The 115343-nt window shown below is 56.9% G+C and carries 77 protein-coding genes (1 of these 77 running past the window's edge); 37 read left to right on the forward strand and 40 right to left on the reverse strand.

Annotated features, from left to right (window positions below; genetic code table 11):
• The 5 genes from J3U88_RS15270 to J3U88_RS15290 form a co-directional block, all read left to right on the forward strand.
• On the forward strand, positions 1-375 hold the final stretch of the coding sequence (locus J3U88_RS15270) for a protein kinase domain-containing protein (protein ID WP_207859735.1). The gene continues 3066 nt to the left of window position 1, outside the view; only the last 375 of its 3441 coding nucleotides appear in the window; its start codon lies off the left edge, out of view; it ends in the stop codon at positions 373-375.
• Between the two features lie 673 nt (positions 376-1048).
• Complete coding sequence (locus J3U88_RS15275; protein ID WP_207859736.1) at positions 1049-3322, forward strand: TonB-dependent receptor; 2274 nt, start codon at positions 1049-1051, stop codon at positions 3320-3322.
• 171 nt (positions 3323-3493) lie between these two features.
• On the forward strand, positions 3494-4189 hold the full coding sequence (locus J3U88_RS15280) for a response regulator transcription factor (RefSeq protein ID WP_207859737.1): 696 nt from the start codon (positions 3494-3496) through the stop codon (positions 4187-4189).
• The gene (locus tag J3U88_RS15285; protein WP_207859738.1) at positions 4179-5558 is read left to right on the forward strand and encodes a histidine kinase dimerization/phospho-acceptor domain-containing protein; all 1380 of its coding nucleotides are present in this window, start codon (positions 4179-4181) and stop codon (positions 5556-5558) included. The genes J3U88_RS15280 and J3U88_RS15285 overlap by 11 nt, the downstream gene beginning before the upstream one ends.
• Positions 5559-5784: 226 nt before the next feature.
• Positions 5785-6267, forward strand: a complete 483-nt coding sequence (locus J3U88_RS15290; protein WP_207859739.1) for a nuclear transport factor 2 family protein — start codon at positions 5785-5787, stop codon at positions 6265-6267.
• Between the two features lie 1215 nt (positions 6268-7482).
• Here the strand turns inward: J3U88_RS15290 and J3U88_RS15295 are convergent.
• Positions 7483-8361: an alpha/beta hydrolase gene (locus J3U88_RS15295; RefSeq protein ID WP_207859740.1), complete on the reverse strand. Its 879-nt coding sequence runs from the start codon at positions 8359-8361 to the stop codon at positions 7483-7485.
• Positions 8362-8571: 210 nt separating this feature from the next.
• Here J3U88_RS15295 and J3U88_RS15300 point away from each other — a divergent pair, with 210 nt between their 5' ends.
• Entirely contained in the window at positions 8572-9447 is an 876-nt protein-coding gene (locus J3U88_RS15300) for a LysR family transcriptional regulator (RefSeq protein ID WP_207859741.1), read from the forward strand.
• A 64-nt stretch (positions 9448-9511) separates the two neighbouring features.
• On the opposite strand, the gene J3U88_RS15305 is transcribed toward J3U88_RS15300, so the two are convergent.
• From J3U88_RS15305 to J3U88_RS15320, 4 genes are all read right to left on the reverse strand, one after another.
• On the reverse strand, positions 9512-10813 hold the full coding sequence (locus J3U88_RS15305) for an alginate export family protein (RefSeq protein WP_207859742.1): 1302 nt from the start codon (positions 10811-10813) through the stop codon (positions 9512-9514).
• Positions 10814-10970: 157 nt separating this feature from the next.
• Positions 10971-13799, reverse strand: coding sequence for a serine/threonine-protein kinase (locus J3U88_RS15310; protein ID WP_207859743.1), 2829 nt, complete (start codon positions 13797-13799; stop codon positions 10971-10973).
• A 33-nt stretch (positions 13800-13832) separates the two neighbouring features.
• The gene (locus J3U88_RS15315; protein ID WP_207859744.1) at positions 13833-14507 is read right to left on the reverse strand and encodes an ECF-type sigma factor; all 675 of its coding nucleotides are present in this window, start codon (positions 14505-14507) and stop codon (positions 13833-13835) included.
• A 250-nt stretch (positions 14508-14757) separates the two neighbouring features.
• The gene (locus J3U88_RS15320; protein ID WP_207859745.1) at positions 14758-17778 is read right to left on the reverse strand and encodes an aminotransferase class III-fold pyridoxal phosphate-dependent enzyme; all 3021 of its coding nucleotides are present in this window, start codon (positions 17776-17778) and stop codon (positions 14758-14760) included.
• Between the two features lie 245 nt (positions 17779-18023).
• Between J3U88_RS15320 and J3U88_RS15325 the strand changes: the two genes are divergently transcribed.
• The gene (locus tag J3U88_RS15325; RefSeq protein ID WP_207859746.1) at positions 18024-18239 is read left to right on the forward strand and encodes a hypothetical protein; all 216 of its coding nucleotides are present in this window, start codon (positions 18024-18026) and stop codon (positions 18237-18239) included.
• Between the two features lie 435 nt (positions 18240-18674).
• On the opposite strand, the gene J3U88_RS15330 is transcribed toward J3U88_RS15325, so the two are convergent.
• On the reverse strand, positions 18675-19631 hold the full coding sequence (locus J3U88_RS15330) for a bifunctional helix-turn-helix transcriptional regulator/GNAT family N-acetyltransferase (RefSeq protein ID WP_207859747.1): 957 nt from the start codon (positions 19629-19631) through the stop codon (positions 18675-18677).
• 156 nt (positions 19632-19787) lie between these two features.
• On the opposite strand from J3U88_RS15330, the gene J3U88_RS15335 reads away from it, so the two are divergent.
• Positions 19788-19985 carry a DUF3565 domain-containing protein gene (locus J3U88_RS15335; protein WP_207859748.1) on the forward strand — a complete coding sequence of 66 codons (198 nt, stop codon included), beginning with the start codon at positions 19788-19790 and terminating at the stop codon, positions 19983-19985.
• Between the two features lie 45 nt (positions 19986-20030).
• Here the strand turns inward: J3U88_RS15335 and J3U88_RS15340 are convergent, their stop codons facing one another.
• Positions 20031-20942, reverse strand: a complete 912-nt coding sequence (locus J3U88_RS15340; RefSeq protein WP_207859749.1) for a LysR family transcriptional regulator — start codon at positions 20940-20942, stop codon at positions 20031-20033.
• 126 nt (positions 20943-21068) lie between these two features.
• On the opposite strand from J3U88_RS15340, the gene J3U88_RS15345 reads away from it, so the two are divergent.
• The 7 genes from J3U88_RS15345 (at position 21069) to J3U88_RS15375 (ending at position 31449) form a co-directional block, all read left to right on the forward strand.
• Positions 21069-21707, forward strand: coding sequence for an FMN-dependent NADH-azoreductase (locus J3U88_RS15345; protein ID WP_207859750.1), 639 nt, complete (start codon positions 21069-21071; stop codon positions 21705-21707).
• A 237-nt stretch (positions 21708-21944) separates the two neighbouring features.
• Positions 21945-22466, forward strand: coding sequence for a hypothetical protein (locus J3U88_RS15350; protein ID WP_207859751.1), 522 nt, complete (start codon positions 21945-21947; stop codon positions 22464-22466).
• Between the two features lie 56 nt (positions 22467-22522).
• Positions 22523-22969: a hypothetical protein gene (locus J3U88_RS15355; RefSeq protein ID WP_207859752.1), complete on the forward strand. Its 447-nt coding sequence runs from the start codon at positions 22523-22525 to the stop codon at positions 22967-22969.
• Between the two features lie 161 nt (positions 22970-23130).
• Positions 23131-24426: a TolC family protein gene (locus J3U88_RS15360; protein ID WP_207859753.1), complete on the forward strand. Its 1296-nt coding sequence runs from the start codon at positions 23131-23133 to the stop codon at positions 24424-24426.
• Positions 24423-26342, forward strand: coding sequence for an efflux RND transporter periplasmic adaptor subunit (locus J3U88_RS15365; RefSeq protein WP_207859754.1), 1920 nt, complete (start codon positions 24423-24425; stop codon positions 26340-26342). Before J3U88_RS15360 ends, J3U88_RS15365 begins: the two co-directional genes overlap by 4 nt.
• Entirely contained in the window at positions 26332-30249 is a 3918-nt protein-coding gene (locus J3U88_RS15370) for an efflux RND transporter permease subunit (protein ID WP_207859755.1), read from the forward strand. The genes J3U88_RS15365 and J3U88_RS15370 overlap by 11 nt, the downstream gene beginning before the upstream one ends.
• Positions 30250-30318: 69 nt before the next feature.
• On the forward strand, positions 30319-31449 hold the full coding sequence (locus J3U88_RS15375) for a M14 family metallopeptidase (protein ID WP_207859756.1): 1131 nt from the start codon (positions 30319-30321) through the stop codon (positions 31447-31449).
• Positions 31450-31499: 50 nt separating this feature from the next.
• On the opposite strand, the gene J3U88_RS15380 is transcribed toward J3U88_RS15375, so the two are convergent.
• The 17 genes from J3U88_RS15380 to J3U88_RS35025 all read right to left on the reverse strand — a co-directional run bounded on the left by J3U88_RS15380 (position 31500) and on the right by J3U88_RS35025 (position 46842).
• Positions 31500-32444, reverse strand: a complete 945-nt coding sequence (locus tag J3U88_RS15380; protein WP_207859757.1) for a hypothetical protein — start codon at positions 32442-32444, stop codon at positions 31500-31502.
• Positions 32437-33543: an AAA family ATPase gene (locus J3U88_RS15385; RefSeq protein ID WP_207859758.1), complete on the reverse strand. Its 1107-nt coding sequence runs from the start codon at positions 33541-33543 to the stop codon at positions 32437-32439. Before J3U88_RS15385 ends, J3U88_RS15380 begins: the two co-directional genes overlap by 8 nt.
• The gene (locus tag J3U88_RS15390; RefSeq protein ID WP_207859759.1) at positions 33540-34715 is read right to left on the reverse strand and encodes a DUF262 domain-containing protein; all 1176 of its coding nucleotides are present in this window, start codon (positions 34713-34715) and stop codon (positions 33540-33542) included. Before J3U88_RS15390 ends, J3U88_RS15385 begins: the two co-directional genes overlap by 4 nt.
• 347 nt (positions 34716-35062) lie before the next feature.
• Entirely contained in the window at positions 35063-36004 is a 942-nt protein-coding gene (locus tag J3U88_RS15395) for a transposase (RefSeq protein ID WP_207859760.1), read from the reverse strand.
• Positions 36005-36816: 812 nt separating this feature from the next.
• Positions 36817-37269 (reverse strand): hypothetical protein, encoded by a 453-nt coding sequence (locus J3U88_RS15400; RefSeq protein WP_207859761.1) that lies wholly within the window; start codon positions 37267-37269, stop codon positions 36817-36819.
• 212 nt (positions 37270-37481) lie between these two features.
• Positions 37482-37883 carry a methylmalonyl-CoA epimerase gene (mce, locus tag J3U88_RS15405; RefSeq protein ID WP_207859762.1) on the reverse strand — a complete coding sequence of 134 codons (402 nt, stop codon included), beginning with the start codon at positions 37881-37883 and terminating at the stop codon, positions 37482-37484.
• A 19-nt stretch (positions 37884-37902) separates the two neighbouring features.
• Positions 37903-38823 carry a bifunctional 5,10-methylenetetrahydrofolate dehydrogenase/5,10-methenyltetrahydrofolate cyclohydrolase gene (locus J3U88_RS15410; RefSeq protein WP_207859763.1) on the reverse strand — a complete coding sequence of 307 codons (921 nt, stop codon included), beginning with the start codon at positions 38821-38823 and terminating at the stop codon, positions 37903-37905.
• A gap of 81 nt (positions 38824-38904) precedes the next feature.
• Positions 38905-39969 (reverse strand): vWA domain-containing protein, encoded by a 1065-nt coding sequence (locus J3U88_RS15415; RefSeq protein ID WP_207859764.1) that lies wholly within the window; start codon positions 39967-39969, stop codon positions 38905-38907.
• Between the two features lie 67 nt (positions 39970-40036).
• A complete protein-coding gene (gene rplS / locus J3U88_RS15420) occupies positions 40037-40396 on the reverse strand; it encodes a 50S ribosomal protein L19 (protein WP_243435966.1) in 360 nt (119 codons plus the stop codon).
• Positions 40397-40400: 4 nt separating this feature from the next.
• The gene (locus J3U88_RS15425) at positions 40401-40994 is read right to left on the reverse strand and encodes an RNA methyltransferase (protein WP_207859765.1); all 594 of its coding nucleotides are present in this window, start codon (positions 40992-40994) and stop codon (positions 40401-40403) included.
• Positions 40991-41740, reverse strand: a complete 750-nt coding sequence (gene trmD, locus J3U88_RS15430; protein ID WP_207859782.1) for a tRNA (guanosine(37)-N1)-methyltransferase TrmD — start codon at positions 41738-41740, stop codon at positions 40991-40993. The genes J3U88_RS15425 and trmD overlap by 4 nt, the downstream gene beginning before the upstream one ends.
• Before the next feature lie 7 nt (positions 41741-41747).
• On the reverse strand, positions 41748-42326 hold the full coding sequence (gene rimM / locus J3U88_RS15435) for a ribosome maturation factor RimM (protein ID WP_207859788.1): 579 nt from the start codon (positions 42324-42326) through the stop codon (positions 41748-41750).
• Positions 42327-42503: 177 nt separating this feature from the next.
• On the reverse strand, positions 42504-42734 hold the full coding sequence (locus J3U88_RS15440; RefSeq protein ID WP_207859789.1) for a KH domain-containing protein: 231 nt from the start codon (positions 42732-42734) through the stop codon (positions 42504-42506).
• Between the two features lie 121 nt (positions 42735-42855).
• Positions 42856-43104 carry a 30S ribosomal protein S16 gene (rpsP, locus tag J3U88_RS15445; protein WP_207859791.1) on the reverse strand — a complete coding sequence of 83 codons (249 nt, stop codon included), beginning with the start codon at positions 43102-43104 and terminating at the stop codon, positions 42856-42858.
• Positions 43105-43226: 122 nt separating this feature from the next.
• Positions 43227-44804, reverse strand: coding sequence for a signal recognition particle protein (ffh, locus tag J3U88_RS15450; protein ID WP_207859793.1), 1578 nt, complete (start codon positions 44802-44804; stop codon positions 43227-43229).
• Positions 44805-45013: 209 nt separating this feature from the next.
• A complete protein-coding gene (gene queF / locus J3U88_RS15455; protein WP_207859795.1) occupies positions 45014-45847 on the reverse strand; it encodes a hypothetical protein in 834 nt (277 codons plus the stop codon).
• Positions 45848-45900: 53 nt separating this feature from the next.
• Complete coding sequence (locus J3U88_RS35025; RefSeq protein WP_207859797.1) at positions 45901-46842, reverse strand: rhomboid family intramembrane serine protease; 942 nt, start codon at positions 46840-46842, stop codon at positions 45901-45903.
• A 259-nt stretch (positions 46843-47101) separates the two neighbouring features.
• Between J3U88_RS35025 and J3U88_RS15465 the strand changes: the two genes are divergently transcribed.
• The 4 genes from J3U88_RS15465 to J3U88_RS15480 all read left to right on the forward strand — a co-directional run bounded on the left by J3U88_RS15465 (position 47102) and on the right by J3U88_RS15480 (position 55662).
• Positions 47102-47893, forward strand: coding sequence for an MOSC domain-containing protein (locus J3U88_RS15465; RefSeq protein WP_207859798.1), 792 nt, complete (start codon positions 47102-47104; stop codon positions 47891-47893).
• A gap of 797 nt (positions 47894-48690) precedes the next feature.
• Positions 48691-54207, forward strand: a complete 5517-nt coding sequence (locus J3U88_RS15470) for an alpha-2-macroglobulin family protein (RefSeq protein ID WP_207859799.1) — start codon at positions 48691-48693, stop codon at positions 54205-54207.
• Between the two features lie 22 nt (positions 54208-54229).
• Positions 54230-54850, forward strand: coding sequence for a carbonic anhydrase (locus J3U88_RS15475; protein WP_207859800.1), 621 nt, complete (start codon positions 54230-54232; stop codon positions 54848-54850).
• A gap of 221 nt (positions 54851-55071) precedes the next feature.
• Positions 55072-55662 (forward strand): sigma-70 family RNA polymerase sigma factor, encoded by a 591-nt coding sequence (locus tag J3U88_RS15480; RefSeq protein WP_207859801.1) that lies wholly within the window; start codon positions 55072-55074, stop codon positions 55660-55662.
• A 140-nt stretch (positions 55663-55802) separates the two neighbouring features.
• On the opposite strand, the gene J3U88_RS15485 is transcribed toward J3U88_RS15480, so the two are convergent.
• On the reverse strand, positions 55803-57824 hold the full coding sequence (locus tag J3U88_RS15485) for a CBS domain-containing protein (RefSeq protein WP_207859805.1): 2022 nt from the start codon (positions 57822-57824) through the stop codon (positions 55803-55805).
• Between the two features lie 1324 nt (positions 57825-59148).
• Here J3U88_RS15485 and J3U88_RS15490 point away from each other — a divergent pair.
• Positions 59149-59637 (forward strand): hypothetical protein, encoded by a 489-nt coding sequence (locus J3U88_RS15490; protein ID WP_207859807.1) that lies wholly within the window; start codon positions 59149-59151, stop codon positions 59635-59637.
• Positions 59638-59708: 71 nt separating this feature from the next.
• On the opposite strand, the gene J3U88_RS15495 is transcribed toward J3U88_RS15490, so the two are convergent.
• Positions 59709-62594, reverse strand: a complete 2886-nt coding sequence (locus J3U88_RS15495; protein WP_207859808.1) for a serine/threonine-protein kinase — start codon at positions 62592-62594, stop codon at positions 59709-59711.
• A gap of 1514 nt (positions 62595-64108) precedes the next feature.
• Between J3U88_RS15495 and J3U88_RS15500 the strand changes: the two genes are divergently transcribed.
• A complete protein-coding gene (locus J3U88_RS15500; protein ID WP_207859810.1) occupies positions 64109-64756 on the forward strand; it encodes a VOC family protein in 648 nt (215 codons plus the stop codon).
• Positions 64757-65179: 423 nt separating this feature from the next.
• Here the strand turns inward: J3U88_RS15500 and htpG are convergent, their stop codons facing one another.
• The 3 genes from htpG to J3U88_RS15515 all read right to left on the reverse strand — a co-directional run bounded on the left by htpG (position 65180) and on the right by J3U88_RS15515 (position 74127).
• Positions 65180-67030, reverse strand: a complete 1851-nt coding sequence (gene htpG / locus J3U88_RS15505) for a molecular chaperone HtpG (protein WP_207859812.1) — start codon at positions 67028-67030, stop codon at positions 65180-65182.
• A gap of 295 nt (positions 67031-67325) precedes the next feature.
• Positions 67326-68297 (reverse strand): signal peptidase I, encoded by a 972-nt coding sequence (lepB, locus tag J3U88_RS15510; protein WP_207859814.1) that lies wholly within the window; start codon positions 68295-68297, stop codon positions 67326-67328.
• 730 nt (positions 68298-69027) lie between these two features.
• Positions 69028-74127 carry an ATP-binding protein gene (locus tag J3U88_RS15515; protein WP_341535185.1) on the reverse strand — a complete coding sequence of 1700 codons (5100 nt, stop codon included), beginning with the start codon at positions 74125-74127 and terminating at the stop codon, positions 69028-69030.
• A 543-nt stretch (positions 74128-74670) separates the two neighbouring features.
• Here J3U88_RS15515 and J3U88_RS15520 point away from each other — a divergent pair.
• The 7 genes from J3U88_RS15520 to J3U88_RS15550 all read left to right on the forward strand — a co-directional run bounded on the left by J3U88_RS15520 (position 74671) and on the right by J3U88_RS15550 (position 85650).
• Positions 74671-75384, forward strand: a complete 714-nt coding sequence (locus J3U88_RS15520; RefSeq protein WP_207859823.1) for a peptidylprolyl isomerase — start codon at positions 74671-74673, stop codon at positions 75382-75384.
• A gap of 44 nt (positions 75385-75428) precedes the next feature.
• Positions 75429-75998: an elongation factor P gene (locus J3U88_RS15525; protein ID WP_207859825.1), complete on the forward strand. Its 570-nt coding sequence runs from the start codon at positions 75429-75431 to the stop codon at positions 75996-75998.
• Between the two features lie 334 nt (positions 75999-76332).
• Entirely contained in the window at positions 76333-77079 is a 747-nt protein-coding gene (locus J3U88_RS15530) for a transporter (RefSeq protein WP_207859826.1), read from the forward strand.
• 597 nt (positions 77080-77676) lie between these two features.
• Positions 77677-78123, forward strand: a complete 447-nt coding sequence (locus tag J3U88_RS15535) for a hypothetical protein (protein ID WP_207859828.1) — start codon at positions 77677-77679, stop codon at positions 78121-78123.
• Positions 78124-78694: 571 nt separating this feature from the next.
• Complete coding sequence (locus J3U88_RS15540; protein ID WP_207859830.1) at positions 78695-80497, forward strand: DNA topoisomerase IV subunit B; 1803 nt, start codon at positions 78695-78697, stop codon at positions 80495-80497.
• A gap of 81 nt (positions 80498-80578) precedes the next feature.
• Entirely contained in the window at positions 80579-82513 is a 1935-nt protein-coding gene (locus J3U88_RS15545; protein WP_207859832.1) for a DNA topoisomerase IV subunit A, read from the forward strand.
• Positions 82514-83247: 734 nt separating this feature from the next.
• Positions 83248-85650 carry a bifunctional serine/threonine-protein kinase/formylglycine-generating enzyme family protein gene (locus J3U88_RS15550; RefSeq protein ID WP_207859838.1) on the forward strand — a complete coding sequence of 801 codons (2403 nt, stop codon included), beginning with the start codon at positions 83248-83250 and terminating at the stop codon, positions 85648-85650.
• A gap of 35 nt (positions 85651-85685) precedes the next feature.
• On the opposite strand, the gene J3U88_RS15555 is transcribed toward J3U88_RS15550, so the two are convergent.
• Positions 85686-87650: an HD domain-containing phosphohydrolase gene (locus J3U88_RS15555; RefSeq protein ID WP_207859839.1), complete on the reverse strand. Its 1965-nt coding sequence runs from the start codon at positions 87648-87650 to the stop codon at positions 85686-85688.
• A 212-nt stretch (positions 87651-87862) separates the two neighbouring features.
• Positions 87863-88534: a TetR family transcriptional regulator gene (locus J3U88_RS15560; RefSeq protein WP_207859840.1), complete on the reverse strand. Its 672-nt coding sequence runs from the start codon at positions 88532-88534 to the stop codon at positions 87863-87865.
• A gap of 434 nt (positions 88535-88968) precedes the next feature.
• Between J3U88_RS15560 and J3U88_RS15565 the strand changes: the two genes are divergently transcribed.
• From J3U88_RS15565 to J3U88_RS15575, 3 genes are all read left to right on the forward strand, one after another.
• On the forward strand, positions 88969-90180 hold the full coding sequence (locus J3U88_RS15565; protein WP_423842058.1) for an acetyl-CoA C-acetyltransferase: 1212 nt from the start codon (positions 88969-88971) through the stop codon (positions 90178-90180).
• A gap of 71 nt (positions 90181-90251) precedes the next feature.
• Positions 90252-92384 carry a 3-hydroxyacyl-CoA dehydrogenase NAD-binding domain-containing protein gene (locus tag J3U88_RS15570; RefSeq protein ID WP_207859842.1) on the forward strand — a complete coding sequence of 711 codons (2133 nt, stop codon included), beginning with the start codon at positions 90252-90254 and terminating at the stop codon, positions 92382-92384.
• Between the two features lie 97 nt (positions 92385-92481).
• Positions 92482-94086, forward strand: a complete 1605-nt coding sequence (locus J3U88_RS15575; protein WP_207859843.1) for an acyl-CoA dehydrogenase family protein — start codon at positions 92482-92484, stop codon at positions 94084-94086.
• A 65-nt stretch (positions 94087-94151) separates the two neighbouring features.
• Here J3U88_RS15575 and J3U88_RS15580 read toward each other — a convergent pair whose 3' ends face one another.
• Together J3U88_RS15580 and J3U88_RS15585 are read right to left on the reverse strand one after the other, a co-directional pair.
• The gene (locus J3U88_RS15580; protein WP_207859844.1) at positions 94152-96383 is read right to left on the reverse strand and encodes a TonB-dependent hemoglobin/transferrin/lactoferrin family receptor; all 2232 of its coding nucleotides are present in this window, start codon (positions 96381-96383) and stop codon (positions 94152-94154) included.
• 8 nt (positions 96384-96391) lie between these two features.
• Positions 96392-97354 carry a DUF6607 family protein gene (locus tag J3U88_RS15585; protein ID WP_207859845.1) on the reverse strand — a complete coding sequence of 321 codons (963 nt, stop codon included), beginning with the start codon at positions 97352-97354 and terminating at the stop codon, positions 96392-96394.
• Between the two features lie 162 nt (positions 97355-97516).
• On the opposite strand from J3U88_RS15585, the gene J3U88_RS15590 reads away from it, so the two are divergent.
• A complete protein-coding gene (locus tag J3U88_RS15590; RefSeq protein ID WP_207859846.1) occupies positions 97517-98266 on the forward strand; it encodes a class I SAM-dependent methyltransferase in 750 nt (249 codons plus the stop codon).
• 88 nt (positions 98267-98354) lie between these two features.
• Here the strand turns inward: J3U88_RS15590 and J3U88_RS15595 are convergent, their stop codons facing one another.
• From J3U88_RS15595 to J3U88_RS15610, 4 genes are all read right to left on the reverse strand, one after another.
• A complete protein-coding gene (locus J3U88_RS15595; protein WP_207859847.1) occupies positions 98355-99239 on the reverse strand; it encodes a hypothetical protein in 885 nt (294 codons plus the stop codon).
• 284 nt (positions 99240-99523) lie between these two features.
• Positions 99524-102550 (reverse strand): penicillin acylase family protein, encoded by a 3027-nt coding sequence (locus J3U88_RS15600; RefSeq protein ID WP_207859848.1) that lies wholly within the window; start codon positions 102548-102550, stop codon positions 99524-99526.
• A gap of 104 nt (positions 102551-102654) precedes the next feature.
• A complete protein-coding gene (locus J3U88_RS15605; protein WP_207859849.1) occupies positions 102655-103347 on the reverse strand; it encodes a phosphodiester glycosidase family protein in 693 nt (230 codons plus the stop codon).
• Positions 103348-103471: 124 nt separating this feature from the next.
• Complete coding sequence (locus J3U88_RS15610) at positions 103472-104560, reverse strand: DUF6174 domain-containing protein (RefSeq protein WP_207859850.1); 1089 nt, start codon at positions 104558-104560, stop codon at positions 103472-103474.
• A gap of 442 nt (positions 104561-105002) precedes the next feature.
• Here J3U88_RS15610 and J3U88_RS15615 point away from each other — a divergent pair, with 442 nt between their 5' ends.
• Together J3U88_RS15615 and J3U88_RS15620 are read left to right on the forward strand one after the other, a co-directional pair.
• On the forward strand, positions 105003-105206 hold the full coding sequence (locus J3U88_RS15615; protein WP_207859851.1) for a hypothetical protein: 204 nt from the start codon (positions 105003-105005) through the stop codon (positions 105204-105206).
• Between the two features lie 672 nt (positions 105207-105878).
• Entirely contained in the window at positions 105879-107693 is a 1815-nt protein-coding gene (locus J3U88_RS15620; RefSeq protein ID WP_207859852.1) for an ABC-F family ATP-binding cassette domain-containing protein, read from the forward strand.
• 34 nt (positions 107694-107727) lie between these two features.
• Here the strand turns inward: J3U88_RS15620 and J3U88_RS15625 are convergent, their stop codons facing one another.
• Both J3U88_RS15625 and J3U88_RS15630 read right to left on the reverse strand, forming a co-directional pair.
• Positions 107728-109002, reverse strand: a complete 1275-nt coding sequence (locus J3U88_RS15625) for a DNA/RNA non-specific endonuclease (RefSeq protein ID WP_207859853.1) — start codon at positions 109000-109002, stop codon at positions 107728-107730.
• 208 nt (positions 109003-109210) lie between these two features.
• Positions 109211-109963, reverse strand: coding sequence for an ABC transporter ATP-binding protein (locus J3U88_RS15630; protein ID WP_207859854.1), 753 nt, complete (start codon positions 109961-109963; stop codon positions 109211-109213).
• Positions 109964-110127: 164 nt separating this feature from the next.
• Between J3U88_RS15630 and J3U88_RS15635 the strand changes: the two genes are divergently transcribed.
• From J3U88_RS15635 to J3U88_RS15645, 3 genes are read left to right on the forward strand one after another with little or no spacing between them, the layout of a single operon-like run.
• Positions 110128-111087: a radical SAM protein gene (locus J3U88_RS15635; RefSeq protein WP_207859855.1), complete on the forward strand. Its 960-nt coding sequence runs from the start codon at positions 110128-110130 to the stop codon at positions 111085-111087.
• 2 nt (positions 111088-111089) lie between these two features.
• Positions 111090-111746, forward strand: coding sequence for a hypothetical protein (locus J3U88_RS15640; RefSeq protein ID WP_207859856.1), 657 nt, complete (start codon positions 111090-111092; stop codon positions 111744-111746).
• Positions 111743-112363: a hypothetical protein gene (locus J3U88_RS15645; protein ID WP_207859857.1), complete on the forward strand. Its 621-nt coding sequence runs from the start codon at positions 111743-111745 to the stop codon at positions 112361-112363. Before J3U88_RS15640 ends, J3U88_RS15645 begins: the two co-directional genes overlap by 4 nt.
• 158 nt (positions 112364-112521) lie before the next feature.
• Here the strand turns inward: J3U88_RS15645 and J3U88_RS15650 are convergent, their stop codons facing one another.
• On the reverse strand, positions 112522-114960 hold the full coding sequence (locus J3U88_RS15650) for an outer membrane protein assembly factor BamB family protein (protein WP_207859858.1): 2439 nt from the start codon (positions 114958-114960) through the stop codon (positions 112522-112524).
• Positions 114961-115343: the final 383 nt, after the last annotated feature.

Below are 115343 nucleotides of genomic sequence, written 5' to 3' on the forward strand. Positions count from 1 at the left end.
GCCGCCGCCGTCATCGATGCCGAACAGCGGTTCGGCACCCGTTCCATGGCATTCGCTAACTGGCTGTATTGGCGGGTTGAGAAATTGGTTGAAAACGGGTTTTACGAGATCGCGCAACCCCTCGCGAAACGTTTGTTGACCCTTTACCAACAGCAGGAACGCGTGCCGACCTACCGTGTGGTTGCGGTTCACGCGTTGTTGGGGGTGATCGCCGCCGCGCGTGGGGACGCCGCGGTTGCACGGCAGGCCTTTGACGAAGCCGACCAACACTTGGCGCGTGATTTTGGTGGGCCGGATCATTGGCTGGGCGGTGTGATTGACGGTTATCGGCAAGAGGCCGTGACCCTCTTGGGCGGCAAAAAAGACGTCTTGTGAGCCTGGGTGGCCGCGCGGCCGGCGCGCCGATTTCACGCCGATTTCACATGCTTTCGACATGGGTTTCACGGTGGATGCGATAGGTTATGACCATGGCGGGCGCGAGACCCAGCCCGCCGCATTCACAGGAACCCAGCCCGCATGGCTTACCGGCTCTTCTGCTGAGGAGCAGAGGCAAAAAAGGGGGTGAGGTAATGGGTTGTGCGCTTTTGCAAAAGTGTGCTGTGGGATTGGCGCGTTGAAAGAATGTGTGTCCTCTAAAAAAAATGGCCTTTTGCAAATGTTTTTTACCGTCCACCGACACTAACCCCGAGATGCGCCCCTTTGGCGAACCCAAATGACGCTTCCACGCGGTGGACCATTGCAACCTGCTTCGCTTAACGAACCGCGGGTTGGGGTAACGGCAAATCCTTCATCCATTTCCTGGGTGCCGCTTCCCCTAACCTGGTGTGTCATGCGGGTGAACCACCGTTCCTTCGAATGCTTACCGCGTGTATCAACCAATATTGCCGCACGACGTCGCGGACTTCGCCGCACCGGCGCACGCCCCCATGTCGTTTTTTCGCACGGGCCGGCCGTGCTCTGTCTGGATGTGTCGCGTGATGCAGAGAAGAGGTGAAATGTGGAAAAGGTATTGAGAACCAATCGGAAAAACAAATTTCTAAGGGTTGCTTTGGTTGTTTGCGCGGCCGTTGCCGGTCATTTGGCGGCCGCGGCCCCAACCGCCGAGTTTGCAGGTACCGTCCGTGACGGGAATGCGCAAACCGTGATTCAGGTGAGTCTGACCCTTAAAAACAAATTCTTTGAGAAATCAGTGACCGTCGACGGTGATTTCTCCCTGAGCAACCTCCCCGCCGGCAACTACAGCATCACCCTTTCGGCGCCCGGCTTTGCGACCCTTGAAGAAACGCTTGAGTTGGTCGGCGGTGAATTGGCCGAACGTGACTTTGTGCTGCAACCCCAAACCATCGCCTTGGAAGATGTGGTGATGGCGCCTTCGACCTTCTCGATCATGAGCCAACCCGTGCAAGGCGGGAACTACCTGGATCGGGAAACGATCCGCAACACCCCCCACTTTGGTGACGACGTTTACCGGGCCTTGGCGACCTTGCCGGGCACCAGCAGCACCGATTTTTCCGCGAGTTTCAACTTGCGCGGCGGCGAGTACCGCGAGGTGAAAGTCACCTTCGACGATATGGAACTTCACAACCCCTTCCACCTCAAAGACTACACCGGGGTGTTTAGTTTCATCGATCCCGAGGCGCTCGGCGGGCTCACCCTGACCAGCGGGGGGCACTCCGCCAAATACGGCAACGCCCGCGGCGGTGTGTTGGTGATGGATCCCCTGGTACCCAGCGAACGCAAGACCGAGGTGACCTTGAGTTTCGGCAATGTCGGCCTGCGCAGCGAAGGCACTTTTAACGACGGTCTCGGTAGCTGGTTCGTCTCGGCGCGCCGCGGCTATTTAGATATTTTGCTCAGCTTCACCGAGGACGATGAGGAAGGCGAAGAAAGCGACATTACTTATTATGACTCCTACGGTCGCGTGACCCATGTGATGGGTGAGCGTCATAACTGGTCGTTAAATTACTTACTCGCCAACGATAAGTTTGTTGAAAGCGAAAACGAGGACGGCGATGTGGAAGACACCACCGCCAACTACGACGATCTGTATTTGTGGACTAAGGTGTCCTCGGCTTGGAGTGATCGTCTTTCTTCCGAGAGCTTGCTGTTTTGGGGCGATCAGAGCCAGGATCGGATTGCCACCAGCGTGGGCGGTTTCGAGGCTTATGACCTGAAGGATGATCGCTCGCTGATCTGGTGGGGCGTGAAACAAGATTGGCAATACAGCGTGAACGACGACCATATGATCAGCTTTGGCTGGGCGTTCCGCGATGTGGATGCCGCCTACGATTACCGCGGCGTGACCGAAAACGATCCACCCGTGGGCGGCGGCCAAGCCTTTTCACTGATTGAAACCAAGTTGGACCCGACAGGTGAAGAAACCTCGGCTTGGCTGGCACACCGTTGGCGCATTAACCCGCGCCTCTACACCGAGACCGGGGTCCGCTTCGACCGTCAGACCTTGGTTGAGGACGACCAAGTCAGCCCCCGTTTCAGCTTGTTTTTTGAACAGAACGAACGCACCTCTTGGCGTTTTGCGTACGGCACCTATTACCAGGCGGAGCGCGCCCATGAGTTGGAAATTGCCGACGGTGAGAAGCACTTCCAGACCCCGGAACGCGCCACCCATTGGTTGGTGGGTTTAGACCATCGTTTTGCCAATGGACTTGATTTTCGGGTTGAAGGTTACCTTAAAGATCTCAGTGATTTGCGTACGCGTTACGACAACTTGACCCGGTCCATGGTGCAGTACGCCGGGCCCAGCGCCGACCGCATTGCCTTGGATGTGGATACCGGCGAGGTGCGGGGCGTCGAGTTCGTGCTGAAACAGAATTTGGGTGGCAAGTACAGTTGGTTCCTGAATTACGCCTGGTCCGAGGCCCAGGACGATTACCAGGGCGGCAAGGTCGCGCGCCAGTTCGACCAAGAGCACACCCTGAATGCCAGCTTCAATTGGCGGCCGGGTCCCAAGTGGAACTTCAACGTCGCTTGGATTTACCACACCGGTTGGCGCACCACGCCGATTCGTGTCGGTTTTGACGAGGACGGCACCCCTGAATTGGTCGCCGGCGACATCTTTAGCGAGACCTTGCCGGACTACCACCGCATGGACCTGCGCATCAACCGCCGTGTCCAGGTTGGCCAGAAACGGGCATTCGAGTTGTTCCTCGACATCAGCAACCTTTACAACCGCACCAATGTGCGCGGTTATTCCGATTGGACGATCCAGCAACAAGCGGACGGCTCCTTGGCCGCGGTTGCCTTGGAAACGGAGGATTGGCTGCCGATTCTGCCGACCTTCGGCTTTACCTGGAAATTTTAGGCAAATCGATAGGGGGCACGCGGGGGCGTTTTCCGCGTGCCTCATCGTTAGGTGGTCGCCTGATCCTTTCGGCCGATGAAAAGCGAAAACCCAGCCGGCTTGTTCGCTTTTTCTTAACTTCATGCCCCGATCAGGGTGAGAATGGAACATCCCAAATCGGAGGAATCGGCGATGCGTGTTTTGGTAATTGAAGATAATGCCGATATTGCGGCCAATATCCATGAATACCTGAGCGCCGAGGGGTTTACCGTGGATCACGCCTTGGACGGGGTTGGCGGTTTACACCTTGCGCTGACCCAGCCGTTTGATGTCTTGGTGTTGGACTTGATGTTGCCGGGAATGGACGGTTTGGCTTTGTGTCGGAACCTGCGCGAGCAAGGATTGGCGATCCCGATCCTGATGCTGACCGCGCGCGATACCCTCGACGACAAGTTGGTGGGTTTTGAAGCGGGTACCGACGATTACCTCGTCAAACCCTTTGCCATGCAGGAATTGGTTGCGCGGTTACGTGCGTTGCTACTGCGGCGGCATCGCCGCGACGGAATGGAATTGACCGTCGGTGATTTGACCCTGCACAAGGGCACCTTTGAGGTGCGCCGCCAGGGGCGTTTGTTGGAACTGAACAAGGTGTGCATCCGCATTCTACGGTATTTGATGGAGAACACCCCCAACGTGGTGACCCGCGAGGATTTGGCCCACTATATTTGGGATGACCAGCCGCCCGGCTCCGATGCCTTGCGATCACACATTTACCATCTCCGCCAGGTCGTCGATAAGCCGTTTAACCTTGCCATGATTCAAACGATTCGCGGGGTAGGATTTCGCATTCTCGCCGACGCTTCGGAACGGGGACCGCGTGAGCGCTGAACAACAAGCCATGAACGGTGGCCGGCCCGATATCCGCTACAGCTTGCGGTTTCGCATGATCGTGGCATTCGGTATTGCCGGGCTTTTAATGGGTATGACCTACGGCGGCATTGTTTACGGTTATTTACACCGTATGGAAGATCGCATTTTGGAGAATGTGCTGGAGCTGGAGAGTGAGGCCTATGTCGCGCGTCGCAAGGTCGATCCCGAGGCCAAGCCGCCTTTTAATCATCTGTTGCAGGGTTTTATTGTAGACCGGCAGGCCGAGGCGCCTTTTGCGCATTTCCCCGAGTTGTTCCAGCAATTGGGGACCGATTTAGAACCTGGTATTTATGAGTTTACCGCTAATTTTCATCTAAAAGTTCTTGAGTTGGACACGCGTTACCTTTTGTACCTGTACCACAGCGATACCGGGGTGGAACCCTTGGATGATTATGCCTTGGTTTCCGTGCTGATGTACGCCTTGGTGATGGTTTTGGTGCTGACCATTTGGTTCGGGTTCCTTATCGCGCGGCGATTGATCGCGCCGCTGACCCAGTTGTCGGCCGAAGTCGCGCACGCCGAGCCGGACCAGTTACCCACGGATATGGCAGGCCGATATTATCCCGACGAGGTCGGCAATTTGGCGCGCGCTTTTGAGGGTGCCATGACGCGCATCAATCAATTCATCGCGCGAGAGCAACGCTTTACCCGTGATGCAAGCCACGAGCTGCGCACGCCGGTGACCGTCATCCGCGGCGCGGCCGAATTGATTCAGAAGCAATTGCAACATGGGCAATCGCCCGCCGCGCCTTTGCGACGCATCCAGCGGGCCGTGCGCGATATGGAAAACATTATTGAGACCTTTTTGTATTTGGGTCGCGAGGGCAGCCAGAGCGTGGCCAAGGGTGAGGCGCAGGTCGACGTGGTCGTTGAAAACTTGGTGGAGGCGAACCGTTACTTAATCGAGGAGAAGCCGGTTACTGCCCGTTTGGCGATCCACAGCCGTTTTCGGGTGGGTGCGCCCGAGCCCGTGGTGGCCATAACTATCGGCAATATTTTACGGAACGCCTTCCAGTACACTGACCAGGGCGAAGTGGTGTTGCAGGTCTTGCCGGGTAAGGTGGTGGTGCGTGACAGTGGGGCCGGTTTGAGTCGGCACCAATTGACCTTGCTCAAGGAACGCAATGTTCGCGGCGACCAAAGCCGTGGTTTTGGCTTGGGTCTGTCGATTGTCCACGATTTCTGTCAGCGTCATGGTTGGCGGTTCGAGATTGTCAGCGAACCGGGACAGGGGACCGAGGTAACTTTGGCTTTTGAGGAAGGTGACGCGATACCGGCATCCACGGGAGCGGGTGTTGGTGGGATCGACGGGGACGGTGAAGTGTGAGCCGGCTTTCATATTGGGTTTTGTTTACTTAGCGCTTGCTAATCCTTTACACCTTTGGTGGAACCATGGAATGATCATTGCTTTAGGAGTAAGGTTGACGGGGTTTTTTGAACATCCCGTGACTAAGTCTCGTTTACTTCTCCTGTGCGTTCCCGTTGCCGCGATGGTTCGGCAAGGCTTGGATGCGCCGTCGAGGTAAACTCGGCGATTTCGCCGCGGAGGTCCTATGAGCGTGTTAACCCTGCTTCTTTTTGCCTTATTGCGCGAGCCCGCGCCTGAGGCGCCCATGGCGGCCCACCAAGTTGCGGAGCGTTACATGTACGCGTTCACGCGTGGTGACGTCACCGCGCTGAAGGGTTTTTACAATGCGGAATCGCTTTACGAGGATCCCCATGCCGGGGTGTCCTTGCGGGGTCCCGAGGAAATTTTAAAGCATCACCAGGCGCGTTTTCCTTTCGCCGAGCGTCAACAAATTATTGTGCGTCGCAAGATGGATCGCGGCGATTTGGTGGTTTTTTTCTACGAAATTCGCGTGCGTGCCAAAGCCGAGGCCTTCGAACCTGCCAAGCAGAAGCTTCATTTTATTATCCCGAAGGTTGCGGTGCTCCGTATCAAGGATGGGATTGTTTCGCACCACGTGGACCAAACCGACCTCAGAAGCTTTGACCAGCAAATGAAACAATACGGTGTCCAGCTTAAGGAAAAGTAGCTTGGCGGGTGTCTGAGGCGTTTTCACAAGCCTTCCACGATGAGCGTGCCTGTGCCTGTTATGGTGCAGCTCCGGTAAGGTATTGCTTTAGAGGTGTTTTCACATGCCTGTCACCACGGAGCGCTTCCCGCGGGTGTGCCGGTGCTTGCCCCAACCTATCAGGGTGCAGTCTTGATAATGTTTTCACATGCCTGTCACCACGGAGCGCTTCCCGCGGGTGTTCCGGTGCCTGCCCCAACCTATCAGGGTGCAGTCCCGGTAAGGCGTTGCGATAGAGGCGTTTAAACATGCCTGTCACCACGCCCGGTCTCCGCGGGTGTTCCGGTGCCTGCCCCAACCTATCAGGGTGCAGTCCCGGTAAGGCGTTGCGATAGAGGCGTTTAAACATGCCTGTCACCACGCCCGGTCACCACGCCCGGCCGCCAGGCCCATGGATCAGCTGGCCAAAGGCCGGCGTTTTCGCGCGGGTTGGCCCGCATTTCTCACAAGCGTTTAAACATGCCTGTCACCACACCCGGTCTCCGCGGGTGTTCCGGTGCCTGCCCCAACCTATCAGGGTGCAGTCCCGGTAAGGCGTTGCGATAGAGGCGTTTAAACATGCCTGTCACCACGCCCGGTCTCTGCGGGTGTTCCGGTGCCTGCCCCAACTTATCAGGGTGCAGTCCCGGTAAGGCGTTGCGATAGAGGCGTTTAAACATGCCTGTCACCACGCCCGGTCGCCAGGCCCATGGATCAGCTGGCCAAAGGCCGGCGTTTTCGCGCGGGTTGGCCCGCATTTCTCACAAGCGTTTAAACATGCCTGTCACCACACCCGGTCTCCGCGGGTGTTCCGGTGCCTGCCCCAACCTATCAGGGTGCAGCCCCGGTAAGGCGTTGCGATAGAGGCGTTTAAACATGCCTGTCACCACGCCCGGTCACCACGCCCGGTCGCCAGGCCCATGGATCAGCGGGCCAAAGGCCGGCGTTTTCGCGCGGGTTGGCCCGCATTTCTTACAAGGATTTGTCGCGACAAGCTGGAAGCCTTGTGAGTAAAAAGATTACGACCAAGCCACGACACAGGGATCCGACCTATCGCGGGGCCGACCAATCGGCGTAGCAGCTGAGGCGAAGGCGACTCGACCGAGTAAAGCGGCCTGCCGCCCCGCGGAAGGCAAACCCTCGTAATCCCATGGCTTGCCCCGTAGTAGAATTCCCCGTGAGAAATGCGGGTTAGCTTCAAACCAGGAAGGACGTTACCTTTTCGATCACGGTTTCCTCGCGCAGGATGCGGTGGTGCCCGAGGCCGCGTGTTTCGTGCCATTCGCAGGTTGGCCAGGCCTTGGCGACGCGGCGTCCTTCTTCGATGGGCACCCAGTGGTCCTCGCGGTCGTGGATGATGAGGCCGGGGAAGGGAAAACCGGCCACGTTGTTGGTCACCGAAAGGGCACGCCAAAGGTTGACCCCCAGGTGCGGCAAGGTTTCCTCCGCGCGACGGCGCAGGTGGGGCACCATCGTTGACGGCATTTTGAGCGTTTGACGAAAGCTTTCCATGGCAAAGTGCAGGTCGCTGGGTGGGCTGATGAATACCGCCTTTTCGACCTGCATTCCCTTGGCAAGTGCATAGGCCGATACGGCACAACCGAAGGAGTGCGCTATCAGCGAATGGATGCCGCCCTCGCGGTCTTCGATCAAGTTGACGATTTCCCGAAAGTCCTCACCCGTTGTTTTTTTGCCGGGCGAACGACCATGGGCCGGGGCGTCAAAGGCCACCACTTGATAACCCTGCTCCACTAAGGGCTGGGCAAAGGCGCCGAGCTGGGTGCCCCGTCCCGCCCATCCGTGGACCAGCAAAACCACCGGGCCGACCGTTCCCCAGCGGTAGGTCGTGATGGCCCTGGCCCGCCAGGTCAGGTTCTCACGGGTTGCCGGTGCTTCCCAGGAACGTTCTCGGTCCGGCTGCTTGGCGCGGCGGGGTGAGAACCACAGGTGGTTGGCTAAGTGGCTGGTGGGCGTGGGTGCGATGCGGCCAAAAGTACCGAAAAACCATTGCATAGCCTGCATGGTGACAGGGGGTGTTTGCTTGCGAGACGATTGGGTCGAAACGGCTTGCGTCATGGGTAGCTCCTTTGGCGCGATGGTACTCCCGCGAACCTTGCGGGATGGGTGATCTTGGTTGGGCGACGGAAGGTGGCCGACTCGCCGCCCTATCAAACTATCAAGTGACAGGAGTGCATTGCCATCGCGAAAAGTGCATGCTGGGTATGCAATAATGCATTTGAATCCAAGGCCGATACGAAACAGTCATGGATCTAAAGGGGAGGTCGCATGTTCCAATGGGATGATGTGAAGGTGTTTTTGGCTACCGCGCGTTCCGGCAGCACCGTGGAGGCCGCCGCGCGGTTGCAGGTGAATCAATCCACCGTGAGCCGTCGCTTGGCCGCCCTGGAACAGGCGTTGAGCACGCCGCTTTTTGAACGGACCCGTGCCGGTTTCGTGCTCAGCAAGGCCGGACGCGCGGTGCTTCCCTTTGCCGAGGAGATGGAAGCCGGGGCGTTGCGCATTGCACGGGAAATCGGGGCGGCCGAAAATGAAGCCGGTGGGGTAGTGGTGGTGGCAACCATTGATGAGATTGCCACCTGGATCATTGCCCCGGTGCTCCCAGAATTTCACCGAAAATGGCCGCATATCCGGCTCGATCTCAAAAGCAGCCCGCGATTGGTGAATTTGGAGCGGGGTGAGGCGGATGTTGCCTTGCGGTTGGCTCGCCCCGAAAGTGGCAATCTGTTTGCCCGCCGCGTGGGTGGTTTTGCCTTTGGGGTTTATGCGAGCCAAAGCTACTTGGAGACGCGTTCCCCGGATAGCTTGGAGGACCCCCATACTTTGGATTGGATCATGCTGGAGGGACTGCCGCCCCACTTACCGGAAAGCCGTTGGTTTGCAGCACTTTATCCCGACCTAAAACCCATTCTCAAATGCAACGGCACCAAACCCCAGATTGCCGCGGTGCAAGCGGGCCTCGGTGTCGCCTTGCTGCCGCGACCCACGGCCTACTTGGCTCAGGGTTTGGTGCGTTTGCCGGTTGAGACCAAGGGGCTCTACCGGGAGATCTGGTTGGTGGTTCATCGCGAACGTCGCCATGTGCCGACAGTCCAAGCAGTGGTTGATTTCCTTCAAGACGTGATGACGCGGCCTTTGCGCTAACCGGCGCCTCTCACCGGGGTGTCCGTTACGTAGCAAAAGCCCCGCGAACTGTGCGGCCCGGCCCTTACTTTTTGGTCGACCATTTGTACAACGCTTGGGCGTACCAAAAACGCGCATCTTGGTCGCCGCCGCGCTCCGACACATAATCACCGGCCTGGAACAGGCTGTACCCCAACAACATCTTGATGCGTTTCTCCCAGATCGGAAAGACCAAGGTGAAATCGATTTCATCGCCCGCATGGTCGTCACGCGCGCCCGCAACGGGATTACCGAAGCGGCCCAAACCCGCGTTGTACCACGCATCACTTTCGGGTTCATTAATGGTGAAACGATGCAAGGCCACGCGCCAAGTGCCGTTGGGGAAGGCTTGGCCGCTGAAAATCAGTTCGAGGTTGGACATATTCTGCCAGCCGAAGAAGTCCATAAACCCGTAATAGGCGTGGTTTAAGGGATACAAATTGTCAAAAGTCTCGTGATCTCCATCGGCGAAGTTATCGTCACCGGAGGCGCTCAGGTATCCCAATGCGATGTTTTTGAAGAAGTCGTTTTCGGTGGTGTACTTGCCCAACAAGGCGTATGCGGTGGCCTTATGATCACCGTCGTTCCAGTCACCAAACTGTTGGTGCGCTTGGGCGTCGACCGATAACTTCCCAAATTTTTTGGTGAGGCGCGCGCCGGCATGAAACACGGCGTCGCCGAATTCGCTATTGTCCCGATGCATCAGAAACAGCTCGTAGGCGCCGTCTTGAATGCTGAGTGGGTCGCGGAACATCACCCCGTAGAATCGGCTGTCGAAATAGCGGTTCCCCACGCGCTGCCAATCATTGGGATCGTTGGGGTTAACCGTTACCGGCTGCGAGGCCCAGACATCCCAACGCCGCGTGTCTTTTCCTCCAAAGGTGAGTCGGACCGCGTCGAAGACACGGGCGGTGTTGGCCCACTCCAGGGAGGCCACCATCCGTTTGTCGGCGAAATTAAACTTTTGGCGGCCGATTTTGACCTTGCCGTTGCCGACCCCGAATTGGATGTAGGCTTGGTGAATATCGAATTCGTCAGCGAAGATGTTGGGAACGGCATCCTCGTTGAGGGGAGGCGTGCCGAAACGATCTTCCTCATGAACCCGTGCATCTTGAATTTCAACAAAGGCCTGGGCGTTGGCCGAGAAATGATAGGCACCGTGTAGCCGCAGCCGGGTGAGCAAATAGGATTGGTCACCGCCCCGAAAATTGAAATCTTGCTTGTCTTCCCAGCGCAGGCGCAAATCCATGCCGAGCTGGTAACGCGACTCTTGCCAAGCCCATAAGTTGCTCGGGAAGAACATACCCAACAGTAGGAGAAGGAGTGAGCAGAACCTTGTGTGCGACATGTGTACCCTTCCTTGTTAACGGATCCATCACGGTGATCGACGGTTTCGAATCAAGGCGAACCGCTTCTTTTTCTATGGAGATATGTCATTTCATCGGCGTGCGGTAACTTCTAGTTAACAAAAAATCTTTCCTCGGCATGAGGCCTTGCGGGTGGCTTTAAGGATTGGGGCTGCCCAGGCCGGGATAGTTCCGCTCGAGCTCCCTGATGCGATCTTCCAATGGTTTGCGTTCTCGGGCGCTGCCGCCGAACTGTTTCAGGATCTTGCGCTTAACCAAAAGGGCGGAATACAAACCGGGTGGATCGCCGAATTGGGGCTGCCCGAGAATATCGATGCCGGTTTTGGCGTGACGGCGTGCGTTTAATTCGTCGCCTAAGGCCAGGTAGATGTCGGCCAGAACTACCTCGGTGCGGGCCATTTCGTGATCCCAAGGGCCAAACACCTCGCGACGAATGTCAATCGCTTTTTGCAGGGGGTTGATTGCTTCTTTTAAACGGCCGGTTTGTAAATAGTAAGAACCCAGTGTTTTAAAGGTGGCGGCCGCGACCTTGTGCTGGGTATTGGGTTGTTCCCGATGGATTTGGAGCGCCTCTTGGAGCAGGGCCTCGATCAGGTCCAGGCGTTCAAGGCGCAACAGGGTGTCGGCATAGTGAAACAAGGTGGCGGCGCGACCCATCCGGTTTTCCTTGGGTGAGCGATCATGAATCGCCAGGGCGCGTTGGTGCATATCGAGCGCGCGGTTGAGGTGACCCATTTGTTTGTAGAGGACCCCGAGGTTGTTGTATTGCGCCGCGGTGGCGACATGGTTCGGGCCCATCGATTTCTCCGCGATCTGTACCGCCTGCATCACCGCTTCCTCCGCCTGCACGTACTTTCCCATTTGCGCCTGGAGCTCACCGAGCACCGCGTAAGCCGAAATATGTTGGCTGTGTTTGGCGTCGAATTTGGCGTCGAGGATATCAATCGCCTCGAGCACCAGCGGAATGCCTTCGCTGTACCGGCCGATGCTGGCATAGTGATTTGCCAGCGCGGTCAAGGTAATTGCAATCGTGGGATGGTCGGGCGGTAAGACGTTGCGATACTGCTCCAGCGCCTTGTTCAGGTACCGGCCTGATTCCTCGAAGCGACTGTATTTATGGTAGATCTCGCCAATGAGGTTTTGAACCATCGCGCGTTGGTGAACCGTTTTATCGTCGTATTGATCCAAGTAACTCAGCGCGTTTACCGCATTTTCCGTTGCCGCTTCAAACCGTCCCGCGCGAAACGCCGATTCGGCCAGTTCGTAAAGAACGGCACCGGGTCGGGTATGGTCTTCGGGAAGGTAGACGTGGTACACCTCCAGGATGTCGCGGAAAACGACCTCGGCCTCGTCGTGTTCGCCGATGTCCGCCAAGCCGCGCCCGTACTCGAACATCGTATCGGCCATAAGCAGCACGGAATTTTTTTGTTTGAGCGGCGGTGTTTCTTTGACAATGTTGTGGCGCAAGGTCAGTGCTTCGCGCAGCAAGGGGACACCTTGTTCGGCCATATTCGCTTGGGTGTAGACCTTGCCCATGGTGTGCATCAGCGAGGCGCGTGCCGCCGGGTCGTCGTGGAATTCGTCGCGGATTTGGGCGGCGGCCCGTTCTACAACGGTCATGGCGTTGAGTTGTTCTCTGTCGCCCGCCCACGGATCCGCGGCTGAGAAGATGTCGATCATAAAGTCGCTGAACATCTTGGCCCGTTTGGTTTCCAGCTCCGCGTGGCGCAAGGCGTTACTGGTTTCGTTATATTGCCTGGCCAAAAGTAGGGTGAATCCCAGGGCACTGAGCGCCGCCGCGGCCAGGGTGATGCCCAAGGCGCGATTCCGTTTTAGCCACTTCGCCACGTAATAATGCCATGATTCCTGGCGTGCGCTCACGGGGTAACCGGCCAGATAAGCTTCGATATCATCCGCGAATTGCACCACCGTCGCATAACGGCGATCTGGGTCGGGGCGCAAGGCTTGGAGGGTGATCGTGTCCAAGTCGCCGCGCAGCTGATGGGCCTGGATGAGCGCGGGTTCGTTTTTGGCGCCTTCCCGTTGACGCTTGCTCAGCCGGGCGCTGGGTTTTTCCGCGTTTTCACGGCCTAACCCGGCCATGAGCGCCGCCTGACTGGGCGTTTTGCGGATAAACGGTCGTTCCTGAACCAATAGCTGATACAAAATCACGCCCAGCGCATAAATATCGGTTGCCGTGGTGGCCGGGTGTCCCGCGATCTGTTCCGGGCTCGCGTATTCGGGGGTGAACAATTGCCGCCCGGTTCGGGTTTCTTCCGCGGCTTGATCGCCTTGCAACAACTTGGCGATGCCGAAGTCCAGCAAAAAGGGTTCGCCATGGTTGTCGACCAGGATGTTGCCGGGTTTTAGATCGCGGTGGATCACCAAATTGCGGTGGGCGAAGGCCACCGTCCTGCAAATTTCCAGGAACAGGTTCAGGCGCTCGTGGAGGCCGAGGCGCTGTTCCGAGCAGTAGGTTGTTAGGGTGGTGCCGCGGAAAAAGGGCATGACCAGGTAGGGGCGGCCGTCTTGGGTCGTGCCCGCGTTGATGAGGGTGGCGATGCGCGGATGGGAAAGGGTGGCCATAATGTGGCGTTCCTGTTTGAAACGCAACAGGATATCTTCGCTGTCCATGCCTTTTTTGAGGATCTTGACCGCGACTTCCCGCTGAAAATCGGGGCCGTGTTCCAGTGCGCGAAACACCACGCTCATACCGCCATGGCCGATTTCTTCCTGGAGTTCGTATTGGTCGAGGCGGCTGCCTTGAACCGGACCCGTCTCCTCAATGGCTTTGCCCTCGATAAAGGCCATGGGTTCAAGATCAACGGTGAGTAACGCGCGAACCGCCTCAGCCAGTGCCGCGTTGGTGCCACAGGTTTGTTGGATATAAGTTTCTTGTTCCTCGGGCGGCAGCTCAAGCGCCGCTTCTACGATGGGTTCGGCTTGTTGCCAAAGTTCGATGTCCATGGCCGGCAGCTCCGCGTCAGGTCGTGGCGTAGTTTAGCGTTCGATATCTTGTCCTTTAAGCTGAACCGCCAGGAAGCGTTTGGCCATTTGCCAGTCGCGTTTGAGGGTGCGGGAGGAGACATTGAGCAATGCCGCGATTTCTTCCAAGTCCAGGCCGGCATAAAAACGCATCTCGATCAGACGGCATTTGCGCGGATCGACCTGTTCCAGTTGTTTCATCGCTTGTTCGAGCGAGAGCAACATGGCCGGGGTTAGGCCGACCGTGGCACCGGCTAAGGCGTCGTGTTCCAGGGCGACCGTGACACAGCCGCCGCCGCGTTTGAGGGCGTTGCGTTCGCGGGCGTATCGGGACAGAACACGACGCATCAGAAAGCCGGAGAACGCGATAAACTCCGCCCGGCTGGGGAAATGAAGGCCTTCACGGGTTTCCAATTCGAGGTAAACCTCGTGGATGAGCGCCGTGGGTTGCAAGGTTCGGTCGTCCGAACGGCCTAGGTAGCCGTAGGCCAGCGCCTTGAGGCGTTGGTAAACCAGCGGCATGAGGTCGCTTAAAGCGTTGGGGTCCGCCTCTTCCCAGGCGCGCAGGTATTGGGTGACCTCACCCAGTGTTTGTTGTGCTTCCGCCAAATCGACTTGATCGTCTCGGTCGAGCCGTGGTGGATTGTCGGCAAGTGCCTTTAAGAATTGTTGTGTCTTCGGGTCGTTCAAGGGGGACGTTCCTCCAATAGGCCGGCGGAAAAATTTTGGAATGCATGCCTTATCTTACCAAAGCAAGGATCGGGTGCGATGCATCCCTGGAGCAGATCACATGCCGTTTGTTTTATTGGAAACGACTGGATCCTGCGAATTTTCTCTTTGGTTGTCCTATCGGCGGCGGCTCGGAAAATCCAAACCGCCGCGGCGAGGGTTTTTGGCGAATCAGGGGACTGGGTCGCGAGGCCGTGGTGAAGAAAAGGAATTACAGCTTTGTTTCTTTGAGAACTGCCTCCAAATGGAAGAGGGCGATGTCGGCTTCAGCTTGTCCAAAAACCAAGGGCGGCTTTATTTTGAGCACGTTGTGCAGGGGACCGTCGACACTTAGGAGCACCCCGCGTGCTTTCATGCGTTCGACGATCTCCGCGGCTTCCCGGTCCGCCGGGGCAAGGGATTCGGGATCGCGCACCAGTTCCACGCCCAGGAACAGCCCCAGGCCGCGAACTTCTCCGATCAAGGGGTACTGCTTCTGCAAGGCAACCAATCCCTGTTTGAGGTAGGTACCTACTTGGTGTGCCTGGTTTTGCAGTTGTTCATTCTCCAGAACATCGAGGACCGCCAGGCCCGCCGCGCAGGCGACCGGGTTTCCGCCAAAGGTGTTGAAGTACTCCATGCCGTTGTCGAAGGTCGCGGCGATGTCGGGGGTGGTGATCACTGCCGCGAGTGGGAAACCGTTACCGATCGGTTTGCCGAGGGTCACGATATCGGGTACCACGTTTTGTGTTTGGAAACCCCACATCGCCGTACCGACCCGACCAAAGCCGACCTGGACCTCGTCCGCGATACAAAGCCCGCCCGCGTCGCGAACCATCGAGTAGAGATGGTGGAGGTAAGAATCGGGGAGCACGATTTGCCCACCGCAGCCGGGAAGCGATTCGGCGATGAGGCCCGCTACCTGGTTGTGCTTTTGTTCGAGGATGGGGCCTGCCTGCTCCGCATAGCGGCGGCCGATTTCAGGTTCACCGTGTTTGATGGGGCCGCGGAATCCGTCCGGCATCGGCAGTTTGTGGGTGGTCTCAACTTGGGCAAACCCGCCCCGACCTTCGTATTTGTAGGGACTCACCTCGATGAGTGCCCGCGTGTGGCCGTGGTAGGCCGCGTCGAGGACCAGCATGTCGCTTCGCCCGGTTGCGTTGCGGGTTAGGCGGAGGGCCAGGTCGTTGGCCTCGGAACCCGTGCACGTGAAGAAACAGACCGATAGATTGCCTGGCAGGGTGGCCGTCAAGCGTTGGGCGTAGTCGAGGATGTTGCGGTGGAGGTAGCGGGTGTTGGTGTTGAGCCGGGCCAGTTGCTTTTGGACCGCGGCGACCACGTGGGGATGGCAGTGTCCCACGTGGCACACGTTGTTGACCATGTCGAGGTAGGCCCGGCCCGCTGCATCGTACAGGTAACACCCTTCACCGCGAACAATGTGCAGGGGTTCACGGTAGCTGAGGCTGAGGTTGGGACCCAGGCTGTGGCGGCGTTTGGCGAGCAGGTTGCTTTTGTGCGTGGGGTCGCCGCCGGGCTGGAGCGGTGGGAGGTTGAGGATGACATTGGGGTCGGGGGCGAAACTCAACCAGACCTTGCGCTCGTGATAACGTGCGATGCCCGGGTAATCACCGCGTTGGTCGAGAAGGTCCGTGATGAGTTGGAAGTGAAGGTGTGGCGGCCAGGAACCGTTTTCCGCGATATCACCCAAATCGGCGAGGTGATCGCCCGCCGCGACGGCGTCGCCGACGTGTCGCTTGGTGAGCGTGGTACGGGCGAGGTGCCCGTAGAGGGTGAAGAAGGTTTCGCCCTGATCGGTTTCGTGGCGCAGGATCAGGGTCGGTCCGTAATCGCCCGCCGCCGCGTTGTCGGCCACCGCGTGGACCGTGCCGGCCAGTGGGGCGGTGACCGGGGTTCCCGCCGCCGCGTAGAGGTCGATGCCGAGGTGGACCGAACGGCGTTGGGTATTGGCGAGGCTGTAGTCGGGATCGTTGTAGAGGGCGCGATCCTCGTTGTAGCGACCGAGCCCGACCGCGACCCCCGCCGCGGCCATTTTGTCGAAGAGGTAGCGGGAAAAGTCGGCCGTGGTGGCGCGTTGCGCCTGGCTACCGTAATCGCGGCCGGAGAGGGTTAGGTCAAAAGTGATGTTGGGGCCGGCGAGGAGATTGTTGCCCAGGACGGGGTGGAACGCGGCGCGATTCTTTTCCAAGTAAGCCGTGATGCGCGGCGTTTTGGGGCAGGGCTCGAGGGCACAGGCCGCGCGGAAGACCGCGCCTGCAAAGCGGGGGTGGACGGTTTCAAGTTCGGCCAAGGCGTCAAGCGTGGGTTGCAGGTGGACGCCCAAATAGGGGTTGTCCGGGTTTTCGGCCAGCGCGCGTGCTGCTTGGCAGACGCTGGTGCACATGCGCAGTAAGATCAGTTCGAAGAGGAGCGACAACTCTAACTCGGTGAGTGGGTATGCTTGGTGGTAACCCGCCACAATCCGGGCCGCAACCTGAAGGGGTTGTCGGCGCCCGAGCATGGCGTAACCACAGAGGATGGCGAGTTCGTTAACCGTGTGGGAGAAAACCACATCGCCGAAATCGATTAAGCCGCTGACGCGGTTACCCGTTACCAGAATGTTGTAATCATTGCCGTCATTGTGGATGACGCTACGGCGAAGGTGTTGTAGCCGCGGGGTGACCTTGTCGCGAAATCGTTCCAGTAAATCGTGGATGCGGCGGCGGTGGGCGGGTTCCTGGATGCGGTTGAGGAGGGCTTGGCAGATGTCGGCGCCGTTGGCGAGATCCCAATCGAGATCACGGTTCATGTGGGGATGGGAAAAGGATTCCAGCGCTTGGTTGACACGCCCGAAGAAGCAGCCCAGATCGCGGGAGAGCCGGGGGGAGGGGTTTTTAACCGAGGCCAACAGTTCGCCTTCGACAAAGGGCACACAGCGCAACCAGTGACGTGCCCCTGTTTGGCTGGTGACCTGAACCATGGTTTCGCCGCCGCGGGTGGGCAGGGGCGTGGGCCACTGGACATCGGGAAGGTGGCGCTTGAGGTGGGAAATGACCGCCTCTTCGAGCGCGAGGTGCGGCGCTTGCTGGGTACGGTTGGCAATTTTAAGCACGACGACAGCACCGCTCGCGGCGGTAATCTTGAAATTCTGATCGGCGTAACTATCTAAGGCGACGGCGGTTCCGTGGATGTCAAAGTGTTCGGCGGCCAGGGCCGAAGCCTCGGCAAGGGAAAAACAGGGTTGGTTTTCGGCCATGGGGGGACGGGTCCTTATGCTTGATATATCACCCGCAGTCTAACACAAGCGCCTTCCTTAACGGGTGACCGTCTTCTTTTGCCTTTTATCCCGCTTGCCGGCCCGGCGGGAACAAGACCTTTCGTGAGTGGGCTGGTGGAACCGCGCCTCGGCCCGCATGGTTCACCAATGGGTTGGGTGAGACGGGGTTGTGCTTGCTGTCTTCGGCCGGTTGCTGCATATTTGAACGATGGAATGGGGGTATCGTGGCGAAATTGCAATACAACCTGGAGAAAGTTGCCCAGGCGCTGCCCCATGAATGCCTATCGGCGGTGGAAAACCATAAGACTTTTTTGTCTGTTTTAAATTGGGCCCGAGAAATGGAGCTGGGTGCGCCGACCGTTTTGCATATGGATGAATTCTCTATTGATGCGGTCTTTAAAATTCAGAAGTCACTGTATTTGGTCTACGGTATGACGTGACTGGGGGGCATTACGGCGGTCGCCGTTTGGGATGTTGAACCGACACCGGAATTACTTTTGAAAAAACGAATCGAGCAAGGCTGGACGCCCTGTCCCACGGAATTGGTGGGCGGCCCCAAAATACTTGGGTACGCGGCAAAACTGGAAACGACTTAACCGCCGGCCATCCGAGGTTTGGCAAACCGCCAGGCTTGTCATTGCTTAGCTCGCATTGCTTAGCTCGCATTGCTTAGCTCGCATTGCTCACCCGCTTTTGTTGCGAGCGTGTCAAAACGCTTGCGACCGAAACCGGACATCGGTGTTCGACCTTTCGCCGTCGCGGTGCTTCGTCGAAGGGGGTTCTCCCCGTTGCTGCAACGGTGGGAGCAAACGCGGTGGGCGCAAGGTTTTTGGTTCGCGCGGCAGAAGGCTGGTGAGCAATGCGGGTGAGAACCTTTAGGCAAGCGCAAGCGCCATGCGTACGTTGCAGCGGGCGAAGGGGGTGTTTGGGTCGAGGGGTACCGATTTGAAGCCGAGCTTTCGGTAGAGGTTGAGGGCCGGGGTGAGCTTGCTGTTGGTTTCCAAGTAAACCGTGTCGATGCCGCGGCGCTTGGCCTCTTCGATTAATGCAACGCCCAACTGCTCACCGATGCTGTAACCGCGCGCCTCTGGGCGCACACCCATTTTGATCATTTCGTAGTGGTCGTGGTCGCCCTTGTGAAGCGCGACGGTTCCCAAGATTTCCCCGCTCTCGCGATGGCGCGCAAACCATACCTCGCCGCCCTTTGCGATGATTTCCGACTCGGGGTTTTGCAATACTTTGCGGTCTTCCTCTTCCATTTCGAACAAGGTCTCCACCCACTCGCGATTAATATCGTAAAAGGCCTCGCGGTAGGTGGGATCGTATGCAATGATCTCGATCTCACGGATGCGACGCGCCTTGCGGGCCGCGCGACATCGCTCAAGAAAAGACTGTTCCTTTTGGCTCGCCTCGGTTTTTTCCAGGACCTCAATCCAATCCACCTTCGCATCGGCAACCAACCCCTGCAACGCCGCCTGAATGTCCTGCCAGACCGGTTCCAAATCTTTGATCATCGCGCGACCCTTGTCGCTGAGTGCCAGCACCCGCCGTCGCTTGTCCGATGGATCTTTTTGCGACACGACCAGGCCGTGTGCGTCCATCTCCGCGGCGACCTTGTTGACCATGGGATGAGAGACCCCCAGGTGATTGGCGATTTGGGTCACCGGCGCGGGGCCGTGATGGGCCAGGTAATAAAAGGTGGTAAACCATTTGGGCGTGAAATCAAGCCCTGCTTCTTGATAAAGCAAAGCACCGTCCGCCATCAAACTGGCAGTCAGTCGCTTTAGGCGGGAACCAAGGGCCAGGAGGCCTAAATCGCGGATAAGGTCCATCGTGTCTCTCCTTTTGTTGAAAGCGTAACTGGTAACGTAATTAGTATTTATACTTTCTAAGCGATTCGTGCAAGAAATTTGGCGCTTTTTTTCACTTTTTTTTGGTGCTAGAATGTAAGCGGCTGTTATGGAGTGAGTTAGCTGGGAGTTTGCTGGTTGGAACAAGCGATTGTCGGGTTTCATCGCGATGAGGAAGGCCACTGGGTGGCGGACCTCGCCTGTGGTCACGGCCGCCATGTACGCCACCGACCGCCCATGGAGCAGCGGCCCTGGGTTGAAGCCCAAGCCGGACGAGAGGCCATGTTGGGCCGCCGCCTCTTTTGCAAGCGCTGTGCCGACGGGGAACCGGTTTAACCGACCGTTCCTATTTTTTCTGCGCCATGGCGGTGCCGGATCGTCTCAGGCTAGGTCGGCCAACCGCACGACCTTCAAATGCTTGGCAAGGTAATCGATGAGGATGCGTACCTTGTGGGAGAGCTGGCGACCGGGCGCGTAAACCGCGTAGACGGCGCCTTCCACGAGCCGGTAACCTGGCATGATGGGTTGCAATAAACCCTCGCGCATGGCTTGCTCCGTGATAAACAAGGGCAAGGTCGAAATGCCGAGTCCCTTGATGGTGGCGTCGAGCAAGGCCGGCCCGCTGTTGGTGCGTAGCCGGGTTTTTGGGCGCGGCTGGTAGTTGCCGCCGTCGGCGCCGACGAACCGCCAATTGAGGTTTTCCGGTGCCAAGCTGTAGACCAGGCTGAGATGGCCTTCGTTGAGTTCGTCGGGGTGAAGCGGTTCGCCGTAACGTGCTAGGTAGGCGGGTGATGCGGCGGCGACCCGTTCCATTACCCCGAGCTTTTTGGCGACCAGATGGGTTTGGGTCAGGCTCCCGACGCGCACCGCCATATCAAAACCCTCGGCGACCAGGTCGTGCTTGCGGTCGTCCAGCACCATATCGATTTGGAGCCCCTCGTGCTGTTGCATGAAGTCGGAAATCAAGGGAATTAAATACCGCATGCCGAAGGACATGGGACCCGAGATGCGGATGGTGCCGGTTAAATCGGCGTCGCGTTGCTGGGTCAATGACTCCAGTTCGGCCAAGTCGTCCAACAATCTGATGCAACGCTCGTAATAAAACCGCCCGGTTTCGGTGAGGCTCAGCCGCCGGGTTGTGCGCTGTAACAGTCGTGTAGCCAGGTACTTTTCTAATTCGTTGATGCGGCGGCTGACGGCTGATTTGGCCACGTTCATCTGGTCGGCGGCGGCGGTGAAACTGCCGGACTCGACGACACGCACAAAGGTTTCCATGTCTTCAAACTTGTTCATTTGATTGTTCTCGAAAACGCAACAGCGATTTGCGCCAACTGCTGTTTTTTTGGTGCTGGAAAAGACTTAGATTAGTTTCATCACAACGAGCCGGAGCGAAAACCGGCGGACATTTTGGAGGTTACCATGACTCAATCAACGCAACAATCAAGTGCACCGACCATCCTTCGCATCGACGCCAGTGCCCGGCGAAACGGTTCCACCACCCGCCGCCTCAACGACTTCCTGGTCGCGCGTTTGCTGGAACGGTTTCCCAACGCCAAGGTGGTGACGCGCGCGCTCGACACCATGCCGCTGCTCACGGAAGAATGGGTGAACGCCAATTTTACCCCGGTCGAATCCCGCACCGAAGCGCAACAACGCGAACTGGCCTTTTCCGACCGATTAATTGAAGAACTCAAAACAGCCGATTTCCTGGTGATGGGGGTCCCGATTTATAACTTCGGCGTACCGGCCGCGCTCAAAGCCTGGGTTGACCAGGTGGCCCGCGCCCGCGTCACCTTTCGCTACACGGCAAACGGCCCGGAAGGCCTGCTCAAAGGAAAAACAGCCTTTGTCACCGCGGCTTCGGGCGGTGTTCCCATCGGCGGCGCTCTTGATTTCGCCACGCCTTATATACGCCAAGCGCTCCATTTCATCGGCATCGACGATGTCAACCTGTTCTCGGTCCGCGAACTGATTCAAGACGACCAAATCGACGCGGTTAAAACCCAGCGTCAGATCGAAAGGGCCCTGGCCGAACACTTCCAAACATCCCTGGTTTAACGACAAGAAATCACCATCAACAGGACGAGATACCATCAAGGTCGCTTGTCCTGTTGTGTGTCATAAACGCGTATGATGTTTTGAACTCTGTTTATGAAAAGGAACTTTGACGTCGTTTTTTCCTTGGGTCAAAGTGACGGCTGAGTAGCGCATTGGGATGTGACAGATGGTTTTGTTTGGGCGTGGTTGCTGTGTTTCGGGAAATGACCTATCTTGACGTGATCAAGGAGCGCCGGCTTGTCGGAGACAGACCACCATGTCGATCAAATCTTAAAACAGGCTGAGGTTCGTCTGACCAATGCCTGTTTTCAAACCGTGGCGGTTTTACCCAAATCCGAGGTGGATGCGTTTCTCCAAAAACACGAACTGTGTTTTTTCAACCCCAAGGGTGAATCGCGCGGCACGCTGGTGATCCCCAAAACGCACTTGCGCCTTTACCTCGCGGTTCAGCGCAAGGAGATTCCCGTTTTGAAGGGGGTCTGCCAAAAGGATCTTAACCTGGCCAGGCTCCAGACTGGTTTGTCACCGCGGCCGATGGTTGGTTTGTCTCCCGGTCGTGATTTGATGCGCGATTTGTTTGTCGGCCCGATGTGGCCGCGTTACTGCCGCGACCTGTGCCAATCAAGTGAGTTACCGCTTTCCTTTGCCTTGCCGCCCGGTTCTTACAAAGGTCGATGGTTGGTTGTTTTCCGGCGAAACGGTTGTTGGAACGACGGGTTTGCCGTCCCGCCGACCTTGCCCTCGCGACAAAAGAGTTGACAGTTTTGGGAATTGGCCGTGAAATGAAAAGGCCGTTTTGGCCGAGAGAGGGAATTGTGAAGTTTGCAGCGGTCGGCTTACTTGCCGTCAATTTTTGGCTTTCCTTGTGGTGTTGCTGCCACGTGCCGCTACCGTTGTCCGCTGAGGTTCAAAATGAAACGGGCATGAATTGCCATGCCGAACCGCAACCGGCGCCCCCGTCTCACGGTTGCTGCAGCACGCAAAGCGGCGAAAACGCGGCTGCTGAGGACGCCGCGCCCGAGGTCATCGTCCAAGCGCCCTGTGGTTGTGACGACCACGGCGATGCGTTTACCCCGGCACTCACCCTCACCGGCAACGCCGACCTGAACGCCGACTTTGTGCCCGCGCCCAATGCGCTTTACGATTCGGTTGTGTTTCTTCGTTTTCCCGCGGCCCTGACGCAATACCATGACCGCGACGGACCCCTGGCGCCTTTCGTGCTCCAGCCGAAGCTTACGGTTTTGTCCCGATTTTTGATTTGATGCTTGGTTCCTTCCTGCACGTGTGAAACCCATCGCACGTGCCCGCACACGCGAACGCCGTCCCGGTGTTCCCTCACGTGACCGGTGTGTTTTTCCAAAACACGCCATACACACGCTTTAGGTTGTGATGCAACGGAAAAGCGTGTTTGAAGGAAGGAACCATGAAGTCTTTTTTGTGGCTGTCGTGGCTGGTTTTTGCGGCGGCTCCAGCGGCGGCTCTGCCGCCCGCGGGTCCGCCCGCCGACCTAGCGCCTTATTTTGCCGAGATGCGCCAAAACCATCCGGCCTACCGTGCCGCCGACCTGCGTTACCAGGCGGCGCTTGCCGCGGTGCCCGCCGCGACCGCGTTACCCGATCCGCAAGTGTCGCTCGGCATTTTTGTGGAAGAAGTACAGACCCGTGTCGGGCCGCAAAAGCAGCGCCTCGGCGTTCGCCAGGGGTTGCCCTGGCCGGGTAAACGTGCGCTGGCCGGGGAGGTCGCCGCCGCCGAGGCCGAGGTGTTGGCGGCGCGGCGGGAAGGCGTCGCCCGCGATTTAGAGAAACAGTTCAAACAAGCCTTTGCCGGCTATTTCTATTTGGGTCGTGCCGTCGCAATTACCGCGGAGCATTTGGCGTTGCTCGAAGATTTGGAGCGGGTGGTGACGGATCGCTACGAAACCAGCGCCGCCCATTACAACGACTTAATTCGCATCCAGATGGAAATCGAGCAGTTGGGTGAGCGTTTGGCGAGCCAAAAGGCCGCCGCCCAACCGGTTCGCGCCCAGCTCAACACCTTGTTGGGGCGCCCGCTGGACGCCCCATTCGCCTTCCCACCGGCTTTACCGGCGGTGGCATCGCTTCCCGAATTGAAGGGAACAGACGCGCGCGCGGTTATTGCCCAACACCATCCCGACCTGCAGGTGTTGGCCGCGCATCAGGCCAAAAATCGAACCAAGGTCGCCTTGGCTGATCTTCAACGGCGTCCCGATTTTCATGTCGGCCTCGATTGGATCAACACCGGCGAAGCCGTCATGCCGAATACGCGGGGCAGTGGTGTCGATCCGGTTTTGCTGAGTGTTGGGGTGAACCTGCCGCTGTGGCGCAAAAAGAACCGCGCCGCGGTGGATCGTGCGCGCTTCACGCTGGAAGCGGTTGAATCCCAACAGCGCGATGTCGGTACCCGGGCCGAAAGCCTTTTGCAGCAAGCCTTGTTTCAGCGCGACGATGCCGAACGCAAAATGGATCTGTTTGGCGAACGGTTGGTGCCCAAGGCGCGCGAGAGCTTGGCCGTCATCACCAGCGATTTTCAAACCGGTGCCGGCAGTTATCTGGATTTGATTGAGGCTGAACAAGATTTGCTGACCTTTTTGCTGGCCTACCACGAAGCGGAACAACGGCGTTTCCAAGCTGTTGCCGACATTGAATACCTACTTGGCGGCGCGCCCGCCGCCCCGGCGAATCAAGGAGGGACCGAATGAGCGCAAGACTGAAACGACAAATGGCATGGTTCGCGGCGGTACCCTTCGTTCTGACGTTGATGCTGACAGGCTGCGCCGGCGAAAAACCGGCGGACGCCGCCTCGACCGAAGCCGGAACCGCCGTGCAAAACGAAATTTGGACCTGTTCGATGCATCCCAGCATTCGTCAACCCGAACCCGGTTTGTGTCCCGTTTGTAACATGGACCTGATTCCCGCCGACCAGGACGGCGACGGCCCTTGGAGCCTCACGCTCTCACCCGCGGCGCAACGTTTGGCCGAGGTGGAAACCGCGCCGGTCGTGCGCAAGGTGGTCGCCCACGAGGTGGCCATGGTGGGCAAGGTCGCCTTCGACGAAAAACGGGTCAGCGATATCACCGCCTGGGTGTCGGGCCGCATCGACCGCTTGTTTGTCGACTTTACCGGCATCACCGTGCGCGAGGGCGACCACATGGTCGAACTCTACAGTCCCGAATTGGTGACCGCGCAACAGGAGCTGCGTCAGGCCAAACGATCCGTTGACAGCGGTCCCGCTTCGTTGCGGGCGGCGAGCAAGCGGCGTCTGAACGCTGCGCGAAAGAAGCTGGATCTGTTGGGTTTGGCCTCGCATCAAATCGACGCCATCGAGAAACGCGGTCAAGCGAGCGACACCCTTACCATCGAGGCGCCCATGTCCGGGGTTGTCATCAAACGCCACCTTAACGAGGGTGCCTACGTCCAGACCGGGTCACCGATTTATACCGTGGCCGATTTGTCGCGGGTGTGGATTGTGCTCGATGTTTACGAATCGGAATTGGCCTGGCTGCGTTATGGGCAGAAGGTGGAATTTGAGGTCGGGGCTTATCCCGGCGAGGTCCATGAGGGCAAAATTGTGTTCATCGATCCCGTGCTCGATCCGCGCACCCACACCGTCAAGGTCCGCCTGGATGTGGCCAACCCGGACGGCCGCCTCAAGCCCGACATGTTCGTGTCGGCCCGGGCCTACGCCAAAATCAGCGCCTCGGGGCAAACCATGGACGAGAGTTTGGCCGGCAAATGGGTTTGCCCGATGCACCCCGAGGTGATCAAGGACGGGCCCGCCGCCTGCGATGTGTGCGGGATGGACATCGTGCCCGCCGAACGGCTCGGCTTCGTCGCCGGACAGCCGCGCGAGGTTCCGCTGGTGATTCCCCGTTCCGCGCCCTTGATTACCGGTCAGCGGGCCGTGGTTTACGTTGCCGATGTGGAGACGCCGGGTCGTTATACCGGCCGCGAAATCGTGCTCGGCCCGGAAACGCCGGATCACTACGTGGTGCTGTCCGGTTTGGCCGAAGGGGAGCGGGTCGTGGTCAACGGCGCGTTCAAAATCGACAGCGAACTCCAGATTCGCGCCAAAAGCAGCATGATGTATGCGCCCGCGGCCGATCCGACGCCCGCCGCGCGGGCCCAAAAACTGGACGTTGCACCCACCTTTCGAGCCGCCCTCACCCCGCTTTACCAAGCCTATTTTGACGTGCAAACCGCGCTGAGCTTGGATGATTTCGCCACGGCGCAACAAGCGCTGCGCGCCCTCGACACGGCTTGGAAAGCGCTGGACACGGGGGCCCTCGATGCGCGGGCCATGCTGACCTGGCAACGCCTCAACGTGGCCGAGGTGATCCAACGCCCCGCCGCCGCCGGTGACATCGCCACCTTGCGCGAGGCCTTTGAACCCTTGAGCACCGCCATGTACCACGTTGCGAGCAAGTTCGGTTTTAGCGATGAACTTTCCATTTATCGCTACCATTGCCCGATGGCCTTCGACAACCGCGGCGCCGACTGGTTGCAGCGGGAAACCGGCACCGCCAACCCCTATTACGGTTCGATGATGTTCGCCTGCGGTTCGCAAAAAGAAGACCTGCGCGCGGAAGCCGCGGAGGGGGCGACCCATGCCCACTAATCCCGAACCCAAAACCTTGTTGGAAAAACTGGTCTGGTTCTGTCTTCACAACCCCTTGGTGGTGCTGCTGTTGTTCGGCGTCGCCGCCGTGTGGGGGGTGTTGGTGGCGCCCTTCGATTGGAAATTGGGTGACCTGCCGCGCGATCCGGTGCCGGTGGACGCCATCCCCGATATCGGCGAAAACCAGCAAATCGTGTTCACCCGCTGGCCGGGGCGTTCGCCACAGGACATGGAGGACCAGGTTGGTTATCCGCTGACCAGCGCGCTGTTGGGCTTGCCAGGGGTGCGCGGCGTGCGCAGCTACGCCTATTTCGGGTTTTCCACCGTGTACGTGATTTTTGAAGACGACCTCGACTTTTACTGGTCGCGGTCGCGGATTTTGGAAAAACTCAACAGTTTACCCGCGGGCACCTTGCCGCCCAACGTGCAGCCGACGCTGGGGCCGGACGCCACCGCCTTGGGCCAGATCTTCTGGTACACCTTGGAAGGGCGCGACGCGCAAGGCAGGCCCACCGGCGGTTGGGATTTGCACGAATTGCGCAGTATTCAGGATTGGTACGTGCGTTACGGACTTTCGGCCGCTTCCGGCGTGGCCGAGGTGGCCTCGGTCGGCGGTTACGTTCGTGAATATCAGGTCGATGTGGATCCCGAAAAGCTGCGCTACCACCAGGTATCGCTAAACGAGGTGTTCCAAGCGGTGCAGATGTCGAACCAGGATGTTGGTGCACGGAACCTGGAGATCAACCAGGTTGAGTACTTCATTCGCGGTTTGGGTTTTGTGAAATCCCTGGAGGATTTGGCCTATGCCGTGGTGAAAACCGTCGACAGCGTGCCGATTTACGTAAAAGACGTGGCCCACGTCCACATGGGGCCCGCCCAGCGTCGCGGCGTGCTCGACAAAGCCGGGGCCGAGGCCGTCGGCGGCGTGGTAGTGGTGCGGTTCGGCGAGAACCCGCTGGAGGTGATCGACAACGTCAAACGGCAAATCGACCAATTGGCGCCGGGTCTGCCCAAAAAAACCTTGGCCGACGGGACCGTGAGCCAGGTGACCATTGTGCCGTTTTATGATCGGTCGCAACTGATTGACGAGACCTTGGGGACCTTGAAAACCGCGCTTTCCCATGAAATTCTGATCACCGTGATGGTCATTTTGGTGATGTTAATGAACCTGCGCAGTTCCTTGCTGGTCTCGGGTTTGCTGCCGATTGCCGTGTTGCTGACCTTCATCGCCATGAAACGCTTTGGCGTTGACGCCAATATTGTGGCCTTGTCCGGGATTGCCATCGCCATTGGGACCATGGTCGACATGGGCATTGTGATGGTGGAAAACATTGTGGAACGCCTGGAACGGGCGCCCGATCAACCTGTTGCTGAAGTGATTTTCGAGGCGACCCGCGAGGTGGGCGGCGCGGTGACGACCGCCGTGGCGACCACCGTGATTAGTTTCCTGCCGATTTTCACCATGGAAGCGGCCGAGGGTAAATTGTTTCGTCCCTTGGCTTTCACCAAAACCTTTGCTTTGTTGGCCTCGATTTTGGTGTCGCTGACCTTGATTCCCACCGTCGCGCGGGTGCTGTTTCGCCGCAAAACCGCCGCGCCCACCATACGTTGGGTTCGGGTGGTTGTCACCTTGGTGTTCGGTGTTTTTGCCTTCGGTCACGGTGAGCGGATGATCGGCGTGTTGGTGGTGATCGCGGCGTTGCTCGATGCCGTGCAGCCGTACCTCGCCGCCCCACATCGTCCTTGGGCGGGCAGAGGCATTAATTTCGTCGCGGTGTCGGCCGTGGCCGTGTTGCTTACCGACGAATGGTTGCCCTTGGGGCCCGCGGTGGGGTTTGCCACCAATTTCGGATTCGTGACCCTTATGATTGGCACCATTTTGGGCGGCTTTTTGGGTGTGCAACACCTTTACCCGCGCTTGCTCGGTTTGGCGCTGCGGTTTCGCGCCCTGTTCTTGGTGGTGCCCGCGTGTTTCACGCTTTGGGGATTATTGATTTGGGTCGGCCTAAAACCGCTGCTGCTTCCGTTGCCGGGGGCTTGGCGCGACGCGGCCTGGGTCCAAGCCGGGGAACGTTGGTTTCCCGGTCTTGGCAAAGAGTTCATGCCGCCCTTGGACGAGGGGTCGTTTCTTTTTATGCCGACCACCTCGGTGCATGCCTCCATCGGTGAAGCGCGGGACCAGTTGCAGAAGCAGAATATTGCGTTTGATATGATCCCCGAGGTTGCCTTGGCCGTTGGCAAATTGGGCCGTGCCGAAACGCCGCTGGACCCGGCGCCGGTTTCGATGATCGAAACCGTGATTAACTATCACCCCGAGTACCTAACGGATACCTCCGGCGAGCGACAAACCTTTGCCTTCGATGCGGGCGAAACCGACTGGTTCCGCGATCAAGCGGGGCAAAAGGTTCCCGCGGGCGATGGTTTGCCTTACCAAGTGAAAGGTCGCTACCACCGCGACGAGCAGGGCCGTTTGGTCCCCGATCCCGGCGGTATGCCGTTCCGCATGTGGCGCCCCGCGCTTGACCCCGACTTAAATCCGGGACGCGCGGCCTGGCCGGGGATTCATTCGAGCGACGACATTTGGGCCGAAATTGTCCACCACGGTCGCGTGCCGGGTGCGACCTCGGCGCCCAACCTGCAACCGATTGAAGCGCGGCTGGTGATGTTGCAGAGCGGCATGCGCGCGCCGATGGGCATCAAAATCAAAGGACCCGATCTCGCAACCATCGAAGCGTTCGGCTTGGAATTGGAACGCTTGTTACCCAAGGTTGAGGGTGTGTCGCCCCATACCGTGATTGCCGACCGCATTATCGGCAAACCCTACCTGGAGTTCCATCTGGATCGCCGGGCCATGGCGCGTTACGGCGTGCGTTTGGCCGAGGTACAGCAAGTGATTGAGGTCGCCATCGGCGGGCGACAGATCACGACGACGGTTGAAGGCCGCGAGCGTTACCCGGTCCGGGTGCGTTACCAGCGGGAGCTGCGTGATTCATTGCATAAGTTGGAACGCGTGTTGGTGCCGACCCCTTCCGGGGCGCACATCCCGCTGTCGCAGCTCTCGGATTTACGCTACGAGCGCGGGCCGCAAGTGATCAAAAGCGAGGATACCTTCCTCGTGAGTTACGTGATCTTCGACAAACAGAAAGGCCATGCCGAGGTGGATGTGGTGGAACGGGTGCAGGCCGCCCTGGATGCCGAAATCGCCGCGGGTCGCCTTGTCGTTCCCGCCGGGGTGAAAATGGAATTCGCGGGCAACTACCAAAACCAACAACGTGCAAGCGCGCGTTTGGCCCTGGTGTTGCCGCTCGCGTTGATTATCATTTTCTTGTTGTTGTACCTTAACTTCCGTTCCGTCTTCATCAGTCTGTTGATTTTCTCGGCAATCGCCGTGGCCTGTGCCGGCGGGTTCATTCTTATTTGGTTGTATGCTCAGCCGTGGTTCTTCAATATGAACCTCGTCGGGGTGAACCTGCGCGATATGCTCGACATTGGCCCGATGAACCTTAGCGTGGCCGTGTGGGTCGGGTTTCTCGCGCTGTTCGGCATCGCCTCGGACGACGGTGTCTTGATGTCGACCTATTTGGTGCAGACCTTCCGCGAGCGCAAGCCGGGCAACGTCCAAGCCGTGCGTGCCGCCGTGGTGCATGCCGCCACCCGGCGCATTCGCCCCGCGCTCATGACCACCGCGACCACCATCATCGCGCTGATTCCCGTCATGACCTCGACCGGGCGTGGCGCCGATATCATGAAACCCATGGCGATACCTACCTTTGGCGGGATGTTGATCGCCGTGGTGACCGTGTTCGTTGTACCCGTGTGTTTCTGTATGTGGCAGGAGGGGCTTTTGTCCGAAACGGAAGCGCCCACCGGTTCGGCGGATGAGCCTGCCGCGGATCAGGTACAATAACCCGTGAAGGATCCAGTTGGTCGGCCCGCTCGGGGGAGTGGGCCGGTCGGCTACAAAAGGAAGGTATGGATGCACATTAACAGTGTCTTTGACGGCGGCAATATCGAATGCATTTCGGCCCGTGAGGCCGGCGATATTCAGTTGGCAATTCGCCGCGACAATGAATCCGATTTTTATCAGTGGTTTTATTTTCGTTTAACCGGTGCCATGGACCAGGCCTGTAAGTTGAACATTGTCAATGCCGGCGATGCCGCTTACCCCGACGGCTTTAACGGCTACCAGGCCGTGGCTTCCTATGATCGCGAGCATTGGTTCCGTGTCGAAACCACCTTTGATGGTTCCGCGCTGACCATCAACCACACACCCTTGGCCGACAGTGTCTATTACGCGTACTTCGCGCCCTATACCATGGAGCGCCATTTCGATTTGGTTCACGACGCCTTGGCTTCGCCGCTGGTGGATTCGGTTTGCTTGGGCCAGACCCTGGACGGCCAAGATTTGGATCTGTTGCGTGTCGGTTTTCCCGGCGAAAACAAACGCAAGTTTTGGTTTATCGCGCGCCAGCATCCGGGCGAAACCATGGCCGAGTGGTGGATGGAAGGCTTTTTGGACCGGCTGCTCGATGAGGATGATCCGGTCAGCCGTGAATTGCTCAAACGCGCCGTATTTTACGTGGTGCCGAACATGAACCCGGACGGCAGCCGTCGCGGTCATCTTCGTACCAACGCCGTCGGCGCCAACCTCAACCGCGAGTGGATTGGGGCGACCATGGCGCGTAGCCCGGAAGTGTACTTGGTTCGGGAATTGATGAAAGAGGTCGGTGTCGACTTTTTCCTCGATGTCCACGGTGATGAAGCCTTGCCTTACAATTTCATCGCGGGTGCCGAGGGGACCGCTTCATGGAACGATGCTAAGGAAACGCGCCAGAAAAATTTCGAAAAAGCGTTGATGGAAGCCAGCCCCGATTTCCAAATGGAGCATGGCTACGAACGCGACGCCCCCAAAAGCGCGAACTTGGCCAAGGCGACGGATTACGTCGCGGAAACCTTCGGCTGTTTGTCGATGACCTTGGAGATGCCGTTCAAAGATACCATCGATTCGCCCAACGACATCGAGGGCTGGTCACCGGAGCGCAGCCGCCAACTGGGTCGCGCCAACCTGACCGCGTTGTACAGCATGCGGGATCAACTCGACGTCTAACGCCCGCGTCCCGCGAAACGCCAACAGGCCTCGGGTGAGCCGAGGCCTGTTCAGGTTGGGAGATGGTCGCAGATGATACCGATCACGATTTTGCCTGTTTCCGCTTGGGGGATGCTGAAGTAGATGCGATCCGTGTGGGGTTTGATTTTCGAATGCCATTCGCATTCGATTTCTTTGTCGGGCTGATGGTCGAGGGTTACCAAACGCGCCGCCATCGCCTTTTTGTTTTTGTGGGTGTTGGGGCTTTCCGGGCTGATGGTGACCTTGCTCCGCAGGAAAAAGGCGTCGATGATGGTTTCGCGGTCGCCCTTGCTCTCGCGATGACAGGTGGCGAAATGATCGTTGATCGCGGCCAAATGTTCTACCAAGTCGGGCAGGCTGTTTTCGAAGGACTGGCTCAGCGTTTTGGTTTGTTTGGTGGCGCGCTCGTGGATGATGAGGTTGGGGAACAGGATCGGGCACGCCTGCCAAAAAGCCTCGGGCGTTGGGGATTCTCTGACGGCCAACTCGCGCATGAAGGCGAGGTAGTCGGGGTGCGCGTTCATCAGCCAGAGGTGCCCGGTTTCGTCGTCGTCCTCGGCGGGCAACCGGCCCGGCTCGAACCTGGCCATCAGTTGGGCGGCGATTTTGTAGCGGGCTGCGGCGTTTTCCTGAAAGGCGTAGGTCAAGCCGTGGCTTTCCACCAGGGTGTCTTTGATGGACAGCACTTCGCGTTCGTTCTCAAAGCTGTGCCCTTTGCTGAGTAGGATTTGAAAACGCCGTAAGGTGTCGCGCTCGGCCGACGACTGGTTCCTGGAGGGGTAAAGCAACTGGAGCAGGGGCACCCCGTCGCGGGTCAACATCGAAAAAACGGCGGAGGAATACAAGAGCCGGCTTTTTGAATGGGCAAAGATGGACTCCAGCACCTCTAGAAAGGCGGCGAGGGGCGCGGTTTGCAGGCGGGCCTCGCCGTCAAGCAGGCTGGTTTCGTCCAGCACCACCCGGTCGTTAGCCATGGATTTGGGTCCTAAACAGATGGTTGAGGTCTTTTTCGGTTTGGTCGAAAAAGCCGTCCGGCCATTCGGACAATTCGCCTTTGGCATTGATGTCAATGGTGATCGGGTGGGTTTCCGCGTTGGCCATGGTCAGGAAATGGAAGATGACTTGGTCGTGGGCAATGGGGGCCTTGGCGCCGGCGACGGAGAGGCGGATGCCGTTGAGCAGGTGGTCGCTGTGGGTTTCCACAAAAACCTGGGCCCCGGAAGCGGCCAGGTGCGCTAAGAAATAGCCCATGCGGCTTTGGGCGCGGGGGTGAAGGTGGGCCTCGGGGTTTTGCACGATCAGCACCGTTCCCGGCTGGGTCAACATACCCGCGACCACGATGGGCAGGGTGTAGCAGATGCCGAAACCGGCGTTGGCGGGTTGAATCCATTCGGAATCCACGCCGGCGTGTTTGAGGCTCAGGCGCACGCGATCAGTGCCGGGAATAAGGTCGCTTTGAAATTCGATTTTGGGCACGAATTCGCCCATCCAGTGTTCGACCTGGTGTTTGAGCCAGCGGTCGCCGCGGCTTCGCAAGGCCTCGGGATGGCACAGCGATTCGCGCACGGTGGCGCGTTCATTGATGGCCAGCAGGTAGGGTGCGAATTCACCGCGAAAGCCGACGCCGAGTTGTTCCAGCGGTTTGGACTCAACCCGGTAGGAGGCGCGTGGGCCGTGGCGCTCCGAATCGAGAAAGAAAAAATCGCCGAACAGGCGTTGGTCCGGGTTGGGCGCCTCGGGTTTTTGGGTGACGGTTAGGAAGGGGTTCTCGGGTTCGGCGGCGTCAAAGACCCAGCTGAAGCAATGTCCGTCGCGGGTGGCGGAAAAGGTGATGTCGGTGGTGGCGGCTTTGGCGCACAAGGCGTCTTGGCATTGGCCCAGACTGAGGCCTTCCAGCTCGGACAGGGGCAGATAATCGGTTTGGTGTTTCTCCAGCCAGTTCATCATCATCAGTGATTGCAGCAGGGAGCTTTTGCCGGCGCTGTTGGTGCCGGACAACACGGTGAGCGGTTTGGTGACAAACTCTGCCTTGCGAATGCTTTTGAAATGTTCGATGGCGATCTGTTCAATCATGAGGTGACCGCCGCGTTAACCAAGTCGCGGCATTGCTGGAAGCGCGCGATGATGTTGGCCGCGGTGTTGGTCTCCTGGGTGATCAGGGCCTCAAACGCGGCGCCGGGGGTGGTTGCTTCGCGGAAACGGGCAAGGATGCGTGCTTGGGCGGGACCTAAGTCGGCCGCGTCGTGGTCGGACAAGACGACGGCGAGGCAATCGAACAATGGCTTGTTCAGCGGCTTTAGGTCGTCACTTTCCAAGGGGTATTTGCGGAAGGCGTGTGCGCCGAAAATTTCGGCGGCGTTGACCATGGCTTTTTTGAAGGCGACCTCTAAATCGGCGAGGTCCGTTTCCTTCAGCCGGTTTGGGTCGTCCAGGGCTTTGGTGAACTGGTTGAGCTGATCTTCGAAGGGTTCGGCGGCGGTTTCCTCGTGGGGCGGGTTGGTTTTGAAAAAGCAAAAACGCAGCACCAGTTCGAGGTCGGCCATGCGGGTGGTGGCGATGTCGCCGGCGGCGCGTTTGAATTCGGGCAGATCGGCGAGTTTTTGGAGGAAGGATCGCGAGCGGTTTTTGCTCAGGCCGTAGCGCAGTTCTTGCGCGTTTAAGGCAGTGCCCAGGGTGTTGATGCGCGAAAAGATTTCCATTTTGATGGGTTCGGGGGTTTGCGGATCAATCAGGTTTACCACGAGTTGGGTTTGCTTGATACGCCGTTTCCATTTCTGCGCTAGGGCGTCGTGGTTTTGTTGGTCGAGGTTCTTTAGGTATTTGAGGTGCCGGCCGCAAAGGTGAAAGCTGTCGCCGTATGTGGGATCGGTCGCGCCTTTGACGAATTGGTAAATGGTGGAAAGCCGTTGGAATCCGTCCAGCACATGCAGTTTGCCTTCAAGATCACCGAAAAAGTAGAACGCGGGCAGGGGAATGCGCAGGAGCAGTGATTCGATGAGCAGGTTCTTTTGGGCCTCGGTCCAAACCCGGCGCCTTTGAAAATCAGGGGCTAGGTCGAGATCTTTGCTTTCGATCAGCTCGAGGGTTTGGCCGAGCGAAAAAACCTTGTTTTCGACGCGGATTTTCTCGGGATTGTATGCGCGGGGCGCGCCGTGGGCGGCGGATTCCTCGACGGCTTCAAACCCACTGGGACGACCGTCGACAAATTGTTCTTTGATGGGTGGTGGGTGGGGCGTGTCTGCCATGTAAAGGGTGCTCCCGGCGAGGTGAAATCGATGGGTGCCATTTTACACGATCCTCGCTGGGACTGGGCGGGCGGGTGGCAAAAAGGAAAAAGCCACCTACAAGGGGACAGGCAAGAAAAAGCGTTTGATTCAAAAGGAGATACGGGTGGTTCAGTTTTTTCATGGCACATGGGAGCAGTGGAGGCATGACTTAAGGGTGTTAACCGCCAGACAATTTTTAGGGAAGAACACGTATACGTGCATTTTTTCCGATGCCAATTGGGGTAGTCGCCTGTGAGGTGACGCACCTCGGGCATTAAACCAAGAGGGTTTGTTTTAAATAGCTTTATTTGTTTTGGTTGTATGTTTTAGCTTTTTTGTTGCGTTTGATCTCCAGGATCGAAACGCCTTCGTTTTACCGCCTCTTGGCGGACTTTGGTAATCTTTTGTGCTTTGGTTTGTTCGAGCAGGGCAATCTGGTTTTGGAAGGCTTCCGAACCAAATGCTTGGTTTGACCAATTTTCAGGTGCCCTGGACGCGAATTGCTGTCGCCATTCTTCCAGCTCGGCCTCAGCAATGGGCAATTCGCACGATTCGATGTCTAAATCGGGATCAAAAGGTGAACCATGCAGCCGGTCTGCTAATTCATCCACAAATTTGAGGTAGTTTCGTGCGCGGCTTTTGCCGGTGACTCTTCTGAGGAAATCGAACGCTGGGAAGTTTACCGCCCCGCCACGAGCAAGTCTGAGCTTGAGGCGGCCTGCTGAGCACCATGGGTAAGTCGACGGCTTTTTGCACAAGCCTGCTTTCACAGGATTGTGCTCGATGTAGCACATGACTTTTAACAGACCGGTCTCTTCTTCAATGACCTTGCTGTTGTATCTGGCTCCCCACAGATGGCCTGATGTCTCTCGAGCCTTGTTGAACGCGATTGCGGTTCGGAAATTTACGGATTTCATGAATTCGGAAAGGTCCGTAAAGCGTTTATAGCAGGCATTTACCAGTTCTGGTTGCCACCGCCTTTTGTTTACATTGATCTCCTGGAGACGTTCAAATCGGAGCTTGAGGTCTTCAGGATCTTTCGGCGGTTTTTGTACCTCAACGCAAAGATGGTAATGGTTATCCATGATCACCCAGGCGAGAATGTTCACGTAAAAAACGGAGACCGCTTCTTGGAAGATGTCCAGCATAACTTGCTTGAAACCTGGAACATGGACATCGTCCAAATACATTTCTTGTTGCGCGGTTCGGTTCATCACATGGTAATAAGCAATGGGTTGTTCAAGTTTTACGCGGGGACGTCGACTCATGCCGCACCTCCCCTGATTGAAAAACCAGCTGGATACCAGTTTTGTTTGCCAAGCCTTGGGATATACCTCGTTTCCAGGCTAAAAAGATTCCGACCGACGATAGAGACCTTTTTGGACTGACAGGTGGGGACTGCCACATCAAAGGTACGCAGGTTGGAAACGCCAAGGAACCGGTTACCGTGTTCTTGAGCTAACTTAGGTCGGGTGTTCTGAAAAAATCCCTTTATCGAATCTCCCCAGATAAACCCGTGTCGGTGGTGCGTATTTTTGCGCACAGAGTTGTTTTTCATGATCCTCGTTGCGAGGTCTGGCAAGGTTTGGCGAGGTTGATTCTATCAAGGGTGAAAAATAATGAGGAGTTTTTTTTAGCAGCTTGGTTTTTTTATCCTGTGTCATGAGGTGAAGAAGGTGACAGGCAGGAAAAAGTGCTTGGCTTTAATAGGGATATAGTAAACAAGATGAAGAGTATCGGTTAAGCATACCGTTGTTGCGCTTTTCTTTTCTCAGAGGTGGGTCTCTGGAGGCTGGAGAGAAAACGTGATGGTAAAGAAGTGCGGCAAAACTAGCTAGGGGAGTGGTAAGGTGATAAATAACAGCTGTTTTGCTAAGCCTGTCCCCCTTTTGGAATCGAGTTGGCGGTGCCGCGTACGCAATCAAAAAGGCGTTTTTCTGTTCTTTACACACGAAATGAAAAGGCCTCGGATTGACCCGAGGCCTTTTCATTTCAACATTGGGTTTCGCGGAAGCGGGCGACCCGGTCGGCTAGCGAAGCGGGCGACCCGGTCGGCTAGCGAAGCGGGCGACCCGGTCGGCTAGCGGAAGCGGGCCACGATTGCCCCTTCGGTGGGGGCCTCGGGGTCGATGCCCTGTTGCTTTAGGCTGCGGCGGTAGGCGCGAATCGATACCTGCGCGCGGTTTTTGGGCAGGCCCGAACGGTACTTGCGCGCTTGCACAAAAAAGTAAGCGCCGCGGTCCGGGGTCACCTTGAAGGAGTCGAACTCCGGTCCAAACACGTAGGAGATACTGTTGACGTTGAAGTTATGGGTGCCTTCCGGCAAGCCTTCAATCGTCAGTACGCGGTTGTTACCGCTGTATTTCACCGGGATTTCCTTGCCGTTGATTTTCAAGGTCATCACGTACTTGACCTGGGTCGAGAATTCCAACACCAGGGTGTTGCCGGGAACGGTTTCGTTCTCGACATCAAAGTATTTGTGGCATCCGCTCAAGCTGAGCACGAACAGGGTGAGCAAAAAACCCCGAATCATGGATGCGGTTGCTTGGGGAGACTGCCGAAGCGTATCAATTGGGAACATATAGGATCGGCCTCATTCATCATGTTGTCAACGTTGGCGACCGACAAACCGTCGGCCGTCGCCGTCGCTGCAGCGGCGACGGATCACCAGGAGCGAAGCCCGGAAACGCACCATTCTGGCACATTCGCCCCTGATGGCCCACACATTTACGCGAAAAGCCGGAATTAATCGGGCTTTCGCTCCAAAAGTTCCAACAAAACACCTTGGGTGGCCTTCGGGTGTACAAAAGCCACGCGGTGACCGCCCGCGCCAATCACCGGCGTTTCGTTAACCAAGCGCACGCCTTTGGCTTTGTAATCGGCCAGGGCCGCCTCGATATCATCGACCTCCACGCACAGGTGGTGGATACCGGGACCGCGTTTGTCCAAAAACTTGGCAATCGGCGAGGCCGGGTCGGTGGCTTCCAGCAGCTCCACGTGGGATTCGCCCAATTCAAAGAAAGCGGTGCGCACCTTCTGCTCGGGAACTTCTTCAATGTGGTCGAATTCGAAACCCAAATCTTGGTACTGCTGCACCGCGCTGTCCAACTCGGGTACGGCAATGCCGATGTGATCGATTTTTTTCACGGGGACCTCCTCCGAAACCTTAGGTCGACGGGTTTTGCAGTTCCGCGGCCACCACGCAGTTCACCATCAAGTGGGCGATGGTTAAGCGACCGATGCCGCCGGGAACCGGGGTGACCAACTCGGCGGTTTCCAGGCAGGAAAAATAATTCACGTCGCCGTAAAGCACGCGACCTTTCTCCCGAAACGACTTCATTTTTTTGCTTTCGGAAGGAATCAACTTACGCGCCTGTTCGCTGTCGGTGATTTCGTTAATACCGACATCGACCACGAGCGCACCTGGTTTTAACCAAGCGGCGTCAACCAAGCCGGGGCGACCCACGGCGGCGACCACAATATCGGCCTGACGACAAAGGTCGGCAGGGTTTTGGGTGCGGCTGTGGATGATGCTCACGGTGCAGTTCTCTTTGAGCAATAGCTGTGCCATGGGTTTGCCGACAATGTTGGAGCGGCCGATCACGACGGCGTGTTTGCCACTCAGGCCGTGGCCTGAATCGCGCAGCAGGGCGATCACGCCCATCGGCGTACAGGGGAACAGGCCGGGCTCACCCAGGGACAAACGCCCGACGTTGACGGGGTGGAACCCGTCGACGTCTTTATCGGGGTTAATCGCCGCGATAATGCGGCTCTCGTCGACTTGTTTGGGCAATGGCAATTGCACCAAAATGCCGTGCACGGCGTTGTCGCCGTTCAGTTCGTCGACCACCGACAGCAGGCTGTCCGTATCGGTGTCGGCTTCTAATTTGTGAAAGGTGGACTTAATACCCAGGCTTTCACAGGTGCGGATTTTGTTACTGACGTAGACTTTACTGGCGGGATCTTCGCCCACCAGAACCACCGCGAGGTGGGGTTCCACACCGCGTTCATTCAGCGCGGTGACCTTTTCTTTGGCTTGGGCCAGAAGGTTTTCGCCGGTGGCTTTGCAGGACCAACGTTTACCCATAAATCGATTCCTCCGTCAAATAGGCGCCCATTGTAGCACGGGCGGAATAAGGACTATTTGGCGCGTCACGAAACGGCTCCGCTAGGGCGTTTGCCAGCGGGGATACCAAACGCGACCCGCCAGACCGTTTAAGGTCAGGGGAAAGCTAACTTCGGGAACAATTAATTGAATTTGATTGTCGAGGCGTTGTTGTAGGACCTGCCAGGGGCGTTCTTGCAGCGACAGCTCGAAACCGCCTGTGCGCCGCGTTAACCGCGTCATTTTACCGAAAATTTTGCCGGTTGCGTTGAACCAGACCAAGCTTGTGCCCGCGCTACGGATAAAGGTGGCGGCGGTGTTGCGGTCGTGGCGGCTGCCGTCGTCCATGGCGTCGGAGATGAGCAGGATCAGGCGGCGCGTGCTTTGGGAGAACATGCCGCTCGCGGTGGCCAGGCTGTCCCAGACCACCGATTTAGATTGGCCGCGGAAGAGGGTTTCCAGTGAACTGAGACCACGGACCGCGTCGAGGTTGAGTAGCCGCGGCTCGCCGTCGAACACGATCAGGCGTACTTGGTGACCGGCCTTGAGTTGGTGTTCGATGAAGGTTTTCATGGGCGCGGTCATGCCGGGCAATAGGTCGCGCATCGAACCGCTGATGTCGAGCACGATGACCAAGTCGAGGGGGGTCGTCGCGGCCGAAACCACTTTCTGGGGTTCGAAGCGTTGCCCGGCGAAGGTCACAAAGGGTTGCTGGTCACCGAGCGGCTTGTTGAGGAACGGCCAGATCTCAAAGGCGCGCACCTCGGTGGTGACGTCGACGCGCGGTGGTTCGTATGTGCGTTCGATTTTTTCGACGGTGCCGTCTGAAAAATGCGCCACGATTTCGATGGTGTTTTGGAACTCGGGGTTCCAGTTGATGCTGAATTGGAATGGGGCGGAACGGCGGGCGCGCACCAGCTTGCCGTTGAGGCGAATATCGACGCGACGGGGCTGCGCCTCACCAAGGGTTTCGACGAGAAAGTCCTGGGGGTTTTCCAGTGGGGTATTGGGCGCGGGTGTACGCAGGATCAAACGATCCGCGGCGGGTAGCCACCAGGTAGCCGTGAGTGCAAAAAGGACCGCAATGATGAAATGGATGCGCCGGCGGTGGGACTTCGAGGCGGTCATGATGGTTTCGCTTTCTCCGTGGGGGCATAAAAAAAGGCTTTGCTGGTGCAAAGCCTTTTTAAAGAACTTACTTGTGGAACGTGCGCTTCTCTTTAATGCGAGCAGCTTTACCGATTTTCTCACGCAGGTAGTAAAGCTTGGCACGACGAACGCGACCGCGACGGATCACTTCAATTTTGTCAATCGTAGGCGCGTAAAGCGGCAAAATACGCTCTACACCGTAACCACCGGCGGAAACCTTGCGGACGCGGAAGGTGGTACGGTTCAGCTTGCGGCTGATACCCAAAACGATGCCTTGGAAGATCTGGATCCGCTCTTTGTTACCCTCAACAATTTTGAGGTGAACTTTGACGGTGTCGCCGGGGCGCATGTCCGGGCGTTCGGTGCCTTCCATCATTTTTTTCTCAAGTGATTCAATCACTTTCATAGCGCTAGCTCCTAAATCTTGATGTGCCAGGCGAAAACAAGCGGTCGACAATAATGGCGGCGGCACACCTTACCGAGAGGTGATTGTACCCATCGTAACCGTAAATGGGCGGTAGAATCCGATCACATCGGTTGAGTTGTGGTTCGCTCAAACCCCAACTGGTCCCAAACTGAACCACGGCCGAGCGACCAGAACTTCCAATTATAGGGAAAAGCTCGCCAAAATCAAGATGCTTGTCACAGGGTTTCGCACTGGTCCCAATCAGCAGCGGTGGTTCGCCGTCGCGTTCGGTGAGCATCGCAATCAAATCGTCGAAATGGTGGTGAATGTGCAGTTGTTGTAGGGCGGCGACGCGGTCCGGGTTGTAGCTCTTGCCGAAGCCCTCGCGCCAGAAGTCGAGGATTTCGTTGCAGAGCCGGTGTTGGGCATCCATTTGGGTAATGCAGTGAAAGCCGCCGAGCCCGTAGGTTCGCGTCAAGCGGCAGAAGTCGTGCAAATCGGTTTGGGTCACGCTGGAATGAATGGTTTCACCACGGCGGCCGAGTACGTTGTCGTGGCGCAACGCGAGGTGGATGCGGCCGGGTTGGATGTCGCTCATGAGCGCTCCTTGGCGCGGTAACCCATGCTTCTCAGCAATTTGACCGCTTCTTTGTCCAGCGCCGCGGTTTCCAATAGGTCGGGGCGCAAATCGAGCGTGCGCTGAAGAGCCTGTTTTTTACGCCAAATGCGGATCTGTTCGTGGTGCCCGCTGCGCAATTCATCGGGGATCGCCTGCTCTTCAAAAACCGCGGGCCGGGTGTAATGGGGGTAATCGAGCAAGCCGTCGTAATAGCTGTCTTGTTCCACGCTTTCTTTTTTGGCGACGACGCCGGGGATTTGGCGGGAGACGGCGTCGATCATCACGGCGCAAGCCAGCTCGCCTCCAGAGATGACGAAATCACCGATGCTGTATTCGCGATCCACGTGCTGATCGATGACCCGTTGGTCCAGTCCCTCGTAACGCGATGCGATAAAAATGAGTTGGTCGTATTGGGCCAATGCGTTCACGGCTTTTTGGGTGAGTGGCGGTGCCGCGGGGGAGGGATGAATCACCAGGCGGTTTTCGGTCGCGCTCATGGCTTTCACGGCGCGAATCGCGGCTGTTGCGGGCTCGGGTTTAAACACCATGCCCACGCCGCCACCGTAGGGAATATCGTCCACTTTTTGGTGTTTGTCGGTGGTGAAGGCGCGCAGATCGTGATGGTGCAGGCTCAGTTGTTCGCCGGCCTGAGCGCGGCCCGGAATGCTGTGCGCGAGGGCGTCGGCAATGATTTGCGGAAAGATGGAAATGCAGTCGATGCGCATGGTGCCCTCATTCGTTTTTTGCTTGGTTCTCGGCTTCTTCGCCGTCGTCGCTTTCGCCGGGCAACAGGCCCGCGGGAAGGTCGACATACATGCGTTTTTCGTCGAGGTCGACGCCGGGGATCAGGGCCGCGGCAAAAGGAATCAGGAAGGTGCGATTTTGAGGATCGCGGACCTCTACCAAGTTCTGCGCGGGCATTTCGATGATGTCGACGACCTCGCCGTACAGGGTTTCATCGGCATCGTCGACGACGGTTAGCCCAATCAGATCCGCGTTAAAGAAATAATCGGGATCTTGGTTGGCGGTCCGTGCCTCTTCCTCGGTGACGTACAATTTGGTGTCACGTGCGGCCTCGACGGCGTTGCGATCTGGAAGAGCGTCTACTTTATATATAAGCTTCTCGCCCTGGAAGCGGGCTTTTTCGACCCGCCAGGTCTCCATCGCGCGGTCGCGGTAGGCGTAAATCGTTTTGCGGTCACGCAACCAATCGGGGAAATCCGATTCGAGGTACACGACGAATTCGCCGCGAATCCCCTGTGGTTTGAGAATTTTGCCCACGTTGACATAGGTTGTACCCTGGTAGTCCACGTTGAACCTGCCTTATCCCGCCGTTGCACGCGGTCAACCGGCGGCAGAAATAGAACGAGCCAGGCACCGATGCAAAGCAATGGTACCTGGCGATCTTAACCTGGTTGGCATTTCGCAAAAAAGAGACGAAAAGCCCGGCTAAAAAGAAAAGTCCCCGGAGCTTGTCAGGATCGTTGACTAGTCAGCGATTTGGACGACGTGACGGGTGCGCGTCGTGGCGCCGGCGAAACCGACGGCATGGTTCAAAGCGCGCAACAAGCGGTTGTTGCGACCGGAGAACATGCTTTTATCGGCGTCGGCAAGGTTAACCGAATAGACGATGGTGCGAACACCCTCGCTACGGCTCACCGTAACCTCGTCGGGTTGTGCAACGATCTGACGGAGGTAATCTTCGACCCAAGTCTCCATGGTGACTCCTGAAATGTGATCGGGCAAACGAAAGCGACCAAAGGGTCGCTTTAACAAGCTGGAACCAAGGTGGTAAGGGAAAAACGGAATCGGAAAAGCCCGCTCCCGTTTTCCATTCGCCTTAAGCTTCAGCTTTTTTCTGTTCTTTGCGCAGTAAACCCAAAACGGTATCGGATGGTTTGGCGCCTTTGGCAATCCAGTACTGGGCGCGTTCCATATTGATTTTGACGGGTTTACCGGGTGCTACCGGGTGGTAGAAACCCAACTCTTCAACGTGGCGAGAGCGGGGTACTTTGTCGTTTTCGGAAACAACAATGCGGTAGAAAGGGCGGTGTTTGTTGCCCACACGTTTGAGACGAATCGCTAACATGAAAATGTGCTCCTGTGATGTGCGCAAGCGTTGCTTGCAAGTTGATTAAGTTCGCTACGGCTTTAATCAGGCGTGAGTGCAAGACTGAGCCGTTGTGTTTCTGGGGGTGTCGTAATCGGTGCCTAGCGCTTGCGACCACGCTTGCGTTTGGCTTTTTCTTTTTTGCGGTCGCGCTTGGGGCGAGACGGCGGGCGGCCGGGTCCGTGACCGGGAGAAACAGGGCGGATGCCGAGTTCTTTCAAAACCTCGGGCGGGACCTTGCCGTCGTGTTCTTCAATAATTTGTTTGAGTTTTTCCTCGTCGATGTCGGCGGGAATGCCGCCGCCCGCCATACCGGGAATAACCGATTGGGCGAAGTCGCCGAAACCCGCGCGGCTAAACATTTGGGTCAGTTTGCCGAGTTTGCCGGGTTTACTCATCATGCTCATCATTTTGCGCATTTGCATGAACTGATTGAGCATGGTGTTGATTTCGTTGACCGAGGTGCCGGAACCTTTGGCGATGCGGGACTTACGACTCTGGTTAAGGATCGCGTGGTTGTTGCGTTCCTCCATGGTCATCGAGCTAATGATGGCCTGCATCTTCTTCATTTGTTTGGATTCGGCTTGGGCGTCGATCTGTTGTTTCATCTTGCCCATGCCGGGGATCAGCCCCATCAAGCTACCCAAATCACCCATTTTGGAGATTTGGTTGAGGCTTTTGCTGAAGTCGTCCAGGGTGAACTGGTTTTTCAGCATTTTTTCTTGGAGGCGTTGCGCCTCGTCTTGATCGACTTTCTTCTGAACCGTTTCGATCAAGCTCAGAACGTCGCCCATGCCCAAAATACGGGAAGCCATACGGTCGGGGTGGAAACGCTCGAACGCGTCGAGCTTCTCACCGGTACCGATGAACTTCAGCGGGCGCTCGGTAACTTTTTTGATGGAAAGCGCGGCACCACCGCGCGCGTCGCCGTCCATCTTGGTGAGGATCACGCCGGTGATGTCGAGGGCGTCGTGGAAGGCTTTGGCCGAGGTAACCGCGTCTTGACCGGTCATGGCGTCGGCGACGAACAAAATCTCGTCGGGTTCCAAGTATTCTTTGAGTTCTTTTAACTCATCCATCAATGCCATGTCGATGTGCAGCCGACCGGCGGTATCCACAATCACCACATCACGGCCGATATTGCGCGCTTCTTTCATGGCACGGCGCACAATTTCCAACGGCTTTTCGATTTCACGGGAATCGAATACCGGCATCTCAACTTGACCGGCGACGGTGATTAACTGTTCTTTTGCGGCGGGACGGTAAACGTCACAGGGTACCAGGTAGGGGTTAAACTCTTCTTCACCCAACAAGCGAGCCAACTTACCACTGCTGGTTGTTTTACCGGAACCTTGCAGACCGACCATCATAATGACGTAGGGGGGCTTGCCCTTGAATTTAATTTCCGGTGAACGACCACCCAGAATTTCGATCAACTTCTCGTGGACGACTTTTACCAACTGCTGGCCGGGATTCAGGCCGTCGGTTACTTCGGTGCCAAGCGCCTCGGCTTTGACCTCGTTGACAAACTTCTTGACGACCTTGAAGTTCACATCCGCTTCGAGTAATGCGACGCGAATTTCCTTAAGGGCCTCTTGAATATTGTCTTCGCTGATCTTGCCTTTGCCGGTGATGTTCTTAAAAGCACGTTGGAGTTTGTCGGATAAATTTTCGAACATGGGTAATTCGTCTCTTTTATGGCATTTCTGGATGGGCGGTGCGCGATCCGCCGTGGCGCCGCGCGAGGTTTGTGCCGTCAGGAGCTAAAACTGCATCTGAAGATAAGGCACAGAGCGCAAGGCTAGCGTATGTAAGAATCGATGTCAAGGCGAAAGCCGGGAGTGGGTCGTATGCTCACGAAAGCGCAACCAAACCTTTTTGGCCGGGCTTATTGGCGCCAAATCAAGCCGCGGTTAACGGTGTTGGGTCGGTGGGTAAAACGGGCCGGGTTGATGTCCCAGCCACCGCGCCGGGTGTAGTGGCAGGAGACTGCCAGCCAGTCGGGTGAAAGGGTGTTGTAGAGGTCCATAAAGATGGTTTCGCAACATGCCTCGTGAAAATCTTGGTGTTCCCGCATGGCAACCAAATAGGTCAGCAAGCTTGCCGGTTCCGGGTGTTTGGTGCCGCCGCCGGTAATTTGCACCGCGCCCCAATCGGGTTGGTTGGTGACCGGGCAGTTACTGCGCAGGAGGTGGGAGTGGAAGGCAAAGGCGCCCACACCCGTGGTTGCTTGAATCAAGCTCGCATCGTAGCCGGTCGGGCGCTGGGTGAGCGGGTAGGGGTCGAGCAATTTGCCCTCGAGCCGGCGGGTGGGGGGACGTTCTTGGGGGGCGAAAAAAGTGAGTTCGACCGTGACCCCCAGTGCCTCGTTGAGGCGGCCGCCGACCGCATCTGCAAAGGTTCGCCGTGAGGCAAAGGTTTGCTGGTTAAAGCTGTTAAAAAAGAGTTTGAGGCTTTTTGATTCGACAATACCGCGGCTTGCCGCGTCGACCACCATCTGCACATGAAAGACTTGGGGTTTGCCGGTGAGATCGAGGTAGCTCACCTCGTACCCATTCCACAAGTCGAAACCGGAAAAGGGGAGTGACGCGCCTTGAAAACGCTCGCGGCCGAATCCGCGTGGCACGATATCGAGTTCGGTATCGTCGGCGGCGGTTTCTTTGCCCAGTTTGAGTTGGCTGAGCGCGGCCTCGCGGGCATTGGATGGGGTTGATGAAGACATGATCACCTTCTTTTGGAGAAAGGATGTGTCCCAAACGCGTCGGGGGACCGAAATTAACGAAAAGCGCCCCAGAAGTCCAGGCCGACTTGGAAGAAACCAAACAGCGTTAACGCGATGAGGCTGCCCAGCACCACGCGTTCGACCCAATGGACCGAGTTGGGTTGGACCGGGGCGGTGAATAAATAGCCGAGCACGATCCCGGCCAGCATGCCGCCGATGTGGGCGAAGTTATCAATGCGGAGGATGTTAAACATCGTCAGGGCGATGCAGATGACATTGCCCCAAATCATAAACGCTTTGAGCCGGTCGGCGAATTCGCGGTAGCCGTGGCGTTTGAGGTAAACCCAGTTGGCACCGAGTAGGCCGAACAAGGCGCCGCTAAAGCCGACGGATAATGAAAACTGGTGGGTAACCAGGTAAGAACCCGCGCTCAGGACCCCGCCCGCGATGCCGGTGATCAAACAAATCAGCCAAAACCGCCGCGTTTGGAAATTGGTGTGGCTGAGGGGGCCGAGCTGGGCCAGGGCCATCATGTTCATGACGATGTGTAATCCGTCGCCGTGTAGGAACATATAAGTTGCCAGTCGCCAGTACTCGCGGCGCAGCAAGGTGTCGTCGGTGGTGTTGGCGCCCATCATGGAGAGGGCTTGCCCTACCGGTGACCACCAACTTCCCAGCGTCGCCGATTCCGTGAAACGGGAGGAGAGCAGGACCGAGAGAATATAGGCCAAGGCGCAAAAGCCGAACACCATCAGGACCGAGCCGTATTCTTCGCCGTTGTTTGCCTCGCTTTCGTTGCGGCGTTCCGGGGCGGGGGTATCGAACACCGTATTGCAATAATTGCAGGAAGCTTGGTTGACGCCGACGAAGTTTCCGCAGCTGGGGCACATGCGGATTTTGGGGCGCTCGTGCCGTTCCTCTTTTTTGAACTGCGCTTGAAACCAGTTGCGTGCTTGGTTCTTCCATTGGCGGATCATTCGTTCGAATTCATTCACGGGCGCTGTTCCTTGTGGTGCGGGTTGCCGTCGACCCGGCCGGATTTTTTACGCTGGATCGCGGTAGGGCGGCTGTTGCCGCCGAGCGAATGGTTTTTCCCATGTTAAAAGAAAAGGGCTGGTTTCGTTTACCCTTTTCCTGTTTTGTCGCCGATTTCTTTCCTGTTCCCGTGGGACCCCGTGGAAAAAAACGGGCGTTCGGCACCCCGCGGTTTTCGGTTACAATGCCTTCAATTCGAAATAGTTGGCAGGAGGAAACATGTTGCTTCGTGAGTTGTGGGTCTATCCACTGAAATCCGCGGCCGGCATCGCGGTGTCGGAGATGACGTTGGCCCCGCGCGGTCCGCTGTTTGATCGCCGTTGGATGATGGTGGACCCCGAGGGTAAGTTTTTGACTGCACGGAAGTTGCATCGTTTGCTGCTGCTCAAAACGGAAATTCGTGGAGACAGCCTGGTGTTGTCGGGGCCGGGGATGGCGCCGCTGGTTGTTCCCACTGCCGACGGTCGCGAGCGGATCCCGGTGACCATTTGGAAAGACACCGTTGACGCGGCCCTTGTCGGTGGCGAGGCCGACGCCTGGCTGAGCGCGTTTTTGGGGACGGCGGGGCGTTTGGTCGTCATGGATGAGCAGGCGCGGCGCTGCATGACGCACGACGCCGGCTTCGAACAGGACGAGGTTTCCTTCGCGGACGGCATGCCGGTCATGGTGGCAAACGAAAACTCGTTGTTGGATCTCAACGCGCGTGCCGGCGAAAACTTTTCGATGCAACGTTTTCGGCCAAACCTGGTGATCGACGGCGCCGAGCCCTTCGCCGAGGAAGGCTGGAGCGGGTTGCGCATTGGTGCCGTCACGTTTAAGGCCGTCAAGCCTTGTCGGCGCTGTGTGCTGACCACCATTGACCCTTTTACCGCCGAGCCACACCCGCGCGGTGAGCCGATGCGCACCTTGAGTGGCTATCGCAAAAAAGAAGACGGCGTGTATTTCGGCCTAAATTTGACGGCGACCAACAATGGTGTGATTCGCCGAGGTGATCCCGTAACGGTGTTGTAAATCCGTGTACCGTTTAACCTAAGAAGCGCGATAACTCGCGGCGATTTTGGCTAAACCTCTGGGCTGCAACGGTCTGTGAAAATGCTCACCGCACCCAATGGGTGCGCTTCCGCTTTCCCCAAACCATTTTGCTCCAGATCTTTAGCCAAAATCCCTCGCTCTTATCGCGCTTCTTAGGTTTAAACTAAGAAGCGCGAAAACTTGTAGTTGTTCCAGCTAGGCATCTGTTTTTTAACGATTTGTGAAGATGCTTGTCGCACCCGACCCCTGCTCGCTTTTTTCACGCCGTTTCGCTCCAGATCTTTAGCTAAAATCGCCGCGAGTTATCGTGTTTCTTAGGTAGAAGGTGGCGCTTAAAGTCGATCTTTTGTTCAAAGGGGAGCCGCGACACCTGGCTTTCGCAAAATCAGCCGTAAGACCCGCGCCGCGCTTTTATCTCAACCGCGCCTTGTGGGCCGGCCTGTTTTCCCGTGCCTTCGTTTTGAAACGGATGCTCGGGTTTTTCTTTTTGGTCGATCTCGGGCTTTGCCTGAAGGGCGGCTTCCTTCATAATGGAGCCATTCATTTTATTTTTTTCCCCTTCCTTGTGTCGAATTGGTCCGTGCGGCGGAATTACCGACTTCTCAGCGGAAGTCCGTGGTCGTGTTCTCGATAGAACTCTGTCACAATCAACACCTTGCATGTTTTTTGGCGCGATGCGATCACCGTCCCCGGTGGTCGGCCGGCCGCCCCGTGTTTCCCCCAATGACCCACCCGCGCGATTCCCGATGTTTCGGAAGAAGAACTGGAGATAGGTGATGCCGAAGTTTGCGATCCCCGCGTTCCGTGTCCTCCCACTTGCCGCCCTCGTTTGTCTGCTTACTTTATTTTCCTGTGGCCGAAAAGCCGAGGCGCCCTCCGGCGTCGTGGTTCAGCCCCAAGAACTTTTGAGCGCGTTTCCCCAAGCCGATGTTTCCCGCAAGGAACCACTGCGCTTTGTTTTCAAAGAACGCGTTGTTGCCGCGGCCTCGGTAGGCGAAGCCGTGCCGGAAGGGATGCTGACCTTTACCCCGGCCGTGGCCGGGACGGCCCGTTGGCGCGACGGACAAACACTCGCATTTGAACCCGAGGAATTTTTCGAATCGGGCAGCCAATATATTGCCACCATTGATCTTGGCAAAATTGGCGGCCAAGGCGGTTCGACCTCGCTGGAATTCAAAACCCGCGTTCGGGGTTTGGATGTGGAACTGGGTGCCTTGCGCACGGCGGGCGACGGCGGCGGCCGTTGGCTCAGCCTCGAAGGCACCTTGCACGCGGCCGATTACGAACCTGGCGAGGCGCTGGAGAAAACGATCACGGCGACCCAGGATCAAAGTAACTTGCCGGTGAAATGGAGCCATTCGCCGGACGGGCGGTTGCACCGCTTCACCATCGACAACATCGAACGCAAAAACTACGCGGGCAAACTCCTCGTGCGTTGGGACGCGGCCGGTCTCGGTCTCCCGGCGCGCGGCGAAAAATCGTATGACATTCCCGGCATTGATGTTTTTTCTTTGCTGACGATTGCCACGGCCGGCGATCCGGTGCCCCACGTTCTGTTGACCTTTTCCGATCCACTCGATCCCGACCAAGATTTGACCGGTTTGATCCATGCCGAAGGGGTTTCCTTTGACTTGGAAATCAACGGCAACCAGGTGCGCGCGGTGCCGCGCGGGGGCTGGACCGGTGCGATGACGGTTCAGGTCGCTACCGGAATTCGCAACCGCGCCGGTGGCGCGCTGCGCCGCGGCGGCCAACAGCGGTTGGTGTTTGAGGAGCCGCAACCGGCGGTGCGTTTTGCCGATGCCGGGGTGATTGTACCCAACCAGGAAGCGGCCGTATTCCCCTTTGAAGCCGTCAATGTCAAAGCGGTAGATGTGCGTGTGGTGCGCATTAGTGAAAAAAATGTCCCGCAGTTTTTGCAAGTCAACCAACTCAACCAGCAGCGTGAGCTTTACCGCGTCGGCAAGGAAGTGCTGCACAAGAAAGTGGCGCTTGACGGCGACCCTTCCCTGAATCTCAAGGCATGGAACCGCCACGGGCTCGATCTCAGCGAGCTGGTCAAACTCGAACCCGGTGCTTTGTACCAGGTCACCTTGGGTTTCCGAAAAAGCTACAGCCTGTATTCCTGCAACGAGGGGGACGGCGGCGATAGCGCGTCGGAAGAATCGGTGATCGGCGCGTTGGCGCCGGAACAAGATGCGAGCTACTGGAACTATTACCAAGATTACAGCAACTACAACTACCGTCACCGTAACAACCCCTGTCATCGCAGTTACTACACCGGTTCTCGCTTGCAGCGCCGCAACTTTTTGGCGTCCAACCTCGGTTTAACCGTGAAACGTCAGCCCAACGACGATCTACATGTGTTCGTCACCGACCTGAATACGGCCAAGCCACTGAGCAACGTGGGTTTGTCGGTGTATGACTTCCAGCAAACCGAGTTGGCGATTGCCAAAACCGATAGCCGCGGCCACGCGGTGATCAAAGACCTGGATCAACCCTTCCTGGTCATCGCCAAATACGGGGTGCAACGCGGCTACCTCAACCTCAACGACGGCTACGCGCTTTCGATGAGCCGGTTTGAAGTTGGCGGTGCACGGGCCCAAAAAGGATTGCGCGGTTATATCTACGGCGAACGTGGTGTGTGGCGGCCGGGGGATCCCATCCATCTGACCTTTGTCTTGCAGGATGCGGCCGCGTCCTTACCCAAGGATCACCCGGTTGTTCTGAAATTCACCGATCCGCGCGGCCGGTTGGTAGAACAACGCGTTTCTCGCGAGGGTGTTGACGGCTTTTATGCCTTTACCCTCGAAACCGAGGAGGAGGCGCCGACCGGCATGTGGTCGGCGGTGATTGACGTCGGTGGTGTTCAATTTCGCAAACCGATCCGGGTGGAAACCATCATGCCGAACCGGCTGAAAATTGGTTTTGCGCTGGATCGCGAGCAACTGGTGGTTGGCGAGGAAGCTTGGGCCGACATGAGCGCCAATTGGTTACACGGTGCCGTGGCCAAGGAACTCAAGGCCGATGTACGCGTCAACTACGTTCGGGTGAAAACGCGTTTCAAAACCTTTGAGGACTTTTCCTTCGACGATCCCACCCGTTTTTTCCGCGGTCAGGAACGGCTACTCAAGGAAACCGTCCTCGATCAAGACGGCAAGGCGCGCTTCACGATTGAGATCAACGAGCAGTTCCGTCCGCCCGGGGTGCTACGTGCCGATTTCACGACCCGCGTGTTCGAGCCGAGCGGGGCTTTTAGTATTGACGCGTTTTCGGTGCCTGTTCACCCCTACCGTAGCTATGTCGGGGTCAAACCACCGCGAGGCGACGCGGCGCGCAATATGTTGCTGACAGATCGTGATCACGAGGTTCAGATTGTGACCCTAGACCCCGCCGGCAAGCCGGTTTCGCGGCAAGGTGTGAAGGTCGAGGTGTTTAAGCTCAGTTGGGAATGGTGGTGGGATCAGGAATCCAACAGCCTTACCTCCCGCCAGGCCGGTCAGTTGGTGACGCCACTCTCGCAGGGTTTGGTGAATACCGTGAATGGCCAAGGACGCTACACCCTCAATGTGAAGTACCCCGAGTGGGGCCGTTACCTGATTCGTGTGACCGATCCCGACGGTCACCGTGCCGGTCGCATCGTTTATATCGATTGGCCGGGTTGGGCCGGGCGCCGTCAGCAGGAAGGCGGTGGCGATGCGGCGCGCTTGAGTTTCGAGGCCGACAAAAGCGCCTACCGCGTGGGTGACGAGGTGCTGTTGTCGCTGCCCAGCGCACAGAACAGTCGCATTTTGGTGAGTTTGGAGCGCGGTGAAACCGTATTGGAGACCCATTGGTTGGAAGGCCGCGCGGGCACGGTGCCCTTCCGCTTCAAAACCACGGCGGCGATGGCGCCCAACGTCTATGCCCACGTGACGCTGATTCAACCCCAGGCCCGCCACAAAAACGACCGGCCGATGCGTTTGTACGGGGTGATTCCCATCCCGGTCGAGGATCCCGGCACCCGGCTGCAGCCGCAAATCACCATGGCCGACGTACTCCAGCCGGAGCAGGAAGTGACCATTGAGGTCGCGGAGAAAACGGGCCGCGCCATGACCTACACGCTGGCGATGGTGGACGACGGCTTGTTGGATCTCACCCGCTTCAAAACACCGGATCCCTGGGGCGCTTTTTACGCCAAGCAGGCGTTGTTGGTGAAAACCTACGATCAATTCCGCTCGGTGCTGGGCGCATCGGGTATGCCGCTGACGCAAATCTTGGCGGTGGGCGGCGGTGAAGACGGTGGCGGCGATAAACCGCCCAAAATGAACCGTTTCAAGCCGGTGGTTTTTGCCCTAGGCCCCTTTCGGCTGGAGCCTGGCCAACGCAAAACACACAAGCTGACCTTGCCTAACTACGTGGGTTCGGTGCGCACCATGGTGGTGGCCGGCCGCGGCACGGCCTACGGGTCGGCCGAAAAAACCACGCCGGTCCGTAAACCGCTGATGCTGCTGGCCTCCGCGCCGCGGGTGCTGGGACCGGGCGAACGGTTTGCCCTGCCGGTGACCCTGTTTGCCATGGAAGAGGATGTGCGCGAGGTGCAGGTGACCTTAAACCTGGAGGGTGATGCGACCTTGCGAGGCGACGCCCAGCAAACGGTGACCTTTACCCAAACCGGGGACCAGACCTTGCCGCTTTTTGCCGAGGTCGGCCAAGCCACGGGGACCCTGACCTTTAAAGCCGAGGCGGTTGCCGGCAAACACCGCGCCTCAACCGAGGTGTCGGTGGATGTGCGCAACCCCAATCCCGAGATGGTGAAAACCCACGATGCGGTGGTTGCGCCCGGGTCGTCTTTCGAGTACGCCTACCAAGCCGTCGGCATGAAGGGCTCCAATCAAGGTGTGGTTGAGGTCTCCAGTGTGCCCGCGCTGAACCTTGGCCGCCGCCTGGATTACTTGGTTCGCTACCCCCACGGCTGCGTGGAGCAAACTACCTCGGCCGCCTTTCCCCAGCTTTACCTCAGCAAGCTGATGAAGTTGGCGCCGGACCGTCTCAAAGAAGTTGAGGAGAACATTCACGAGGCGATGGGGCGGTTGGCGCGTTTCCAACAAAGCAGCGGGGGCCTGTCCTATTGGCCTGGTCAAATGAGTTACCACTTCTGGTCGACGAGCTACGCGGGCCACTTCATGCTGGAAGCAAAACGTTTGGGTTATGCGCTGCCCGCCGGTTTCCTCGGCCCATGGAAACAGTTTCAGACCCACACCGCCAACAACTGGCAAACCAACGAACATGCAACAGAGCTGGATCAAGCCTACCGTCTGTTTACCTTGGCCCTTGCCGATGCACCGGCGCTCGGCGCCATGAACCGCTTCCGCGAAACGCGGCCGACCAACGACGTCGCCCGATATCTTTTGGCCGCCGCCTACCATCTCGCCGGGCGACCGGAGGGCGGCGATCAGTTGGTGGCGGTTCAACACGTCGCTTACCGCGAATACCGCGATACTGATATCACCCTGGGTTCCCTGACGCGCGACCAAGCACTGGTCATCGAAGCACGGCTCCACATGGGCCAACGTGGTGCGTTGGTAGAGGACATTAAGAAACTGTCGGCAACGCTAAACGGGCCGCAATGGCTCAGCACCCATTCCACCGCCTTTGCCTTGATGGCGATGGCACGCTTTGCCGACGCGGGCATGGGTTTGCGGTTTGAATTGGCCTTGGGTGGTTCAGCGGCCCAAAATCTGACCCAAGACAAACCCATCTACCAGCACTTGTTCGACCCCGACCGTGTCGGTAACGGTTCCCTGACGTTAAACAACCCGATGGAGACACCCTTGTTCGTTACCACCATCTTGCGAGGGCGCCCGGCGGCGGGTCAAGAAATCGATACCGCGTCTCAGTTGTCCATGATGGTTAACTACCAAGATTATGATGGAAAACCCGTCGATGTACGTCGTCTTCAGCAGGGGCAAACTTTTTTCGCGAAGGTGAAAGTCACGCACCCCAACAAACAAGGACGTACCTACCGCCACCTGGCCCTGAGTTCGGTGTTCCCCAGCGGATGGGAAATCAACCAAAATCCTCCCGCCGCCGGCAACAGGTCCCGAGAAGCCGGTTACACTTATCGGGATGTACGCGATGATCGCGTGCATACGTACTTCCACTTAAAACCTGGTGAGACCAAGGAATTTTCTGTTCTCTTGACCGCGGCGTATCTGGGCCGGTATTACCTGCCGGCCACCAGTGCCGAGGCAATGTATGACGCTACGATCAATGCCTCGGTTCACGGGTACTGGGTGGAAGTCGTCCCTTAAGCTCTTTTTTGCGGAGGAAAACATGGTTTCTGCTTCAGAGGCGTTGGCGCGTTTAAAAGAAGGTAATAAGCGCTTTGTGTCGGGGGTTCGCGGCTTAGAGGCCATGGCCACCCAAACCCGTATCCCTGAATTCGCGGAGGGCCAGGCACCCTTTGCCGTCATCCTGGGGTGCTCTGACTCCCGGGTTCCGGTTGAGCTGGTTTTCGACCAGGGGCTGGGTGATTTATTTGTTATTCGGGTTGCGGGTAATGTCGTGGCGCCTTCATTGGTAGGGAGTGTCGAATTTGCGGCCCTTCATTTGGGTTCCCGCCTGGTCGTGGTGATGGGGCACACGCGTTGTGGTGCGGTAGGCGCCACGATTAGCCAACTTCAACAACCCACGGATACGCATTCGCGCAACCTTCTGTCGATTGTGGACCGGGTACGGCCCGCGGTGGAATCCTTGCTAACAACTGAATTGGCCGATGATCCGGCAAAGCTGGCAAAGGAAGCGGTGCGCGCCAACGTGCGTATGTCCGCGAATCATCTGCGACATGGTTCGGCGACACTGGAAAAACTCATCGCCGAGGAAGGTTTGGTTGTCGTTGGTGCCGAATACGCCCTGGAAACGGGTGAGGTCGACTTTTTCGACGGCTTGCCCTAACTAGCCTGGGAAGCGAAGCTGCGCTTGGGCTTTCGCTTCCCGCTTTGGGTCGGTGTGCCCGTGCGATTCATGGGGGGTTGCCGACTGGCGCGTGATTTGGCACCCATCTCGCGATTTCTAACCCGTTCCGGTTGGGATTCGTATTCGCCAGGACGCGTTGTTTCAGGTATGATTTTGGTTCCTCCTTCTCTTCATATCATGCAGCGCGAATGGACCGTTCTATGTCAAAGAGCCCCGGCGACCTCACTCAATTGTTCCAGCGATGGATCCAACACAGTGATAATGAAGCATTTGACCATGCTGTCGACTTAGTCTACAAAGACTTAAAGCGCGCGGCACACAACCACCGTGCCCGTTTTCCCAACAGCCGTTTCCAGACCACCGAGCTGGTCAGCGAGTCGATTGCCAAGCTCATGCCAGTCCGGGAGAAACTCCAACTTTCCAGTCGAACCCACTTCGTAAATTTGGTAGCGCTTGCGTGCCGTCGTTTTCTTCAGGAAGAGATTCGTTCTAAAAATTTGCAAAAGCACGGCGGCAAGGATTTGGTGCTGGAGCCGCTGGGTGAAGATGATGTTTTGCAGCACACCTCGATTGAGGAGTCGCTGATTATTTCACAAGCGCTGGAGAAGATCCGCGATCAGGATCGCCAGTTGTTCGACATCGTCTATTATCGCCATTTTCTAGGGTTCACCATCGATGAGGTGTCCAAGGCTTGTGATTGTTCCGTGGCCCATGTGAACCGGAAGTGGCAATTTGCCCAAGCGTGGCTTTACGATTTGCTGACCCACGGCGAAGATGGCGAGGAAGACTAGCCCGCGTGTCTCACAAGGCGTTCAGTTTCTCGCGACGAATCCTGGTGAGAAATGCGGGCTAGATTACCTGTTTGCAGGTGTTTTGGGAAACAAGGCCGGCCCGCGCTTGGGCGCGGTACCGGCGCATGCAACCCTGTTCGCTAGCCAATGGCATAGGCGATGCCGCTTGGGGTTCGTTTTCGCGGCACACGAGCGACAGGACTAGGAAACGGTTTTTGCCGTTTGGGTTTGATGAGGTCGGTCTTTTCCTCGGTCGTCTTGTTCCCGGTCAGGGTGGTTTTCACCATTTCGACCAGTGGGAGCAACGCCGGTTCGGTAATATTTGGCAGGCAGTCGACGGAAAAGAGGCCAACGAGCTGGTCGTTCATGACCACCGGTAAGGCGTGGCTACCATGGAGCGCCATTTTTTTAAGTGCCTCTGCAATCGGCGTTTGAGGACGGACCGTCTCAACCTCGACGCCCATGATCGAGCGGACGGTGAAATGGGCGGCATCGTTGGCGCGCCCTGCCGCGCGGCTGGGTAGGAGAAGTGTGTCTACCATCCCGACCAGATGGGCTTGATCGGTTTCTACCGGGATGAACCGGGTTTTGCGGCGCGCACGGTAGTGGTAGGCCAAATCGGCCAAATCTTCTGGATCAAGGGTGATTGGGTTGTTGTCCATCACTTGGTCGACCGTCTTTTGGTCGATCTTTAGGTGAATGAGGGGTGATTTACCCGCTTCAGACCAGTCACTGACCGGTTCGCCACTCATGCGGCGCTCATGCATGGCGCAGGTTAAGCGGTGTCGGGCTTCGACGGAGTTACTTTTCTCCAGAAAATTCGCAAAACTTCGGCGCATCCAGGTCGCCCCGTTGGTAATTCGCTCACAGCGTTTGACCAGGGGTTCCAGCAGCGTGTGACGCACGGTTTTATCGATGCCGTGTCTCTCTAAGCCGTTGTGGGCCATAGGAAGAAGTTCGTCGAGGACGAGTTCGTGGGCGGGGTAGATCTTGCCGTCAAGCCACTTGATCGGTGTGGTGATACCGGTTTTCGCTGCATTGTAGAAATTCGCCCTGGCCTTGTCGAAGCGCATTCGGTGGGGAAGGTCGCGGTAGCGATCTGTCAGCCCGGCCATCATTCCCCACCAGAACGCCGCGTTGGCCGTTTGGTCGGCCAGGGTTGGGCCCGCGGGGAGAATGCGGTTCTCAATACGCAAGTGGGGTTTTTTGTCGGTTACGCCGTAGCAAACACGGTTCCATCGATAAACGGTCCCGGTAAGCAACTGGAATGCCGGCAGGGTGGGCGGGTGATCCGGGGACGCTTTTTCACTGTAATCGTCGGTGGTCGTTACGATGAAGCGGTGATCAATGAGGTCTTCCCAGAAAAGATCCAGTGGTGAGTCCCCGGCCCAGTCGTTGCCAAACTTAACGCGCGGAGGGCGTTCCCTCAAGGGTCCGACTTGGTGGCGTGTATCAATCGAGGAGCGGAACAAACCAATCCGTGTCTCGTGCCACAATCGGGCACCAAACAAAAGCGGACTGTTGGCGGATACGGCGAGCAGTGGGGCCGCGATGAGCTGGGCGAAGTTGTATTGATCGGCAAAGTCGCTGGGATTTATCTGATAGTGCAATTGAAAGCTGGTTGTTGCGGCTTCCAAAAGTGAACATCCGTGGCGAATGTTAAGTTCATCCTCGCCGGTGAGGGTTACCTGGAAATCACGGCCGCCGCGCAGGCGTCGCAAGTTTTGGTCAATCTCTTGGTAGCGTGGCAAGGGCGTCATGTTGTGCATCTGAAGATCGCGTTTTTGGATGGTGGGCAGGATGCCGGTGAGGATGGGCATGCAGCCGACGGTTGCCGCCGTCTGATCAAGGAGGTTCAGGTGATTTTGTAAATCCTCACAAATGGTGGTTAAGGCATCGCTTTTCAGTTCAACGGGTTCGCCGTTGAGTTCTAAGTTAAAAAGACCGAATTCGTGGACGAATTGAGGGTTGTCCAGCCGACGTAGCAACAATTCGGCGAGCGGGGCGATGCGAAAGTCATGGTGAACCAAGGACACTTCTTGCTCATAACCAATGCGGTACCGGTTTTCTTCCAGACGTCGTTGTTCAAACATGGATTGTAATAGGTTTAGGTCGTCGAGGAGTCGGCGGGTAAAGCTTCGTGTCGCTCTAGGGGATGTCAAAATACCTCCTTATTCAGGTGTTTAGACGGTGATGCCTGCAACATTCATCTCGTGAACCGGAAAATCGGTTGAGGTGGACCGTGACGCGGCCGGGATGAAATTGAATGAGGCTGCTCTTACGTGCGGGTCTGTATTGGGATGAGGTGTCGTCTAACGCACTTCAACGATAAGCGGCTTCTCACGGTTGGGTACCGGAGCCGGGGGCGTTGCGTCAAAAAAGCGCACGGCCCGTGGTGTTGGTTGTGTGTGCGAGGCGTAAACCACTGGTTGGTAATCGAAAGCGAAGGGCATGATCGAAATGTTGGTAGATTTGACTCATGTCTACCAGGTTACTGAAAGAAACTGCGATTGTCAAATTGTCCAGGGTGGCTTGAATTAACCCGGGGGTAGGATTTTGTTTGGTGCGCGTGTTTCAGGAGGGGTGGAAGGGGAGGTTGGGTGAGTTGATAAAGCCTTTTTATTTCAGTGTTTTGTGTCTTGATGCTTGCCCGCATTGTGTAGGTGTGTCGCCGAATCGCTTAATTTTGGTCATATTTTCAGGGGTTTGCCTGCCACGCGACGCGCCACCGTGAGGCATGCGGGTTCGGCATTGAGAAGGGAAGGTGTCGAACAGATTGCGACCCACGCGATCCCTGTTGATTTTGTTCTTTTGTTTTTTTACATAAATACTTGGTATCCAATGAACATAGAAGCGTATATAAAAAAAATTAAAAAAAATCACTAAAAAACAACCTACTTTGCGGTTTGCCTAATGACCGGCATTTGTGAATGAACATGCTTTGGATAGTGAGGTCGTCACCGTGGCCCCCATGGACACCCTGCTCGCTGGTTTGATACCCCGAGTATGGATGGATTAGGGCCGGTAAGGTCTTGTGCCATCGCTGTTTCGCAAATCCGGGAATGGATTCCCACGTCGGCGGCCCCGCCGTGGGTTGTGCGAACCGCGTTAACCATCGAGGCCGAGGGTTAACGTTACAGCCGTCAAAAATCGGATCACGTTTTAGGAATTCCAGTCGATTTTGGCGTGCCTGGTTATGTCGTATGGTCACCGTTATGTCTATCCAATCCTCTTGACCCCGCTCGTTGCCGGGACATCAGGGTGAACCCTTGTTGTGTCTAGGGTTCAGCCCGATACCGGTGTGCTTGGTTGTGGATCGAACACCCATCAATTCCTTGGGTTCGCGCGTCGGCGCCGCCGACGCTTTGGAACGACCGCGTTTTGCAGACGGATCGGTCGTTCCCGGTCGCTCTTCGGATTGGGGTGATGACCCGTGGTGGATGGATGGACGCGGCATAACTTGGTCCCACCTTAGAGGAACCAAATATGACTTCCGTGATTTCTCGATTTTTCGTGAAATGGAGTTTCGTTGTTTGTGTATCGATTGTTGTGCTTGCCCCGGCAACACCGCCTGTTGCCCACTTGGGTTCGGTTGAACCCCTGCTGGAACAGGGCTGCGATGAGGTCGATGGGCTTTGTTCGACCCGTGTGTTTTTGAGTGTCCAGCGTTTTAACGAGAAAACACAGGCGTTTGAACTCTTTGTGTACCAGGTGAATGGCGAGGACTTTGCCTTCAAAACCCCGGAGGAAATCGTCCAGTCCCGTGCCTTCACCCTGCGCCGCTGGGACCCGTGGGTTGTTGCCGCCTTGATGGCCGGCCGCGACACGGTTGCCTTACCGGAGGATTTTCACACCATCGTGGAAAAACCCACCTCCGACAACCCCGGAACGGACCCCGGTAACGGGGGTTCCGAGGAGGCCGCGCCACCACCTAGCGACGGGCAACAAACCAACCCCGATCTCGGGGGCAACTAAGTGCCATTTGGGGTCCCCGCGAGAAGGGGACCCTTTTTGTTGAATGGCATCCAGAGGTTTCATGGTGCCACTCATTGCCCCGAGGAATCGGGGCTTTTTTTTTCGTTTTCAAAAGCCGTTAACTGCGCTCGGTAGCTGTTTGCCGCTTCGTCACGGCCCAGTTCGGTCATGACATGGATTAATTGCTTAAGCACCTCGCGATGTTTCTCGTGATTTTTCGGGATCAATTGAGCGGCGGTTTCCAATTCTTGCGCGGCCTGTTGGTGTTTCTTCCGGCCCAGTAGGGCCGTGCCGAGTGTCAGATGAAAGATTCCTCGGTAAACCTTTGGGAGGCCGGCGACCCGCGGGGCTTCGGCGGTAACCGGGACCATGATGGCGGCGGCTTGGTCAAATTGTTCCAGGAGGTTGTGCGCATCGGCCTGATTGAGCAAGGCGTACAACCTGCTTTTGGTATGGTTTCCAGGGAGTGCCTCGTAGATTGAGAGCGAGGTTGCCAGAACGTTGAGGGCTTCCCGCGGTTGGTGATTCTGGTTGTAATAGGAAGCGAGGTTGCTCAGGGTTCGGGCAAATTCACGGGTGTTAACGGCCCCCGTTTTTCGCTTCTCCTCTACCTCCTGCTCATACTGGCGAATGGTGTCTTTGAGATTGCCGTCGTCGAGCTGCCTCAAGAACTCCTTAAGATTGTCCTTGCTTTTGTGGACTTTGCCGACCGTTTCAAGTTCGTCCATGAGTTTTAGCGCCTTGTTTCCCATTTCTAGGGCTTCCGCTTTTTGACCCTGTGCATCCAAGGCCAGGGCGAGGTTGTACATAAGCCCGGCCGTGTTGGGATGGAGCGGTGTCAATTCATTGCGAATGGCGAGCGCCTTGCGCCCAACCTCAACCGCTTCCGCTTTGTGTTCCGGGCTTGCTTCGCTGCCAACCAGCGCACTTGTCATGCGGTGGTAAATATCGGCGATGAAGATTTCTGAGTCACCATTTTGTTCATGGCATGCCGCGGCCTCTCTCATGTGGACAAACCCTTTCTTGGTTCGACCCAGCCTCACCTCGGCGTTGCCTTGCAGGGACCAGGCCTGACAATGAAGGCGGTCCCACTTTTCCCGCTGGTTCTCCGGCCCGCGAAAGGGACGTTTCAGCCGCTGGCGCGCGCGCATCGCGTGTTTGAGGGCGCGATGGGGGTGGCCGCTTTCCAAGGAGACCGAAGCCAAACTAACCAGGATTTCCAAACGCCGGATGTCATCGGGTGACATGGTTTTTTGAGCAAGCGTGAGGGCGCGCTCCAGCCGTTCATAACTTTCCCCGACACGGTCTTGAAGTTCCTCGGTTTTGCCCAGGTACAACTGGGCTTCCGCGTAGCCCGCGCTTTCCGGCCCGAGCCATTCCTCGGCAGCCCGTGACATTTTGAGAAATTGTTTTTCCGCTTCGCTGTAATAACCGCTGCTGTAGAAGGAGAGCCCCAAAATTTTGTAGAGCTCGAAAGCGGATTCCGGTTTGCCCTCAACCCGACGGTCGACTCTCGGCGTTGTCTGTATGAGTTGTTCAATATAAAGGAGTTCTGGTCCGCTTTGCATGGGGTGGGGATTCCTCAACACCTCGGCGAGAATGTCCTGAGTGAATTGGGTCCTATCCCTACTCGACACGGCCACATCCCTGGCTTGGGCGGTAAACCACCAGCCGAGGGTGATGGAGCAAAACAGCAGGGCGGATAAGGGATAGGTGGCCAATTGAAAGGGGTCGCGTCGCCACAATTTTTTCATCCTCAAGCCAAAACCGTAGGGCTTGGCACTTTCCAAAAGTTGATCGCTGTTAAAGCGGTGTAATTCGTTTTGGAACACCATGATGTTGGGCAATCGCTGTTCGGGATCGGGATGGGTTGCTTTGGCCGTCAGTGCGTCCAGCTCGGTGCGGAGCACCTGCTTTAGACGCTTGGGACTGAGATCCAGTTGATCCTCGTTGTTTGTTTGGGTCAGCACCGCACTCGGGCGCGTCAACGGCTGCTTCAGCCAGGCGTACAGGTCCTCGGCACAGGTGAAGGGGTATTGATCCGGTTCGACCGGACGGAGTGGTGGCTGACCGCAAAGCAGTTGGTAAAAAATGGCGCCCAGCCCGTAGACATCGTTGCGTACGTCGGCGAAGCTGTCGGCCGTGGCTTGTTCAGGTGCCATAAAGGTGGCTGAGCCGCGCGGTGATGTGAAGGCAAAATCAAGATGGGCCATGTCCTCGTTGTCGGTTAGCGCGCGGGCGATCCCGAAATCGATCACTTTCACGCGTGGTTGCCGGCCTGGCTTTTCCGGTGCCGTCACCAACACATTGGCCGGCTTAAGGTCCCCGTGAATCACCCCGCGGCCGTGGCAATAGAGGAGGGTGTCGCAAATTTGCAGCACCAGATCAATACGTTGGCTTAAGGGCACCCGCTGCTCCCGGCAGTATTGATCGATAGGCCGTCCTTCGATATGTTCCATGACCAAATAGGAGCGGTTTTCATTAACGCCGATCTCAAATACTTGGGGAATTCCGGGATGCTTGAGTTTGGCCAGGGTGGATGTTTCCTGTTCCAAAAGGTGCCGGGTCTGTTCTGGGGTGTAGTTGGTGTTGGGCCGCAAAAGTTTGACGGCGACCGTGCGTTCAAGGGGTGCTTTTTGGGCGGCTTTGTACACAATGCCCATGCCGCCGGAACCCAACTTTTCAATGATTTCGTAGGGGCCGATCTGCTCCGGTTGTTGAAGTTCCTGGAGTTTGTGCAGCAAGTGGTCGAGAAACCGTTGACTCGGGTTGTTTCGCTGTTCGGCGCGTTTGTTAAAAAACTGGACCGCGTCGGTCTGACAGCCGATCATGCGCATGAGCTTGGCCGCGCGTTTCGGGTGATCCTTGGCAAGCTCCTTCAAAAATCGGCGTTGTTCGTCGGGGTCGGATTGCAGCAGATGGTCGTATTGCTGCTGGAGTTCCTGGAAACCTTGCATGCTCTCTCTCGCTTTTTGGAGTTGAAGAAAAAAGGGGCTGCTATTCGGTTAGGACGCATTTCAGGTGGATGGATCAAACGCGAACCGGCGGGCGATAAAGAACCGAGGATTCATCAAGGACGCGCACGTGGCCGGCTATCTCCCGCGTTGGATAGGGGTGGAAGGGTCGGGTCGTGGACGATTCTCGGGTTTGATTCATGTTAGCAAAAATGGGTCCATACACGGGTCAAGGCGGGCCTTTATTGCGATGACTCGCCGCCGCCGGCAGTGCCCGTCCGGTGTCGATTCAAAAGTGTCGGCTTGAATCAAGTGTGCGCGAAGAAACAGAATGGATAGCCTGGCATAGAATGCAAAAGATCGTTGTGGAACGGAGGATGGTTGGTTGGTGTGGGTCGGTATGAAGGGAATCCCACCTATCGGACTTAGGAAAAGGTTTCGATTTAGGTGACAGGCCCGTAAGCGCGGGTCGTTTCAGATCACTTTGGGTTCGTGGTTGGGTCCTCGTGGCGTGCCTGAGCGCGGACTGGCAGGAGCCTGAGAAAAGCGACTCTTGGCGTTGTAGTTGTGAGGGATTGCTCCGTGCAAGTTAAGCAAACGATTCATGAAGCATGAAATCGGAACCTTCCTTTGTTTGCTTCTAAACTCAATGCGGAAAAACAGAACGCGTTCTATCAAGTTTTTGAATGTTTTTTAACGCGTTTCTCGTTAAGTGACTTTGCGTCTATCGGCATCGGCAAATTCAATGCGTGTGTTTCGATTACAGTGGGATGTTAGCCGGGTTAATCCATGAAACTACTCGCGAATTACGCGTTTTGGCGGATTTATGGGTTTTCGGTGTGCCTTGCATCCAATGCACCTTACTGGGAAGGGAAGTATCTGGTTTCATAAGGGGAATGCTTGTTTGGGCGTAAAGCAGATTTATCAAGGCCGTCCTTTTTTGCAAAGTGCCGAAGGAGGATGGTGGGGCTTGCCATTTTTGAACCTGAGAGGTTCTGAAGCGAGGGTTATTCTAAAAAATTGGAAATAAAGGGTTTTTTTGAAGTGGGTCGGGGGCGCGCACGACCGCACCCGCCGGGTGCGGTGCGCATTTTTACAGACCGTTGCAGCCCAGGTTTCGCGAAAATCACCGCGAGTTATCGCGCTTCTTAGGTTTAACGGCATCGTTGTCATTGGATTCTTTTGCAGGGAACTTGATCCGGTGTCGCCAAGGTGTGCATTTGTGATGCATTCCGTTAGGTTCTGTGTGTGATTTTTAAATAATACTTAAATAATAATTTTGAATCGTTTACTAGCGTTAATATCAAGCTTTGATATGCGATGTTCAAACCCGAGGCATCTTTGCTCTGTTATTGCATGAGAAAGGGTGGCTCCGTTGCTTGGTTTTCATAAATGAAGGAGGGCTTGCTCCGGGGGCCTGGGTGGTGGGAACCATCGTGAGGTGGTTTTCGCGCCGGGTCAGGAGGGTTATCAAGGAATAGGTGACGGATCGGGGTCAAGCGGTGTATGGATCAGGTTTGTTTCTACGATTCTCATGGGGAAATGAGGACAAAGATGCGATACTGGATTTTCTCGATCTCACATGGGTGCCTGATGGACCCGCTTTCTGCCCTGCCCGAATGCTTCCTAACGCAACCGTAGATAGCGTGATGCTTTTTTCTCACCATATCCGCGAGAAAAGAGCAGGCGGCTCGCCCGTGTTAATCGTTGGCTGTCGCGGTCCGTGGCAGGGTGGGATCAAACATCAAAAACCACGTTTAAGGACAGGGGGTTATATGAGTGAAGCACAATCAGAACCGGCATTTGGCCAGGCTGCTTGGTTGGATTTGACCGTTCCCGATTCGGAACAGATCCGCGATTTTTATACGAAGGTCGTTGGTTTTGAAACATCCACCGTTGATATGGGTGGCTACCAAGATTATTGCCTGCACCCCCCGGGGCAGGACGCCCCGGTTGCCGGTGTTTGCCGCACGGCGGGCGCCAATGCGGATCAGCCCGGGGGTTGGATTCCTTATTTTACCGTGGCCGATCTTGACGAATCATTGGCTCAGGTGGAAGCTTTGGGTGGCAAAGCTTTGGCCGCTGTACGCACCATGGGCAAGGACCGTTTTTGCCCCGTGCAGGATCCCAGTGGCGCTGTGTGTGCGCTTTATCAAAAAGGTTAATCGGTTCGGTTGTTTCGTTTTACCTAAGCGGCGCTGAAGCGAGGGGTTTGGGGCGAGCGAGGGAACCCTAAATTGTCGGGGTCGGTAGACGACCCCACCTAACCCGCATTTCTCACCAGAAGTTCTGCTCCGGCGTTGAAATAGCTGCGATGACTTAGGTTTCTTGGTTGCACCCTTGCAAAGCAACGGTGGGACGGCCTCGACGTTGCAATGCTACGCCGAAAGGTCGGCCCCGCGAAAGGTCGGCCCCGCGAAAGGTCGGCCCCGCGAAAGGTCGGCCCCGCTACGGTGACCCTCGGTCGCAACTTGTGTCCTCGCGGCGGTTTCAAAGCCTCGCGACGAATTCTGGTGAGAAATGCGGGCTAAAGAAAAAGGCGAACAGCATGCTGTTCGCCTTGATCATGGTTGGGGTCCGTGTGCTGATTAGCGCAGCAAGGGCAGGACCAGGCCGGCCAGCTCTTGGGCGTCGTCCACGTTGCCTTCCAACAGGTTGGCCATGTGGTACAGCAGTTTGATTTGGTCGGCGATGCTTTCGTTTTCCAGGCGGGTGGAAAGCGCTTTGACGAAACGGTGCTCGGGGTTGAGTTCCAAGTCGCGTTTCATCGGCATGCCGGGCATGCCTGCCATGCCGCCGCCGCTGAACATCATTTTGCGAACGTTGTGGGACATGCCGCCGGATTCGTTGTAGAAACGGCATGGGGAGTCAGACAACGCCTTGGAGAAGCGAACTTTGGAGATTTTTTCGGTCAACACCTCGGTGACTTTCTCTTTCAGCGCGGTCAGTTCCTCGGAAACCTCGGGTTCTTCGATCTCTTTTTTGAGCTCTTCCGGCAGTTCGAGATCGCCACTTTCCACGTTGATGAACTTCAGTTCTTCGAACGGCTCTAGGCCGTTGAGGATCAAGTCGTCCATGGGTTCGGTGAGCAGCAGTACCTCGATGTCGTTGCGCGTGAAAAATTCGAGGTGCGGGCTGCGACGCAGTTGCTCGATGCTTTCGCCAACCGCGTAGTAAATCGCCTTTTGGTCCGTGACTTTGCCCTCGGCGTAACTTTTAAGCGTCACCGTGGGGTTGTCGACCTGTTTGGTGGAGTAGAAGCGCAGCAAGGGCAACAGCTTCTCGCGCAGGCTCATTTCGCCGTGAACACCTTCTTTGATGTAACGACCGAACTGTTTCCAAAACTCTTGATACTTGTCTCCATCTTTTTCGGCCATTTTTTTGAGGCCGTCGATGAACTTTTTGGTGAGAACCTTGTTGATTTTGGTGATCACGCGGTCGTTTTGGATGGACTCGCGGCTGACGTTCAGGGGCAGGTCCTCGGATTCAACAACCCCTTTGAGGAAACGCATGAACTTGGGAACCAACTCTTTGCAGTCGTCTTGGATAAACACCCGTTTGACGTACAGCTTGAGACCGTGCTCTTGGTCCTGACCGTAGTATTCGTAGGGGGCACTTTTGGGCACATACAGAACCGAGGTGAACTGGACGGGCGCGTCCGCGGCGAAGTGTTCCCAGTGGCTGGGTTCGTCCCAAGCGTTGCCGACCTGCTTGTAAAATTCTTTGTATTCCTCGTCCGTGATGTCGGACTTGTTGCGGCGCCACAGAGCTTCCGGCGTATTAACTTTCTCTTCTTCCATCATGACAGGGAAGGGGAGGAAGTTGGAGTACTGCTTGATCAGGTTTTCAATGCGGTACTTTTCCAAGAACTCGCTTTCGTCTTCCTTGAGATGCAGGGTGATGGCGGTGCCGCGCTTGCGGCGTTCACTTTCAGACAGCGCGTAGGTGCCCAAGCCGTCGGATTCCCAGCGAACGGCGGGCGCATCCGCCTCCATGGACTTGGTCTCGATGGTAACCTTGTCTGCAACCATAAAGACGGAGTAAAAGCCAACGCCAAACTGACCGATCAACTCGGGGTTTTTGGCCTTGTCTTGGTTTTCCTTGAGTTCGTTGATGAACTTTTTGGTGCCGGAGTGGGCGATGGTGCCGATTTGACTGATCAATTGGGCCTCGGTCATGCCGATGCCGGTGTCCTCAATGGTCAGCTGCTTGTTGTCTTTGTCGATGCTGACCTTCACTTCGAGTGGCTGATCTTTGTCGTAAAGATTGTCGTTGGTCAAGGCCTCGAACTGGACCTTGCTCAATGCGTCGGATGCGTTAGAAAGCAATTCACGCAGGAAAATTTCTTTGTGGGAGTAAAGGGTATGCACGATCAGGTGCAGCAATTCTTTGATCTCGGTTTTGAATTCGTGGGTGTTGGCCGATTCAGTTGTGCTCACGGCGTCCTCCTGGCTATGGATCAAACCGCGGCGGTGCCACGGTATTTTTAAGCGAACAGCGGCATTTTAACACTGAAGTTGAGGGTTGTTAAGTGGGTCCCTCAAAAAAGTTGCACGGTGAACGCTCAAGTTTATGTGAGCGTGATGTGTTAACCCGCATTTCTCACAAGGCTTCATTGTGAGAAATGCGGGTTAGCGAAAATCACCGCGTCACACTGCTTAGGTTCAAGTCCGTGTCGGGAGACACAACCGGGTCGCGGCTAGCGCTTGCCGGCGTTTTCTCGATCACCCCGGCTTACTTGATTCTGCTAAAACTCTCTTCCCAGCGCGTGCGTTTGTGGCCTTCCCAAATGACGCGTACGTAGCTGTGGATCAGATCTAAACCTTCTTTGGTGTGGCTGTTCTCGTCTTCGCCATAACTCCACCACACAAAATAACCGCGACCTTGAATGAGCTCGCGCGGGACCAAACCCCATTCACGCGAGTCATAACTGCGGTTGCGGTTGTCGCCCATCATGACGTAAAAACCCTCGGGGATTTCGTCAACCGGCGCCGCGCGCAACCGTTCCACGATTTGTTCATGGAGCGCGGCATCCAGGGTTTTGTAGGGTTCCAAAACCTTTAGCGTCACGTTTTTCATTTCGATCATCGTGAAGGACGATTCGTGAGGCGGGCGGTGCCAGCCATTGCCGAAACCGGGCTTGATTTCGTAATAACCGCGCGGCCGGTAACCGATCTCGGGGTCGCGATCAGACTTCATGGTTTTGGGCTCTTTAAAGAAGGTGTACCGTTCGTCCAAATAGGAGCCGTTCACATAAACCCGATCCGCTTTTACCTCGAAACGTTCGCCTGGCAACCCGATGCAGCGTTTGATGTAATCTTGGCGAGGATCGCCGGGCCATTTAAACACCACCACATCGCCGCGGCGAATGTCGCGATAGGGAAGGAGCGCGCGCTCAATGGGGCCCGCGTTTTTGAAAATAAAGGTGTTGGCGGTGAGGTGATCACCGATCAGCAGCGAATTCTCCATCGACGGCGTAGGAATCTGGAAATTCTGCCAAACAAAACTTTTGAAAAACAACAAGACGCACAAGGCGAACAGCAGGATTTCCGCGACCTCGCGAGGCACGCTTTTTTGGTAGAAAGCCGGCGGCGTGCGTTTCGCCTGCTGGTTTTTTTCGGCTTGGGCGCCTTCGTTCGAGGGCTGTTCATTCATCTGGGGCGGCATCCCTTGCTTTTCGTTGGCGACAATTTCACTGTTTTCCAATCGATCCCACTTTATAAAACATTCTTGCTGAAAAACTGCATTATAACCTGAGCGCACGGCGGGGTTTCATTTTCTGTTGTGGAGGCCGTGCGCGTTGGGTTTAGTCTCGGCTGGTTGGTGCTTCTTACACTTAGGATTGGATGTGGCTTTTGTGTTTTTGTGGGTATTGTCTGGTTTTTGCTAGCCTGCATTTCTCAGGATACTCGGATGAATGGAGGATGGGCGTGGGGCTGTCGCGCCCTGTTGGGTGGGAGTGCGCATGCGGATGAGGCCGCTGCTTCGTTTGGAAAAACACCGGCGGATGGTCGCCCCCAGGCAAGTGTCATAAAACCAGAGTGTTTAACATGCCTGTCACCAAGTAGGCTCTGCTTTTTTGGGTTTTGTCTGGTATTGTCTGGTTTCGGCTGTTCCCCAGTCATAATGAACTGGCCGGGGGATCAAGCCCATCAACTATTTCCTGATTGTCGTTCCCTTGGGATCAGCAGCATCCTTGACCAATCGGCTTATTGCGCTGATTGGGGCTGACGCCGACGAGGAATTACTGGAACCGCGAAACAGGGATCTCGTCGGCCGGCTTCAACGAAGCAACGGGTTTATCCGCATGCGCGATCCGTCCAGCCCAACATTGTTGGGCGGGCAAGGGAACAGCGGTCCGGCGCCATCTTGTAATCATCCTGCATTCCTGAGAACTAACGGAGACCGAGCGATGCTCGGACTCGGAATCCTCGTTTCATGCCGCGAGGCTGAAATCGACGATGAAACAGGCGCCTTTGCCGGTGCCCTCACTCTTCACGTCGATCCTGCCGCGCATTTCTTGGATGGCGTTGGCGCAATAATGCAGGCCGTACCCCGAGTTGCCGGCTTTGGTGCTAAAGCCCTGCGTGAATATGCGCGAGACATGTTCCTTCGGAATGCCCGCGCCTTTGTCGATGACCTCCAGCCGGACGCCTTGGTCCTTTAAGAGACGGGTGCGCAGGGTGAGGGTGCGTTCGCCGCCCTGGGCCAAGGAGGCATCGATGGCGTTGTCGATCAGGTGGACCAACACCTTGGTGAGTTTGCCTTTTTGGAGGGGCAGTTCCGGGAGTTCTTCGAAATCGCGAATCACCTGAATCTCGGCGGCATCTAAGTTGCGTTTCTGGAATTGCAGGACGTTGTTGATAATCCCGTTGAGGTCCACTTCATTGAAGGTTTCCGGCGCGTTCGCGTATTGACGTTGGGATTCGACGATGTTGTCGATGCCGGCGAGGTTGCGTCCCAAGCGGGTCAACTCTTCTTCAAATTGAGTCGTCTGTTTCTGCCAAGTATCTTCGATGCGGTCCCAGGCTTGGGTGACCATGGTGGCGCGTTCCGACTGAAAAAATTCGGCGAGGGTGCCCGCTTGTTGCTGTTCGCGGAATAGGTCGACCATGCGGCGATAAAAGCGAAGTGCCTGGTTTTGACCAATCATGTCATTTAAAACAGAAACCGAGGTTTTGACGCTGGCCATGGCGTTGCCCACGTTGTGGAGCAGGTTGGCGGCGATTTCGGCCATGCCCGCGTCGTGTGCCGCTTCGAGCAGGCGTTCCTGTGCGTCGAGAATTTGCTGATTTTTCTTCTGAAGTTCGGCAAGAAACCGCGCCTTGGTCACGGCGGAAATCGCGTGCTCGCGCAGGTGGTGTAGTTTCATGATGTCGTTGTGGGCAAAGGCATCTTTTTGGCGCATGTTCTCTAGGACCAGAAAGCCTTCCACGCGGTCGTTGATTTGGACATCCATGACCACGCGAGAGGCGGGGTCGTTTCGCGCCTCGCGGGGTTGGATCAGGTACACACCGCCCATGAGTTCTTCGGCGTTCACCATGAATTCACCGCGGATTTGGGGTTCGGTCAGGCGTTTGTAGTGGCTCGGGATGTGGTATTCCGCATCGGCGACCATGTCGAAGACCTGTTGTTCGTCCACGTCCGGTTGCGCCAAATAAAAGGCGCCGCGGCTGGTGTGCGGAAGCAGTCGGCGCGCCTGGTGGAGCAGGGTGGTGAGAACCGCGTCGAGATCGACCTCGCGGTTGATTTCGCGCACCATCTGTTCCAGGATCTCGAGTTCTTTGTTTTTGTTGCTGAGATCGGCGGTTCGTTGCGTGACCTTATGTTCTAAATCGAGGTTGGTTGCCTGGAGCGCCCGCGTTTTCTCCAGCAGTTCCAAGTGGACGGAAATGCGTGCGAGCAGTTCTTCGCTGGTGACGGGTTTGTAGAGGTAATCATTGGCGCCGGCGGCGAAACCGCGCACTAAGTCGGGCGTCTGATTTTTGGCGGTGAGCAAGATGATGGGTAGGCGACCGGCGTCGTAGGTGCGGCGCAGGGTTTGGCACACCTCGTAACCGGACATTTTCGGCATCATAACGTCGAGCAGGACTAAGTCAATCGGGGTTTCTTCTTTGAACACTGCCAGGGCTTCTTCGCCGTTACGGGCGAGATGGAGTTGGTAGTTATGGAGCGCGAGATGGTTAACCAGGACCTGTAGGTTGATGGGATCGTCGTCGACAAGCAGCAGTCGGGCGCCTTGTCCGTCTTGCGGTTGGGGTATTTTTAAATCGAGACCTGGCAGCGTGATATTTTGGGCTAGCGCCGGCGGCGAAGATGGTTCGGCTTCGTTGGTGCTTGGGTTTTCCGCCTGGGAAAGGGGCAGGTCGAAGCGAAAGGTGGCGCCACGGCCCAGCTCGGAGGTGAGTAAGAGGCGGCCTTGATGCATGGCAATCAGGCTGGAGGCGATGGTGAGGCCGAGCCCCGTGCCGCCGTATTCGCGGGAAATGGACCCGTCCGCCTGGGCAAAGGATTCAAAAATGCGTTCCTGCTGCTCGGGGTCGATGCCGATACCGCTGTCGGCCACGGCGACCACGATGCGTCCGTCCTGAAGCCGGGCCGTGACGCGCACAAAGCCGGATTCGGTAAACTTAATCGCGTTGCCGATGAGGTTGTAGAAAATTTGCAGGAGGCGATCCTCGTCGCCCCATACCGGCGGCAGATCGCGGGGGACCTCGTTGAGCAACTGCAAATCTTTTTGACCGACCAAGGATTGGGTCACCCCGAAGACGGTTTCGATGCAGGGGTGAAGCTCTATCGCGCGGCGGTTGAGTTGGAGTTCACTCGATTGAAGTTTCGAGAAATCGAGAATGTCGTTGACCAAATTGGAAAGGCGACGGCCGCTGGCGGCCACCATGTGTAGGTTTTTGCGGGTCGCGGCGGTGAGTTCGCCGCCGGCGCCGGCGATTAGCGATTCCACAATGCCGATAATGCCGTTGAGCGGGGTGCGCAGCTCATGGGAGGTATTGGCCAAAAATTCGTCTTTGAGGCGGTCATGGCGTTGCAGGCTCTCAACGACCATGCGCTCCAGTGCGAGTTTCCGGTTTTGGTGCCGCTGCCAAGCCCAGATGATCGAAACCAGAATTGCCGCATAAATGCAGTAGGCCCACCACTTGGCCCAGGGCGGCGGGACCACGGTGAGGTTGACCGCGATACCTTGCTCGTTCCATACGCCGTCGTTGTTGGCGGCGCGTACCATGAATTGGTAGTGGCCGGGATCGAGGTTGGTGTAGGTCGCCTCGGGTAAATTCGCAACCGTGACCCAGTCGCGGTCAAAGCCTTCCAACTGATACGCATAGCGGTTTTTTTCGGGGGCGTTAAAGTCCAGTGCCGAAAATTGAAAGCTAATCACGGAGTCGTTGTAATTGATGGTGATGTGTTCGGTGCTGTGGGTCGGTTCGGGCAAGGGAACGGGTTCGTTGAAGATCAAAAAATCGGTGAGCACCAAGCGTGGCGGCGATGGATTGTCGATAATTTGCCACGGGAGAAATGAGTTAAAGCCTTTGTTTCCACCGAAGAAAACGCGTCCCTTGCTGTCGCGCGCCGAAGTCAAAGCCGTGAAACCGGAATCAATCAGGCCGTCGTATCGATCATAAATGCGCACCTCCTCGGTATCGGGGTCGAGTCGGGTCACCGATTGTTCGGTGCTCAGCCAAATGAAATCGCCTTCTTCCATGACCGCGTAGATGTTGTCATTGGGCAGGCCGTCGCGGGTGCCGTAATGAATGAACACCGCGTCCTCGGGATCGCTGTCGATGTTGTCGAGGCGGTTGAGGCCGTTGCCGTAGGTGCCCGCCCAGAGCCGGTTCTTGCGATCCAGGTACAACGGGCGTACGAAATCTTGGCTGATGCTGTTGGGATCATTGGGGTTGTGCTGGAAGCGTGTGAAGCTGCGTCGGTCTTGGTCAAGGCGGTTGAGGCCGCCCCCGATGGTGCTGATCCACAAGCGGCCGGACCCGTCCTCAACCAAATCGTTGCAGCCCGTGCCGCCGAGCGATTCCGGGTTTCCCTCGTCCGGCAGGTACACGCGTATTTTGTCGGTGGTCGGCATGAACCGAACCAAGCCCCCGGTCGAGGCGATCCATATCAGGCGGTCGTGGTCCTCAAGAATGGAGCGTACCGTGCCCGCCGGCAGGTGATCCAAGCCGAGTTGGCGTTCCATTTTTCCGGTTTTGGGGTTGAGTACCGAGATACCTCGTTCAAAGGTGCCGATCCAGATGTGGCCGCGGTGGTCGGGGTGGAGTGCATAAATTCGGTTGTCGCAAAGGCTGGTGGGATCGTCGGGTTGATGGGTAAAGAAGCGGTGCTTGCCCCGTTTAAAATCCCACTGGATGAGGCCGCCGACGCTGCCGATCCAGACCTGGTCGCGGTTGTCTACCGCGAGTGCATTTACGCGGTTGTGAATAAGGTCGCTGGGCGAGAAGGTGGCGATTCGGTGGTGGAAAAACTTGGTCGGCCGCATTTTGTTGAGGCCGCCCGTGCGGGTGCCGACCCAGTACACACCGGATGAATCGTGGAGCACGGCGCGGATATCGTTTTGGCTTAAGCTTTGAAGATCGAAGGGGCTGTGGGAAAAACGCTCCCAGGATTGGGCCGCGCCGGTCGGGTCGGTTTGACGGCGAAACAAGCCGTGTAAAATGGTGCCGGCCCAAACTGATTGGTTGCGATCCTGGTACAACGCGGTGATCACCGCGTCGGACAGGGGATGGTCCCGCTCCTCCTCCTCGAGATAACGCAGGGTTCGCCCTTTGACCGGGTCAAACAAATCCAACCCTTTTTCGGTGCCGATCCACATCAAACCGTTTTCGGCCACCAAAAGCGCGCGTACCTTGTTGTCGCGGATACTGAACCGGTCGCGTTGGTCCGCGCGAAACGTGGTAAAACGTCCGTCATCGTCCAGGCGGTTGAGGCCGTCGGTGGTGGCGACCCAGATCACGCCGTTCAGATCCTCCGCGATGCTCCACACCCGGTTGTGACTGAGCGAACGGGGATCCTGTTCGTCATGAACGAAGCGGGTAAAACGTCCGGTTTCCGGGTGGAACAGATTGAGGCCGCCTTTGTTGGTGCCGACCCAAATGCGGTCGCGGCTGTCGCGGAACACGGTTTGGACCAGGTCGCTGCTCAGACTCCGCGGATCCTCCGCCTGGTGGAAAAAGTGGGTAAACGTTTCGGTATCGGGATCAAAGCGGTTGAGGCCGCCGCCCCAGATGCCGAGCCACAAAATGCCGTGGCTGTCGAATTCCATGCTGCTGACGCTGTTGTTGCGCAGGCTGTTGGGGTCCTCCGGTCGGTGTTGGTACACGGTGGTCTGAAAACCGTCAAAACGATTTAATCCGTTCTGCGTACCGAACCACAAAAAACCGCGCGGTCCCTGGCGAATGGTGTAGATGGTCGAGTGGGACAAACCCATTTCGTGCTGAATGCGGGTGATTTCAAAGCGTCGCCCCGCCGCCGCCTGATCGGAGGCCGAGAGCATGCCGGTCGTTGCCAGCGACACAAGCAAAAGAAGGGTCCAATGTCCAAAGTGCCAGAATGCCATTCAGCGTTCCCGATAACCTACCTCACCACCCGATGCCCGACTTTTTGTGAGGCGTCGACCGGCGACGCAAAACGGTTTTGGGCGGTGCCTTCACCGGAGGAAACGGTGGGTTGTGCATCCGTTGACCGGTTGGCGGGTGGTGTTACCTTCGGCCATACGCCCTCGTTGTGAAGGAGGTGGTGGTGCGTAAGGTATGTGGAAGTTTAGGGGTATTTTACCCGACTTTGATGGGATTTCTCACCCGCGTTGCCGGTTCTCGTGATTTTCCGGGGTTTTCGCGGGTACCGCGGGCGGGCCTGGGCTGGATCGTGGTCGCGTTCTCTTCGTGGGAACCTTTTGGCGAGGGTTACGTTGAAGTCAAAGCAGTGGCACGACCGCAAAATTTGACTAAGCCTCGGCTGAGCAGTTGCCGCGGCGGCGGTTTTGCATTAAGGTCATCCTGTTTTGCCCTTAACCCGAACCTTTTTCTCCGTTCGGTCCAAGTTTTTTCGGAGGCATTCTATGATTCGATCTCTTTCCCTGCACGGTCGTCGTTTTTCACGTGTGACCCTTTCTTTGTTTTTGTTGGCCGCGATGGTTGCCGTCGGTACCCCGACCTTCGCCGGCGACGGCGCCTCGGCCGATCTTTCACCCGCCAAGGCCACGGCCAAAGCGCCCGAGACCTTTCGGGTTCGCTTCGAAACCACGGAAGGCAATTTTGAGGTGGATGTGACCCGTGCTTGGGCGCCCCTGGGTGTGGACCGTTTTTACAACTTGGTCAAAATGGGTTACTTCACCGATGTCGGCTTCTACCGCGTCATCGACGGGTTTATGGTTCAGTTCGGTTTTCACGGTGATCCCAAGGTCAACGACATGTGGCACACGGCCTCGATCAAGGACGATCCCGTTACCCAAAGCAACCAGCCCGGCATGTTGACCTTCGCCAATCGTGGCCGCAACACGCGCACCACGCAAATGTTTATCAATACCGCGAACAATAATTACTTGGACGGGATGGGTTTCGCCCCTCTTGGCAAAATTGTCGGCGACGAAGGCATGGCGGTTGTGGCGAAACTCTACAAGGGTTACGGGGAAGGCGCGCCCATGGGTTCCGGCCCCAATCAGGCCATGCTGAAAAGCCAGGGCAATGCGTACCTGAAGAAAAACTTTCCCGAACTTTCTTATATCAAAAAAGTGGTGCTGGTAAAGCAGCCCGCCAAAGCAGGCACGCCCTAAAGCGCGGGGGGCACTGACCGCGGCAACACCAAAAGAGGTGAATTTTGATTTCAACCAACGATTTTAAAAAAGGTTTGCGTTACGAACACGAGGGCGCGCCCTGGCAGATTATGGAACACACGGTGCACAATCCCAGTGCCCGCGGCGCGGCCACGCTGGTTAAAGTAAAAGCGCGTAACCTGGTGACCAACCAGGTGTTACAGAAAAGCTTTAAATCCGGCGACCTGTTCGAAGAGCCCGACCTGAACAAACTGGAAGTGCAGTTTCTCTATGAGGAAGGCGACGATCTGGTGTTTATGGACCGCGAGACCTACGAGCAGTACAACGTGGGCAAAGCTCATTTTGGCGACAGCTTACCCTGGATGACCGATGGTTTCGAACTAGACCTGTTGCAGTACAACGGCGAGATCATCAGTATCGACATGCCTAAATCCGTGATTGTGACCATCACCTCGGTGGAGCAGGGTGCTAAGGGCGATACCGCTTCCGGTAAAGTTATGTCGCGCGGTATGTTGGAAAACGGGATTGAACTGATGGTGCCTACCTTTATTAAAGAAGGGAGCAAAATCAAGGTGGATCCCTCGGCCAACACCTATTTGGGTCGCGAAAGTTAACGCGTTTTTTCTCCAGATTTCATGGAAACGGCGGCCGACTTGGTTTGGCTGCCGTTTTCATTTTGGGGAAGGGTTTGTGATGTGACGTTCTGGTAAGCGCTTTGGAAAAATTGGTTTAAATATTGGGAACCTTGAGATAGGCCACGTTTAGAATGGCCCGTGCTGTTTGTGTTGCACTGATGCTGCCGTTTTTACGCTGTTATCGGAGGCGCTCGGGTAACACCAACACGCGCTTGTGAACACATAGGAATCGCGCTCATGCGAATCAATTCGAATGAATGCGCGCCGACGCGGCTTTCTCCAGTCCGCGAATACGACTGTCTACGAGGTTTCAATGACCCTTTTGTTACTTTATCTCATTGCATTTCAAGCACCGGCCGAACCGGCTTTCAGCAGTGATCGTCCCGACCAGAGCGATGCACCCGCCACCGTGGGTGCCGGTTATTTCCAATTGGAGGCGGGTTTTCAGCGTACCCATTACGATACGGACTTCAACGACATTGACATCGACCAAGTACCGGTTGCCTTGCTCCGTATCGGCATTAGCGAGGATTTCGAGCTGCGTCTGGGTTACGACGGGTTTATCGATATCGACGCGGGCAGATTCGATGGAAACGACGGCAGTGGCGACGGCCACCTTGGTTTCAAATGGCGTTTCCACAACGGTGATAGCGGGCAATGGGCCTTGATTGGGGATACCAACTTAACCGTCGGCGACGACGACATTGTCTCTGACGAAATCGAGCCCAGCCTCAAGCTGGCCTACGGTGGCGGTTTGACGGACAGCATTTCTTTCGGCGCCAACTTCGGTGTTTCTACCCAGGATGAAGACGGCGATTTAGAAACCAACGGCCTTTACAGCGTTGTTTTGGGATTCAGCGTTAGCGAACGCGTTGGTGCGTTTGTTGAGGTGTTCGGTGAAATTCCGGCATCGGCCGAGGGGCGTCCTCGTAACAGTGCCGACGCCGGCCTGACCTTCACCATCACGGAAACCTTCCAGTGGGATGTCGCCGTAAGCGCCGGCATCTCGGAAACCGCGCCGGATTGGGCGGCTACCACGGGTTTCGCCTACCGCTTCTAAATAGGATTCCGGGATCGAGAGGTCCCGGTTTTTGTTTGGATGTGTGGATGGGGTGCCGGATGGGCTTGGCTTGGTATTCGGGATTTCTCAGGATAAAAGGATGATGAGCGGATGGGCGCCGGGCAGTTGTGCCCTGTTGGGTGGATTTGCGCATGCGGATGAGGCCGTCGCTTCGAATGGAAATGCACCAGGGGATGGTTGTCCCCAGGCAAACGGCATAAAGCCAGACTGTTGCACATGACTGTCACCAAGCAGGTTCGAAAGGGGGTTGGCCTCGACGAAGCAACGGGTTTATCCGCATGCGCGATCCTGAAACTATCTCCAAATCCTGAGAAATACCGAATCCCAAGCCCCGTCGATCAAAGCCCCCAAAATCCAATCCAAAACCCCGCCGGCCCCCAATAATCCCGCCCTAAACCGTATTCAGGCCCTCCTTTTCCAACTTTCCTAAATAAAAAATCATGGTTCCGCGCTAAGGTTATGGAACGCACATGTGTCTCATCCGCGCCCTGTATCGGTTTGCGACCAAGCAACGATGCTTTGCTTTTTGGACCACAATGAAAAGGGGAACCATGCCCCGTTAAAAAAGGTGAAAACATGAAAAATATGCTGACTTTTGGTTTACTCGGCTTGCTTATGAGCGGTTTGGTGTTCGCCAAAGAAAATCCCAATCGCGTGGATCTGTGTAAAGTAGAAGCCCAAGATTTAGAACGTGGCCGCATTATGGAAGTTGCCGCCTATATGCTCAAAAAAGGCTACAAAAACGGCGTCTACCAACCCGTCATCAAAATATCGCTTCGCACCGGCAAAAACGTCGATATGCCTGGCTCCTTCTTTAAAAACGAAGCGGAACAAAAGATTTATAAAGCCAAAAAAGAAGGCCAAAATGAAGTCATTATTTGGCAAGCCGGCTCCCATCAGGCCCACAAAGCCAAAGCCGTCGTGACCCTGAAAGACGGGAAACCCGACAAAATCAAAGTGACCTTGCACGCACCGGGACAAGATAGCCCCAAGTCCTCGGAATGCGCCTACCCCTGGAACTAAAACCTTTTGGTGTTCGTTCGGTGTCGCACGGAAACGTCGCTCGGCCCGAATGAGCACCAAGGTGTTGGTTCTCATGAGGATCGTTGGTTTTGGATCATCACTCGGGTAACTGTTTTTCCTCATGCGCGGGCGTAAGCAGCAAGCGACGCGCGTTGCTGCTTACGCCCGTGCTGTTCCCGCGCTTCCACTCGCCTGCATTTCTCACCGAGATTCGTCGCGAGAAGCTGAAAGCCCTGTGCGTACGAAGCTGACGACCAAGCGACGGCACAGGGGACCGACCTTTCGCGGCGCCGACCCGCGGAAGGCAAACCCTCGCAATCGCATGGGTTGCCCCATAGCAGCAATTCTTGTAGGCAATGCGGGCTAGGTTCGACGCGGTCATTCGCGTCACCAAATATCCAGGCGCTCCCTGCACATCCTTGACCCTGAGTCATCGGTTGGGATAAGGTTGTTCCGTTTTTAAGCAAGGCCCCATCGGGTGACACAACGCCAATTCGGTACCCTTGGGTTACCGATCCCTTATCGTGTCCGGTGCCGCGTGACATTTGAGTTTGAAGGTGAACGTTTTTACATGGCCTCTTCCGAACCGATTTACGACGAAAGCAAGATCAAAAGTTTAAGCTCCTTAGAGCACATTCGCCTGCGCCCCGGTATGTACATCGGTCGGCTAGGCGACGGCACCCATCCCGAGGATGGGGTCTACGTGCTCATCAAAGAAGTTGTCGACAACGCCATCGACGAATTCATCATGGGTCACGGTCAGCGGATCGAAATTGAAACCACGGAAGCGGGTTATGTTCAAATTCGCGATTATGGACGCGGTATTCCCCTCGGCAAAGTGGTTGACTGTGTGTCGCGCATCAATACCGGCGCCAAGTACAACGATGAAGTGTTTCAGTTCTCGGTCGGTCTTAACGGGGTCGGGACCAAAGCGGTCAACGCCCTTTCCGAGGAATTTGTGGTGCGCTCCACCCGGGACGGCGCCTTCAAAGAAGCACGCTTCCTCAAGGGCAAGCTGGTCGACGAGCTCGACGGCTCAGAAGATGCGGACAACGGCACCTTGGTGCGCTTTAAGGCCGATACCGAGGTGTTTCCCGCCGATGTGCGCATTCGCGAAGAATTTTTGCGCAAGCGGATTCAGTACTACAGCTACCTCAACAAAGGCCTCACCCTCAAACTCAACGGCGAAACCTTTTTCTCGCGTCGCGGTCTCAAAGACCTTCTGGTGGCCGAGGTCGGTGAAGACACCTTGTATGAACCCATTTATTTCCGCGATAAAGCCATTGAATTCGCCATCACCCACACCACCAACTACGGCGAAAACCACTACAGTTTCGTGAACGGTCAGTATACCAACGACGGCGGTACCCACCTTTCCGCCTTTCGCGAGGGCATCCTCAAAGCGGTGAACGAATACGCCAAAAAGAGTTTTCAGGGTCAAGATGTACGCGACGGCATCGCCGGTTGTGTGGCCGTGAAGGTGAAAGATCCGGTTTTTGAATCGCAAACCAAAAACAAACTGGGCAACACCGATGTGCGCCAGCCGATTATCAATACCGTCAAAACGGCGGTGGTTGACATCCTCCATAAAAACGAGGCGCTCGCCAAAAAGATCATCGAGAAGGTGACCTTTAACGAAAAAATCCGCAAAGAACTGCAAGCGGTCAAAAAAGAGGCGCGTGATAAAGCGCGCAAGGTGGCCATCAAAATTCCCGGTCTGCGCGACTGCAAGTACCATTTCGGCGACAAAAACGGGAAAGGCGACGGCAGCATGATTTTCCTGACCGAGGGTCAGTCCGCCTTGGGCAGTATGGTGAGTTGCCGCAGTGCCGAATTCCAGGCTTTGTTTGCCCTGCGTGGTAAACCGCTCAATGTGTTCGGCCTCAAAAAGGACTCGCTCTACAAAAACGCCGAACTCTACAACATCATGAAGGCGCTGGACATCGAGGAATCGGTGGATAATCTGCGTTACAACAAAGTGATTCTTGCCACCGACGCCGACGTCGACGGGCTTCACATTCGTAACCTGCTGATGACGTTTTTCTTGTACTACTTCGAAGAGCTGGTGATTCGCGGTCACCTCTACGTTTTGGAGACGCCGCTGTACCGGGTGCGCAACAAAAAAGAGACCCATTACTGCTACGACGATAAGGAACGCAACCGGTACCTGAAGAAACTGAAAGATCCCGAGCTAACCCGCTTTAAGGGGTTGGGTGAAATTTCACCCAAGGAGTTCGGACAGTTTATCGGTGACCAGATGCGGATTGTCCAGGTCAGCGTGGATCGCGCCGGTGACATCAACAAGATTTTGCGTTTTTACATGGGTAACAACACCCCTGAACGCAAGGGTTACATTATGGAAAACCTCATTTAACCCAGTGCGCCCGTTTCATAAGGTTAAGGGGCGAAAACGACGGGGTAACCCCGTTCAGCGTTTGTGCTTAAGGAAGAATTCATGGCGGATCAACTGCGTGAACTGATTGATGTCAATTTTCTCGAATATGCCAGTTATGTCATTAAAGAACGGGCCATTCCCCATATCAACGACGGCTTCAAACCGGTGCAACGACGGATTTTGCACACCATGTCCGAGGTCGAGGACGGGAAATTCAACAAGGTTGCTAACGTGGTGGGTCGCTCCATGCAGTACCACCCCCACGGCGACGCCTCCATCTTTGCGGCCCTGGTCGTGCTGGCCAACAAAGAATTTTTTATCGACAAACAGGGGAACTTCGGCAACATCTACACCGGTGATTCCGCTTCCGCCGCCCGTTACATCGAATGCCGTTTAACGCCTTTGGCTAAAGAAGTTCTTTTCAACAAGGAAATTACCGATTACGAACCTTCCTACGACGGTCGTAACCAGGAACCCGTGACCCTGCCCGCCAAAATCCCCGTGCTGCTTTTACAGGGGGCCGAGGGCATTGCGGTTGGGATGTCGACTTCCATCCTGCCCCACAACTTTAACGAGGTGTTGGACGCGCAGGTCGCCTACTTGCGCGGCAAAGAATTTAAGCTGATTCCCGATTTCCCGACCGGCGGCACCATCGACGCCCGCGATTACGACGACGGCAACGGCAAGATTAAGATTCGTGCTCGCATCGAAGCCCGCGACGAGAAACACTTGGTTGTTCGCGAGGTGCCTTACGGTACCAATACCGAGAAATTGATTAACTCCATCGAAAACGCCATCAAAAAAGGGCGGATCAAAGTCAGTGCCATCCAGGACTACACCGCCGAATCGGTAGAAATCGAACTGAGCTTGCCCCGTGGTGTGTACGCCGATCAGGTGTTGGAAGCGCTCTATGCGTTCACCGATTGTGAAATCAGCCATTCGGTGCAAATGGTCTTAATTCGTGAGGACAACAAGCCGCACATCATGAACGTGACCGATGTGCTGAAGTACAACACCGATAAACTTCTGGCTGATTTGCGTTTGGAATTGGAGATTGAACTAGGCAAGTTACGGGACAATCTCCATTTCAAAACCCTTGAACAGATTTTTATTGAGAATCGGATCTACAAAAATATTGAAGAACAGGAAACCTATGAAAAGGTGATCCAAGCGGTCTACGATGGCTTTGTACCCTTTGAAGCCCAATTGATTCGCGCCATAGTGGACGAAGATGTGGAGCGTTTGCTGCAAATTCGCATCAAACGAATTTCGCGGTTCGACATTAACAAAAGCCGTAAGGAAATCGAGGCAATTTTGGCGCGTATCGACGAGGTCAACGCGCTTTTGGCCGATATGGTCACGACCACCATTAACTACATCAAAAATCTGAAAAAGAAATACGGGAAATTCTTCCCGCGCCGTACGCAAATTACTGAATTGGAGACGGTTGACCGAACCGAGGTCGCGATCCAAGACCTCAAGTTAGGTTATGACCGCAAAACCGGCTACATCGGCACCGAAATCAAAACCAAAAATTTCGTGGCCTGTTCACAGTTCCACAAAATCCTGGTCATAACCGAGAAGTACTTCAAGGTGATTTCGGTTGTTGAGAAGCTGTACATTAAAGAAAAAATTCTTTATATCGATAAAGTGGATTTAGATGTGACCTTTAACTGTGTTTATCGTGAGCAAACATCGGGTATTGCTTATATGAAACGGTTTAAAGTCGAAAAGTTTATTATGGAAAAAGAGTACACTTATCTGCCTGAAGACTCTGTAAAGATACTGCTGTTTCAGCCGGATCCCGCACCTATCTTTAAAGTGTTTTTTCCACTCAAGGCGCGTGCCCGTGTTACCGAGGAAGTGATTGATCTTTCTCAGTTGGCCGTAAAGGGTTTTGCCGCCAGAGGAAACCGTGTATCGCCCAAGCCGGTGGTTGATCTTCAGGTACTAAAAGCCAAAGACATTGCCAAAGAGAAAGAGGGTGAAACCTAAGAGGCGCTGAAGCGAGGGGTTTCGGCTGAAGATCTGGAGCGAAATGGCTAGGAAAAAGCGGGCCGGGGTCGCGCACGACACGCACCCACTGGGTGCGGTGAGTATTTTTTCGGGCCGTTGCAGCGCAGAGGTTTAGCTAAAAACACCGCAAGTTATCGCACTTCTTAGGTGAAACCTAAACCCAGGTTGGCGCGTAATTCCTCTGGGAATCCCGTGCTTCTTAGGTTTCAGGAAGGCAAGGGCCGACGACCGTCCTCGCACTTGGCTTTGCGAGGGGATGTTTCAGATCCCCTGCCTAGTGAGAAATGCGGGCCGGCACGTGCTTCCAGGATGTCCGCGTTTCGGTAGTTGTCGCCAGGTGCTTGGCTCGATGCGGCGCCTTTTGGTGGTCGTGCGCGGCTCTGCTCACCTCAAAAGCCAAAATTCCTGAAATGCGACCGTCTTACGGGAGTTTTTATTGGCGATGTGGTTTAAACTAAGCCCAGCGCGGTTGCGAATTTGGGGTTTCGTGTGACCTATGGTCGATTTCGGTTTGTTTCCCCGGGAAGTTGTATTTTTGATTATTGACTTTTTTCGTGATCCAATTCGCGCTTGCTCAATTTCCACCCAAACAGTTGCTTTTGCTCCGTGTCGGCTTGTTATAATTCCGGCAAATTTAGGGGCCGCTTCGATTGGCTAGGCTTTTGATGTCGAAAGAACAAACGAATCCATCAACAACAGATAACCAAACCGTCATGTCTGACTCTGCCAAAACACAGGAATTTATTGGCCGCTATCTCGTACGCGATTTCGTTGGTCAGGGCAGCATGGGTGCCGTGCTCCTTGGGTTTGACCCCCATTTGCGTCGTGATGTCGCCATCAAAACGATCAATACGCGGTTGACCAAGTATTCGCAGGATCCTACCAATTTTCGCCAGCGTTTCGATGTGGAGTCCCAGGTTAACAGCCGGCTGAACCACCCCAATATTGTCGGCATTTATGATTTCGGCATGCACAACAGCGATCCTTTTTTGGTGATGGAGTTTATTCCCGGCCGACCGCTTGATGCGTTGTTTCCCGTGGTTCCGAAAATCCCGCTGCGTTCCCGGGTCTTTTTGCTGGAGCAAATCGCTTCCGGTTTGGACCACGCCCACGCGCAAGGCGTGATTCATCGCGACATCAAACCCGCCAACATTTTGGTGACCGATCAGTTTGAGGCCAAAATTGTCGACTTTGGTTTGGCGCGACTCAAAGATTCCAATATGACAACCACCGGTGTTTTTCTGGGGACGCCGAGTTATGCCGGCCCCGAGCAAATCACCGGTACGGGGGTTTCCGCGGCGTCCGACCTGTTTTCGTTCGGCATCATCGCCTTTCAGCTTTTGTTCGGCAAACGACCCTTTCCCGGCGATACCCTTAATTCAATCCTCTACCACTTGGTTCACAGTGATCCCGATCTGCAGATTCCGCGGTTAACGCGTGACACGGAGACCGAGGTGCTTCAGGCCGCGTTTGAAAAGATGTTGGCCAAAAAACCAGAAGACCGTTATCGCACGGCGAGTGAGTTTGTAGCGCAACTCATTCGTGGTTTCGGTCCCAGCCTAAAGGCGTTGCCGCTCGCGAGTGGTCCCCTATCGGATTTTTTACCCAAGGCGCCGTCCAATACGGCCAAGCAACCGCCCCAGGCGGTGGAATACGGCGACGGAAGTCATTCGACCGTGACCAAAACCATATACCTCAATCCTTATTACAATGAAACCAATTGGTGGGTGGCTCATTGGCAAAAATTGGTTGCGGCCGGGAGTGTCCTGCTCTTTTTGGTGATGGTGCTTTACCTGGGAATGAGTGGCACCAAGAATGAACCGGGTCAACCGGTGCCGAACGAACCACCGGCGGCGCGGGTGGCCGCGGATGCCGAGCCGGAGATGGAGAACGCCACAACCTTTGAGCCGGAGGGAACCGTCGCGGAGACGGAGCCTGCACAAGAGCCGGCGCAGCAGCAGGATGTGTTCCAGCAGAGTTTTTTGACCCATATTGACGAGGGCAATTTGGTTCAGGCGGAAATTGCCGCCCTCAAACTCAAAACCTTGGGCGCGGACACCACCACCCATTTTGTGCTGCTGGACGCGATGCGGAATTTGGATGCCAACGAACAGAAAACGAACGAGGCCTTGGCCCGCAAGTTAACCATGCAGGTGCAGTTTCGCGATGCGCAAAAACGCGGCGATTACCGGTTGCTCAAGCTTTTGCACGACGATTACCGCAACCGTTGGCCCAACGACAAGGTGGTGATTGATACCTGGGCCGCCGCGGTGGAAACCGTCCGCGCCGAGTACGGCAAAAAGGCTGAATCCATTCACGAAAACCTCAAGTTCGCGTTGGCCAGACACAAGCGAGACGAGGCGCAGGATTTACTGAATCAGCTTTCGGAGACCGACGTTTATTCGCCGCTGGAAATTCAGGTTTACCAACAAAAGATCAACCGAATTTACACCAACCCGCTGGGCATGGTGTTTTTGCGGGTTGAGCCGGGGACCTTTCGCATGGGGAGTGACCGCGATTCCCGCGATGCGGCCAAACACATGGTGACCATTAGCAAACCTTTTTTGATGAGTGCTTACGAGGTGACCCAGGCCCAGTACCGCGCGGTGATGGGCGGTTCGGCGGCGGCCCGTTTTGCGGGCGATAATCGGCCCGTGGAGAACTTGAGCTATGAGCAGGTGCTTAATTTTCTCGATACCTTGAATCATCGGGAAGAGGGTTATGTGTATCGATTACCGACCGAGGCGGAATGGGAATACGCGTGCCGGGCGGGCACGGACAGCGAGGTTTACCTCGACACCGGGGTCACGGTCGCCGCGGCCAATATTAAGGAATCGGAAATTAAAGAAACCACGCCGGTCGGCGCCTATCCACCCAATCCCTGGGGTTTTTACGACATGTACGGGAACGTGAGTGAGTGGTGTTTGGACATTTTCCAACCCTATAGCGGCAAGAAACGCATTGATCCGCTGGTGGCGGGTGAAGGCGTGCGGGTGATCCGCGGCGGGTCTTTTGATACCCCGGCCCAGGAGATTGCCTCGGGAATGCGTGCCCAACGCACGCGCCGCGTCAAGTTGCGCACCGTGGGTTTTCGCCTGGTTCGCGCCCCGTTGTAACGGCTGCTTTGAAGCGGGCCGCCGCGTGATGCGGGTTAACCGCGTGGAATCATGTGTTCCAGGCGTGGGATGGCTTGGGCTTTGAAGAGTTCGACCAGGTCGCGGTCCAGTTCGCCGCGATCCGCCTGCTGAAGGAGCAGGCGGGTGGTGTCTTCGATTGCCAGCGGATCGCAATAGGGGCGATCCCAAGCGGTGGCCGCGTCGAAGATGTCGGCGATGGTCAAGATCCTAACCCGGACGGGGATCTCGTCTGCCTTGATGCCACGTGGATAGCCGCACCCGTTGAGTTTTTCGTGGTGGGCGCCCGCGATTTCGGGGACCTTTTTGAGGTCGCAATTCCAAGGAATGCGCAACAGAATTTCTTCACTGCGCGACACGTGGGAACGCATGTCTTCCCATTCCCGTTCGGTAAGGGTGCCGTTGGGCGAACTGAGGTGGTCGACTTCCTCGGCGGTGAGGAAGTCCATGGTTTTGCCGTTGGGTAACGCGATGCGTTGGCCGCCGATGCGGCGCACCACGGCGATGTCCTCCACGGTGAGTTTCCATTTTTTGCTCGCTTCCTTGAGGAAGGCCAGGTCGACACCGAGCTGTTTGGTGAAGGCGCGCACGCGCATGTCGATTTGGGTGTAGAGTTCGGGATCGGGGGGCATCGATTGGGCCAGGGAATCGCGCACCAAGTCCTCGAGCAGGTTTTGGCGGTAAATGCTGCGAATGTAATCGAACCGTTGTTCGACCAGCTTCATGCGGTCTTCGATCAGGCGTTCACTTTTACTGAGCACGCCCTCGCGCACGCCGACCTTGCCAAAATCGTGGAGCAGCGCCGCGTAGCGCAGTTCGGTGAGTTCGCCGGAGGTGAAGCGCTGCTTGGCGTAGGGACCGGTGCGGATTTGGTCGACCGCCTCGGCCAGGGCCAGGCTGTACTTGGCGACGCGTTCGGAATGGCCCGCCGTGACCGGGTCACGGGCTTCAATCGCGTAGACCGAGGCTTCGACAAAACCCTCGAACATACGGTAAATGTCCTCGGTGAGCTTGGCGCGTTCGATGGCAAAAGCCACGTTGCTGGCGAGAATGCATAACAGGTTGAGATCGTTTCGGTTAAATCGGGAATTGCTCTGGCGGGTGTCGAGCATGATGACGCCGAGCATGTCGTTTTGGCCGATGAGCGGGGCGCACATACAGGAGGAAATGTCGGCTTGAACGATGGATTCGGTGAGTTCTTCTTCTTCGCCGCCTTCCTCGCCCCGGAAAAAAAGTACGGTTTCTCCTGTTTGCACCACGCGTTCCAACATGCTGCGGCTCATTTTGACCTCGCGGCGGCCGGCGTCGGCCAGGTCGCGGGTACGCACGAGAATCGGTTGCAGGCCGCGTTGTTCGTGTTTCAGGCTGACGGAAAAGAGGTTGGCTTCGCTAAAGGATTTGAAGGCGGCTTCGCAAACCAATTCGAGGATTTGGTCCAAATGGTTGAGGCCGTTGAGGCGGTTGGCGAGATTAAACAAAATCTTGAGGCGCGCGTCTTTGGCGCTGAATTCCTGGGACAAGGCCTCGCGGGGCTTGGCCGAGGCCATGAACTGGTCGGCCGAGGCTTGGGTCAGGGTGAACCCGCTGGCGCCCGCTTCCTGTTCGCTATGGTAAACGCGCTGGACCGTGAAGTGGATGGAACTGGCGCCCAGGCGCAGGGTGCCGCTGTTGCTGAGCAGCAGCGAGAGTTTTTTGCCGTCGCGGTGCAGTTGTACTTGGTGTCCGCCGGTTTCAACCTGGGTGCCGTGGCTGCTGTTGAGGTCTTTGAACCAAAAGCCGTCCTCGCTGCGGAGGAACACGCCGTGGTTGCCGGAAACGTACAAATCGCGAATGGTGAAATCGTTGTGGGCCGCGCGGCCCAGGGTGATGCGCGGCTGATCGAAGCGTGTCGATTTTCCGTAATCGGGGCCGCTCTCAACCGTGAGCACCAGCACGGGCCGGTCCATCAGGGTTGCCGTGGCTGTAAAACCTTCTTGCGTCACAGGCGACTCCACCACTGCAATGGGTAAGAAAACTCATCCATTGTACCTAAATCAAATTGCTTTTCTTACCTAAAGTGTGCGATTCGGGTGGATGCAATTGCTTAAGTATCGGCGCGGGACGCGCCGAGAGTTGGGCAAGTGCGCCGCCAAGAATCACTCAATTTAGGTCTTAGGGCTTAATCCGTAAATCGCGGGCTGAGCAAGGATTCGCGTTAACCCGCGGTTGCGGTATCGCGGCGCTTGGCGAACTTTTCGAGTTCCGCCAAACCGATGCTAATTTCGTCATCGGTGACCCCCGCGGCACGCAAGTTCCACGCAATCAGGAAACGGCAAATTTGGTGGGCGTCCCGTTGTACTTCGCCGGTCACCGCCGCTTCCAAGGCGGCGGCGCAACCGCCCATCCAGGTTTCGATCATCAGCTCGGTGTCGATGCCTGCCAAATCGTGGCGGTCACCGAGCAAGTTGGGGTGTTCTTCCAAAAAACGCTTGAGCGCGGCGGTGTAGTAATTAAAGGTGGACTCACGCAAGGCGGGTTGACCCAAACCTAACAAAATGATGCGGGAAATTTCCGAGTTCTCCAAGATCTTGGCAATCAAAATGTACACCGAAACCGAAAGCCGGGTGACGGCGTCGTTGGGGACCTGGGCCACGGCGGCTTCCGCCTCTTCCTTGATTTCGAGGGTGATGTCCTCCACCAGCGCTTGGAGCAAGTTGCCTTTGTTGCTGAAATAAAAATAGCAGTTGCCAATGGAGGTTCCGGCTTCCTTAACCACCTGTTGCATGGTGGTTTTTTCATAACCTTGGCGGCTGAACAGTTTTCTGGCCGCGGCCAGGATTTCTCGGCGCCGTAAGGCGGTTCCGCGTTGTTTTTCGTTGTCACTCACCCGCGGCTCCTTTGCCCGTGTTTCAGTTACCGCCCCGAAAAGCTTGGGCCGGTTCGCTTTCGTCACACTGGATCAACATCGTTTCGTTTAGCCTAGCCGTTCGTTCGCGGCTTCTCAAGTGGTTTGCCGTTTCGGATTGTCACAAAAATTCGCTTTCTCGCCCGGCGCGGTTTCTCACGCGCGCCTCACCGAGTTGGGTCAAGCACCCCGGACTGGACGGCTGTCCCGCCGCCTCGCCGGCATCCCTTCTCAAGCGCGCCGTCCCACTTCCGCTTGGCGAGCCCTGGGTTTTTCTTGACGGCCTCTCGAACAGCGTTCTATAACAGACCTACTATCTAATGATTTTGCGTTCGCCGCCTGTTTGGTTTTTTTCCCATCTGTTGGGGTCCTTTTGCCACCATGCCCGTTTCACCGGCGCGCGCGAAAGGGAGTTTGTGATGTACGATGCTTTTGTGTACGACGCCGTACGGACGCCTCGCGGTAAAGGGAAAGCCGACGGCTCCTTGCACGAGGTTAAGCCGATTGATTTGCTGGTCCCGCTGTTCCATGCTCTGAAGGAACGGCAATCGCTGGATCCGGCCATGGTTGAAGATGTGGTTCTGGGTTGTGTGACGCCGGTTGGCGAACAGGGTGGCAACATTGCCCGCATTGCCTCGCTTTACGCGGGCTGGGGCGACACGGTGCCCGGCCAAACCCTCAACCGTTTTTGTGCTTCCGGTTTGGAAGCGGTGAACCTGGGGGCGGCGAAGGTGGCCTCCGGGATGGAGGATTTGGTGATTGCGGGCGGCGTTGAGGCCATGTCCCGTATCAAAATGTCCTCCGACGGCGCGGCTTGGTTTCTCGATCCCTTGGTGAATGCCGACACGGTGTTTATTCCCCAAGGTGTTTCGGCCGATTTAATCGCCACGCTGGAAGGTTATTCGCGCGACCAACTCGACGCCTACGCGGCCGCCTCGCACCAAAAAGCCGCGGCCGCCCGCGAAGCAGGCCGTTTTGAGAAAAGTATTGTGCCGATTAAGGATATCAACGGTTTGACGATCCTCGATCACGACGAAACGGTGCGGCCCGAAACCACGCCCGAAAAAATCGCCGGCCTGAAGCCGTCGTTCGCCATGCCGGGCGAAATGGGGTTTGATGTGCAGGCACAACGCAAATACCCACACGTGGAACGCATCAACCACGTCCACCACGCCGGCAACTCGTCCGGCATTGTCGACGGCGCCGCCCTGGTGTTGATCGGCAACCACGAGGTGGGCGAACGGCTCGGCTTGAAGCCGCGCGCGCGCATTCGCGGCGTGGGTTCCATCGCCACCGAACCGACCATCATGCTGACCGGTCCCGCGCCCGCCTCCCGCAAAGCGCTGGCCAAGGCCGGCGTGTCCGCCGCCGATATCGACCTCTGGGAAATTAACGAGGCTTTTGCGGCGGTGGTCCTCAAAGCCGTGAATGATCTGGCGATTGACATCGACAAAGTGAACGTCAACGGCGGTGCCATCGCCCTGGGCCACCCGCTCGGCGCGACCGGGGCCATGATCCTCGGCACCTTGCTCGACGAACTCGAACGCCGCGACCAAACCCTCGGGTTGGCGACCTTGTGTGTCGGCGCCGGCATGGGTGTCGCCACGGTGATCGAACGTCTCAACTAAGGAATTAAGAAGCCGGTGCGTGATGGATGACGCGCCGCGTGCTGGTTGTGCTCGTGGAGCATGGGGGAATTATGTCGATTCGTTATGAAAAAGATGAGAACCAGATCGTCACGCTGACCCTGGATCTCAAGGACCGCGGCGCCAATGTCTTGGGGCCGGACCTGCTCGAACCTTTTGCCAAAATGGTTGATGAACTGGAGCAGGATAAAGAACTGAAGGGTGTGGTGCTGGCCTCGGCCAAAAAAGACTGGGTCGCCGGTGCCGACCTGGAGTACCTGTTCGCGAACAACGAACCCGAGGCGGTCATGCGCCTAACCGAAACCTTTAAAGTCTTGGCGCGCCGTTTGGAAAAACTCGGAAAACCCGTGGTGGCCGCGCTCAACGGTTCGGCGCTCGGCGGCGGCTTGGAATTGGCCTTGGCCTGTCATTACCGGGTTGCCTTGCGGAATCCGAGGGCCAAGTTTGGGTTTCCCGAGGTCAAGCTGGGTTTGTTGCCTGGCGGCGGCGGTACCCAACGTCTGCCGCGCATGATCGGTATTCAAACCGCCTTGCCCCATTTGATTGAAGGCAAAGACCTGAAGGTGGACGCCGCGCTTAAGGCCGGTTTCATCGACGCGATTGCCGAAACGCCGGAGGACCTGGTCGCGATGGCGCGAACCTGGATTGGCGAGAACAAATACGTGGCCAAACCCTGGGATAAAAAAGGGTTCCGTTGGCCGGGCGGCGACAGCAAGCGCCCGGACAACGCGCAAATGTGGGCGATTGCGCCCTCGATGATGCACCAGAAAACGCGCGGCAATTACCCCGCCGTCAAAAACATTTTGGCCTGTGTGTACGAGGGGAGTTGGGTCGATTTCGACACCGCGAGCCGCATTGAATCGCGCTACTTCACCCAGTTGGCGACCAGCCAAACCGCCACCAACATGATCAACGCCTTTTGGTTCCAACGCAACCGCATCAACAAAGGTGAAAGCCGCCCGAAGGGCTTTGAGAAACGTTTGGTGCAGAAGGTCGGCATCTTGGGCGCGGGCATGATGGGTGCCGGCATCGCCGCGGTTTCTGCGCTTGCCGGGATTGAGGTGGTCCTCAAGGATGTGGCCAAAAGCGGCGCGGAGAAAGGCAAAGACGTGACCCGCGCGCTGGTGAAGAAACGCGTGGACCGCGGTCGCATGGACCAAGAGAAGGCCGACCAGGTGTTGGGCCGCATTTTGACCACCGATCACGCCGCCGACTTGCAGGGCTGCGATTTAATCATCGAGGCCGTATTTGAGGATCGTGAACTGAAAGCCAAGGTGACCGCCGAGGCCGAGGCGCGGATTGAAGCCGACGCGGTTTTTGCCTCCAACACCTCGACCCTGCCGATCACGGGTTTGGCCGAGGCGTCCCAACGGCCCGAGAACTTCATCGGGCTGCACTTCTTCTCGCCGGTCGACAAGATGCCGCTGGTCGAAATCATCGTGGGTGAAAAAACCACCGAGGAAACTTTGGCGCGCGCCTTTGATTACGTCCAACAGATTAAGAAAACGCCGATTGTGGTCAATGACAGCCGCGGTTTCTATACCTCGCGGGTGTTCTCGACTTATGTGCAAGAGGGCATGGCCCTGGTGCGCGAAGGCCAACATCCGCGCGCCATTGAACACGCCGGTTTGGAAGCAGGTATGCCGGTAGGACCGCTGGCGTTGATCGACGAGGTGAGTTTGTCGCTGATCCACAACATCCTCTCGCAAACCAAACGGGACATGGAAGCGGAGGGCAAAACCCACGAGGGTCACCCCGGCGATCCGGTGGTCACCAAAATGGTCGAGGACCTAAAACGGCCTGGCAAAAAAGCCGCGGCTGGGTTTTACGACTATCCCGACAACGGCAAAAAACACCTGTGGCCCGAGTTGGGCAAGCATTTTCCGCTCGCCGCCGATCAGCTTAGCCAAGCTGAAATGCAGGAACGGATGATGTTTGTGCAGGCGCTTGAAACCGTGCGCTGTTTGGACGAAGGCGTTTTGACCCGCGTGGCCGACGCCAACATCGGCAGCATTTTCGGCTGGGGATTCGCGCCCTTTAAGGGCGGCACCCTTCAGTATATTAATGATGTCGGTCTAAAGACCTTTTGCGAACGCGCCGAGGCGCTTGAGGCCAAGTGGGGCAAACGTTTTGCCGTGCCGCAACGGTTGCGCGACATGGCCGCCAAAGGTGAGATCTTTCAGTAACCGATGCACAAGATGCTGATGATGCGCGGGTTCCGATTGGGGAGCCCGCGTTTGGTTTGACGCCGGGTTTCGCCGGCGTTTGGAAGGGAGGACGAGGTTGAGATCGCCGTATTTTACCGTTGAGCACGATGTTTTTCGCGAGGGGGTGCGTAAGTTTGTCGCGGAGGAAGTGGCCCCCAACGCCGATTTATGGGAACGCGACCACATGATCCCGCGCGAGATCTGGCGCCGCATGGGCGAGCTAGGGTACCTGGGCATCAATCATTCGGAAGCCCACGGGGGCTCGGAAGCCGATTTCTTTTACTCGGTTGTCTTTTTGGAAGAATTGGCGCGCGGCAACATGGGCGGTTTTACCGCCGCGGTGTCGGTGCAGCAGTACATGGCAACGGCTCACATCGCCAAGGCCGGCAGCGAGGATATCAAACAACAGTTTTTGGTGCCTTCGATTGAAGGTCAGGCCGTCGGCGCTTTGGCCATTTCCGAGCCGGACACCGGATCCGATGTGGCCAACATTCGCACGCGGGCGCGCCGCGAGGGCGATGAATACGTTATCGACGGCGCCAAGATGTTTATTACCAACGGTTACTACGCCGACTTTGTCGTGGTCGCCTGCCGTACCGGCGAGGACGGTGCTTCCGGGATCAGTTTAATCGTGGTTGAAACCACGCGCCCCGGTTTTAAGGCGCGTAAGTTGGACAAAATCGGCTGGCGTTGTTCGGACACCGCCGAGATGTCGTTTGACGGCGTGCGCGTGCCGGTGAGCAATTTGGTCGGTAAGGAAAACCACGGTTTCTACTACATCATGGAGAGCTTCCAGTTGGAACGTTTGGTCGGGGCCGTCGGGGCAATCGGCGCCGCCGACTACGTGCTGGAATTCACCGGCAAGTACATCCGCGAACGCCAAGCATTTGGGCGACCCGTGGCGCGTTTTCAGACCATTCGCCACGATATGGCCGATATGGTGACGGAACTGGCGGCGGCGCGACAATTGGTGTACCACACCGCTTGGTTGTACGACCAGGGCGAGGTGCCGGTGCTGGAATGTTCGATGATCAAATTGAAAGCCGCCGAGCTGTGCAACGAGATTATCGACCGCTGCCTGCAATGTCACGGTGGCTACGGTTACATGGAGGAATACCCGATTGCGCGGGCCTACCGCGACACGCGGGTCGGTACCATCGCCGGCGGGACCTCGGCCATCATGCGCGAGATCATCGCCAAGATGGTGTTGGACGAAACCCAATACGAAACCGTGTACAAGGATCGTGATCAGGCGGAGCAACTCAACAAAGCCGCGTCTGATCCGGCCGCCGAAAAAGCGGAAGCCGCGCCCAAACAGGCCGCCGAAAAAGCCGAAGCCGCGGCACCCGCCACCGGAGACGGCTCTTCGATACCGGCGTTGTTCGCGCGGTTGCCCGACCGTTTTTCCGAGGCGCTTTGGTCTGGTGAAGATTTGGTCTTCCACTTTAATATAGAAGGGGAGGGTGGCGGCGAATACACGGTTAAGGTCGCCGAGGGCAAAGCCACCAGCGCCGCGGGGCTAAGCGGCGCCGCCGATTGTGTGGTGGATACCGCCGCCAAACTGTTCCTGGACCTCGAGGCCGGTCAAGCCAATCCGCAAACCGCCTTCATGACCGGTCAGTTGCGGGTCAGCAGTATTCCCCACGTGCTGACCTTCATGCGTATCTTCCAGTTGGGTTAAGGCGTTTGGCGAAAACGAAATCACGCATCTAAAAAAGGCCGGAACTATGGTTCCGGCCTTTTGCATTACCAGCGGTAATGGATGTGGAGGCGGGCGTTGCGGCCCGGTTCCGTGAAACGATCCAAGCTGGGATCGCTGTTGCTCCGACCGCGAACTACCTGCCATTGGTGGTAGTCCTCGTCGGTGAGGTTAAACAGACCGAGGTTGAGTTGCCAGCCGTTTTGGAAGAACCAACCGAAGTTGGCGTCGAAGGTGGTGATGCTGTCGGGCACAAAGGGATCCGGGTTGGCTTCATCCGCCGCCAGACCGCTTTTTTTGCCGGTGTGGGTCAGGGTTAACCCCGCTTCCCATTGGCGGCTGTCGGCGACGTAATTCACGCCGAGCACGCCTTGGCTTGGGTCAATGCTGTCCAGCTCGGCGCCGGTCGCGCGATCCTCGCTGTCGATGTCGGTGTAAGCCGCGCGCAAACGCCACTGCTCCGCAAGCATCGTATCGACCGCCATTTCCCAGCCGTTGATGTCGACGTTGTCGAGGTTTTGGGGTTGGAACAGGAAGATGCCGCCGGGACCGACGCCGGCAAAAGCCGTGTCTTGGATGAAATCCTCGTAGCGGTTATCGAAGTGGGTTAGGCGGGCCGAGAACCGTTGCCACAAGGCGCGCAGGCCGAACTCCAGGTTGCGGCTGGATTCCGGTTCCAAATCGCCGTTGGGCAGGGTTTGGTAACCGCCGGCGAGGTTGGTGAAACCCGAGTTAACCGAGTGGTGTGGCGGCGCGCGAAAACCCTCGGCGTACAAACCGTTGAGGCTCAACCATTCGTTGATTTGGAATTTGGCGCCGAGCTTTGGCGTCACCGCGCTGTCGTCGACCGTGACCGGCTCGGAGGCGTTGCCGGTGCTTTCCAGGAAAATGCGGTCGTTTTCGTCCGGGTCGACCTCGTAGCGGTCGTAACGGACGCCGGGCGTCACCGTGACGCGGTTGGCGAAAAAGTGACCCTGCCATTGAACGTAAGCGCCGATTTCACGCACATCGCTGATCGGGAAGTAGCGGGTGGGGAAAACCAAGGTGCCGCTGTAGGCGTCGGGGTTGCCCGTGTCCAGGTCGAATTCGGTGCGGTCGCGCAGTTGTTCGAAGTTGGTTTCGTTGGCCGAGAAGCCGTAGGTTAAACGGCTGTTGTCGCCCCAGTTTTTGGACATCGTGATGTCCAAACCCAAACCCTCCTGTTCCAGGTCAAAGGAGCCGTTGCGGCGCACGTTGCTGACCATCGGGCCGCGTTGTGTGCGGCGTTGTTCCACCGTGTCTTGGGTGGTTTCGTCTTGGGTGAGGTAAAGTTGCCATTGGTAGCCGTCCAGCAGCAGGGCGTCGATCCCGCTCTTTTGCTGGGTCAGGCTCAGGCGTAGGCGTTCCTTTTCATCGACCGCGTCGAAATCGGCCACCGTCAGCAGCGCGCCGAACTGTTCGCTCGTGCCTTGGCCGCTGAAAAACTGGGTATCGCTTTCGCTTTGGTAAACTTCCGCGGTGATTTTCCAGCGGTTGTCGGGGCTCGCCTGGTACACCCCTTTCAGCAGGAACTGACGGCTCCGCGTGTCGATGGGGTTGGGCGTCGTGCGCGCGGCGTCGAAGCTGTCGTGGTCGCCTTGGTTGTCGCGCTCGTGGCCGTCGCGAAAGGTCGCGTTGGCCAAAAACGACCAGGCGCCCGTGCGCCAGGCCGCCGCCGCGCTGACCTGGGTTTGTTCCGTGGTGGTGTCGTAGCCGGTTTTAAGGCGGCCGTTAAAAGCTTGCGCGTCGTAGCTGAGCAGGTCCTCCGGGTCGATGGTTTGGAAGGCGACCACGCCGCCGAGCGCGTCGCTGCCGTACAGGGAGGAGCCGGCGCTTTTGACAATTTCCATCGATTTCAACAGGTCGACGTCGATTTGGTATTGGTTAATCGCAAGCGGACCGAAGCCGAATTCCTCGGCCGTGCGCACGCCGTCGATTTGGGTGTGGACGCGGTTGGCGCCGACGCCGCGGATACGGAAGCCGTTTAAACCAAGGCGCTCGGGATCCATGTCCACGGTGACGCCCGGCTCATAACGAATCAAATCGCTGCTGTCCGTCATCACTTCACGTTGGATTTGTTCCTCGTTTACGACCGTGACCGTGCTGGGACTTTCGTTCAGCGTCGTGGGCGCGCGTTCGGCGACCACCGTCATGTGCTCGAGCAGGGTGGCTGCATCTTGTTTGGGTTCGGCCGGGGTTTCCGCCGCCCACAGGCAGAGCGGCATGCAAAGTTGGCAGGCCCAGAGGGCGAATCGTTTCATGTCGGCTCCTAGTAGCTATCGGCGGTGGCGGTGGTTTCGGGTTCTAGGTTGAGGAATTGGTTTATCACCGCGCGAATTTGTTCGCGTGCCTTGGCCGAGTCGTAGCCGCGTTTGCCCGCCAGTTTTTTGTCGAGTTTGAAGAGGTGGCGGTACAGGGGTTTGTCGTCGACCTGTTTGGCTAAGGTGATGGTGGGATGGGTTTGGTAAACCTCGTCCCAAACCGCGCGGGCGTCGGCCCAGAAGTTTTGGTGCTCGTCCCACCAGGCTTGTGCCTCGGCGCAACGGGTGGGCAAGGTACGCTCGTAGGTATTGAGGCCGAACTCACGGGCAATCACCGAGTTCTCTTCCGGGGTTTCGCCGATTTTGAGCTTGTAGTTGTCTTGTTCGTGGACCCAGCCGGTTTGCGTCAGAGTTTGGCGGTTGCGGGCCACCATGATGTGGTAATCGGAACGTTTGGTGTACTCGCGGCGGGGCAGGGGGCGGTTGGTGGGTTCGGATTCCCATTGGGACAAATCGCCGATATGCAGCCATTTACCAAAACCTTCGTAGCGGGGGCTGTCGTCAACTTGGAACACCCGTTGGGTCCAAGTCCCGCGCGCCTCCGCCTTGGTCAGCGTGCGTTGTTGCCAGGTTTGGTTGCCTTGGTATTCCAACAGCTCGCGGTTTTCGTAGAGCCAATCTTGGCGCCAGTGTTTGATGATGCCGTGGTCGGTTTGCAACACGTGCTGGAGCACGATTTTGTCGGCGGAATCTTCAAGCACAATGACCTTTTCCAAAGCGCCGCTGTCGTAGGCCGGTTTGAGGTCGTAACCAATCGGAAAACCAACGGTTTCCTTGAAATGGAAGTCGACGACATAGGTGCCGGCCTGGGCGAGAATGGCCTGGCGGTCGCGTTCTTTGGGGGGAATGGCGGCCGGTTCGGCGGCGAAGATGGGGGAAAGGAGAAGGGCGAGCAGCAAACTGCGCATCATGATGGGCTCCTGGACGATAAATATGAATTGAGAAGCAGTCTCAATGTGTATTTGTGGATTAAAATCCTTTCGCATTCCCTCTGTCAAGGGTCTTTGTCCAACTTTTTTCATTGCTGCGGTGCTAAAATCCAAGCAAACAACCACAAAGACAAGGGGATCGGCATGGACGACTTTCAGTTACTGATTGATCTACACCTGCCCGCCAAACGGCAGGGACCGGGTTCGCCCACCGAAACAAAGCGCGCACTCGAATTGGCCGGGCTGCGCGACGCGGGTCCGCTCAAAGTCGCCGATATCGGCTGCGGCACCGGCGCCACCTCGATTGCGCTGGCAAACGAGCTAGACGTGCACATTACCGCGGTGGATTTGTTGCCCACCTTTCTGGAAACGCTGAACCAGCGGGCCGAGGAGGCCGGCGTGGCCGGGCGCATCACCACGCTGGAAGCCTCAATGGACGCCTTACCCTTCGAAGAGGAACATTTTGATGTGATTTGGTCCGAGGGCGCCGTCTACAACATGGGTTTTTCGGCCGGCGTTTCCGAATTACGCCGTTTCCTCAAGCCGGACGGTATGTTGCTGGTCTCCGAAATCACCTGGCTAACCGACGTCCGTCCGCAAGCACTTTATGAGTACTGGACACAGGCCTATCCCGAAATCGACACGGCCTCGGCCAAGTTAGCGGTGTTGGAGGATCGCGGTTTTTCTCCCGTTGCCTACTTCGTGTTACCCAAGCATTGCTGGCTGGAACACTATTACGAACCCATGGAGCAACGCTTCGAAACCTTCCTCGAAAAATACGAGAACAGCGACGTGGCCAAAGCTCTCGTCGCCTCGGAAAAACAAGAAATCGCCCTGTATCGCAAATACTGCGATTACTACAGCTATGGCTTCTACATCGCCCGCAAGATTTAGGGGGCTAAGAAAAGGCCCGCATGGCGTGTTTGTGTTGGTGACAAATCAACGAGGCGCCCTCTCAAAACGCCACGCGGGCTAACCCGTTTTAGGCATTTCCGGTTAATAACTCATACCCAATGCGCCATTCCAGATAAGCCAAGAAACGGAAATGATTGAGAGCCGGTTTTAGCGCCTCGTCTTTGCCCCATTCGAGTCGACCTGCCGCGGGTCTTGCGTCACGATCAAGACATGCAAACCTGAATTGGTGGTCCGCGCCGAAGAGGGTGAAAATTCCTAGAGCAGTTAACGCGTTTAAATCGGGTGCTTTGGCCGCGGCTTCGTATACCCAGTCATTCAAGGTTACCGAGCTGTTCTCATAGGTTCCTGGTCTGTTTTCCGCTAGAATCTCTCGTTTTACGATTCGTCTCAGTTTGGACAAAAACACCGGCCACTGGAAAACCGCCTCTTTTTCGGCGACCGCGGCGCCCTGTTGAACATAATACTTAGCACGCTCGATATTGAGGGTTCTCATGGTTCGGTTGCGCCACTCTGATGCGGCATGAAGTACATTGAGCAGCATGAATAATTGTCGGTGGCTGGTGTCATTGTCAAAACCACTGGGAGCCAGAGAGGAGAATTGAAACTGAAACCAGGGTGTTGTGGATGAATCGGTAATCCAATCGCACGAATGGGCGTGGGGAAGGTAAAGGCGCGAAAGAATTTCCCATACCAAGGGTGTATCGAAGTCCCACATGTTCAATGCTTCGCGAACCGCTGCCTCTAAGTCATTGCGGACCGGCCCCGAGGAAATGGTGTTTCGGATGCCTTGTGCAGAATCTTTTTTATTGAGCCAGTCATCGCCATTGATGTGTTCAATGGTCGTACCATCAATTTGGAATTGAATGGTTTGGTGGGCCAGTTTGGAGCCTTGGGTTTTTCCCGCTGTTGCGCGGGAAAGGGTGTCGATGTTCTGAATTGCTATGGTTGGCAAGAAATACCTCCAAAATCGTATTTGAACCTTGGGTGGTTCCAGAAAGTGTTTGGAGAATTGCACAAGTAATGCCAACACGACTCGGGTGAGGTGCGCCTCTAAGCTGTTTAAATATAGCTGCTTGTAGTTGCCTGGTGCGTTGGGAGGCGGCGGAGAACGAGGAATTGTAACCCACGGGGTTACACCTGAATCTCGCCCGGTTAGCAGTCCTGAGGTTGGTCTAACAGGTTGTAAGGAAGGGACGGGGTGATCGCGGCGGCGTTGCCAACCGCGAGTCTTTGGTCTTATTCGTTCTCAGTGAACAGTGGAAAGGGACGGTGGGAGAAGTCGTCGTAGAACGGGGTCATGGTGAGCACGTGGGTGTCCAGTTCGAAGGTGAACCCCTCGCCGAAGGCGTTGCCCGACTCGCCCAGGGGGAACATGCTTTCGATGCGGACGGGGCCCGTTTCTCCGACTTCCACGCATTGGGCGTAGGTGGATCGGTTGCTGAACGGCATGCTGTGCAGCGGGCGACCGGTGAGCAACGACAGCATCGGGTGTTCGAAGTTAATCGTGCCGCGCAGGCCGGTGCCCCAGGGCTGTTCGCCCAGGGCCGCGAGGGCGTCGTCCAGCGCCGCCACGATCACCGCCGCGCGGGTTTGCGGTGCGCTTGCGTCGGCGTTGGTGAACCAGTCGTATTGGTTGGTTAGGGTTGTGCCGCTGTCGAGCCCGCGGATGAAGGTATTGATGTGGTCGCCCGAGCCGATGCCCGCGATTTCTTCAAAAGTTCGGGTTAACACGCTTCGCACCCAGGCGTCCATCAGCATCCAGGCGTCGGCGCGGTCGGCGCCGGCGACGTGGTTGCTCGGGCCGCCGTCGACGAAGTAACCGTCCCAGTTGTCGAGCAGGGCGACGGCCGCGTTGCGTGCCTCGCTGGGGTTTGCGGCGACCGCCGCCGTGAAGCCGTCGCGCAGGAGTGGCCAGGGGTTGCCGCCGCCGGAACCGTTGCCGAGCGGGGTCGATGCCGTGAAGGGGATCGCGCGCGAGGGGGCGAGGTGGCGTTCCGTGCTTGCGACGGCGAGGGCCATGTCGCGCACGTCTTCAAAGGTGATGTTGCCCGCGTTGACCAGGTCGCGCAGGTGGTTGTCGACCACAAGGGCGCGGTGGAAGGGGCCGTAGTAGCGGTCGTTGTCGACGTTGCTGTTGGCCACATCGGCGCGGGACTTGTTGTTCCAGCCGCCGTAATAACCCTGGGCCGTGTTGCGGTCGTGGACCAGCGGATGCACGGTTTCGAGGTCGTATTCGAGAATGGGGGCGCCGGCCACGGCGCCTTGGGGGAAGCGGTACTCGCCCTCGGGACGCACCGGCGCGCGTCCGCTCATCCAGTAGGCGATGTTGCCGTCGCGGTCCGCGTAGCAAAAGTGCTGGCTGACGCCGATGCGGGTCAGGGCCTCGCCGAAGCTGTCCATCGATTCCGCTTTGGCCAGGTCGTAGAAGGCTTGGATGGTGTCGAACTCGTAACCCCAGTGGGCGTAGCGCCAGGCCGTGGGTGGGTCCGTGTTGATCAGGGGACCGTGGTTGCTTCGGTAGACGTCGAGTTGGGTTTCTTCGCCGAAGGCGCCGCGGATGGTTTCGGTGCGGTGGACCTCGCCCAGTTCCGGCTCGATGTAGAGGTCCATGGTATCGGCGTGGCCGACCTGCATCGACCAGGCGTGGTGGGGGGTGCGGCCGACAATGATGCCGGGAATGCCGGGCACGGTGGCGCCCGAGATATGGATGCCGCCGCCGCGCACGGAACCTTCCACCACAATCGACGGCGTCATGAACCCCATTTGCGGCCCGGAGTAGAGAATGGGGTTGCCGGATTGGGTGTGCTCGGCGGCGACGACCCAGGCGTAGCTGCCCATTTTCATTTTGGCGTTGAGCTCGCGCTGGATTTGTTCGCGCAGGGCAAAACGGGTCTCGAAATCGTAGTGGAGCGCCGCGAAGTTGATGTCGGTGCGCAGTCGACCGGGTTCCTGGGTTGCGGGTTCGCTGCTCGCGGTGCCCGCTGTTTTGGCGCCGGGTCCTGCTGGAATCATGGTGGGCGCGTCGGGATCGTTGAGGGGGCGCAGATCGGCGAACATGGTGGCCGCTTGGTCGGGGAACTGTTGTTCGAGCTGTTGCAGCAGGGCCGCGTTTTGGAGTTGGCCGCTGCCGAAATCCTGGGGATCGAAGGAACGCAGTAGGGTGACCAGGACGGCGAGCACATCGGTTTCCAGCCAAGGTTCGGGTTGAATGCCGACCGCTTTAAATTCGACCGGCAGTAAATCGGGGTCGGCCAATGCTTCGGCGCGGCGGCGGTTCACGCCGTCGACATAACCGCGCACCGCGGCGCGTGCCTCGGGCGCCAACTCGGCGACGCCTTGTTGCAGTTCCTCCATGGAATAGCCGGTGGTGCGGGCGAAACGATCCTGTTCCAGCGTGCCCGCGTTGGAGACCAAGGGGACTTCCGAAAGGGTTCCGAGCGCCAGGCGGCGGAAGGTTTCCAGTTGCCACAGGCGGTCGGTGGCGATGTTGTAGCCCATCATTTCGACCACATCGTAGAGGTTACCGTTTTCAATGTGCCACACGCCTTCGCTGTCGCGGCTGCTTTGGGCCGTGCCGCCGACCCGGGTTGGGTTGGCCCATAGGTAATCGGAACCGGGGAGGTTGCCGCGTAAAGCGGTCATGGCCAGCGGTACGGTGGCATACACCTCGTAGAGGGAACCGGCCGCGGCGTCAAAGGCCGAGCCGTCGGGGGAACCCAGCACGTACAGTGCCTTGGCGCGTGGGGCGAGGGCCGCGGCCACCCGTGCGCTTTGCACGACCGTGCCTTCCGCGTTTATTTGGGCGATCCAGACATCGGCGGCTTCCGTGCCCGTGTTCACGACCGCGACGCCGTCAAAGATCGCGTTCCAATCACCGGCGAAAAACCGATGGCGGGTGGCCTGTTCGTTGGTTTCGGCGACGTGGGCCGGGCTGCCGCCGCCGGCCTCGGCCACGTACGCGACCGTGGCCGAGATGTCCTCACCCGTGATGACCAGATGGGCGGCGGTTTCGCCGACCAAGGTCGCGGCGGCTTGCGAGAATTGGGCGCGGCCTTCCAGGGTGCCTTCAACCGCCGGCAGCGCATTGCCGTCACGGTCGTAGGGGGTGAGGGTCCAGGTGCGCGGTTGCGCCGAGGTGTTTTCTAAATATAGGGTACTGGCGAAGCCGCCGTCCGCGGCGGTTAGGTGGGGAATCATCCGTTCCTGGGCGACCGCGAAGGCGGAAAGCGCGCAAATAAGGACAAAAAGGCCGGTACGACGCATGGCGAACTCCTGTTGTTTGAGGTGTGTACCCCATCCTAGTTGGAATTTGCCCACTTGCGAAGGATGAAACGGAAAAAATGCGCGACCCGCCGGCCGTGGCGGGCTCATGGCGTCGGTGGGGTTTGCTTCCTCTTATAGAGATAGTTGCGCACCGGGGTTAGGTTGTCGATGCGGATATCGCCGAGACGCAAGGCGGTCGAGGGGCCCCCGTCCAAATTAAGCAGGCGTTCGATGTCGGGGATTTCCTGTTTGACGAGCTGGGCCAAATCGTAAAGGTCGATGGGGGCGGTGACCAGTACCAACAAATCGCCGTTCGTCCGGCGGCCAATCACCGTGCGCGCCGCGATCCTTCCGGTGTGGCGGCGAATGCCGACGTTGCCGCCGGGATCGATGATGTGCGGCCCCGTCTGCAGAATGGTGGGATAGCGGGTTCGATCCGGTAACCGCGTGTGCATGGAGAGTCGGCCGCTTGCGTCGATGGCGAGGAAACCGGAGAGCTTGGGATTGACGCGGGTGTTGAGGTCGCGACCGTCGATGCGGCAATACCCGCTGGGTGAGAAGTCGGCCTCAAAATAGCCGCCGTTCACCATCCACTGGTATTGGTGCGGTGACCAAAAGGCACCGATCCGTTGACCTTTCTCACGATCCGGTGCGTCGTGGAACCCAAAACCGTGATTTTGCGCGGCCGGGATGGGGATGGTCCAAATTTGGGTGGTTTTGCCACCTTGCCGCCATTCGAGCGGCAAGGTGGGGTTACCTAATAATGACAGGGCCGATAGGACGAACCAAACACTCATGGTGAACCTTCCCCGCGCGTGTCTTTGTTTTGTTGCAAAACGTTTTGCGAGAAACGCGGGCGAACATACGTTGGCAAATCATAACCCTGATTTGGCAGCGTTTGAAAAAGGGTTCCGTTTGGGGTTAGCGCAGGCCTTCTAATTCACTGATCGTGTAGTTGGTTTCATCATCGATCAGGCAGCGCTTGGGATTTAAACCGATCAGGGTTGGGTAACCCAGGTCGTCGTCGTACTCCAGCAAGATGTCGGTGTAGCTGCCGTCGAGCGCGGCCGCGGCGCGGTTAAACACATCATCCACGGTCAGCAGATCGCCAAAAGTGCGTGGATCCAGCGCCTCACCGGTGCTCATGTCGGTGGCGCTGACGATTTGGCCGTAACGCACCGCGATGCGGGCCGGCAGGACGGCGGCCTCGGGACAGGAACAGGTGGCATCGAGTACGTAAGTATAGGAATCGGTCAAGCCACTTGCCTGCCAACGGGCGCGGCTTTTTACCATCCGTTCGCGTGCTTCTTGCCAGGGGTCGAGTGTGCGCAAATGGTTGGTGCCCAGGAATTGGGTGCCGCCGTTGTGATCGCCGCGCAGGGCGGTCGCATACAGCAAATCACTGCTTTCAATGGTGATCACACTGCCGGGATGGTTGTCCAAATAGGTGGAAAGCACCAACACCAGCTTTTTGCTTGTTTCCTCAAGCGCCAGGGGTTCACTTAGGATCGGGGTGCCGTCGCGTTGGGTCTGGTGCAGGGTCAGATTGATGGCGCCGCATTCGGGATTGACAAACACCAAACCCTCGAAGAGTTGGGCTGCATCGGCTTGGTTGAAACGCCATATTTTGGCGGGTCGCGATAAAGCGGGTTGGTAGGCCACCGCGTTGGGCGTGGCGGCATTGCTGTAGGTGATGCCCATTTCGAGGGGGGCGTCGGGTGTGAGCACCGCGTAGGCGGCGGTGCCGTTTTCGTGGAGCGACGCGCTGTCGAGGAGCAATACCTGGTTGGCGGGCACCATTTGGGTGGTCGTGCCCAGATCGGCGCCGAGCGCGTCATAGACGGTCATTTCCAGCAGGCGGGATTCCGAGGCGCGGTTCTCCAGCAAGATGTCCGCGCGGAAGGCGCCGCTCGGGTGCGGGATGTGGGTGATCATGATGGGATCGTCGACGGCGAGTGTGGGAAAAGAACCCAGAAGCAGCAATAGGATCCATAAACGGCGTACAACCATGAAGGACCTCCTTTATATGTCATGAAATGAATAAAACCTGAGAAATGAACACCTTCGCGGTTTGGTTCTCAGGCGAATACCAACGCCGAGGGCCGCTAAGCCGGGTGGTGGAACCTTTACAATTCCAAAAATGAGGCGTTGATGAAGGACATGTGAAATGTTCGTGTGTAGGCGGGAGGACAAAAGAATTCTCAGAGCAAAAACGTTGCCGGCCAAGTGAAAGCGGACGGGACTGATGGGGGGTGCAGGGCCTTTGGAAACAAAAATGTAAGATTTCGTCAAGGGTTAAATTGTAACGCTTGTGTAAATGAATGCTTTTTTGTAGACCTTTTTTCGAAGCCAAACGTTATTTATCATAACCGGTCGCGTTCACGGCGCACCCGGAAGCCGCGGTTCCTTTTCCGATGAATTACGATGAATGGCGCAAGCAATAGGAGGCACCATGATCGACTCAGAAAAAAACGTTCGCAAGTTCTCCTCATTTATGTGGTCCCGCAAAGCATTTTTGCCCAAATTTAACTCGCCGATGGCTGTATATGATTGGTTCTTATCAGCATGGGGCAAACCCCTCAAGGATCACGAACGCCAATCAGCCTATCTCGCCGCCTGGCAATTCTCCTTGGCGACCGGGGTCGTGAAGCTCTAACTTTTTGTTCCTCCCCCGCCCACACGGCCCCCGCGCTGAAAACCGTCGGCACGCTAAAAGTGTTGTTGCATTTTCGCAAAGAAGCAATTTAACCGAATGAACTGATTACCCTAGACTCTTGTTTCTCCATCCTACTCCCACCTCTCCAACGGGAATTTTCCCGCTTCCACGGAATGGCAATGGCCGTGGAAGCGGGTTTTTTTTGTTTGGGACGGCCGGGCTTGGCTTTTTCTTTTAACCTGGACTGGGTTCGGCCTGGCGGCCGCGGCAACGTCCACGTGAAACGGGGGCATTTTGTCCCCCAAAAACCTGCTGGACTTCGAAAGGCTTTTGGGGGACAAAATGCGGTAAGCACAAAAGATAGAACCTACTTGGGCCCGTTGACCCTAGCGTTGGTCGCAATGGGTTTCTGCCGACGCATAAGCGGGTTCCTCGAAGTAACGGCACCATTCGTGTCGGGAACGGGTGAAAAAGGAACGAAATAACCATCCGCATCCTGAGAAAAAACGAATCCCAAGCCAAGCAGCGCATCCAGAAGGAACGAATCCCAAGCCAAGCAGCGCATCCAGCGAAAAGCCCGACCAAGCAACATTGCGGCGCTTGTTCCCCCCCGCGGACGTCCTTGGTGTAAACTGTGGCCCGAAACCTCATGGGTTCCTGGAAGGAGTTGGGATGTCGGTACTGGTCAGTTGTCGTGATTTGGCGAAGTCGTTCGGGGTGGAGACGCTTTTTGAGCATTTGAACCTCAATGTGATTGAGGGGGATCGGCTTGGTTTGATCGGGCCGAACGGCGTGGGTAAATCCACCTTGCTCAAGATCTTAGCCGGCCAGGAAACACCCGACAGCGGCGAGGTGGTGTTTCGCCGCCATTTGCGTTTGGCCAAGATTGATCAGGTCTCGCGGTTCCCCGAAACCGCCTCGGTGCTCGAGATAGCTGTCGCCGCGGGGAGAGACGCGGGTTTGGATGAGAACGAGGCGTTGATCCAAGCCCAAATTCACCTGAGCATGGCCGAGTTTGAGAATTTCGACGTAAAAGTCGCCACCCTTTCCGGCGGCTGGAAGAAACGTTTGGCGATTGCCGCCGCTCGGGTTGCCGATCCCCAGGTTTTGCTGTTGGACGAACCCACCAACCACCTCGATATTGAAGGTATCTTGTGGCTTGAAGCCTTTTTGCGTCAGGCCGATTTCACCTGGGTGCTCATCTCCCACGATCGCTTCTTTTTGGAACGGACCGTCAAACGCGTGGCCGAGATCTCGCCGATTTATGAAGACGGCGTCTTGAGTCATGAAGGCGGCTACGGCGATTTTTTGAACCAAAAAGCGGCGGTCTTAGAAGCGCGTACCAAATTGGAAGAATCGCTGAGCAACAAGTTGCGTCGCGAAACCGAATGGTTGAGTCGTCAGCCCAAGGCGCGCACCACCAAAGCCAAGTACCGTGTTGATGCGGCCCACCAACTGATGGAGAACTACCAAGAAGTGAAGGCGCGCGGGCGTTTTAGTGACCGCGTGCAAATGGATTTCTCCGCCTCCGACCGCAAAACCAAAAAGCTGATTGAAGCCAAAGAGGTTCGCTTCCTGCGCGGGGACAAGGTGATTTTGGACAAGTTCGATTGGGTGTTGTCGCCAGGCGCGCGGCTGGGGATTTTGGGTGGAAACGGGACTGGGAAAACCTCGATTTTGAAGATGTTGCTGGCGGAAATCCAGCCGCAACAAGGCGCCTTGCGGCATGCCGCCCAGCTAGAAGTCGCCTATTTTGACCAGAACCGCGAACGCCTCAACCCCGAGGAATCACTTAAGAACGCCATCTCACCTACCGGTGACTCGGTCATGTTTGGTGATCGTTCGGTTCATGTTGTCACTTGGGCGCGGCGGTTCCGGTTCAAAAACGAGCAATTGGAAACGCCCGTGCGTTTGTTGTCGGGTGGCGAACAGGCACGTTTGTTGTTGTCGCGTTTGATGCTCATCAAAGCAGATGTGTTGTTGCTGGACGAACCCACCAACGACCTCGACATCCCGGCCTTGGAAGAATTGGAAGCCGCGTTAGGCGCTTTTCCCGGCGCGGTGGTGCTGGTGAGTCACGACCGCTACTTGCTGTCGCGGGTTTGTGATCAGTATATCGGTTTAAATGGTGGCGGTACCTGGGCGCGCTACGGTGACTACGAACAGTGGGAACGCGAGCTGAGCAAACAGCTTCGCCCGGAGAAACCCAAAAAAGAAGCGACCCCGGTGAAAGCGGCGGCGCCCAAGCCGGCCAAGCGCAAGAAGTTAAGTTACAAGGATCAAAGGGAATACGACGGGATGGAAGAACGCATTCTCGAGGAAGAAGCCGAACTCGAAAGCCTTCAGACCGAAATGGCCGATCCCGCCAACGCCGCCAACAGCGCCTTGCTGGCCGAGCTTTACGAAAAAGTCGCCGTGCAGCAGAAGAAGGTCGAAACCATGTACGAGCGTTGGTCGGAATTGGAAGCGATGGTGGCGCCGGAATAACCCGCCCCAAAACTGAGGCGGGTTTTTCGCGGCCTTAGTTTAAGGTATCGCGTGGTGTGAGGAATAGGACGGGTTTTCCGGGTTTGACCATATGAGGCAGGTAATCGACGCGGTCCACGCGGGCGCCATCACGGTCTTTCAAAATGATCAGGTCCTTTTTGTTGGAGAGTTTTATTTCGCCCAATTGGCGGATGACCCGGGATTCCCCGGGTTTGAGGGTAGACCCATCGGCCAAGCGTGTTTGGTCGAGCTTGATGGTTTTTTGGCTGTTGTCGGTTAAGGTCCAGCCGGTGAGATCCACCGTTTCACTGCCCATGTTGAGTAGGGCGATCCATTCTTTGGCTTCATCGCGACCCTCCGGGTTCACCATGGCCATGGAGATGAAGACATCCACGATGTCGTCTTTGACCGTTTGGCGGGTCTGACCCTGGTTCACAATGTCGCCGCTGCCGGATACCTCGTTGGCCTCGGGGGTATCACCCACGTTGGTATCTGTGCGGGTTGACTCATCCGGTTCAGAAAAATACAAGGGGTTGGCTTCATACAAGATGTCGATGAACTGCAAGCCGGTCAGGATCTCGATTTCGGTGGTCGTTACCTGGTAGGACTGGTTGGTGTAGCGGCGGCGCCCCCTTCTGTCGAAAAGCGTCTCCTCGTCCTGGTGCATGACAAAGGCACGGACTTCAAGGTTCCCTTCCGTTTTGTTCTTGAAGGCGATCAGTTTCCAGAACCCGGCCGGGATCAGCGCCGTGGTACGACCGCTGGGACGAATGGTGCGGTCGTGGCGGCCGTAGAAGGGGCCGGAAAAAACCGTGATGCGGCCGTCGGCGTCCAGCTCAAGTTTGCCGACCCACTCTTCCAGCGACAGCCACTCGTCTTGGTTGAGGTTTTTGTGTTGGAGGCAACAATTAGAAAAATAAAAGGTTTCGTCTGAGGCTCGCTGTGCCTCTTGCAGGGTTGCGCCGTGGGAGGTGTTGTTGCGCATGGCCATGTGACCGCGGTCCCAGGGGTTGTCGTGGTAGTAGTCGTTGTTGAGTTGGTTCTCGCTGCCAATCCGCCGGTCGATCTTCCAACGGTTGGTACGGTCGGTGCTGCGCGCGTGGTTTTGGTTGATATTAAGAGCCGAGAAGACCAGTGAGCGTTTGTTTTCGTGCTGGTTCATGACCACGGAATAGTGGATGTAATCGGCGATCATGTCGTCGCGCAAATCGCCTTGGTTTCGTAGGATTTCCAGATCAAGTTCTGTTGAAAAAGTAGGGAGTGGGATTGGGTACCCATCTAGAAAATTTACGTCGTAGCCAGGCATCATAAACACCTCATTGTGGTGGGCTTGCGGGTTGTTTTGAGGGCCGGGTGGAAGTTGGTGACGATAACATGGGTTATGGTGATGGGACCGGCTTGTTATGTGTTGGCGTTGTTGGAAAAGTTAGTTATATAAGTGCAGAATGATTATAGTGATTGATGCAAGCAAGTGTTGTTAGGGGATATGAGGAGGTGATTAACGAGAAATTCTTGTGTTAGTCCATTTCCAGGTTTTCCCAGAACGCTTTTTCGGCTGAGACGCCGCTGCGTGGGTCCATCATGAACGCGCGTCGGTCGGGGTAGGCGGTCAGGCGGCCGTCTTCGATGACCGCGAACCGATCACCCATTAACAGGGCTTCCTTCAAATCGTGGGTGACAAACAGCGCCGTGATTTGAAAACGGCGGGCGACGCGTTTGTAGAGCAGTTGCATGCGCGTGCGAATTTCGCCGTCGAGGCTGCTGAAGGGCTCATCCAACAACAGCAGCCTTGGATGCACGATCAGTGCGCGCCCGAAGGCGACGCGCTGACGTTGTCCGCCGGAAAGTTCATTGGGCATTTTGTGGCGGTGCCCGTTTAAGCCTAGCTCCTCAATCATGGCGGTGACCCGTTCCTCGATTTCGGCGGCGGGACGTCTTTGGAGGCGTAAGCCGAAGGCGATGTTTTCGTACAAATTGAGGTGAGGTAGCAACAAAGGTTCTTGGTAGAGGTAGACAAAGCCGCGTTTTTGCGGCGGCTCCGCGGCGATGTCGCGTGCGCCCTCGCGGATGTGACCGCTATCGCGTGATTCCAAACCCGCGATGATCTTGAGCAGGGTCGTTTTGCCACTGCCGGAGCGGCCCAGCACCGCGGTGGTTTCTTTGTCGTAAATCGTCAAGGAGATGTCGTTCAGGATGCGTTCCTCGCCGAAACCCTTGTTCAGGTGTTCAAGGGTTAACGGTGATGGCGCGGGTTCTCCGCGGGTGGTCATGGAAGGGCCTTTCGGTGGATTATAAGCTGTTCCGACCGGAAGAAAAAGGTCGGTTCGGCTGTTGTAGAATAAGAACACATTTTTTATGTGTTTTGTTTCCTGATCTCAAAGGTGTCTCGCGGTTTTCTCAACGCGAAACCTGTTTTCCCTGCCGAGGAGTGCCCATGACGGACGCGACCCCCACCGACGCGCCCATGATTAAAACCGATTTCGACCATTGCGAATCACTGTATTGGGTGTTTACCCAGCGCTGTAACGACGAATGCGATCATTGCTACAACGAATCCGGCCCACGCGGCGCGGTGATTTCCACCGAGGAGTGCTTGGCGATTGTCGCCAACCTGCCCGCGCGTTGCGACCGCATCATTCTCTCGGGCGGCGAACCTTTTACCGAACGGGAAAAGCTGTACGCGATTTTGGCCGCGCTACAGGAACGTTACGGCGATTCCTGCCAAATTATGTTGCAAACCAACGGCGATCTCCTGACGCCGGAACGGCTGGACCGGGTCTTGGCATTGGGTGTCACCCGCATCGATATTGCTTCGATTGACCGCTATCACAAGCATCAGGGAACGCGGCGCACCCAACTGGTGGAACTGTTTGAATCGCGTGGCATGTCCGGCGACGAACAAGATCCGTTGATCAAAAGAGAGAACTACGTCAAACCCAAGGCGAGTTACGGCTTTTGGGGTGCGACCGAGGATATGTGGCTCGGCGGCAATTGGGCACGCGGGCGTGCGCTGCAAAAGAACATTTGGAAACGCGACGGCGACCATAACTTCTGTTCTATTTTGTCCGGGGGTCGCGGCTTTTTGGGCGGTACGGAGCTGCCGCAGGAGATTAGCATTCAATTGTGGCGTATCAACCCCTGTTGCCCCGGTACCAAACACCCGCTTGGCGATGCGCGTCGCGAAAAGGTGGCGGAAGTCCTGGCACGGGTTGCCGATTCGCCGGTCTACCGCAAGTTAAATCAGGGCGATCCTTACGGCATGGGCGAAAGCCTCGGGTTGGACCGCGCTTTTGGAGCGCGCCGTGCGCGGGCGCTGGAAAACATCTGCCTGTGGTGTGACGAGTTTTTCGACAAACACCACACGCCGGCCGGTGCCGCCGTGATGGAGGTATAGATTTGGTTCAAGTTGTCGCCCCGCCGCTGCGTGTCGCTTACATCGACAACGGAATCGAGGGACTCGCCAAAGCCTTCCAAAACCGGGAAGAACCCTTTTACACCCCGTTGACCGTAACCCGTGATTTCAACCCCGATCTGACCGATACCGATGTGCTGGTGGTCCCCAACGGCAGCGACCACATCGCCATGGCCAAAATCGCCGACCGGGTAGCCGACTTCGTCGCGGCCGGCGGTGCCTTGTTTTGCTTCGACGGCTGGTTCACCGATTGGGTGCCAGGTTACCGTTGGGTGGCCGATCCCGATACGCCGACCGCGGAGGTGCGCTACCGGTTGGGTGAGGATCCCGCCGGGCTGTTCGACCAAATCAACCTCGACGACTTTATTTTTATGGAAGGGATCAGCGGCTGGTGGGCCTGTGGTTCAATCCAAGCCACCCACAACCAACCGATGCCCACCTTACTCCACGATTCCTGGCGGCGCGCGGTGGCGGTGTGGGATACGCAAACCACGCCGGGCCTGTTGTTCCTCACCGCAAGTGGACCGCTGGGCGAATACGGTCTTGACCAAGGCCCCGGCAGTTTGGCGCGCCTTTACCACAACGCGCTCGACGCCGTGCGCCGGCGTTTGGCGGCAGCCGCCTGCAGGAGTGAAGCATGAAGAAACCCATCGGTTTGGTTTTTAACGGTGTCTGGAGTCAGCATTTATTTGCCGAGGCAAGCGAATTCAAAAAAGCTTACGAACTGGTGTACATCCACGATCTTGCAGACATCGATCTCAGCGGCTACCAAGCGGTGGTGGTTCCATTCCAATCCAACGGCGCGGCAATGCACGCCCACCGTGAACAGTTCCTAACCTACCTGGCTAAAGGCGGTTTCTTGGCGCTGTTCGGCGACCACGCCGACGGCTTTTTGCCCGACACCCAATGGGAAGAACGCCACGTCGACAACACTTGGTGGAAAAACCGTCCAGACCAACCACCGATTACCTGGACGGACGAAAGCCACCCGCTTTACGGCGAGCTGGCGCCGCGTCATCGCGGCTGGCATCACCACGGCGTTTATACCCAAATCCCGCCGGGTGCGCGGGTCGTCCAAAAAAGCCGCGCGGATGAAATCGTAACCTGGCAAACCGATCAATTCGGCGGCCTGGTGTTCGCCAGCACCAAAGACCCGATCGTGGAGCACGGCATCCGCCAAATCCGCCACCTGCACCACTACGTCCAAGCCTTCACCAATTGGGCCTGGGCCGGCGGCGAAATGCCGGCGCACGTCTGAGTGCATGGGTGGGATTGGTGATCTGTTTACTCTGATTGGGGCAAAATCACGGTGCGATCCATTAATTGTTGTGTTGGTTTTTCTATTTTAGCCGCAGGTAATAAAAAAGGCCGCGAAAAAATACGCGGCCTTTTGTTTAGGTGGGTTTTGAGCGGGGCTTACATTTGTGAGCCTTGCAGCGGGAACAAGGTGTGCATCATTTTTTCCGTTCGGTTGCGCCAACTTGTCCAGTCGGTACCCTCGGGGAATTCCTCGCCCGATACGGTGAAACCCTGCTTCTCCAACATGCCGGTGAAGCGGAGGTTGTAGTCTTTGAGGTCCCACGCTTCCTGCGGGTTGCGGAACTCGTAGCGGCCCCAGTCCATGTACACCTTAAAACGTTCTTTTTGTTCATCGGTGATGTTGGCGAGGGGGCCTTGGACCATGTCAAAGGTGTAATCCATGATCATGGCGGAGTTGGTGCCGATTTTTGCGAATTTGTCGGGATGAGAGAAGGTCACCAGAATCGCGGAGAACCCGGAGGGACCGAAGCCGATGTTGGCGCGATGTTCGGCCTTGTCCGATAAGCTGTACTTTTCCGCGAGCATGGGCAGCAATTCTTCGGTGACCATGTCTGCATACGCACGTGACCGCGGTGCCTGGGTCACAAAGGCGACCACGGTCGGGGTGACCTTGTCGCCAATCAGGTTGTCGAGTGCTTTGGTCCATTCGCCGCGTTCCAGCGCGCCTTTGCCGCCGTGGATCAGTGCCAATGGGTATTTGGTATCGCCTTCGCCGTAGCCGTGCGGGGTGTAGACCTGAACGGTGACCTTGCCCTCGGTTTTGGCGCTGTCGAAGCTGTGTTCGTGCAGCGCGCCTTTTTTACCGCTGGTTTTTGCGAGGTAGGCGGGGGCCTGCCAATCAGGGCCGGCAACCCAGCTCATGGGCGTGGTGTTGGGCCCAAAACTCATTTCCATGTCTTTGCCCAACATGGTGGTGACGGATTGGTTGGGGTTCTTGGGATCGGCGATCATGTCCTTGTAATCGAGGATAAACAGATAAGCGATCATGGCGTCGGCTTCCAATTCGGCCGAGTAATAAAACAGGTTGGTTTCGGCGAGGCGGTACATGCCGCGTTCCTGACGGGCGCCGAAGAGGTCTCCGCCGATGGCAACGTCTTTGGCGTCACCTTGGTACACGAAATGGACCCAGCCGTCTTCGACGATGGGGGTCTGCTTCTGTTTGGCCATGAAGGCGTCGACCAGCTTTTGTGCCTTGGCCGACTTCTTGGCTGCTTTGACCTTGGCGAGGAACTGGGTGAACGCGGAACCCTTGGGTGCGCTGCTGTCCTCGCCCGCGGCAACCGCGGGGGCGTCGCTGACCGTTACCCGGCTGAGCCCGTCGAGAGCGCGCACGAACACGGCGCCGTCGGCGAAGGCCGGGTGGCTCCACGCCAAATCCTCGGAGATGGTGACCGAGGCTTTTTCGGCATAACCCTTGGGCGTGGCTTCTACGATGTGGACACTGCCTTTTTTGCTGACGATCACGAGATGGCCGTCGACCAAAATCAAAAAGCCGTCGCCGGGAGGGCGCGAGCGCCAAACCATTTTGCCGTCGGCGGCGTTGACGCAGGTCAAGAAGCGGCTGCTGTAGGCGTAGAGGTGGCCCTCGTGGTAGACGGGGACGTTGTAAGAGTTGCGAATGGTGCGCTCTTGCCAGACTTTGTTGAAGGTGGCTTTGCCGGCTTCATCACGACCGATTTCCACCATTTGCGAACTGTCGTCTTGGTGCGCGAGGAACAGTTTACCGGGTCCGGCGGGAACGGGAACCAAGCTGGTGGCGCCGCGACCACCGGTTCCTTCGTGGGCGAACTCCCAGAGCAATTCGCCTTTTTTGGCGTTGATCCCGAAGAGTTTTGTTTGGCCCGCGGCCAGTAAGATGGGCTGATCGGCCCATTTCCAAGGCATCACGCCTTGGAAGTTGATTTGGTCGGTGCCGAGTTTCCAGAGGTTCTCGCCGGTCTTGGGGTCAAAACCACCGACGGCTTGGTTTTCGCCGCCCATCAGCGAGACCAACACGCCGTCGATCATCATGGGCGAGGCACCGAATCCGTAGAAGGGGGCGCGAACCTCAAAATCCGCGGCCAAATCTTGGGTCCAAATGTTTTTGCCGGTTTTTAGTGCGTAGGCGAAGAGTTTGCCGCTGGTGCCCAGGGTAAATACGGTGCCGTCGGCAATCAGGGGCGTGGCGATAGGCCCGTCGTGGGAACCGTCGTGCCCTTTGTACATGGGGCCGGTGACTTGGTGCCACATGGGTTTGCCCGAGGCGGCGTCAAAGGCGGCGATTAGGTCGTTGGTGCCATCGCTGTGCATGGTGACGGCGACGCCCTCGGCGACGACAACACCGGAGTAACCGCTGCCAAGCTTCTGGGTCCAAGCAGGTTTGAGGGATAGGTGGCGTTTTCCTTGGAACACGCCGTTTTGTTGGCTGTGTCCGTTAAGGTCGGGACCGCGGAAGGCAGGCCAGGCGTTGTCGGTTTTTGCGAACAAAGGTGCAAATAGGAGGGCAATCGCGACGAAGCAGCTTCGTTTTAAAGCTGATTGTTGATCGGCATACATGGTGTTTCTCCAATAAAACAAAGTACGGGGTTAGGGGGGCGGTTCTCGGTGTTGCGGCGAGCACGTCTCTTTACGGGGCGTGTCGTTCGTTCAAGAATCCGAATGGTGAACATGGAGACCAAAGGTGCGCCGTGGCCGGCGGCGGCGGGCCGCGCGATCCGGCAGAATCAAAAACGCCCATAGGGACGTATGTAAGGTGCTCTCGACCCAATGCGTTATCGAGCGAGCGGCTTGCCGAGAAAACCAGGGGTCGCTCCCGAAAACAACCGATGATGCGATTTCCTTGGTTTTTTAAGAGGTTAACCCTAAGATGAACGCGTCTGTTGAGAACACATGAAGTGACGAGATTGCGCTTATTTCATCCTTATAGAACCGTCGCTGTC

It is taken from the genome of Acanthopleuribacter pedis (assembly GCF_017377855.1).
Lineage (GTDB): Bacteria > Acidobacteriota > Holophagae > Acanthopleuribacterales > Acanthopleuribacteraceae > Acanthopleuribacter > Acanthopleuribacter pedis.

What these genes read in the sequence shown, in the direction of transcription:
- J3U88_RS15280 (WP_207859737.1), top strand. Translation starts at nt 3,494, where the DNA reads ATGCGTGTTTTGGTAATTGAAGATAATGCCGATATTGCGGCCAATATC.
- J3U88_RS15290 (WP_207859739.1), top strand. Translation starts at nt 5,785, where the DNA reads ATGAGCGTGTTAACCCTGCTTCTTTTTGCCTTATTGCGCGAGCCCGCG.
- J3U88_RS15295 (WP_207859740.1), bottom strand. Translation starts at nt 8,361, where the DNA reads ATGACGCAAGCCGTTTCGACCCAATCGTCTCGCAAGCAAACACCCCCT.
- J3U88_RS15300 (WP_207859741.1), top strand. Translation starts at nt 8,572, where the DNA reads ATGTTCCAATGGGATGATGTGAAGGTGTTTTTGGCTACCGCGCGTTCC.
- J3U88_RS15305 (WP_207859742.1), bottom strand. Translation starts at nt 10,813, where the DNA reads ATGTCGCACACAAGGTTCTGCTCACTCCTTCTCCTACTGTTGGGTATG.
- J3U88_RS15310 (WP_207859743.1), bottom strand. Translation starts at nt 13,799, where the DNA reads ATGGACATCGAACTTTGGCAACAAGCCGAACCCATCGTAGAAGCGGCG.
- J3U88_RS15320 (WP_207859745.1), bottom strand. Translation starts at nt 17,778, where the DNA reads ATGGCCGAAAACCAACCCTGTTTTTCCCTTGCCGAGGCTTCGGCCCTG.
- J3U88_RS15330 (WP_207859747.1), bottom strand. Translation starts at nt 19,631, where the DNA reads ATGGACCTTATCCGCGATTTAGGCCTCCTGGCCCTTGGTTCCCGCCTA.
- J3U88_RS15340 (WP_207859749.1), bottom strand. Translation starts at nt 20,942, where the DNA reads ATGAACAAGTTTGAAGACATGGAAACCTTTGTGCGTGTCGTCGAGTCC.
- J3U88_RS15345 (WP_207859750.1), top strand. Translation starts at nt 21,069, where the DNA reads ATGACTCAATCAACGCAACAATCAAGTGCACCGACCATCCTTCGCATC.
- J3U88_RS15360 (WP_207859753.1), top strand. Translation starts at nt 23,131, where the DNA reads ATGAAGTCTTTTTTGTGGCTGTCGTGGCTGGTTTTTGCGGCGGCTCCA.
- J3U88_RS15365 (WP_207859754.1), top strand. Translation starts at nt 24,423, where the DNA reads ATGAGCGCAAGACTGAAACGACAAATGGCATGGTTCGCGGCGGTACCC.
- J3U88_RS15370 (WP_207859755.1), top strand. Translation starts at nt 26,332, where the DNA reads ATGCCCACTAATCCCGAACCCAAAACCTTGTTGGAAAAACTGGTCTGG.
- J3U88_RS15375 (WP_207859756.1), top strand. Translation starts at nt 30,319, where the DNA reads ATGCACATTAACAGTGTCTTTGACGGCGGCAATATCGAATGCATTTCG.
- J3U88_RS15380 (WP_207859757.1), bottom strand. Translation starts at nt 32,444, where the DNA reads ATGGCTAACGACCGGGTGGTGCTGGACGAAACCAGCCTGCTTGACGGC.
- J3U88_RS15385 (WP_207859758.1), bottom strand. Translation starts at nt 33,543, where the DNA reads ATGATTGAACAGATCGCCATCGAACATTTCAAAAGCATTCGCAAGGCA.
- J3U88_RS15390 (WP_207859759.1), bottom strand. Translation starts at nt 34,715, where the DNA reads ATGGCAGACACGCCCCACCCACCACCCATCAAAGAACAATTTGTCGAC.
- J3U88_RS15395 (WP_207859760.1), bottom strand. Translation starts at nt 36,004, where the DNA reads ATGAGTCGACGTCCCCGCGTAAAACTTGAACAACCCATTGCTTATTAC.
- J3U88_RS15400 (WP_207859761.1), bottom strand. Translation starts at nt 37,269, where the DNA reads ATGATTCGGGGTTTTTTGCTCACCCTGTTCGTGCTCAGCTTGAGCGGA.
- J3U88_RS15410 (WP_207859763.1), bottom strand. Translation starts at nt 38,823, where the DNA reads ATGGGTAAACGTTGGTCCTGCAAAGCCACCGGCGAAAACCTTCTGGCC.
- J3U88_RS15415 (WP_207859764.1), bottom strand. Translation starts at nt 39,969, where the DNA reads ATGACCGCCTCGAAGTCCCACCGCCGGCGCATCCATTTCATCATTGCG.
- rplS (WP_243435966.1), bottom strand. Translation starts at nt 40,396, where the DNA reads ATGAAAGTGATTGAATCACTTGAGAAAAAAATGATGGAAGGCACCGAA.
- J3U88_RS15425 (WP_207859765.1), bottom strand. Translation starts at nt 40,994, where the DNA reads ATGAGCGACATCCAACCCGGCCGCATCCACCTCGCGTTGCGCCACGAC.
- trmD (WP_207859782.1), bottom strand. Translation starts at nt 41,740, where the DNA reads ATGCGCATCGACTGCATTTCCATCTTTCCGCAAATCATTGCCGACGCC.
- J3U88_RS15440 (WP_207859789.1), bottom strand. Translation starts at nt 42,734, where the DNA reads ATGGAGACTTGGGTCGAAGATTACCTCCGTCAGATCGTTGCACAACCC.
- rpsP (WP_207859791.1), bottom strand. Translation starts at nt 43,104, where the DNA reads ATGTTAGCGATTCGTCTCAAACGTGTGGGCAACAAACACCGCCCTTTC.
- ffh (WP_207859793.1), bottom strand. Translation starts at nt 44,804, where the DNA reads ATGTTCGAAAATTTATCCGACAAACTCCAACGTGCTTTTAAGAACATC.
- queF (WP_207859795.1), bottom strand. Translation starts at nt 45,847, where the DNA reads ATGTCTTCATCAACCCCATCCAATGCCCGCGAGGCCGCGCTCAGCCAA.
- J3U88_RS15465 (WP_207859798.1), top strand. Translation starts at nt 47,102, where the DNA reads ATGTTGCTTCGTGAGTTGTGGGTCTATCCACTGAAATCCGCGGCCGGC.
- J3U88_RS15470 (WP_207859799.1), top strand. Translation starts at nt 48,691, where the DNA reads ATGCCGAAGTTTGCGATCCCCGCGTTCCGTGTCCTCCCACTTGCCGCC.
- J3U88_RS15475 (WP_207859800.1), top strand. Translation starts at nt 54,230, where the DNA reads ATGGTTTCTGCTTCAGAGGCGTTGGCGCGTTTAAAAGAAGGTAATAAG.
- J3U88_RS15480 (WP_207859801.1), top strand. Translation starts at nt 55,072, where the DNA reads ATGTCAAAGAGCCCCGGCGACCTCACTCAATTGTTCCAGCGATGGATC.
- J3U88_RS15490 (WP_207859807.1), top strand. Translation starts at nt 59,149, where the DNA reads ATGACTTCCGTGATTTCTCGATTTTTCGTGAAATGGAGTTTCGTTGTT.
- J3U88_RS15495 (WP_207859808.1), bottom strand. Translation starts at nt 62,594, where the DNA reads ATGCAAGGTTTCCAGGAACTCCAGCAGCAATACGACCATCTGCTGCAA.
- J3U88_RS15520 (WP_207859823.1), top strand. Translation starts at nt 74,671, where the DNA reads ATGATTCGATCTCTTTCCCTGCACGGTCGTCGTTTTTCACGTGTGACC.
- J3U88_RS15530 (WP_207859826.1), top strand. Translation starts at nt 76,333, where the DNA reads ATGACCCTTTTGTTACTTTATCTCATTGCATTTCAAGCACCGGCCGAA.
- J3U88_RS15535 (WP_207859828.1), top strand. Translation starts at nt 77,677, where the DNA reads ATGAAAAATATGCTGACTTTTGGTTTACTCGGCTTGCTTATGAGCGGT.
- J3U88_RS15540 (WP_207859830.1), top strand. Translation starts at nt 78,695, where the DNA reads ATGGCCTCTTCCGAACCGATTTACGACGAAAGCAAGATCAAAAGTTTA.
- J3U88_RS15545 (WP_207859832.1), top strand. Translation starts at nt 80,579, where the DNA reads ATGGCGGATCAACTGCGTGAACTGATTGATGTCAATTTTCTCGAATAT.
- J3U88_RS15550 (WP_207859838.1), top strand. Translation starts at nt 83,248, where the DNA reads ATGTCTGACTCTGCCAAAACACAGGAATTTATTGGCCGCTATCTCGTA.
- J3U88_RS15570 (WP_207859842.1), top strand. Translation starts at nt 90,252, where the DNA reads ATGTCGATTCGTTATGAAAAAGATGAGAACCAGATCGTCACGCTGACC.
- J3U88_RS15580 (WP_207859844.1), bottom strand. Translation starts at nt 96,383, where the DNA reads ATGAAACGATTCGCCCTCTGGGCCTGCCAACTTTGCATGCCGCTCTGC.
- J3U88_RS15585 (WP_207859845.1), bottom strand. Translation starts at nt 97,354, where the DNA reads ATGATGCGCAGTTTGCTGCTCGCCCTTCTCCTTTCCCCCATCTTCGCC.
- J3U88_RS15590 (WP_207859846.1), top strand. Translation starts at nt 97,517, where the DNA reads ATGGACGACTTTCAGTTACTGATTGATCTACACCTGCCCGCCAAACGG.
- J3U88_RS15600 (WP_207859848.1), bottom strand. Translation starts at nt 102,550, where the DNA reads ATGCGTCGTACCGGCCTTTTTGTCCTTATTTGCGCGCTTTCCGCCTTC.
- J3U88_RS15605 (WP_207859849.1), bottom strand. Translation starts at nt 103,347, where the DNA reads ATGAGTGTTTGGTTCGTCCTATCGGCCCTGTCATTATTAGGTAACCCC.
- J3U88_RS15610 (WP_207859850.1), bottom strand. Translation starts at nt 104,560, where the DNA reads ATGGTTGTACGCCGTTTATGGATCCTATTGCTGCTTCTGGGTTCTTTT.
- J3U88_RS15615 (WP_207859851.1), top strand. Translation starts at nt 105,003, where the DNA reads ATGATCGACTCAGAAAAAAACGTTCGCAAGTTCTCCTCATTTATGTGG.
- J3U88_RS15620 (WP_207859852.1), top strand. Translation starts at nt 105,879, where the DNA reads ATGTCGGTACTGGTCAGTTGTCGTGATTTGGCGAAGTCGTTCGGGGTG.
- J3U88_RS15625 (WP_207859853.1), bottom strand. Translation starts at nt 109,002, where the DNA reads ATGATGCCTGGCTACGACGTAAATTTTCTAGATGGGTACCCAATCCCA.
- J3U88_RS15630 (WP_207859854.1), bottom strand. Translation starts at nt 109,963, where the DNA reads ATGACCACCCGCGGAGAACCCGCGCCATCACCGTTAACCCTTGAACAC.
- J3U88_RS15635 (WP_207859855.1), top strand. Translation starts at nt 110,128, where the DNA reads ATGACGGACGCGACCCCCACCGACGCGCCCATGATTAAAACCGATTTC.
- J3U88_RS15645 (WP_207859857.1), top strand. Translation starts at nt 111,743, where the DNA reads ATGAAGAAACCCATCGGTTTGGTTTTTAACGGTGTCTGGAGTCAGCAT.
- J3U88_RS15650 (WP_207859858.1), bottom strand. Translation starts at nt 114,960, where the DNA reads ATGTATGCCGATCAACAATCAGCTTTAAAACGAAGCTGCTTCGTCGCG.